This window comes from Anaerococcus sp. AGMB09787 (assembly GCF_022808955.1).
Classification (GTDB): Bacteria; Bacillota; Clostridia; order Tissierellales; family Peptoniphilaceae; genus Anaerococcus.
The window spans coordinates 1-115,343 of sequence record NZ_JAKZEY010000001.1 but is presented as its reverse complement, the minus strand read 5'-3'; the positions used below and the strand labels follow the sequence as shown (position 1 = coordinate 115,343).

Here is a 115,343-nt window from a genome sequence, read left to right as displayed (position 1 = left end):
CTAGTTAACCTACCGGGGCTAGCTGACCTTCGAAATAAAATCATAGAGGAGAAGGTCTACACCCCTTATGACTTTGAGAAGAAATTCTCTGCCTATAGGGGAGCGACCTTTGGCCTCCAACCAACCCTCAGACAAAGTAACCACTGGCGACCTCAAAGTAAGTCCCTTGCTTGCGAGGGCCTCTACTTTACTGGATCATCTACCCATCCTGGGGCAGGAGTTCCTATAGCCCTAGAGGGTGGTAGGATTTGTGCCAAGGAAGTCATAAAGGATTACTACTGATGACAAATAATTTAGATAAATCATTCAAAATATCAGTCGATATCCTAAGGGAAAATTCAAAAAGTTTCTACAAGGCCTTCAAGATGCTAGATGAAGAGAAGTTCCTGGCTGTGGCAGCCTTGTATGGATTTTTTAGGACCATAGACGATATAACAGATGAAAGCACAGAGCTCAATAGGGAAGACTCCCTAAAGAAAATCAACCTCCTAAGAGATGACCTCTTGAAAATCTCAGAGGGAAAAGATCCAAGAAATACCTATCCTTGGTGGGATGCCTACGAGGCTACTATAAAGGCCTACCAAATTGATAGCCAGGCCTTTTTGATGCAGATAGAGGGTCAAAAGATGGACCTTGATTTTAGGGAGCCAGAAAGTATAGATGACCTCATAACCTACTCTTCCCTGGTAGCAGGCTCTGTTGGAAGGGCCATGCTCCCTATAATTATAAAAAACAAAGAAGACTTAGGGAGACCTGACCTCCTCACTGCCTGTGAAAACCTCGGTATCGCCATGCAAATCACCAATATCTTAAGAGATGTGGGCGAAGACCTAAGAGAGAGGGATAGGGTATACCTCCCCAAAAACCTTCTAGCAAAATATGGCCTAGATAAGGAAAATTTAATAGCCTTTAATGAGGGCAAGAGAGATGGAGAAGACTATAAGGCCTTTATTAATTTTTGGGAAGACCTTGCTAGGCTAAGTGAGTCCTACTACGATAGTTTCAATGACTACCTCAAGTATATAGATGAGGACTCAAGACTTCCAGTCTATACGGCATCTCTTATATATAGGGCCATAATGGATGAGATTAGACAAGCCTCCTACGACTGCTTTTCTAAGAGGCAATTTGTATCAAATACCAAGAAAGTCCTCCTAATCAAAAAGGCCAAGGCCTATGTAAAAAATTTATAAGAAATTTATTAAACCGGTAGCTCCAAGGAAAATTTCTCCTGGCTACCGGTTATATTTTTGCCTAGAATTTCATTAGGTCATTAAAAGATTCTATCATTGTTGGGTGGGTAAAGATAGCATTTTCTATATAGGTATAAGGTATATCATTATCCATGGCCATCTTGATATAGTTAATTAGCTCCTCTGCATTTTCTCCATAGAGGCTGGCCCCGAGGATTAATTTGCTTTCCTTGTCGACTACCACTTTAAACAAGCCCCTAGGATCATTATTTATCTTGTGGCGAGGGATTTGATTTACTGGGACCTTATTTTCTACTGGGTCGTAGCCCTTATCCTTGGCCTCCTCGTAAGTAAGGCCTAGCCTTGCCAAGACTGGACTTATATATACGGCATAAGGGATGGCTCCCCTTTTTTCTTCATTGTAAGACTTATCCCCATAAACTTGACTCTTTATAATCCTAAAGTCATCTAGGGACTTGTAGGTAAATTGTAGGCCTCCTATTACATCTCCTGCCGCATAGATATTTTCTACACTAGTCTCTAGGTTCTTATCTACTAGGATTTCCCCATGAGAGCCGACTTCTATGTCAGTATTTTCTAGGCCCAGGCCCTCGGTATTAGGGTGTCTGCCCACAGCGACTAAGACTGCCTCTGCCTCATAGTCCCCCTTGTTTGTTCTTACTATGGCAGACTTATCTTGGTCAACTATCTCTTGAGTTTCTGCTCCTGTTATGATTTCTATACCCTTAGCTTCCATATCCTTTATTATTTCCTTGGCTATCTCTTCATCTTCCTTATCCAAAATCTCTGATCTTGCAAGTAGGGTAACCTTTGAGCCAAAGCCTGCCATAAGTGAAGCAAATTCTAGAGATATATAACCCCCACCTATTATAACTAGGGAGCCAGGTCTTTCTCTAAGTTCCATAAAGGAAGCTGAGTCATAGACCCTAGGGCTAGCTATGCCAGCAATGTTAGGTCTATTAGGAGAAGAGCCTGTATTTATGAGGATGATATCTCCCCCTATTATCTGGCTTTGACCCTCATCATTAGTTACTTCTATTTCCTTATTAGAAATAAACTTGGCGCTTCCATCTATGACATCAATATTTTCTTCATCTGCTAAGTTGTGGTAATTTTTATTGTTAAGGGCCTTGACTACTTCAAATTTTCTAGCAAGGGCCTCCTCATAGCTAAGGCCTTCCCTCTCAGCCTTAACCAAGACCTTGGTAGGTATGCAGGCTAGGTTGATGCAAGTTCCCCCATACATCTTTTTGGATTTTTCTACCAAGGCTACTTTTTTACCAAGACCTGCCGAAAACTTGGCAAAAGTCTTGCCTGCCTTTCCAAAACCGATAACTACAATATCATATTTTTTCATTTTTACCTCCTTAAGTTTTCCTAGGCTTATCTTGATCTGATATAAGGCTAAACCCTAGTAACTTATTAGCTCTAAATTAAAGATTATATTTCCTTCATACCCATTATCTAGAAAATAATATTATTCCGCATAAATTTCCCACTTAAAAAAGAACGAGGATTCCTCCCCGTCCCTTACTTTTATTTATATAAACCAAGTTCTTCAACTAATTCGTCTATTTGATCTATGATTGAGCCTATAAAGCCTATAGCTTCTTCTAGAGCCTTGGTATTGGTCATATCAACTCCACTAGCCTTGGCAAGGTCAATTGGTCCCATAGATCCACCTAGTTTTAGGACATCAAGCCATCTCTTCCTGTCTTCATCATTACCATTTACTATCCTATCTGATATAACAGTTCCTATAGTAAGGCCTGCTGAATAGGTGTATGGGTAAAGACCCATATAGTAGTGAGGTTGTCTCATCCAGGTTAGCTCTGCCCCATCAACAAGTTTTACAGAATCTCCCCAGAATTTCTCAAGATTATCCATAAACATCTTGTTTAGGTCATAGGCAGATAGGCTCTCACCCCTCTCGATTGCCCTATAAACATCTCTTTGGAAGACAGCTTCCATAAAGTGGGTTACGAAGTTGTGGTAGTAGGTCTTGCTTATCATAGTTGATAGGACCCATAATTTTTCCTTCTTATCACTAGCCTTATTTAAGAGGTACCTTTCCATGGTAATCTCATTAGCAGTTGAGGGGGACTCTACAAAGTACATAGACATATCTGCTAGCAAGGACTTTTGGTTGGCATTTGAATAGATACCTTGGAGGGCATGACCTAGTTCGTGGGATAGGGTCATAACTTGGCTCATCTTATTGTTGTAGGTGGTCATTATATATGGGTGAGAATTATATGGGGATGCACAAAAGGCACCTGTTCTCTTACCAATATTTTGTGAATAGTCTATCCACCTATCTTTAAATGCCTTATCCAAGTAACTTGTATATTCTTCTCCCAATGGTGATAGGCCATCTAGGATGTATTCACGAGCCTTATCAATGCTTAGGTCTTTCTCATCGTCTGTTCCTATACCAAGCTTTAGGTCAGCATAGGTCATCTCATCAAGGCCATAGTATTTTTTGATAATGCCAGCATACTTTCTCATGTGAGGAGCTAGCTTTTCCATTATAGTATCTAGTTGCTTTTCATAAACATCAAAGTCCACGTCTTGCTTAGCTAGAAGGTAGTGGAAGACTGATTCATAGCCCCTAATATCTGCTAACTTCTTCTCATTTGTAACTTGGGTGTTATAAATTGAAGCGTTAGCATTTTGATACTTCCTCAAGACATCATGGTATCTCTTGAAGGCTTCCCTTCTAAGATCTGTCCTAGGATCTGCTTCCAAAAACTCCTCAAAGGTATTGTGGTTTAGCACTACATCTTCTCCCTCATAGGTGAAATTTTCAAATTCCATATCGCCATAACGCATATCGTTATAGTTTTTGTATGGGGCATCGAAGGTCGGTGCAAGGGAAGCTAGGGCACTTTCAGTTTCATCTGCAAGAATATGCTCTTTTTTCTTTAGAATTCTTTCGATATAGTAGGCATATTCCTTATGCTTATCTGCTACCTTTTCCAAGATTTCTTGGTCTAGCTTAGCCAAGGCTCCATCATAAAATGAAAGTCCAGCAAAAATACTCGCTAGCCTATCAGAAATAGCAGCATCCCTCTTGATAAGGTCTTGGTCAGTATTATCTACTTCCATAGAAATACCTGCAAAGGTAGATAGGGTAGATGCTATGGCAGCTATATCTGAATACTCTTCCAATGAGTCAAAAACATCATCTTCACTCTTTAATTCTTTATATTTCTCAGCAAAGGCCTTGGCTTTTTCAGCTAAATCATCAGCTTCTTTGTAGCAAGCCTCATCATTTTCATACATATCTTCTATTTTCCATGTCTCTTTGACATCAACTTCACTTCTCTTTTTCAAATGATCCTCCTTTAAATAATTATTTAAATATTAGTATTATTTTACTCCTATAATTATTATATCCTACTTAAACGTGTTTTTTTACCCAAAAAGCAAGTATAATACCATAACAAGGAGGAAAAAATGGATAAAAGAATAGAAAACTTTGCTAAACTCGCAGTAGAGTTTGGCGTTAATGTACAAAAAGACGAAGACGTCTTAATATCAACTCCAGTAGAAAACCCTGAACTTGCAAGACTTATAGCAGAAGAATCCTATAAGAAAGAAGCTCGTAAAGTAGCTATCGACTGGAAAGATGACAGGATAACAAGACTTAACTATGAGTACCAAGCTGGTGAAACCCTAAATGAAGTTCCTGACTGGCAAGTAGAAAAATCTAGATACCAAATAGCAGAAAAAAAATCAAACAGGATCTCCATAGTATCAGAAGACCCTGACCTACTAAAGGGCCTTGACCAAGTAAAAATCGCAGAATCCATCAAAGCAAGGAGCGAAAAAACCAAGGAATTTGTCAAATACACCATGAATGACATAGTATCTTGGCTAGTAATATCAGTACCAAACAAAAAATGGGCAAAAAAAGTCTTCCCTGACCTAGGAGAAGAAGAAGCCTACAATAAACTATGGGAAGTAATCCTAGATGTATCTAGGGTAAGCGAATCATGGGAAGAAACCAAAGCAAATTGGCAAAACCATATCGATACCCTTGATGAAAAAGCATCCTTCCTAAACTCCCACCAATTTGACAAAGTCCACTACAAGTCATCCAACGGAACTGACCTTGAAGTAGGCCTACCTAAAAACCATATCTGGATGTCTGCAGGATCTAGTAATGCAAAGGGAGATAGGTTCATACCAAATATGCCAACAGAAGAAGTCTTCACCTCTCCCCAATACGATGATGTAAATGGTAAACTTGTAGCAAGCAAACCCCTTGTCTACAACGGAGTAGTAATCGATGACTTTTACTTTATCTTCGAAAATGGTAAGGTCGTAGACTTTGATGCCTTGGTTGGTAAGGAAACACTCGCCAAAATGCTAGAAAGTGATGATGGATCAAAAAACTTGGGAGAAATCGCCCTAGTGCCATATGACTCCCCTATATCAAACTCCAACATCCTCTTCTACAACACACTCTTTGACGAAAACGCCTCCTGCCACTTTGCCCTAGGTAAGGCCTACCCTACAACCATAAAGGATGGGGCAAGCGTAGAGGATGATAAAGTAAGAGAAGAACTAGGCATAAACGACTCCCTAATCCACGAAGACTTCATGGTCGGAACAAGCGACCTAGAAATAATCGGCTACAAGGGAGATGAAGAATTCAAAATCTTCGAAAATGGAAATTGGGCCTTCTAACACAACCCTACCGGCTTCGGCCGGTTTTTTTATATCCGACATATTTTAATTAATGCAGAAAATGTGAATATATGCACATATATGGTATAATAAAAACGTTGTTATATACATAATAGCAATAATATAATTATAGGAAAGGAATTTATATGTCGAAAGTAAAAAATTCACCAAAAGAAAAATCATCTGGAATTTTATCTAAGATAGAGAGAGTAGGCAACGCCCTCCCACATCCAGCTATAATTTTTTTAATAATGATAGCTATTTTAGCTATCATTGCCCATATTTCTGCATCAGCAGGCCTATCAGTAGAATATTATGATGCCAAGGCTGAACAAGAAACACAAATCGCAGCAGTTTCTCTCTTAAATGCAGAAGGTATCCGTCACATTTTCACATCAGTGGTAGGAAACTTTACCTCCTTTGCCCCACTTGGAGTAGTCCTCGTGGCCATGCTCGGAGTAGGTGTTTCTGAATATTCTGGATTTTTTGATGCAGGTCTAAAGAAGCTCCTATCAAACGTACCATCTGTAATCCTTACAGCAGCAGTAGTTTTTGCAGGTATTGTATCAAATATAGCATCTGATGCTGGTTATGTAGTGGTAATTCCCCTAGGGGCCTTAATCTTTGCATCAGCAGGCAAGCACCCTATAGCAGGTCTTGCAGCAGCCTTTGCCGGAGTATCTGGAGGATTTTCTGCCAACCTCATATTTGGACCAACAGATGCCTTGCTATCTGGTATAACCAACGAGGCCCTCAGAGCTTCCAATATCAATTACTCAGTAGATGTAACAGGTAACTGGTACTTCCTAGTAGTATCTACCTTCCTTCTAACCCTAGTAGGAACTGTGGTTACAGAAAAGGTCGTAATACCTAACCTAGGAGAATACAAGGGATCTTATGTCGGAGAAGATAAACCACTTACTGACCTTGAGAAAAAGGGACTTAGAAACGCCCTTATTAGTATAGGAATTTACCTAGTATTTTTAGGATTCTTAACCATCCCACAAAATGCTATCCTTAGAGAGGCCAACGCCAATGGAGAGATGACCCTCGAGAACTTCCTAGCCCATGGACTAATCTTTGCCATCTTTCTATTGTTTATAATACCAGGTTTTGTTTTTGGTAAAACTGTAGGGAAGATTAATAATTCCAAAGACCTAGTAGAAGCTATGACCCACTCCATGTCATCAATGGCAGGTTTTCTAGTCCTATCCTTCTTTGCAGCTCAATTTGTATCCCTCTTTGCCTATACCAACCTGGGTACAATCCTATCCGTAAAGGGAGCAGAATTCCTAGAATCAATAGGACTTTCAGGTATACCTCTAATAGTTCTATTTATCCTAATATCTGCCTTTATCAACCTCTTCATAGGATCAGCCTCAGCAAAATGGGCTATCATGGCTCCTATCTTTGTGCCTATGTTCTTTGAACTTGGTCTATCACCAGAGCTAACCCAAGTTGCCTACAGGATAGCTGACTCATCAACCAACATCATAAGTCCACTTATGAACTACTTTGCAATGATTGTTATCTTCATGCAAAGATACGATAAAGAAAAAGGCCTTGGTACCCTTATCTCAACCATGCTACCTTACTCCCTATCCTTCCTAGGAATCTGGACCTTGATGCTAATAGGTTGGATGCTAATAGGCCTTCCAGTAGGACCAGGCGCCCTACTTGCTGTATAGAGTAAAACCTCGGTTCATGCCGAGGTAATTTTTTACCAAAAAACCGGAGCAGCTGCTCCGGCCAAATTATCCCCTATAAGCGTCCTCATCAACAAATACATAGGCATTTGGGTGGAGGGTTAAGAAGCTTGCAGGAAGTCCTGGATAGATTGTATCTTCTTCTATAAGTCTCTTTACTGCTTCGTGCTTATTCTTGCCACTGGCCAGTAATATCAAGGTCTTTGCATTGAAGACATCTGCCATTCCCATAGAGATAGCATACTTTGGAACATCTTCCCTACTTTCAAAAAACCTTGAATTAGCTTCGATAGTTTCTTCACTAAGCTTAACTATAGAAGTTCTCCTATTTAGCTTATCACTTGGCTCATTGAAGGCTAGGTGACCATTTGGTCCTATACCAAGGATTTGGATATCCCTTTGACCAAACTCATCAAGGTAGGCATCATATTCCTTACAATACTTCTCATCAGCTTCTGGAGCATGAGGAAGCTTGGTAGCTCCTTCATCAAACTTAACATGATTAAAGAGATTTTCATTCATAAAATATTGGTAAGATTGGTCATTAGTAGGATCAATGCCAACATACTCATCTAGGTTTACGCTCCTAGCATACCTAAAAGAAATCTCTCCCTCATCGCTAGCCTTGATAAGGTTTTGATAAAGGCCTATTGGAGTAGACCCAGTAGCTAGACCAAGCTTTATTTGAGGCTTCTCTACCATATTGCTGATAACAAGATCAGCAGCCTTCTTGCTCATATCATCATAATCTTTACATACTATAATATTCATAATATCTCCTTTAATTCTTCTACTAAAATTATACAGGTTAATACTCCAAAGACAAAAAAATCCCCAGGGATAGTCCCCAGGGATCTTGGCTATATCTCTCTTCTCTTTCTAGTTAGTAGAAAGAGTGCTAGTATTGAAGCTAACAAAATAACTATTGAAAGACCTACACTCTCTACACCCATCTTAGGATTGCTATTATTGGTCTTTTTGTTTACTTCTTTGTTTTTAGGTTGATCCGGAATTGGTTCTTCTGGATCCGGCTTGTCCGGTTTGTCTGGGACTACTGGATTTGGTGACCATTTCCTCTTGTTCACAAACTTTATCTTTGGAACCTTCTCCCCATTTTCACCATATATAACCATACTTATAGATTTATTTCCATTTTCCAGATATTGAAGGTAGATATCCAGATGATACACTCTTTCATCATAGGTAATAATTGGCTTATCAGTTGGTACTTGCTTTATAAGATATTGGTATTTGCCTGGTATATCAAAATCTATAGGACCAAATGAACCCTTATCTTCAATACTTATACTTGTATTCTCAGGCATATAACTTGTTGAGCCATCTAATTTTTCTATAACGAATTCAAATTCCTCTTTATCATATCCATCATATTCTACTTCGACAGGTATATTAGCTTCTATAGCTTTATCATCAGCCAAGGCCGAACCAGGTATAATAAATCCTATCAAGAAGAATACAATAAATAAAATTCTCCTACTTGCCTTCACTTACTCCCTCCTCTCTAATTACTCCATAGAGGATAGTGCGACCATTAGTATTGGTTGTCTTGCAAGTCGATAATCCTATGATCTTATCATTTTCTCCAAAGTCTATATCTCTCGAATTTATACTTTCTTCTCTAAGATAAGCCACGAAATCATCCCTTGCCATATCAGTAGAAGTTGTGTCAGGATTGAAGATAATATCGTCGTAGGCATCAGCCTCCACTAACAAAAATAAGTCAATCTTGTACTCTCCCTTATCTGTAATAAGGCTTGCTGTCTTGTGACTATCAAAAAATCCCTTGTCATAAAACTTCTTTAGATCTCCAAACATAGCTCCCTTGTCCATATGATGACCATACAATAGAGAATACTCATCCGTAAAATCATTTGAGTTCCTATAATCCATAAATATGGCTCCTGAAAAGGCAAAATCTCCATATACATCCTTATTGACATACTCCATATTATCCTCCCCTTGGAGGACTGGATAATCGATATTTGTACCATCTACGCTAATCCAAGCAATCACATCTTCATTAATAGCTTTAAGCTCAGCAAAGCCAAGCTCAGGCTTGATTGGATCAGGCTTCATAGCTAGTAGCTTCTCTGATACAAAGGCTCCTTTGTAGAGCTTGTAGGTACTAAATAAGGAATAAACAGAGAAGGCCATTATCAGAACTAAGGCCAGGGCAACTACCATATCAACTAATCTCTGACAATACTTAGAAAACTTTCCAAGTGCTCCCATCTATCTTATGCTTCTTGTCTATTTCTCTTGAAGTAAATAACTGCGAAGGCACCTGCTACTACTATAACTAGGGCAAATGGAGCTATATTATCATAAAGACCTGTTGGTACTGTTTGAGTTTTGGTATTTGTTACTATTATATTCTTTTCAGTATCTCCAATAGCAGTAGGATCTTCTACCTCACCTTCTGATGTATAGTCTTTTTCATCTTCTGTTACAGTATAGGTATCTGCTGGTGATAGACCATATACATCAACTGAGTCTTCATGACCAAGATCAAAGTTAACTGCTTGACCTGATGTTATTGTTTCATTCCCAGGTATATTAGTTTTGTAAGTTTCTCCTTCAGCACCGTTTATAGTTATAGTAAAGGTAAATTTATCATTAAGATTTCTAGCATTACCTGCTAATTTTTTAGTTACTTTTAATGGATTTGTAGTGTAAGTGTTTGTAAAATCAAGGTTTGTCTTAGTATCATCTTCGCCAACTTGATTACCTTCACCATTTACTTCTACTGCTATAACTGATTTCACTCCGTTCTCATCAATAGATACAGTTACTTCAAAGATCTTTTCGCTCTTATCATAGCTTATTCCGTCAATATTTCCCTCAGTTTCTTTGATTGTATATTTATACTTTCCAGGTACAACATCATCTAGGTCTCCAAATTCAAGTTCAAGAGTTTTAGTTCCTTGTGTATCTTCATTATTAAATGCAATTTTGCCTTTTGTCTATTTAATATATGTTCTCTTTCTATTTGAGCTACATAAGATAATATTTGTAAGACAGTATCTGCCAGGAATTTTCCTGTTAGGTTGGTCTCATTTGTTCTAGTATCTAATAAAGGCAAGTCTAAAACCACTATGTCTATCTCTTTGATTTTCGTTAAATAATTCCACTGTTTTAAAATTTCGTCGTAATTTCTTCCTAATCTGTCGATTGATTTTATATAGATAATATCTCCAGGTTTAATTATTTCCAATAATTTCTTATATGATCGTCTATCAAAATTTTTTCCTGAGGACTTATCTATATAAATATTTTCTTCATTTATATTTTCTTTCCTTATAGCTGTTAATTGTCTATCTATATTTTGCTCTTTACTTGACACTCTAATATATCCGTATTCCATAAAAAACCTCCATTCACATATAATAATTATTTAAATATACATTCCACGCAAAATAAAACCCATATTGAGTCTGAAAACACGTCGATATCAATATGAGTTATAGATTTATTATATTTATAATGTTTAAAAGGGCATTCAAATAATAATTTATACTGTGTAAATATTATTTATATATTATCAAGAAAAGAGAAGAAAGAAATCATATTTATCTAGAATTAATAGCTAACTTTGAGTTAAGTTTTATAAATGAGGGCTTCAATTTAGGGACAAAAAAATCCCCAGGATTAGTCCCCAGGGATCTTGGCTCTTTAGTTTATTGATTAATAATTGAAGCTTGCGATTTCGAAGTATTCTTGACCATGTTTACAAGCTGGACAAAGTTTTGGTGCTGTTTTTCCTTCGTATAGGAATCCACAGTTTCCGCATTTCCAGATTACAGCTTCTTCTTTTTCAAATACTGTTCCGTTTTCTACGTTATCGTGTAGTTTTTGGTATCTATCTCTATGAGCTGCTTCTACTTTAGCGATGTTTGTGAATACTCTAGCTACTTCATCAAATCCTTCTTCTTTTGCTGTTTCAGCAAATGATGGGTACATTGATTCAGCTTCTTCGTTTTCGCCTTCGATAGCTCCTTCTAGGTTTGTTAGTGTATCATGGTATACAACTGGGAATGCTGTATATTCTGGGTTTAGTTCGATTGCTTCAAGTTTGAATTCTTCTTTTAAGAATTTGTAGAATCTTGCAGCGTGTTCTACTTCGTTTGCAGCTGTTTCTTCGAAGATGTTAGAAATTTGTTTGTATCCTTCTTTTGAAGCAACTTTTGCTGCATATCTATATCTCATTGTTGCTTGGCTTTCACCAGCGAATGATGTTATAAGGTTTTGTGCTGTTTTTGTTCCTTTTAGTGATGTCATATGTATTATCTCCTTTTCTATTTTCGATATGTGTTGTTATTTCTTACCATCTGTCTATATTATAATACGACTTTTTTGTTTTGTCAAGAATGATTCTAATATTTTTATCATTCTAATTTTGATATATATAATCATTATCATTTGTGATTTTTAAGCCTAGCTTTTGCCCTTATTGGGTATAATATAAATAGATTACATAGGAGGTAGTTATGAATATTGATTTTACTAATGTAGATTTGAGTGGCCTTAAAGATTATGAGGCTAAGGCCTTGGAGGCTTTTGATACTCTTATTGCTAAGAGTGGAGAGGGCAATGATTTTTTGGGTTGGATTGAGAGACCAACAGACTATGACAAGGAAGAGTTTGATAGGATCAAGAAGGCAGCAGAGAGGATTAGGACAAATTCTGATGTCCTTGTTTCTATTGGTATAGGTGGATCATATCTTGGAATCAAGGCAGTAGATGTTGCTCTTGATAAGTATTTTTCTTCTGATAGGAAGGTTAAGTTAATCTATGCCGGCAATCAATTGTCAGGTGAATATTTGGTTGAGTTATTGGATTATTTGAAGGATGTAGATTATAGTTTGAATGTTATTTCTAAGTCCGGTACTACAACCGAGCCTGCCATAGCCTTTAGGTTCTTAAAGGAAGCTATCGAAGAAAAGTATGGCAAGGAAGAAGCTAAAGCAAGAATCTTTGCTACTACTGATAGTAAGAAGGGCGCATTGAAGGAACTCGCTGATGCTGAAGGCTATGAGACCTTTGTTGTACCAGATGATATAGGGGGAAGGTTCTCGGTAATATCAGCAGTAGGACTCTTGCCACTAGCAGCAGCAGGAGTTGACATCGATGCCTTTATGAAAGGCTTTAAGAAGGGTCAAGACCTCTATACAGAGAAGTCTTTTGATAATCCTGCTATCAAGTATGCAGCTGTTAGAAATATGCTAAATAATAATGGTAAGGATATAGAAGTCTTGGTAAATTATGAACCAAAACTCCAATATGTAGCTGAATGGTGGAAGCAACTCTATGGAGAGTCAGAAGGAAAAGATGGCAAGGGCATCTTCCCTGTATCAGTCAACAATACAACTGACCTCCACTCCCTAGGTCAAATGATTCAAGAGGGCAAGAGAAACTTATTTGAAACAGTAATCGAAGTTAAGGATAATGAAATCGACCTAAGTATAAAGGCAGATGCTGACAACTTAGATGGTCTCAATTATTTAGAAGATAAGAGCTTAAGCTTTGTCAACAAGCAAGCCATGGAAGGCACAACCATAGCCCATGTCAAGGGTGGCGTGCCAAATATTAGAATCGAACTTGATAAGATCACAGCAGAGAGCCTGGGCGAGATCTTTTACTTCTTTGAAATAGCTGTAGGAGTGTCAGGCTATATGCTAGGGGTAAATCCATTTAACCAACCAGGAGTTGAGGAGTACAAGAAGCAAATGTTTAAGCTTTTAGGCAAGCCAGGTTATTAAAATTAAATAAGTAAGTAGGCAGGGAGCTGATGTCCTTCAATAAGAGGTCTAGGCCCTGCCTTTTTTATCTATAATATTATAAATCACATCTTGATGTATTGGTATTTATTGACTTGTATAGGAAAGAAAAACTAAGGTATAATAAGACTTATTAACAATAAAGGAGATAAATTATGGATGATGGAGCCTTACGGCCGAAACTTATTTTAATTGTAGTACTAACAGGCATAAATGCCTTTTTTGCATCTGCTGAAATGGCCATGGTATCGGTAAACACTGCCAAGATCAAGGAGCTTTCTGATAATGGAGATATAAGAGCCAAAAACCTCTTGTATGTTACTCAGGATCAAAATAGATTTTTATCTACTATCCAAGTCGCTATTACCCTAGCAGGATTTTTCTCTTCAGGATCGGCAGCAACAAGCCTTTCCAAGGTCTTTGGAGAATTTTTACAAAATATGGGCATTCCCTATGGGCAAAGCCTCGCCTTTGTAATAATAACCCTGGTTCTTTCTTACTTTACCCTTGTATTTGGAGAATTAGTTCCTAAGAGGATTGCCCTCCAGGACTCAGAAAAAGTTGCCCTAAGGTCAAGTAAGATAGTTGCAGTAGCATCAAAGATTTTCTATCCTTTCGTTAGGTTTTTGTCCTTCTCTACAGCAATAGTTCTCAAATTATTGGGTAAATACTCAGAGGATGTTGAAGATAGGATAAGCGAGGAAGAGTTAAAGAGGTATGTCAAGCTATCTAGCCAACAAGGGGTAATAAACTCAGCTGGCGAAGAGATGATTGTCAATATCATGGACTTTGACGATACAGTAGCCAACCAAATAATGACCCCACGAACCTCTATCTATATGCTAGACTATGATGAATTTAATAAGGATAGGGTCGACGAAATCCTAAAAGAAGGCTATTCAAGAATTCCTATCTACAAGGATACTACAGATAATATTGTGGGAACTGTCTATATAAAGGACCTCTTTGTAGAATATGCCAAGAATAATTATCAAAGTATAGATATCGACAAGTGCATCAAAGAACCTTATTATGTGCCAGAAACTAAAAAAATTGATATGCTCTTAAAGGAATTACAAAGAAGCAAGAACCACCTAGCCTTATTGATAGATGAATATGGAGGATTTTCTGGACTAGTTACTATAGAGGATATAATTGAGGAGATTGTAGGGGAAATTGATGACGAATACGATAGAAGTATTCCTAAGATTAAAAAAATAAAGGATAATGAATTCGTGCTTGATGGGGACCTTGATATAGACTATGTGAATGAACACCTAGGTACCTTCCTATATTCAGATAAGCACGAAACCATCTCAGGCCTTATCATAGAAAAATTAGACTTTATACCTTCAGATAAGCTAGAAGAAGATATAAGCATAGAAGTCGCCGGCTGCAAACTTACAATCCTAAGCATATCAGATAAAAAGATTGTAAAGGCCAAAATCGAGATAGATAAAAATAAACAAGACGAAGCCAAGAGGGCCTACAAGGCAAGATAATGAAAAATAGCTCATGATATCTGTAGAGTATCGAGCTATTAAAAAGGACCAGCTAAGCTGACCCTAAAGTTCACCAGAGTTAGATACTAGCTCTGGTTTTTTATGCTAATTTTTTGAGTTTTTTAATTTTTTGTAGAGGACTACTATAGCTATAATTTCCAATATAGTAACTATTATTGATCCTTCTATACCAAAGCCTCCACCACTAATTAGCTTATTTCCCACAGGCTCTGACATAAAGATAGTGTTCAGATTTTTTTCGTTACCTGATACTGCTATACCAAATATATTGGCTTGGAACATATTCCAAAAGCTATGAGCCGCTCCTGGCACTAGAATGGAATCACTTACTAGGACTAAGAGGGAGAAGACCACCCCTATAAGGAAAATATTTATAAGAGGGATGATGCCAAAGCTAGTATTTCCTAGGTGAAGGAGGGAGAAGATTATGGAATTTATCAAAATCGCCTTCCTCACATCATATTTTTCCCTAAAATAAGTCATTAGGATAGACCTGGTTAGGAACTCCTCTTGGAAGCCCTGTAAGAGCCAACCTCCTATAAATAAGATAAAAATCCCCAGACTAATATTCGAAATATTGACCCATATCTTAAGGCCACCCAAGACAAAGACTAGGATAACGGCAATACTTAACATACCCCCGCCAATAATTGCTCCCTTGAGATAGAGGATCTTGTCTCCTTTAAGACCTAGTTCTTTTTTGCTAAAGCCTTTTTTCTTGGCAAAGATATACATAAAGAGAATGGATACCCCTGTCATATAGAGGCTAATAATCATTGCCGGAGTTCCATAGAGGAAGAAATTTTGAACCTTGGTGCTTGGTATAATGCCCAAGATAAAGCCCAGTATAAGTTGTGGAAAAAAGGCAATGGCTATAGTCTGGATAATAAACATAAAGGGATTCATATCCACAAACCCCTTCTTATTTTCTTGTTTTTTATCTATCATAGCCCCTCCTTCCTATCTGTATAGTCCAGGGCCTTACCTAGAATAGCATTTACAAAAGGCCTTGACTCATAAATTTGATTTCTAAATAATGATTTTTTGATTAAAATCTTTACACTTGTTTTGTTCTTTGGACTATTTTCATTTGCAAGCTTATCCATATAGACCTTATGGCTTGGATTAGCTCCCAGGCTATCGTAGATATCTATATAATTTACATTGCTAATATCTAGACTTACTTCCTTGCCCCCATCAGTTTTTTCTTCACCTACATATTCTATGGTCAAGTTTTTGAAATTACTTGCCAAAAATTCTTTGACTTCCTTCTCATCTTCCGAATAAGACTCTCCGAGAGCTTTTATGATTTCATCCATCTTGTCCATTTTCTTTTCTAGGTAGGCTGTATCATTAGTCTTGATGGCAGCAGTCATCTTTGATATTTGTCTTTTAGTTGAGTTTTTGAAGAAGGTAAAGGCAAGGACTATCAGAAGTAATATTATTATTCCTAGAGCCAGGAATTTTCTTCTTCTCTCCCTCCTTCTCCTTTCAGCTCGCCTTGCGGCACGAGCCTTCGCTCTTTGTTCAAAGCTTTGATCAAAATTTTCTTGTGTCGATCTTTTTCTAGCCATTATGTCCCTCGGTCCTTAGATTTTTTAAATATTTGTGCTATGATAATTGTATGAAGAAATTAAATGTAAATTGGGCAAGTCTGTGTAGCCTTATACTTTTACTTATAAGTTTACTTACCCCACTTTGGCCCCCTCTAATAAAAGTTAATAACGATTTTGTTTTTAGGCTAATAAATTCCTTTTTGATAGCCTTTATTTCCTACCATTTGTCCTTTATGGAGACTAAGAAAGTGGGCATCTTCTTTTTGCCCCTCATCTTTCATAGTCTTATCATAGTTTTTACTATATCTTATGGGCAAGTAGGTTTTAATAAAAATTTATTAGCTAATATATCCTTAGTTATAGGTCAACTCTATGACCTTATTAGTTTTATAGGAATATTCTTCCTAGTAGAGTTTGTCTTAACGAGAATTTTCGGCTCAAAGCTTACTAATATTTTTGCTTTTTTGTCTATACTTATCTTCTTTTTATTTGATTATATCAGTTTTATAAAAAGCTTTTCAAGTTATAGAGATATTTTCTTATATTTTGGAGTATTTGTAATGGCAGCAAGGATTGCGAGGGGAGTCAGTATCAAGCCCTACCTATATGTCCTAGCAATAATTCTCCTCGTGGCAGAGCTTTGTTTGACCTATTACTTTAGGATATCCTATGGATTTTTGTTAGCCTTTTTCCCTTTGACCTATCTTTTGATAAAGTCCATCGACCTAAGGAAGTTTTACTCCTTAACCAACGTCCTCATAGCTAGTTTTATCTATCTTTTCCCAAGTCTGCTTATTATTACTAAGGCCCTTATTGTGGGAAATGAAATCCCCATTCTAATTATAGCCCTCCTCCTGACCTATATCCTAGGTCAAGAGCTATATAGGTTAAGGTCCAAGTACTTAAATTATTTATTAATCGGCTTTAACTAAAAAAAGGGGACCTGAGTTAAGAAAGATTTTGAAGAGGAAAGACTAAAAGTATTAAATGATTATAAAAAAGTGAACTACCCTTTGTATATAAATCCAAGGAGTATTTTACTTTTAAATCATAATGGACATTGCATTAATTAATAATTAATAGTAATATGCAAGTAATTAACACGCTGCGTTAATCAACATGAAAACAAGAAGAATTGATGAAGATTATTGGGAAACAACCAAAAAAGCATATCTTGCTTGGGTGAAGCTGAATGATGCTCTTAATAAGATTAAGTCTAGGAAAGCAAACTTTCCTAGTGGAATATCTGAAGCAGTTGTAGGGTATGTATATGATTACGAAATAATTGAAAAAGGAGCAGGGGACTTATATGATCCTACTAACGATCGTATAATAGAAGTTAAAGCTAGCGCAAATTACAATAGGGATTTAACTAGTTTTAGTCCCTCTGAATTTTATGATGATTTGATTTTTGTAAGGTATAATCAAGATAATATGACATTTGATATTTACGATTTAAAACGTAGTAGAGATGCAATAGATGATATACCTGTAAGCACAACAGAAACCTACAAAGATCATAGAAGTCAAGGTAGAAGACCTCGTTTTTCAATAATAGATCAGATTATTGAAAAAGAAAACTTAAAGCCAGACAAGATATTTTCTATAGATACAGGATCTATAGATCTATAAAACACTATAGGAGGTGTATGTGGCGTGTTAATAATGCACCTCCTATATTTGCGGCGTGTTGCAAAAAGGAGATAAAACATGAATAACAAGGCAATAAGCTTGTTTGCTGGAGTTGGTGGAATTGATTTAGCTTTTGAAAAAGCTGGATTTGAAACAATATATGCAAATGAATTTGATAAAAACGCTAGAGAAACATATAAATTAAATTTTCCAAAGGTAAATATCGACGGCAGGGATATAAGAGAAGTAAATAAAGATGAATTACCAAAAGAAGCAAGCATTGTATTAAGTGGATTTCCTTGTCAATCATTCAGTATTGCTGGATATAGAAAAGGTCTCGAAGATGAAACAAACGGAGATCTATTCTTTGAAACTCTTAGAATAGCAAAAGCTATAAATGCTGATATAATTTTTTTAGAAAATGTTAAAAATTTAGTCAGTCATGATAAAGGTAAGACTTTTAGGATAATATTAGATGCACTTGAAAATAATGGATATTATGTCGATTATAAAGTTTTAAACGCCAAGGAATTTGGTAATGTGGCTCAAAATAGAGAAAGGATATATGTTGTAGCTTTTAAAAATAAAGAACATTTAAATAATTTTGAATTTCCAAAGCCTATTGCCTTAACGAAAAATATAAGAGATTTTATAGATTTTAGTAAAAAGCAAGATGAGAAATATTATTATACAAAAGAATCTTTTAAGCAATATGATATTTTAAAAGAAGAAATGACAGATTCTGAAGCCATATATCAGTGGCGTAGGAAATATGTTAGAAAAAACCAAAGTGGAGTTTGCCCTACACTGACGGCTAATATGGGGACAGGTGGGCATAATGTGCCATTAATTGTTGATGATAGTAAAAAAATCAGAAAACTTACTCCTCGTGAAACATTCAACCTACAAGGATTCCCTAGAAGTTATAAATTGCCAGAAATATCGAACGGACATTTATATAAACAAGCAGGTAATTCAGTAGTTGTTGATGTGGTTTATAGAATAGCTAAAAATATTATGAATAGCATTAAAGAGAATTTAGAAGTCGAAGAAAAAGAAGAATTAGGTCAATTAACATTTATATAATAATAGTAGTAATAAAAGCTAGTGAATTTAAAGGGTAATTAATTTACTAGCTTAATAATTATATGCCTAAGAATTTAAAATCGCTTATAAGCCAAAATATGAGCTTATAATACATAGAAAACCCTTATATATTAGGTCATACTGTAGACAAAGTAGATGAGAAGCACAAATTCATCTACTTTTTCTATGCGATAAACATTTAAACCAAGCTATCTATGCGTGTAAATATACTAAAGATGGAGGAAGTTATGATACATAAAAACAAAAAGAATAATACTGAACAAGTTCAAATGGTATCGGTAGAACAACTATTCCCAAAAGATTACATATTAAGAAAAATAGACTTTAACTTCATATACGACCTAGTAGAAGATTAATATTCACAAACAACAGGTAGACCTAGTATTGACCCGGTAGTCCTAATAAAGCTTGTAATCCTACAATACTTCTTCAACATAAACAGCATAAGACAAACAATAAGAGAAGCAGAAGTAAACATAGCCTATCGTTGGTTCTTAGGAGTTGACTTCTATGATAAAATCCCACGCCAACAGATATAAAAACCAAAAAGTAAAAGCAAGGTAAAGGTAATAATTAGACATATCTGGCAAGAATACATAGACCATTGTGTATGGTACAGACTGAGCTAAAACAGGAAAATCTGAATACAAGCAAAAATTAGTATGAAACTAGCACTGACTTTAGCATGTCTAAATATGAAACAACTAGCAAAATTATTAGATAAATTAGACGTAGATGGGGATGATTTTCCTACATTTACTAAATATTTACTATATTATTTGAAAAATCAATATATTTTAGAATAAAGATAGAAAAAGCGACGACAGTCCCAATTTATTAGTGGGTTTGTCGACGCTCTGGGGAGTCTGCCCCCCCCCCCTTCTTATAGGGTATCTACTTTTTTTCTAATATCTCTCTTCAAAATATATATACAATATATGGCATCCAAGCCCTCAGCTATCAAGAATGACCACCATACTATATCCAAGTTTCCTGTTAGAGATAGGAGGTAGAAGATAGGCACTAGGATTAGTAGTTGTCTTAGGACAGATTGCAAGATTGCACTTTGCCAATTGCCTAGGGACTGCAGGACACCTACTGCAACTATAGAAACAGAGGCTACTAGATAGGATAGGGATACTATCCTTATCATAGGCACTCCAATCCTCCTCATAGCATCTGTTGCATGGAAGAGGTCTAGTAATTGGTTTGGGAAGAGCCAGAGGATTATTACCACGATTAAAACTATGATAAATCCTGCCCCTATGGCCTTTTTTATTCCATCCTTGATCCTCTCCTTAAGCCTTGCCCCATAATTGTAAGAAACTATGGAAACTAGGCCGTTTGAAAGGCCTTGGACAGGCAAGAAAGCAAAGGTCTGGAGTTTAAACATTACCCCGTAAGCTGCTATGGCTGATTGGCCGAAGCTTTGGAGGATGGTATTTAGTGCAAATACTACAACCGATGATATCGAGGTCATAACAATGGAAGGAAGTCCTATCCAGAAAATTTGCCTTAGGATATCAGCATGGAACTTAAACTTATGAAACCTTATTTGAATTTCCTTATTCTTTACCTTATTTATAATAATACCTATGGTTGCACCAGATATTTGACCTATGACAGTCGCTATGGCTGCTCCTTTTACCTCAAGTCTTGGAAAGCCAAAAAGACCGAAGATTAAGATAGGGTCCAAGACCATATTAACCAAGGCCCCCACAGATTGTACTATCATAGTGTAGTAGGTGAGAGAAGTCGCTTGGAGGAGCTTCTCTGCTAACAATTGTAAAAACATCCCTACAGAAAAGACTGTTACTATAGATAGGTAGTCCCTGGTGTATTCATAGATTATTTGACTTTGGGATTGATTTCTTGCAAAGGCATCTGAAAATAATATTCCTAGGATAGCAAATATAACATAAATAATACCTGCCAATGCATAACCATGCATAGCAACAGAACCTACCCTCCTACTATCTCCCATCCCCAGGAACCTTCCCAAAAGTGCTCCTGCTCCAACTCCTATACCAATAGCAAAGGCGAGCATTACATTTTGGACTGGAAAGGCAAGGGATACAGCTGTCAAGGCCTCTTCAGAAACCCTTGATACAAACATTGAATCTACAATATTATAAATTGATTGAACAAGCATGGAGATTCCAATCGGAAAACTCATTTGGAATAAGAGCTTACCAACTGGCATAGTCCCCATCTTTTGCGATTTATTTTCTTCCATTAAAGCTCCTTTATTACACAGAAAAATAACGGCATCCGCCGCTATTTTTGATCTCAAATTATATACAGAACTATTATACTATTATTTATTTAAATGCCAGCTTATTTTTCGCATTTTTTAAAAATTGTAGCCTCTTTACCTTCCTTTCATCTGGATAATAAATGAAGGCCCCGGTTTTTCTTACAATATAGCCATTGAAGTTTTGCTTAAATCTCAAAACCCCATCGCTACCATCATAGACCCCATCTATGCCAAAGAAATTGTAGGTCGCAAATCCCCTCTCCATAATTCGCTTCATAGCTTCATATTGGAGGATGAAGGGACCAGGAAGTTTTTGGTACTTGGTCAAAGAACCTCCCAAGAAATACACAGCTTGGTTTTTCTCATAGACAAGAATCATATTGGCAAGGGGAATAATATTCCTATCAGATGTCTCCTTGAAGTCTTCAAGCATGACTATATCCTTCTTAAGGGAGGCTATCCTTTGCTTATTCTTGGCATTATCCTTCATAGGCACTAGGATTTCTTTAATCTTTCCTATAGAATTATCTAGGTCGATCTCAGCTTGCAAAAACTCAGTAGCTGAGCCAAATTCCTTATAGAAAGTCCTATAATAATTAAGGGACTTATCCCCAAAGCCTTGCCTCTTGGCTGTTTCTAGGGTCAAGGCCTTAAAGTCTTCCATCTCATCTATAGCTATAGGGCGGACCTTGATATCAAGCTCGATGCCCTTTTTTATTTGCCTTTGGGCATTTTTGTTAAAGGACTTAAGGAGCTTATCATAGTCATCTGGCATAAAGTCAGACAAGTCCTTTACAAATTGGAAGTCCGGAGACCCATCATATTCTGGGACAGACCCGTCATTTTCTATATAGCCAACTTCCTTCATTTTTTCAAAAAATGACCTGTCCTTATCTGAAAGCTCTCCCCCATTTTGGTCATAGGTCGCATAGTCTTCATCTAGTTTTATGACAAGTTTGAGGAAGTCATTCTCCTTGGCGTAGTCCTTCATCTTGTCATAGAAGAGGTATTCGTAGTCCTTATCAGTAGAGCTTGCCCCTACCATGAAGTCAATCCTCTTTCCTGTCAAGAATTTCCTTATAAAGCCAAGACCGACAGCCCTAATCTCCCCCTTATCCTTGAGGGCTAGGAGCCTAGTCTCACGATTATTACTCTCAAGGGCCATCTTCATATCACTTGTTTGTAAAAAGGAATAATCATCTAAGTCTTTTAAATAATTGTCATATTCATTTCTTGAAATTTCTTCAATAATCATAGCTGCCTTTCTTATTTTTGCCTAGTAAATTCTTTTATCAAGAAAAATCGCAATGACCTAATTGGCAAAAATTTCTTTCTCTTCCTTTTTTATATATCTATTTATTACTATATCTCTTTCAAGGGACTTATCATATTTCATAATATTTGGATTAGCTGAATTTGCCACTCTTTTGGGGTCCCTATACTCATCTAAGAGGTCCTTGTCCATATGCTTTTCTATGACCTTATCAGATAGCTTGAGGAGTCTAAATTTCTTGCTAGGTTTAATAATCCTGCTTTCCCCATAGCCCTTATCTCTTATGGCAAGCTCTATAAGGTTAACTCCAGCGAGGGTTGAGTAGTAGAAAGTTCTGCCTTGCCTTTGGTTCATTTCCAAAACAAAAATCTCCCCACTTTGGCTATCAACCTTAAAGTCAAAATTAAATAGTCCCACATAGCCTAGGCTATCTACTATATACTTGGCTATTTCATACATTTTTTCATTGGATTCATCCACTTGAACTATATGGTTACCTACTGTAAGAACCCTGTGATCGCTCATAAGGTTACGGGCAAGAACCATAGAAGTATCTCTCTTGCTTGACCTATATCCATTTAGGGAATATTCACTGCCATCTTTACCATGGACAAATTCTTGGACTATCATTTCTCCAGTGTAGCCTGCTTCATAGATCTTGTTAAGAACTTCGATTGCCTCAGCTCTTGATGATAGGGTATAGCCCTTTTGCTTTAGGTCAAATTCTAGACTATAAAGTAAGGGAAAGTCATCAGGTTTCATAAAGATATCCCCATCTAGTCTTAGGGAATCAATATTGGTCCTATCGATTATCTGAGTCCTTGGATACCTTACGCCAATTTCTTCTAGGTAGTCATAAAATTTTGACTTGTAAAATAAGTTTTTGTAAATCTCACCAAAATTGTAGGCTGGTTCAAAGTCAAAATCTAGCTTATCTAGGTTATCCCTTAGAATATTTAAGTAAATCTCATTTGGAGCAAAGATTACGAACTTTGTGTCAGGGTACTTGGTTGCTTCTTCATTTAGCATTTGAACAAAAAGGTCGTCATGACTTGAGAAGCCCTTCTTGTAGGTAAGGGTTGATATTTTTGTATTCCTATAAGGAGCAAGGATGCCAGCTCCTACTGTTATAGCCTTTTCGCCAAAAGCTTCAAAGTAGCTCCTAGCTACTGAGTAGGAGTTGTCATCTGTTCCTAGGATTAAAGCTTTAACTTCTTTCATCCTTCTACCTAAAATGTTGACTCTTTGTCCATATTATCTCTCTCGTCAGATATTCTTTGAATGAATTCATCTATAGCAATATCCTTAGTTTCTTCTCCGTCCCTATTTCTTATGGTTAGCTTGCCAGATTCTTCTTCTCTTTCTCCGACTACTAGCATGTAGTTGGTCCTCATCATTTGAGCAGACCTTATCTTGTAGCCTACTCCTTCATTACGGCTATCAACCTCTACCCTAAAGCCTGCTTCCTTGATTTTTGCTTGTAGGTCGTAGGCAAAGTCTAAGAACTTATCTGATACAGGGATTATCTCTACTTGTTTTGGATTTAACCATAGTGGGAATCTTCCTGCGAAGTGTTCAGTCAATACTCCTATAAATCTCTCAATTGATCCAAGGAGGGCCCTGTGGAGCATAACTGGACGTTTCTTATCTCCATTTTCATCTACATAAGTTAAGTCAAAGTTTTGTGGAAGCTGGAAGTCTAATTGGATTGTTCCACATTGCCAAGTTCTTTTGGCAGCATCTTCTAGGTGGAAGTCTATCTTTGGACCATAGAAGGCTCCATCACCAGGGTTTAGCTCATATTCTATGCCACGCTCTTCTAGGGCAGCCTTTAGTTGCTCTTCTGCAAAGTCCCAGTCTTCTATCTCTCCCATAAAGTCATCAGGTCTTGTAGATAGCTCTATACTATATTTGAAGCCAAAGGTTGAGTAAAGAAGATCGGCTAGGTCTATAATCTTATAAACTTCGTCCTTGATTTGGCTTGGCAGGCAATAAACATGGGCATCATCTTGAGTGAAAGTCCTTACTCTAAATAATCCATGTAAAGTACCTGATAGTTCGTGCCTGTGAACTTGACCAAACTCTGCTAGTCTAATAGGGAGGTCCCTATAAGAGTGTTGGTTGGATGCAAAAGTTAGGACAGATCCTGGGCAGTTCATTGGTTTTATTGCGTAGTCATCTTCATCTATCTTAGTGAAGTACATATTTTCCTTGTAGTGATCCCAGTGGCCTGACCTATGCCATAGGTCTTCATTTAGGATAAGTGGAGTCTTGATTTCTCCATAGCCATTTTCTTCTAGGACACCCCTCCACCAAGCAAGAAGCTCGTTCATCAAAATCATTCCATTTGGATGGAAGAATGGGAAGCCTGGTCCTTCTTCATGGAAGGTAAAGAGGTCCATTTCCTTACCGATCTTTCTATGGTCTCTCTTCTCAATTTCCTTTTGGAGCTCTTCATATTCTTCTAATTGCTTAGCCTTTTCAAAGGAAATTCCATAAATTCTTTGGAGCATTTGTCTATCAGAATCTCCCCTCCAATAAGCACCGGCAATTGATTTTAACTTAACAGCCTTAATTAGCTTAGTTGATGTAAGGTGAGGTCCCCTACAAAGATCTGTAAAGACATCCCCCATCTTATATAGGGTAATAGTGCTATCTTCTGGAAGGTCATTTATAAGCTCAACCTTGTAATCTTGACCATCATTATTAAATAAATCTAATGCCTCAGCTCTAGAGACTTCGACTCTTTCCATAGGAAGGTCTTTTTTTGCAATCTCAATCATCTTTTTTTCGATCTTTTCCAAATCTTCAGGAACAAATCTATGTTCTAAGTCCATATCATAGTAAAATCCATCTGCTATGGCAGGGCCTATGGCAAATTTTACATCTGGAAATAGATCTTTAATAGCTGCTGCCATTAGGTGGGATGTTGTATGCCAGAAAATCTCTTTTCCTTCTTTATCTTCAAATTTTACAACTCTAAAATCACTATCTTCTGTGATCTTTTCTTGATAGCCCATAACCTTGCCATTTACTACAGCCCCTAGGGCAGACCTATAGAGTCCCATAGATATATCCTTAGTAACATCTCCTACTAAAACACCTTGTTCATATTCTTTTACTGACTCATCTGGTAGTGTAATTTTTATCATATCTTCTCCTTTTAATAAAATAAAAAAGATGTATGCCAAAGCTCTTAGCTTTAGGACGATACATCTTAAGTTCGTGGTTCCACCTAATTTTTTACTCATTAGTAGGCTTATCGCGCCTTGACGTTTCACATTATATGAAAAACTCTGGGGTGGTAGGTCTAATTCTCCTATCGAAACTTCTCAGCTTCCGTTTCTCTCTGTAAGATATTTAAAATCATCCGTCCCCATCTTAGTTGATCTATTGATTTATATAAATACATTACCCCAAAATCCCCATATAGCAAATAATTAGTGATATGATTAGTTGCAATTGACTTAAAATCTATAAATTTCTTAATCTTTTAAGATCAATTTATGTTAGTATAGATTTTCATAATTTATAGTGCTTCTTCAAAAAGCAACCATATTAATTAATTATTCTTTTAATTAAATACCGCATTATTTATTTTGCTAAGTATAATAATATAATAAGAATAAGAGGTATATTATGAAGCTAATGAAAGTAAGAAATTCTATATCTATATTCTTTCTTTCCCTCGCTATGGTTATAGTGTCAATCCTGGGCTTTAATTACTTATATGTCTTTATGTTAAATAATGTAGAGACTCCTTTTGGCCTATCTTTTAACTATAGATTTTATCAAAGAGATGATGCTAGTGAACTTAGCCCACTGGATTTAATAGATCCGACTTGGAAAGATATAAGAGTTTTAGGTCTTGATGATGGTAGAAAAACTGTATTTGTTTTTGATCCTCAAAACTACTGCCTACCATCCTTAGAAAATACCAATGTATCAGGTAGATATTTCACTCAAAATGATTATATCGAAGAAAACGATATTACATTGACATCAAGAAGAAGTAATCTAGTAGACCTAGATAAGGACAATGAATTCTATGAGGTCGATCCCCAATCCAAGCTCTATATAGAAGGAGTTGATCAATACAAAAACTTTATGGTTCAAGACAAGTTAGTTAGCAAAATTTATGTCGATGGAGCTAATAAAGACATCCAGGAAAAAATAGGAGAGAAATTAAAGAGTTCTGGATATAGGGAGGATACTTTAAATGTTAATCCAATAGCTCTTATTATAAAGAATCCTGATATTATAAAATCCAAATACTTTTTTATAGGTCTATTAGCTCTATCATCTTACTTGATGGTTATTATGTCTATCTACTATTATGTAAATGACAGGGTAGGATTTATAAGTCTTAGCCAATCCCTTGGAGCAAGTAAGATGGATATCCACAAGAAGATCTTAGTTCCTTTCATGGGAGCAAGCCTAATAGGCGGTCTGTGTGGACTTATACTATCAAGCTTTATCATTAAAGGGCAAGATAATATTATTGACTTTACCTACCTCTATAAGCTAATTATATTTTTGTTTATCTTCCATATAGGATTATTTTTCTTAGCTGAGATTATTAGTTTTAATCATTCCTACAAGAAGACTGATGAAGAAGGAGGAATAGTGGCATGACCAAGGTGAGTTTTATAGATTTCTTGAAGAAAAACATATGGTTTTTCCTTGTATCCCTTGTAATTATAATCCCCCTATCCTTTATATTTGAACGTTCTACATCTGCTATGTATGAGCTATCAAGGACTAAAGGATTCTTAGCTAGTGATAATTTTATCCTAACCTACCTATATCCACTATTTATTTCAATCTTGGTGGTTTTTGGGATATCTTATAATTATGCTATAAAAAATCAGTTAGCCTATATGGGCAAGTACCTAAAACTAATTGAGTATAATGGCAAAGAAAGTAAGGCCATCAGCAAAGTCCTTATCGGATTTTATGGATTAATCTTTCTAATTACCATAATATTTGGATTTTTACTAGGAGCTTTGGATATATTTTATATCATTATTCCTAGCCTGCTCTTACTAATTTCTTTTATATCTATGCTTAGGTCTCTAAAAAATATTAGATAGAGAGATAAATATGATTTTAAAATGCGAAAATATCTCCAAGCATTATGGACTATTTAAAAAGCCTGTCTTAGCAAATATTAACCTTTCTCTAGATGAGGGTAAGAAAATGATCCTTACAGGGACATCTGGCTCAGGCAAAAACACTCTCCTCAAAATACTCGCCCTTATAGACCTATCCTTCAAGGGAAAATATTATATTGATGACAAGAATGTAAACAAAATAGACCCTTCACCTTTAAGAAAAAAGATATCCTATGTCTATCAAGAATATGGACTTTTGGAAAATGAAAGTGTCTATGAAAATATCAAACTAGGTATCTTATACGATAATCTTAGCAAAGCTGAAATTAATTCTCGCTGCGAGAAGATCCTTAAACTCCTCGAACTTGACGGTTTCCATAAAAGAAGAGTCAATCTTTTGTCAGGAGGTCAAAGGCAAAGAGTAGCCCTTGCCCGTGCCATAATAAGAGATAGCGAATCCTAATAGCTGATGACCCCTTTTCATCCCTAGATGATAAACTAATAGAGAAAATCCTTGAATATATTACAAATAAATTTAATGAAAAAAATATAATAATGTCTTTCCATCAAATCCCGACTTCAATAACTTTTCCTTATGATAAGTATGAACTAAGCGATGGAACTTTGAGAAAAACTAATTGTTGATAATTTTGTAAAAACCGAAAACACCTTAATCTTAACTAAGTAAAAAGCTATATCCATTAAACTTTATATAGGTAGGTTAGATTAAGGTGTATTTTTATTTCGAACCTTTATCTTGATTTTTAAGAAGTTTTCTATACTCTTCTTCCAATCTTTCTCTTTCTTCTCTGGATATGTCCACTGCCAACCTTGAGTTTTGCTCTATTATAAAATTTCAATAGACTTTCTAAACTCTCAATAGATCTTATCCTAACAACTAACTAAACTTTAGAATCATAGAATTAAATAGTCAATTTTTATTAAATGATTCCAATTATACCATAAAGGATAGTTGCTACTATTGTCATTGTTAATCCAACTAGAGATTCAAATCCTATTAATTTTATCCTTTCCTTAAAGGCCATCTTTACACTTCCACCTGTTGCGTGGAAAAATGAACCATGTGGTAAGTGATCCAGTACAGTAGCTCCAGAATGAAGCATAGATGCTGATGCAAGAGCTGATACGTCTGATTTTAATAAACTTGGACCAAATACTTCGGATGCAACTGTTGCTCCAGAAGTAGTAGATGCTGTTGCTGCACTCATTAGTATTCCTGAAACAGGAGCTAGTATAAATAATGGAAGACCTAGTTTCTCTATAAGTCCTATAATATCATTTCCTAGACTTGAATTTTGTATTATTCCTGCAATTGTTCCAGTTCCTATAAGAATTATAGCCACATTGACCATGGAGCTTAATCCATAGTTAGAATAGTCCAAAAGATTTTTCACTTTTCCCATAGCAATTGCTCCAAACAATCCTCCCAAAGGTAAAGCAATCATAGGATCTATATTTATATTAAATAACGGTCTTAAAGCCAATAATAGTATAGCTACTAAAGGACCTACTATAGATTTTGAAAATGAAGGTAATTCATCTTTATCATTTGAAATTTCCAACTCTTCTTCGTTTACCATACTTCCTTTATCGTGCAAATAACTAGCTAACAAAAATGTCATTATAATTCCAAATATGGCAGGTATTATTCCTGATGCCATTACAGATGTAAGAGGCGTTTTAAAAGCTGATGAGACTGCTATTGCATTTGGATTCGGACTCATTATATTTCCAGCTTTTCCTCCTCCTATCATAGCCAGTAAAATAGCAGCTTTTGATATATTTAATCTATTTGCTATGGCTAGTGCTATAGGTGCAACAGTAATTACAGATATATCTATAAACACCCCCACAGTTGTAAGAATCATTGTAGCTATTGATAATGACAAAAGAGCTTTTTTCTCACCTAATAGGTCTATGATTTTTTGAGCTATCGAATCTGCTGCTTTTGACTTTATCAAAACTCCAGCCAAAACTCCTGCAGCTAGTATCCTTAGAACTGTGGTCATCATTGAACCTGCTCCAGCTGTCATAAGACTTATTGTATCTGAAAGACTAGCACCTCCAATAAGCCCTCCTAATAGTGCTCCGATCATTAAAGAATATACTGCTGGTATTTTTAAAAATATCAAAATTATAGTAAGCACGAGACCTAAAATTGCACCTAAACTTGTTACCGTAATCTCCATTACATCCTCCTAATTTATTAGTATTATAGAAACATCATTTACATTGGTTCCGGTAGGACCGGTTTTTATTAGCTGATCAATTTTTAAAAGACCATTGTAGCTATCATTATTTTCTAATATTTTGTCGTAATCAACTTGTTTTTTTCTTAATTTTTCCATAGTATTACCATCTACAAAGCCTCCGGCAGCATCGGTAGGTCCATCGGTTCCATCTGATGAATATGATAATATAGTAATATTATCCAAACCTTCAATTTCTCGAGCTGAAGCAAAAGCTAATTCTTGGTTTCTACCTCCTTTGCCCGAGCCTTTTATGTGAACTATGGTTTCGCCACCGAATATATAGGCCTGTTTGCTCTTTTCTTTGCTTTTGAATCTGCCAATGGATCCTAATAAAAATCCTATTTCTCTTGCTTCATTAGCCATAGATGTCGTCATTATCTCAGCTTTGTAACCTTCATTTTCAAGTATATCTTTAGCCTTAAAACACAGATCATCTACAGAACCGGATATTTTAGTTATAACATTGTCAAGTTCTTTTTCAGTTTCACTTTCCAAACATTTGTAAGCCTTATCAGATAATTTCAGATTGTATTTTTCTACCAAGGCAATAGCTTCTTTTGATGTCGAATAATCTACATATGTCGGCCCTGATGCAATCATATCGCCTCTATTGCCTACTACATCTGATAAAATAATATTGTATACTTCGGCAGGCTCACATAGTTTAGCAAACTTTCCACCCTTGATTTTTGACAATCGTTTTCTGATAGTGTTGATCTCTACTATATTTGCTCCCTTTTCTAACAATTGACTATTGATATCTTGAATTTCTTCAAAATCAACTAAGGGTATTTCAAATAAAGCTGATCCACCACCAGAAATTAACATGACTACCAGGTCATCCTTAGATAAGTCCTTTACCAAATCATAAGCATATTGACTAGCCCTTATAGTATTCTCATCGGAAATAGGGTGACCTGCTTCAAAAGATTTAATTCCCTTTATTTCACCTCCCAAATGTCCATATTTTGTGATAATAAGACCATCATCAAACTTTACATCTGAATCTAATGCAGTTTTAGCCATTTGATAAGCCGCTTTACCTACCGAAATAAGAATTTTTTTACCTTTGTTTTGTGGAATATTCTTAATTTCTTTTTTTACAGCTTCATCCGGTAAACAAAATCTTATGGACTCGGTAACTAAATTTCTAATAAATTCTTTCATATATCCTCCTTTCTCCATAATAATATCATCTTGCATAACAAGATATAATATTATAGATTATGAAAAATACCGAATATATTGAAAATTTTCTTGTTATGTGTAACAATTAAGAGGGGATTATATGAAAATATCAAAAAATTTAGCCCAAGAGATAGTCTATAATCTAAAGGGCGTTATAAATCAAAATATAAATCTGATGAATAATAAAGGATACATAATAGCATCAACAGATCCTGACAGGATAAACACTTATCATGAGGCAAGCAAAAAATGTGTAGCGGAAAATAGGACAATTTATATAGAAAATAGATATCAATATAAGGGATCAAGACCCGGAATTAATCTACCTATAGAATTCGATAATGAAGTTATTGGAGTCATAGGCATCTCAGGCGGAAAGGAAGTAGAAAAATATGGAACTATAATTAAAAAGATGACCGAAATACTTTTAAAAGAAGAACGGATCAAAGAAAATCAAAGTTTCGAAAAGGAAAATACCAGAAATTTTATAGAGGCTTTGATCCATAATAAAAGTGAAAATTTAAATTATAAACCTGATAAATTTGATGAGTCAACTAAAACTCTAGCTTTTAGTAAATTCCCATATAATTATAAATTTGAGAAAAGGGAAAAATTAATAAAATATATACAAATAAATATGAAGTTTCTAGGAATCTACGCTAGTTTAATCCAGGATGAATTAATTATACTTCTTATCGGTCACGATAAGGATTCAAGCAAAGTAATGTTAAGTGACATTGAAAAATTAATCAAAGAAAAAGTAGGATTTAAAATTCACATAGGAGTAAGCAAAAGTTTTTATTATTGTAAGCATGCGAACAATTTTTATGAGGAAGCAAAAAAGGCCTATATGTGGGGAATTTATACAGATAAGGATTTAACTTTCTATGAAGACCTTGATATAGGTAGATTAATTACTTCCATAGATTCTAAAGATTTATATGAATTTTCATATAGAATTTTAAAAAATATTCCTGATAAGGACTTGGAATTTTACAAAAAACTAATAAAATTATACGGTTTTCATAATGGCTCGATAACAAAAATAGCTGATAGTTTGTATATGCACAAAAATTCAATCCAATATAGACTTCATAAAATAAAAGATTATACCGGTTATGATCCACGAAAAATAAATGATTATATGGTTCTATACTTTGCCTTTATAAGTATAAGCTAAATTCACCTTATATGATGAATCAGCCTATTTTATTATAAAGTTCACCTATATTTTCTATTTCCATTTGGATTTCATCACCTTTAGATAGATATCCAAAAGAATCTGATGACATAGCAACACCAGCCGGTGTTCCTGTGGCTATTATTGTGCCTTTTTTGAGGGTCATTGCCTTTGATAAATCTTCTATGATGCCCTCGACTGACAAGATCATATTTTTTGTAGTGTTTTTTTGCCTTAATTCACCATTTATTCTGGTAGTCAATTCGAGATTATTATAATTAAATGATCCGTCATTTATAAGTATAGCAGGACCCATTACGGAAGAATAATCAAAACTTTTTCCATAGTACCGTTGCTTGTATTTTCTTTGTAAATCTCTGGCTGATAGGTCATTGAATATGGAAAACCCGAATATATAAGAGGATGCCTCTTTCTTACTTACATTTTTGGCATCTTTTCCAATTATTAGGCAAAGCTCAACCTCATAGTCAAATTGATTTGTTATATTTTCATTCAAAGGAATTGTGTCCCCAAATCCCAAAATTCTATTTGCTCTTTTGGAAAAATATATGGTATCTACATCTTTAGAAAAATCTTCTTTTGATACTTTCTCAACTTCATCTTTGTGATCCAAGTAGTTCATGCCCAAACAAATTATATCTTGCTTGGGAAAAACTATAGGGCTTTGGATTTTATAAGTTTTGTCTAAAGCCTTAGACTTTGAAAAATCAATATTTGATAGGTCGATCTCCCTATCTATAAGCTCATTCATATCCTTAAGTCTGTATCCCAAGTCTTCAAGTAAATATAGCTTGTCATTTTTTTCTATTGCAAGTTTCTCTCCGGAGTCAACCTTTAAATTGAATATCCTCATTGCTTTCTCCTATCTACAAAATCCAATTTTAAATTTTGTATTTTTATTATATCTTCTATTATTTCTTTTTGTTCTAGCAAAACTTTCGCAATTTCTTTTTCTTTATTTGCAGTTTTTCTAAATACAGGATAGGTTGCAGACATTGCTCCCTTTATAACACCATTTTCTCTAATAGGAACTGCAATACAAGATGTATTTGTAGTAAATTCTTGATTTTCTGTAGCAAAACCAAGTTGTCTAACCCTATAAATATGCTCAAGAAGTTGATCGACATTTTTTATTGATTTTTCTGTGTAGCTGACAAATTCATAATTTTTATATTGTTCTCTTATCTCATCGTCATTATATTCTGATAACAAAGCCTTACCTAATGCGGTATTTATTGCCGGTAACTTTTTGCCAACGGAGCTTACTATTTCGATGTTATCATGGGCATTTACCTTCTCCAAATATAAGACCATATCATCTACCAAAATACCGAATTGAACAATTTCTCCAATTTCTTTAACTACCACTTCCATCTGTTTTCTTATCATAGATAAAATATCAAGACGTCCGGAATAGGATAAACCTAATTGAAAAAGTTTAAAGGATGCTATATAGCATCCTTTGTCTGTTTTTTCGAGAAAGTTTGTTTTTTCTAAAGTTTTTAGGATTGGACTAAGTGTGCTTTTGGGAATAGAGAGTTTCTTAGATATATTTGCAAAGGAAATCCCATCTTCATAGTTATTAACGAGTTCAAGAATTTTAACTACCCTTAGTGTGGGGTTGTGCAATTTTTCTTCCATGATTCCTCCTGTCTCATGGTATATTATATCACACTACTTTAATTCTTGGTATTCTTCAATTACTTTCTCCAATAATTTTTTACCTTTTTCAAATACTTTTTCATCCAATTGGTCATAAGGGAATGTTGACTTGGAAGAAATATCAACGCCTCTGACAGCCATAAGTCTTTTAAATAGATGAGCAAAGTTACTATCCAAGTCATATAGAGGCATTAGTTTATGGATTAATCCTGATAGTTTGAACATTCTATCGAAGTCCTTTTCTCTGGTTGATTTTACCAAATCGGACCAAATATCAGGAACTAAGTTTGATAAGGCTCCTATACAACCTGATCCACCTGTAGATAAATTATACAAAAATTGGTCATCGTAACCTGAATAAATTTTAGTTCCTAAATTTTCAGTAGCCCTGCAAAGTCTATTAGTATGGAGGGGTTCCATAACGGAATCTTTTAGACCAACTATATTTTTGTTGTCTAACACTAATTTTCTATAAGCCTCAGGTGATATAGAATAACCGCTCCTATCAGGGAAGTTATATATATAAATATTACCATCAACATTTTTGGCCAATTTATCATAGTAGATTGTCATTTTTTCATCATCCGTTCCATAATAATATGGACCTACTACCATAACTCCCTTGTAGCCTATTTTAATAGCTTCATTACTTAAATTCAAAGTATCTTCAAATGATGGACAATTACTGCCAAAGTAAAGATCTACTCTACCATTTGTATAGTCATAATAGTCTTTTGCAAATTGTAATTTGTCTTCATAATCCAAGACCGTAAATTCTCCAGTAGAACCGAGAACAAGAATTCCATCAACTCCGCCTTCTACCAGAAAATCTATAACTTTTTTATTTTGTTCAAAATCAGGCTTTTCATTTTCATCAAATACCGTAACAACCGGTACTATTATTTCACACATATTTCCTCCTAAATTCTTTATTTTATACGAAATTCGCTCCCCTTTGTATAGCAAGCTCAGTATATCCCAATGCTTCAGCTTTTGTTAATTTTCCATTACAAAATTCAATTAATTCGTCAAAATATTGGTCTGCCAATTCATCCATAGATTTTTCTCCGTATATAGTTGGAGATGCATCCCGGTCCAAGTTATCAGCCATATTTTTTGCTGTTTCTCTATTGCCTGTAATTTTTATAACAGGTGCTATAGGATTACCTGTCGGTGTTCCTCTTCCCGTTGAGAATACTACTATTTGGCATCCTCCTGCAATCATACCCGCAACTGATGAAGGGTCATTGCCGGGTGTATCCATTATTACTAAGCCTTCTTTTGTCTTTAAATCTTTTGCATAATCATAAACTTGATTTACGCTTGTCGTTCCACCCTTGTGTATACAACCAAGGGATTTCTCTTCAAGAGTTGTAAGACCGCCTTCTTTATTTCCCGGTGACGGATTTCCTTCTCTTACTTCCTCACCAGTATTGATTCTTATATGATCCTCATATCTATGAACTATATCATAAATTCTTTTTTTAACTTCGTCATTTTTAGCTCGTCTTGCCAGTATATGTTCAGCCCCTATGAATTCGGTAGTTTCACTTAATACTGTAGTACCACCATTTTCAACCATTTTATCTGACAAATTACCGATTAGTACATTGGATGCTAGTCCACTTGTAGGATCTGAACCCCCACATTCTGTTCCCATGATTAACTCTGATATCGGAAATTCTTCTCTTTCCAATTTATCCGCTTCTTCCAGGAACTCTTCAACATATGAACTTGCTTTTTCAATAGCCTTTATAGTTCCGCCTTCTTCTTGTATAACGACAGATTTTAAAGGCTTATTAGTTCTCTCTTCTATTCTTTCTTTTACCAGTTTAATTTGTGCTGTTTCGCATCCTAGAGATACCAAAACTGTAGCATATATGTTAGGATTTGCTGCGAAACCTGATATTGTATCTACCGTGTATTCGAAATCTTTACCAATTTGAGAACATCCTAGTTGCATATTAAATGTAACTGCGTTTTCATATTTTCCGGCTATTATCCTGGTTGTGTCTGAAGCACAAACAGAGCATGGTAATACAAGCACATGATTTCTTATTCCGACTTTTCCATCACTTCTTTTATATCCTAAAAAAGTTTTAGTCATAAACTAAGTCTCCTTTCTTATTCAATAGCTTCCAGATCTTCACGACGACCTTCAGTATTATGGTCGTGGACATGTTCTCCAATTTTTATATCTCTTAGAGCAAATCCTATATGTTCACCGTATTTTATAACGGTACTATCCTTTGCTATATCACGAATAGCAATTTTATGGTATATCTTAATATTATCCAGAGCTTTAACTTTTTTAATTTGTCCATCTAGATCTTTATACTCTACCTCATCCCCTTTTTCTATAGGTTCGATTGCTACTATTACATTATCTTTTTCATTTATAATTAAAGCATTTATCATAAATCCTCCCCTATTGTTTCTTCCAATCTTTTTTACTAAAATCTTGACCCGGTAAAGGATATTTTGGAGAGCCAAATTTCTTAGCCCGCCAAGCTGTTATTATAGGAATAAATATAGCAGTCATAACTGTAGATGCTGCTACTTGAGTAGTTGCAGCTGCTACGTAAGGTGCCCGGGTAGGATCAATTGATGCAACAACTGCAGGTACTGCAATTGCGTTTCCGGCTGTTGATGAAACTGCCCATCCGGCATATCCAGGCCTTTTATTAAATATCCTATCACACAAAACTACAAAAGGTCCACTTACACAAATTGTAATTATTCCTAAAAGTATACCGGGAGCTCCACCGGAAACTATTCCTTTAACATCGATACCAGCTCCCAGAGTTATTCCTACAAAAGGTAGAAGTAATCCAATGCCCGGTTCCAAAAATTCACTCATTTTTTTATCTATATTACCTATCACCATACCAAAGACTATAGGAACAATAACAGCTATTAATGATTGTATAGGTATTTGTGCCAAACCACTAGCTCCTAAAGTAATCAATGTTAGAAACGGTCCATCGTTAATTGACAAAAGACTCATCGCTGTCTGATCAACTTCATCACCATATTCAACATTCAATGCCAAATACATGGATCCGTTGGAATTGGTAATAGCACTTATTATAGCCAAGGTTGTAAGACCAAATACACCTTCTTTTCCAAAAAATTTACCTATTAAAATTCCAATTATCGCTCCTATTATATATTTTGATAGAAGGAGAACCCCGCCTCTTTTAACAACTTCTGCTAATTCCTTTACTCTTAACTGAGCCCCCATACAAACTAGTTGCACACCAAGAATAGCAGAAGTTCCAGCGCTTGTAAAAACAGCGGTTGTAAATGAACCTATCTGTAATAGATCGGGAAAAAACGAGTTTATAAGTGATGAAATGAACATTGGAACAATCATCATTCCGGCAGGAATTTTTTTCAAAAATTTTAAAATCATAAATTCTCCTATCTTATTATATTTTTATTGTAAATAAGATTTTCTCACTATAACCCGTAGCATCTTTTAGCATTATTATAGAAGAAATCTTCATTATCGTAAAACTCTTCTCTCAATATACTCAAGTGCTCTTTTAAATTTGAATAAGTCTTTATTACAGGCCAATTTGAAGCATACATCAATTTATCGGCTGAGAAAGTCTCCTTTATAAATTGTAATAGTTCTTTTACAAATTTCTTATCTCCTGTTGGATAACCTGAAACTTTCAAATACAGATTCGGAAATTTTGCTAATGCTTTCATATTATCCTTATAATCACTGCTTAGACTTTCTACATTTCCCAGGTGATTCAAGACAACCTTAGCATCAGGAACTTTTTCCATTAATTTAACTAAATCTCCCAATTCATCTACCCTGTTGCATGAATCGAAAGTAAATTTATTGGCACTTAATTCTTTTATTCCCTCAATAAAGCTATCTTCCAAGCATCTTCCTCTTTTTGAACTATCTACGTGTAGGGGTTCTCTTACTCCAATAGAAAATATAGGAAGTCTCATTGAAGGCGAAACTTCAGATCTGGCTACAACTCCTAATAATTTATCATTATTTTTCTTTATATCATAGATTATTTCATCTTCTAGGTAAGGATTATCTGAATCAACTTCAACATAAACTCCTCCCTTAAAATCTATATCATCTATGTCTTCATAAGCTTTTAAATAATCGTCAATAGAAAAGCTAGCTTGCAATTCTTTAACGTCATCCAACCAAGGTAAATTTTGCCTATTTAAATCCCATATATGAAAATGGGTATCTATCATTTTCAATTTTTCTGCCATATTATCTCCTTTTAGATCCAACAAAACCATACCAAGCACAATATATAAATCCTACGGCGGTAATTGCCATTGCAACTTGTAAACTTAATTTATCTCCGATTGCTGATATCAATACTGGTATTAAAGCTGCTCCAACTATACTCATTGTAAGAAGTGATGCTCCTGTTTTCGCATCATTACCCTTTATTCCAACCAAGGATAGAGAATAGATTGTTGGGAAACCTATTGATATAAATAGATATGCAACCATGAATGCTATTACTGAAAATTTGCCGAATCCTAGACTTACGACTCCCATTAAGATGGCACTTATTGTCATATATATTCCCAATATCTTATTAGGTGAGACCTTGTTCATAAGAGGGGTTGTTATAAATCTTCCTACTGTAAATAGTAAAGATACTATTGATAGATATTTAGTAGCCGTTCCTGCACTCATTCCTTTCCAAAATTCCATCGCATATGATGAAAATAAGCTCATTCCTACGACTTGAAGTCCTATGAATATAAAAGCTGCAATAACACCTAATCTAAAGTGCTTAACATTGAACAATCTTTTTAAAACTACAGGTGTTGATTCGTTAGATACTTGTTCATCATCATTATCAGGGCTTGGTAATTTTATAAAGAAGAAGAACAAAAATACTATTGCTATAGCTATTGCTATGCCGATGTATATAGTTCTGGTTCCGGTTAAAAATTCACTTTTTGCCACTTCAAATCCACTTTGTCCGGGAGCTATTGTTTCTCCTATTAAAGATCCCAGTATAAATGGTCCGACTATATTTCCTACTCCGTTAAAAGATTGAGCAAGATTTAGTCTAAATGATTCTTTTTTAGGATCTCCTAGTTTTGTTATATACGGATTACAATTTGTTTCCAATGTAGCAGCTCCTGATGCCGTTACAAACATAGCAAACAAGAATAAACCATAAGACATTGTGTATGTGGCGGGCATTGTTAATACAGCACCTATTATAAACAGCAAAAGACCCATCATCATACCAACTTTATAGCCAAATTTTCTAGCAACTATTGATGCCGGTATAGCTAGAAAGAAGTAAGCTCCATAGTAGGCTAATTGTAACAAACTCGCTTTAGTTTGAGATATTTCCATATAATTTGCCATAGGAGTATTCAATGCATTTACCAGATTCATTGTTAACCCCCAAGCAAAGAATAAGAAGGTTACTAAATATATAGCTATTTTAGCTTTTTTATCATATTTTGTATTAGTCATTATATTCGATCCGCTCCATTAATTTAGTGCTCTATCTAAGTGTACATATCCTCCGTCAACAAATACCCATTGGCCTGTTGTATGTGATGCCCTATCAGAAAGTAAGAATGCCGCGGTATTCGCAATCTCTTTAGGATCCGTCATTCTTTTTCCTAGAGGAATTTTATCTGTTATTACTTTTAATCTGGCTTCTTGTTCTTCTTTATCACCAAATGTCTTTATCCAATCTTGATAAAGTGGAGTCCATGATTCAGAAACAACTATAGCATTTACTCTTACATCATCTTTTGCTAGTGCAGCTGCCCATTCTCTTGTAAGTCCTAATATAGCACCCTTAGCTGCTGCATAAGCTGATGTTTTGCCTTGTCCGGTAAGAGCGGTTTTAGAAGAAATATTAACTACCGCACCCTTACTCTCTTTTAAATACTTAACTGATTGATGGACTAATTCATAATAATGGGTTAAGTTTGAATGAATTGATTTTTCAAAATCTTCCCAACTTGTTTCTTCCAAACTTAGATTATCATTCCTTCCCGCATTATTAACAATACCATTGATTTTACCATATTTATCTACTACCTCTTGTACAATAGGAGCGATTTGTGCTGTATTATTTAAATCTATATAATATATTGAATAATTATCAGTTATTTCTTTTAAAGTATTCTCATATTCTTCAGCTACATCATTTTTCCTATTTAACACGACTGGTATTGCACCTTCTTTTGCAAGTTGTAAAGAAATAGCTCTACCTATGCCTTTGAAACCACCAGTTATAATAAATACCTTATCCTTTAAATTTAAATCCATAATTTCCTCCCTAATTTATACTTATACTAAATTAATTTCTATAAAGTTCTTTGATTGCATCAATTATCGATTCCCTTGACTGTACCGGTTTACATCCATAAGAGATTTTCCCAGAAAATTTATAGTCGACTATTTATCTATCTCCTTCAAATCTAGAGGTATTCAACTTCTTCAGCTGTTCCGGCAGTTGTAGAAATAGCGATTATCGAAATACCATAATTTTTCTTATCACTTCTCCAACAAATACCTCAACATTTTTCATACTCGTTGTTCCCATTGATTATAGAAATAGTTTGGCAGTATCTATAATTGGTCCACCAGCTCTAGCCATAATTCCATCAGCATCAAAATCCCTTATAGCTTTTAAACCGTCCACAATATTTTTACTTTACGTATTTACTTTGCTAGCTGTAAAATACCCGCAGCCAACGTTTTCCAAATTGTACAAATTACCAGTTACTTTATCAGATATATTGTAATATTTCAAAAGCTTGGCTAAAAGAAAATCGGTCCTTTTAAAATTTCTATATCTCAGCACTTCTCAATTTATCTAATGCACCATATCAATATAAACTTGCCATATTCAAAATAAATCTACCTTACATTTAACCTCCCTAATTAGTTCGTATTTACGAATATATCTTTATATCCGTCTTCATTTACAGTATATCTTAGGTGAATACGTTTGTCAAATATTTTTATTTAAATATTGGCTGAAATAGCAAATAACATTTTAAATAAGCTACCTGTATTATGTTTTTCTATTTTACACAAAATATTTTATACTATGGAGGATACACAAATAATAAGATAACTTTTTATGAAGATCTAGATATTGGCAAAATAATAACCTCAATAGAGTCAAAAGAAATATATGTATACTCATTTATGATATTAAAGAATATACCAAATAAAGATTTAAGATTTTATAAAAGCTTAATAAATTTATATGGTAAATACAATGGATCAATAAATAAAATATCAGAAAATTTATATATGCATAAGAATACCATACAATATAGGCTAAATAAAATAAAAGAATTTACTGGTTATGATCCTAGAAACATTAAAGATTATATGGTATTATGGTTTGCTTTTATAAGTATAGACTAAAATATTATAATTTAAACTTGTGTAAAATTAAAACAAGCTCATTCCTATAGAAAAGGATAAGAATTGATACATAAAAAATACATAACCCTTACCCTAATATCAGGATTTAGCTTTATACACAAAATTATTTACAGACCGAGGTTAATGCTAACTCTGGTATTAGGTCTAACTTTATGGGGTTAACTTACTCTTAATCATTTTCTTCTTCAAATGTAATTAAAATAATCATAATTCCAAGTCTGCTTTTACTAATCTCTTTAATAGCTATGCTTAGGTCTCTAATAATATAAGATAGGGAGGTCAATATGAAATTAAAATGCGAAAATATCTCCAAGCATTATGGACTTTCGGAAAATGAAAGTTCATATGATTTAGCATGTAGTCCAATTAATTTATTATATTTATTTGTTTTTTTTTAATTTATAGTATAGTTTAGATAAAAAGAAGGTAAGGATGATATGCTAGGCATTTGTGCAAATTAATTAGCTTACGTTACACTATCTGATGTGAATTTATTTGTTGTTTCATCAAGGATAAACAATAAAAGCTTTTGCATCAGCTCTATTTTAAAGTAATATTTATTATATATAACTTATCTCCATTAGCATATATTAAAAAAGGCAGGTGTGAAATTTGTGATGGATAAAGCTTCTCAAAATTCTATTAACATAATAAATAAAAATATAAAAGTTTACTACATCATTCAGATTTTAATGGTTATAGCTATAACTTTTCCCCATGCCATCCTCACTATTATTTTGTTAAATAAGGGTATCTTAATTAATCAAATTGCTATTATTCAATTTTTTTATAATTTAGCTATGCTTATTTTTGAACTTCCTAGTGGTGTGATTTCTGATAAGGTATCACGAAAGAGAACTTTTATGATTTCAACAGTCTTTTTGTTTATGGGATTTTTCCTTATATTGAAGTTTGATTCTTTTTATATTTTGTGTATAGGCTGGTTCTCTTATGGGCTTTCACAGGCTTTGAGTACAGGAACCTTAGATAGCGATATTATAAATAATATTAAAGAATATAAAAAGGATTATTACAAGACTTTCTTTAGGAGAAGTAATTATATAGGACTTATAGGATCCATATTAGGTAGCGGAATAGGATTTTTCTTGTATAGGATGATAGATATAAACATTTATATTATTTCTTTAATTCTTATATGCTTTGCCTTTATAATAGCTTCATTATTTTATAAGAGTCTTGATAATGAGAAAATAAAGGTATCAAGAGTGTCAGATTTTAAAGAGCACTTATTTTCTTCCTTGAAAGAGGTTCGAACCAATAGAATTACTAAATATGCTATACTTTCTTTAATAATTTTACAGGTATATTTACAATTTCATTTCCATTACTGGCAGGCTATTTTTTTGGATATAGGAATTAAAGAAGATTACTTTTATCTTTCCTATCTTATATTTCAGTTAGTAAATATTTTTGTATATAGGATTGATCTGGAAGATTTTCAAAAGAGTAAGTTATATATAGTATTTTTTATATCCCTATTATCTATAGCCCTACAACTAATAAGTTATAATAATTTATTGTATATAATTTTTTACTTAGTTGTCTTATTCTTTTTTATGCTCATTTCATACTTATCTAACTATTTATTAAATAAGTATGTTTCTAAAGAAAGGATAAGCTCCATTGTTTCATTTAATTCAACTCTTCAAAGACTAGTCGCTTCTATGAGTTTGTTGATCTTCTCTTTTATTTTAAAGTTTTTATCTTTGAGGATGACCTTGATTGTTATAAGTCTTATAGTAATTATTGCAGAATTATTTTTGACCTCAAGACTTGTATCTTTACGAAAAAAAGCAGCCTAGTCCACTGCTTTTTCTTGATTTTCTTCGCTATTTATTTTTTCTCTTTTGTTTTTTATTTTTCTAATCCTAACGGCTTTTATTCTTTTGTCTTCTATATAGAGGATTTTTATTTCAAATCCCTTATGCTCAAAGCTGACATTGGATCCTTCTTCTGGTACATAGCCTAGTTTGTCTATGATAAAGCCTCCTAGGGAGTCGAAGTTTTCGTTGTCTTCGTCTATATCTATGTTTATTTTTTCGTTTAGGTCTTTTATTGCGACAGAGCCCTTGACTACAAATACGTCTTTATCATTTTCTTTGATTTCAGGTGTATCATTGTCATAGGAATCGTCTATGTCCCCTACGATTTCTTCGATTAGGTCTTCTACTGTTACTACTCCAGAGAATCCTCCATATTCGTCTATCAGAACTGCCATGTGGATGTGGTTTTTTTGAAGATCAGAAAAGAGTTTGTCTGCTTCGATCTTGTCAGGAGCAAAGTAGGCAGGTCTTAGAATTTTGTTGATGTCTACGTTTCTTATTCCGACTTTTGTAGCTTCTAGTAGGTAGTCTTTGGTGTAGACTATACCCAAGATGTTGTCTACTTCGTCTTGGTAAACTGGTATTCTTGCGTGTTTAATTTTCATAAACTCATCTAGGTATTCCCTATCCCTATCGTTTATGTCGATCATAAAGACATCTGTTCTAGCAGTCATTATTTCTTCAGCAAGTAGGTCATCAAAGCCCATTATGGAGTAGATCATCTTTGATTCCATTTCTCTAAGGATTCCTTGGTCTTCTCCTATTTGGATTATGGATCTGATTTGCTCTCCTGTTACTGCCCTCTGGATTTTCTTGGCTTCTATGCCAAAAGCCTTCATAAAAAGGTTGGTAACAAAGGTAGAAAATACTACTATGGGTTTGGTTATAACCAAGATAAATCTAGTGAGACCCAGGGTCAAATTAGTTATTTCCATAGGAAACCTTACTCCAATTCTTTGAGGGATCTTATCTACAAAGATTACCTTGAGTATAGCATATAGGATTATCCCTATAAAAGTTATGGTCTTTATTGAAAAGGGGTCTATAAAGTCTACTTCTCTGATTCTCTTAGCAAAATAGGCTATTGTAAACAAGGATAAGACTATATTTACTATGTCAAAGGACTGGTTTAGCCTATCTTGATCTGATAGGATTTTTAGTATCGAATCGACATTGCTATTGGGGTTATTTTCTTCTTTTAATTTTGATGTGTTTATGGTTATTAGACTAGTGTGGATTGCTGTAAATATTCCATTTAGGACAAGCAATCCTATTATCAAAAGGCCAGTTATTAAACTATGATAGGGCCAGTGGTCCATTTATACTCCTTCTTTTATGACTTATTAGGCTATTATATCTTTTACCTTCATAAGTCTTGATATTGTTGCTCTTTCATCTTCTTCTAGTTTGCTTCTAATATATTTTATCGTCTCTTCAAGGTCTGGAATTGTCCTATACTCCAAGGCATTTACCCTACGTCTGGTTGATTCGATTTCGTCAGCCATAAGTTGGGTGGTCTTTTCGATTTCAGCAAGCTCTAGGAGTTTATCCATTACATGGTTTAGTCCCTTGATCGCCTTATCAAGTCCTGCCGATGTTTGTGCATATCCATAAGGAAACATACTCGCATTTTTATTTTCTTCAACCTTAAATTCCATTTTAGGGATTCTAACGCTCATGACGTTTTTGATACTTATATCAACGCCTACCTTTTGGGTTGGAAAACTTACTGCCTCTTCCATAAATTCTGGACTCATAAAGGCACTTGCTAGGAGAAAGTCTTTGAAGGATGCTGATAGCTCTTCTTCAACTTCCTGCCTTAGTTCCTTGTTCTTTCTAATCAATTCCAAAAATTGTCTCATAAGCTCATCTTGCTTATCTTTTAGGAGCTTATAGCCACGCTTGCTTGTGGCAAGTCTTTCCTTAAGATTATTTAGATTCATCCTTGTTGGCGTTACTTTTAATCTTGCCATAAGTTACTCCTAATCTAAATATTTTTCTATTAGCTTATCGTCAATTCTCTTAAGCTCGTTTTTAGGTAGGATCTTTAGGAGGTCCCATCCCAAATCTAAGGTTTCTTCAATAGACCTATTTGTATAGTAGCCTTGATTGATATATCTTTCCTCAAATTCTTTTGCAAATTCTGCAAAGGCTAGGTCGGCATCTGATAGTGCACTATCTCCTAGGATCTTTTGAAGCTCTCTTGCATCTACACCTGATGCATAAGCTGCATATATTTGGTTCATGGTGTCTGCATGATCTTCTCTAGTCTTACCCTTTCCTGTACCCTTATCTTTAAGTCTTGATAAGGATGGTAGGATTGATACTGGAGGTTCTATACCTTGGTTATATAGTGACCTATCGAGGATGATTTGTCCCTCTGTAATGTAGCCTGTAAGATCAGGTATTGGGTGGGTGATATCATCTTCTGGCATAGACAATATAGGAATTTGAGTGATAGTTCCTGGTTTTCCTCTGAGCTTTCCTGCTCTTTCATATATAGTTGAAAGGTCTGTATATAGGTATCCTGGGTAACCACGTCTACCAGGTACTTCCTTACGGGCAGCTGATACTTCACGCAAGGCCTCGGCATAGTTGGTCATATCTGTCATTATTACAAGTACTTGCATATCCTTTTCAAAGGCCAAGTATTCTGCAGCTGTAAGGGCCATCTTTGGTGTAGATAGACGCTCTATGGCTGGGTCATCTGCTAGGTTTATAAATAATACTGAACGGTCTAGGGCTCCTGTTTTTTGGAAGTCTTTCATGAAGAATTGAGCTTCTTCGAAGGTTATTCCTATAGCTGCAAATACTACTGCGAAGCCCTCATCATCTGATAATACCTTAGCTTGTCTAGCTATTTGGGCTGCTAGTTGGTTGTGAGGAAGTCCGTTTCCAGAAAATATAGGAAGTTTTTGTCCACGTACTAGGGTGTTTAGTCCATCTATTGTTGATATTCCTGTTTGGATAAATTCTGAAGGGTAGTCCCTTGATACAGGATTTATAGGAACACCATTAACATCCCTTTTTTCTTCAGGGATGATGCTTGGGCCATCATCTATTGGCTCACCAAGTCCATTAAAGGCCCTACCTATCATATCTTCAGATACTCCAAGTTCGAGTGGCCTTCCCAAAAATCTTACTGAGGTTGACTCAAGGTTAATACCTGTAGATCCTTCGAAAAGTTGTACCATGGCACGGTTCTTATCGATTTCTATAACACGACCACGACGCCTTTCTCCTGTTTGCATCTTGATATCTACAAGCTCATCAAAGCTTACTCCCTCGACTCCTTCTACGAGCATAAGGGGTCCGACTACTTCAGAAACTGTTTTATATTCTTTTAACATTATGCCTCCCTTATTAGCTCTTCAATTTGCTTATCTATTTCTTCTTTGACTTGGTCAATCCTTTCTAGCTCATCTTCACTAGTTAGTTTTAACCTAGTAATCTTATCTATAACTGGAAGTTTCTCGATCTTGTCAAGTTCTACCCCATTTTGTAGGGCTTCTAGGGACTTATCATAGTTGTATAGGATAATCGCTAGCATTTTTTCTTGCTTGGTCAAAGAACAGTATGAGTCAACATCGTGGAAGGCGTTTTGTTGGAGGAAGTCCTCTCTTAATGACCTTGTTACATCAAGTTTTAACTTGTCATCATCTGATAGGGCATCACGTCCTACAAGTCTAACTACTTCTTGTAAGCCTTGTTCTTGTTGGAGTAGGCTCATAGATCTCTTCCTATTCTTGGAGAAGTCTTCATTAACTTCCTTGTCTATATATTCATCCATCTTATCTTGGTAGAGGGAATAAGATGTTAACCAGTTTATAGCTGGGAAGTGTCTTTGGTAGGATAAGTCATAGTCTAGTCCCCAGAATACCTTTACTATACGCAAGGTAGCTTGGGTAACTGGCTCTGATAAGTCTCCACCTGGAGGAGATACTGCTCCGATTAGGGAAAGGGATCCTATCTCTGACTTACTTCCTAGAACCTCAACTATACCTGCTCTTTCATAGAAGTCTGCTACCCTACTTGCAAGGTAGGCTGGATATCCTTCATCACCAGGCATCTCTTCCAAACGTCCACTCATCTCACGAAGGGCCTCTGCCCACCTAGATGTTGAATCTGCCATCATAGCTACGTTGTAACCCATATCCCTAAAGTACTCAGCAAGGGTTACTCCTGTATAGATACTAGCCTCTCTGGCTGCTACTGGCATATTGGAGGTGTTTGCTATAAGGACAGTCCTCTTCATTATGGATTCGCCTGTCTTAGGGTCAACTAGCTCAGGGAATTCATTAAGTACGTCTGTCATCTCATTACCACGCTCACCACATCCTACATAGATAACTATGTCAGCATCGGCAAATTTTGCTATTTGGTGTTGGATAACTGTCTTTCCTGAACCAAATGGTCCTGGTATAGCTGCTGTTCCCCCCTTGGCTACTGGGAAGAAGGTATCGATAACCCTTTGACCTGTAACAAGCATCTCTACTGGGTCAATCTTCTTTTTTACTGGACGGGCTTGTCTAACTGGCCATTTTTGTAGCATGGAGACTTCCTTATTCCCATCCTTGGTTTCTATAATTGCAATGGTATCTTCGATTTTAAATTCACCGGACTTTATTTCTTTGACCCTGCCCTCGATACCATAGGGAAGCATTATTCTATGGGTTATAATGCTAGTTTCTTCAACTTCTCCTAGGATATCTCCTGCTAGAAGCTCATCACCGACCTTGGCAAGGGCCTTAAATTCCCAAACCTTCTCCCTATCTAGGGCTGGTGAGGTTACCCCCCTCTTTAGGAATTCTCCTGCCAAGTCTTCTAGTCTTTCTAGAGGTCTTTGGATGCCGTCATACATCCTCTCAAGCATACCAGGTCCTAGTTCAACTGATAGGGGATGGCCTGTTGATACTACCTCATCTCCAGGGCCAATGCCTGTTGTATCCTCATAGACTTGGATACTTGCGACATCGCCTCTCATCTCAATTATTTCGCCGATGAGCTTATCTTTTGATACCTCGACCACATCATAGATATTAGCATCACTTAGTCCGCTAGCCTCTATCAAGGGTCCTGATACTTTTGTAATTTTACCTTTATTCAAATTAAGCTCCTTAATCTAAAATATTTGCTCCGACAGCCTTTTCAACTGACTTGGTTATATCTTTTAGACCAAGACCCATTGATCCCTTGTTTGATGGAATCAAGATGATTGCCGGAACCATTTCTTCTCTATATTTATCAATGGTAGATGGAATATCTTTGGCAAATTCTTCAGTAATAAAGATAACTCCAGTCTTTTCTTTAGCCAAGTCCTCTATTATATTTTTTGCATCATTTCCATCTATTGCTGTATAAACTTTAACTCCAAGTGCCTTAAAAGCAAGTACTGAGTCCTTATCTCCTATTACTGCTACATCATACATATGACTTCCTTAGCCTTTCTAAAGTAAGATCCTTGTCAAGATTATTTTGCTTAGCTACTAGGAGGATCCTGAGGTTTTTGATTTCAATTTCCTTTGATATCAAGAAGTTCATCAAGACTTCTGGTCCAAAGGTAACCATCTTGCTATCAATAGTAAAATCAGTCAAATGATCATCAATTACTTTTTCTAGAGCCATAATCATCTCATCTATGTTTCTATCATCCTTAAGGATGTCCTTGACATATTTTCCAATATTAGTATTGGTCATGGCTTCCCTTATCCTATTTATATCATAAGAAAAATAATCTATAAACTTATCCCTACTGATAAATCCCCCATCTATAAGACTTTCCTTTAGGAGATCTAGTGATTCATCCTGACTCTTTACCCTAAGTAGGCTAACAAGGTTAGTAAGATCTACCTCTTCCCTGGTGAAGTCTATTAGTTTCTCTGAGTCCATTTCCTTGGCATCTTTTAATTTCATTTGGTAAAAGTCCTTATCAAGACTCAAGTCTATATCTTGGGGATTATTACTTTCTTCAAACTTCTCTAAAGCCACCTTTGCAAAGGATAAATACTTTTCTTCCCTTGGTAGGTCTTCTTCTTTCTTATCTCCTAGAACAAAATCAAAGCTATCTTTCTTTTCTTCCTTGATCAAGTTCTTTTTGATAAAGGCTAGGTCTAGACCACCTAGGTCCATATAAAGATTTTTGTAGTCCTTACCTTGGATAATTTCCTTTACCATGACCTTTAGATTGTGGAAGTGGTATTTTTCCTTCATGTAATTTAGGATTTTGTTATCAGGTGCTAGCTCTTCTAGCAAAGCATAGGATCTTTTTAGTTCTTTCTTTAGGATTTCTTCATATTCTTGGGCATTTGAAAGCTCATCTATGGAATCCCTATATATTGTATCTGATAGGTTGTTCAAAACCTCATCTATAGTATCCAGATCATTTAGCCTTTCAAAGTCAGACCTGGTTAGAAGGTTTTTCTCATTAATACGAGTCGATATAGATGCGCCTATATAGTCATCTTGCTTCATCTAATCACCTCACTTAAATAACTTATCTGATATTGTCTTCTTAATATCGTCTATATTATATTTTATAAGAGATGTGTAGGTGTTATTGTATTCAACGTCCTTATCCCTTATAATAAAACCTTCGTCTACACTACCCTCATCTATCTTAATTCCTTTAGGTAGGTCCTTTTCATCAAGGGCATCTTTCTTGTCATATTGGAGGATCAAGACTCCACTTATACCGTCATAGGCCTTTAGAGAATTTAGGACGAATTTCTTGTAGGATTCATCATCCATATTTTTAAGCTCTTCTATAAGTTTCTCTATGACTTGATCTATAACTTGGTTCTTAGCTCCTATTCCTATATCCCTTGCTATCCTCTTTGAGGATACCTTCTCGTTTGCAAGGATTGATTTTTTTCTTTCATTTGCCTTGGTAAGGATTTGGTCGGCTTCTTTTTTGGCTTGACTTGTTTTTTCGCTTATTATTTTTTCTGCCTTGTTATGTGCAGTATCTAAGATTTCTTTTTCTTCAGCTTTTCCCTTTTCAATAATGCTTTCTAAGATTAAATCAAGATTACCCATAATCTTTTCCTTACATTATTGAATGTTTAGTACAAGTAGAAGGGAAATAACGAATCCAAGAATTGCATACAACTCAACCATTACTGAATAAATAACGCCCTTGATAAATTCACCTTCGTTTTTAGCAAGGATATTGATACCTGCAACTGCTACTCTTGCTTGTCTTATTGCTGAAAAGTATCCAACTATTGCAACTGGTAGGGCTGCCATTAGTAAGTAAAGTCCTGTAGCAAAATCAACATTTCCACTCTTTACGATGTTTAGCATAAAGAAACCAATTACGAATCCATATAGACCTTGGGTACCTGGAAGAAGTTGTAAGATCAAAGCTTTACCAAACTTTTCAGGTTCTTCAACTGTAAGAGCTGCTGCAGCCTCACCTGTCATACCTGTTCCCTTTGCACTTCCCATACCTGCTACTAGTGTAGCTATAGCTATTGCTAGTACTGCAAAAACTATACCACCATTTTCAACAAAAAATTCACTCATTGTCTCCTCCTCTTATTATTTTGACAAATTTAGTATCTTCTACCATCTCGCGGAACTTAACTCCGCCACCTTCATAAAATTTATTGAACATCTCAACATATATAAGTCTAAGCCCATGAACATAAGCTGATAGGTAAGATAGGAACATATTAAATAGTTGGAATACTACAAAGATTAAAACTCCTCCTATTATACCACCTATGCCTGCTCCAGCTAGCATCTGTACTATTATATTTACTGAATAAGCCACAAAGCCTCCAGATAAAACTAGGGCCATAAGTCTTAGGAAGGATACGAAGTCACCTATCCAAGATGTAAGTCCATAGACTTCGTAGGCACCTGATCCAAGCCTTGCTCCTATACCCTTGGCAGCTCTACCTGCAAATAAGAATATACCGACTATTCCTATAACCATTATCCACTTAGCTATATTTGATCCCTTCAAGAAAAACACTATAGCTCCACCAACAGTCATATATATAAAGCCTACATCATAGAAAGCATCTAGAGGCTTTCCATCACGAAAGTGCATATATCCCTTGACTCCTAGAGCAGCAAAAAGTGCTATACCTCCTATTACCAAGGATAGGGTTATAAGAGTACCTATATCACTTTGGGTATCGATCCAACCAAATGGTACATCGACTATTCCTCCAAAAACTGATCCGAATATAAAGCCAAATACACAGGCTGATACAGAAATCCTCAAAAATAGCCTTAGCATCTTCTCAGTTTCCTTAGGGAATTTCTTTAACTTAAATAGGGCTAATATTCCTATTACTGCAAGCAGACCATAACCCAAGTCCCCGATCATAAAACCTGTAAATATAGTATAGAATACTGCAACCACAGATGATGGATCTAGTTCATTATACTTAGGTAGAGAATAAGTTTTGACAACTTCTTCATAAGGATCAACCAACTTATTATTCTTGAGGATAATTGGAACATCACTATCGTCCTTATCAGCCTCATTAATATCAACAATATAGCTTTCCCCCAAAGCTTCATCAAGGTCGGCTACAAATTGATCATTATAATCGCTTGGTATATAACCTTCTATGAGATTCATTTGATCTGTAGCTAAGAAAAATTCATTTGATTCTTCTTTTTTTCTCATATTTAGTAGGTAGGCCTGGTAGATATTAAAATCCTTTAGGTATCTTCCAAAATCTAAAATCTTTTTCTCAACATTTCCGAGATCTTTTTCCTTAAGCTTATAAGCCTCACTTAGATCAAGTATCTGATCTTTAATAAAACCCTTTGAATTAACTCTAACCCTGCTATAACCATATTCTCTTAGAAGTTCGACAAAGTCATTTTCTTCTTCCTTGGTGGATAGACAAATCAAATAGGCTGTTTTATCTTCCTCATAGACCTTCATTACAAGGGACTCATCCAAAGACTTTTGGACCATCGTCTTTCTAAGATCCTCATAGAATTGACTTGCTATAGTCCCAGTTTCTACAAAAACCCTCTCAGACTCATATAGGTCATTTAGGTTGACCCCTATATCTTGCCAAGGCCTTAGAGTCTTGATCTTGTTAGCTAGGTCGTTTTTTTCTCCATTTAGCTCTTCCTTCTCATAAGCAAGTTTCCTTAACTTATCATAAATAAGATCAAAGTCAAAGTTCTCTCCCTGTTTGATAACATCTTCTAGGGAGTATTCAGCAAAATCATCGTCAATATCGACATCTGCCTTACTCATTGCCCTTCTTACAAGATCAGTAGCATAATTGACCCTGTCTATCTTGCTATCTATATCAGAAAGTGCTTTAGAATTTGAAACCTCATCTATGCTTTCGTCATCGCTTTTAAGGTCATTAAAGTGTACATAGTTAAATCCTTGGAGAATATCAAGAAGATCCGAAATATCTGATTTAAAGGCTAACAGGTTAAACTTATTCATTTTAACTATTGCCATTTTCTACAATCTCCTCCTTAAGGGATTTTACAATCTCTTTGATACGACTTGGGTCGATTTCTTTGATTTGTTTAGCATAAGCCTCTGCCTCATCTATAATTGGCTGTTTTTCTTGCTTAGCAAGGTCATAGGCTTCATCCAAAATCTTTTGAGATTTTTCTTTTGCATCCCTAACAATATTTTTGTACTCGGATTCGCTGTCAGTTCTTGACTTATCAACGATTTCACGAGCCTTTATTTTTGCCTTTTCAACAGTCTCTTTAGCCTCTCGTTCGGCTTCTTGGACTTTCTCAAGCATATCTTGCGCCATCTTTCACCCCCTATTGCCATATATTAAATTATATCATAAAATATGAATATATAGTAGTATACTACAATTAAAAAAAGGGAAAGTTATGATTAAAAATTTATTACTAGCGGCTATCCTTATTCTCCTATCATCTTGTGGAATAAATATGGGCCAAGAAGCAAATACACATCCAAATACAAATCTCGCCTATCCTTTGGAAAAACTAGGTCTATCAGTGGATACTTCCCTAAATAGGTCTTCCCAGGGTCTAGACTTTCCTACAGAAATCAAGAGTAAAAACGACGAAGCCTATAGGGAAAGTGAGCTAGCAAATCTTGACTACGGAAGGCTAATCGAGCTAAGTGGACTAAATATAAGAATTCCTAGCCGCTGCCAGGTTTTTTCAGATGGGGATACCTACTACATAGACTTTCCCTACAGTGACTCATATAGCATCTATATCTCCCTTAAGGAAGTTAAGGATATGGAAATCCTCCAAGAAAGCGACATATATGATGCGACCAAGATACTCCTTAACAAGAGAAATCCAGATGAAAAACTCCTAAGTGAGGTGGTTAATAACAAATTATCCAATGTTGAAAGTGCCTATTTTGTAAGCCAAGGGGATAAGTACCAAATGACACATTTTCTGATAGGTACTCCTGGGTCTATGATCCACTTTACAATCTATGAGGACCCCTCCCTCTCCCAAGCCTCACCTTACTTGATGGAAGATATCTTGACGGGAGCCTTTAGAATAGATGATGACCCTATAGACATCCAAAAGTCCTTTAGAACTTATGATTCCTATATGGATATCTTTGCAACAAAGTCTATCAAGCTGGGTAAGATAAGTAGCAAGATCCCAGAAAACTTCCTACTTGACCATAGTAAGGAAAACTTAAACAGTTTCTCTGTCAAAAAGGAAGGGGATATGGTATCAAAAATAATCACTATAGCATTTGACAAGGAAGATAGGGATATCATGGATGTCTTTAACCTAGACTACCGTGGCCTTGTCTACTCTGAAAATATTGTAACAGGATCTAAGTTAGAATTTGGCGAGAAAAACGGGCTTTCTTATGTAAGAAGCAAGGCTAGGATGTATATGCCTAATTTTACATTGGATGGAGATAAATTTGTAGTAGAAAGCAAGGATTATTTTATTACTTTTTTTGTCCTAGGCCCTATGGCAGAATCTAATAAAACAAATCTGATGAGCAATTCAATAATACAAAGTATAGAACAAAATTAGGAGATATTTATATGACAATTAGAATACTACACGTTTTTGGAACCCTAAATAGGGGTGGGGCAGAGACCCTAGTTATGAATATTTATAGGAAGATAGATAGGGAGAAAATCCAGTTTGACTTCCTAGTCCACCACGAAGAAGAGGGTGCTTACGAAAAAGAAATAAGGTCCATGGGTGGCAAAATCTATAGGCTAGCTCCCTATCGACTCATAAATCATGTCAGCTACAAAAGTTCTTGGAATAAGTTATTGAAGGATCACCCTGAATACAAGATAGTCCACTGTCACAAGGAATCTATCATGTCTATCATAATGAGCACTGTTAGAGCTAATGGTAGGATTGCCATAGCCCATAGCCACAACACCCGCCACATAAAGGGTTATAAGGGTCAAATAATGGGACTATTAAATAACAATATCTATGAAAAAAGCGACTACCACTTTGCCTGTTCCAATGATGCAGGTAAGTGGATGTTCGGTGATGAAAAAAATGATGGCGAAGAATTTATAGTTATAAAAAATGGTATAGATATAGAAAAATACACTCATAATCCAAGAATTAGGGCAAAATTTAGAAAAGACCTAGACTTAGAAGGTAAAAAAGTAATCGGCCACGTTGCAAGATTTAACAAGGTCAAAAACCACACTTTTCTTATAGATATCTTCAAAAACTTAGTAGAAGAAGACCCTTCATACAGGCTAGTCTTGCTAGGAGAAGGAGAACTAAGGAAGGATATAGAAAATAAAGTAAGTAGCTACGGACTAAACGACAAAGTAAACTTTATGGGCTCAGTCGGAAATGTTAACGAAATTCTCCAAGCAGTGGATATCTTTGTCCTCCCATCACTCTATGAGGGCATGGCCATATCCTCCATAGAGGCCCAGACAGCTGGACTAAAGACCCTCTTAGCTGATACTATTGATAGGAGGTCAAAACTAACTAACCTTGTAGAATTTATCCCTATAGATAAGGGGGTAGACCCATGGGTTAAGGCCATCGATGCCGCCCTCCCTTACGAAAGATCTGATATGTCCCAAGTGATAAAGAACGCTGGCTTTGATATAAAAGAAACCACCAAGTACCTAAGTGATTTTTATCTAAAGTTAATGAATTAAGAGAGATTCTGATCCTAGTAGTTCACTCAGACTTGTAGTATTTATCAATTATTTAAGATCATAGTCAATTTAGTGAGGTTATGGTCTATTTTTTATTGTCTTGTCAGATGTAATATTTTGTGTTATCATTTTTACTAAGTAAAAAGGGGGACATAATGAATTTTACTGATAAATTAAATGCTTTAAAGAAAGAAAAAGATGTGGCAATCCTTGCACATTATTATGTAGATGAAGAAATCCAAGCTCTAGCAGACTATGTTGGTGATTCCTTTTATCTAGCCCAAAAGGGCAGGGAGCTAACTAACAAGAGAATTATCATGGCTGGTGTTTACTTTATGGGAGAAACTATAAAAACATTAAATCCAGATAAGAAGGTCTACAACCTAAATTGGCTAGCTGATTGTCCTATGGCCCATATGGCCAATGAAAAAGATATTGTAGATATGAGAAATAAGTATGATGACCTGGCTGTAGTAACCTATGTCAATTCTACAATCGAAACCAAGGCCCTATCAGATGTTTGTGTAACTTCTTCTAACGCCGCTAAAATATGTAAGAAACTAAAGGAAAAGAATATTTTCTTTATACCTGATAAGAACCTAGGAGCTTATGTTAGCGAGGAGCTTCCAGATAAGAACTTTATTTTTAATAAAGGAGCTTGTCCTAGGCACAATCAAATAAGTAAGGAAGATCTCCTAGCCCTAAAGGACCTCCATCCTAGGGCAAAAGTCTTGGCACATCCAGAATGCAAAAGAGAGGTCTTAGACCTAAGCGACTATATAGGTTCAACCAAGGGGATCATAAACGAAGCTTCCAAGTCTAGCGCAGATGAATTTATTGTAGTAACTGTCAAGGCTATTAGGTATGAGTTAGAGAGGCTAAATCCAGATAAGACCTTCTATTTCCTAGACAAGCTAACTTGCCTTAATATGAATATGCACAAGAAGGAAGACCTCCTAACTTGTATGGATGATCCCTTCAACGAAGTAAAAATAGATGAGGACTTGAGGCAAAAGGCCTTAAAGCCCTTAGAAAGGATGCTTGAGTTAGGTAAATGATGGAAAGTGATGTAATAATTATAGGCAGTGGTGTCGCTGGTCTAATAAGTGCCTTAGAAATAGATCAAAGTAAAAAAATTATTTTGCTAACAAAAAAACGCCTAGAAGATTCTAACTCCTACCTGGCCCAAGGAGGAATATCTGCCCTCCTCGATGAGACTGATAGAGAAAGATATATAGAAGATACCTTAAGGGCTGGTCACTACAAGAATACTAGGTCTGCTGTCGATACCCTGGTAGACGAATCAAGAGCTGCCATAGCCAGCTTAGAAAAATATGGGGTTCCTTTCTCAAGAGACGCCCAAGGAAATCTCCTTTTAACAAGGGAGGGAGCCCATTCAGTAAATAGAATAAGGTATTGCGAAGACCAAACGGGTAAGTTTATAATGGATGCCTTGATTGCTGAAGCAAAAATCCGTCCAAATATAAAAATTTTAGAAGATACCAGGTGTAATGACCTCTTGATTAGAGATGGAAAGATATACGGGGTTAGTGCAAGTAACAAGACAAATTTTAATATCTATGCCAACTTCACCATCCTTGCTTGTGGTGGCTTGGGAGGACTATTTGAAAATACAACAAACTTTAGACATATATGTGGAGATGGGGTGGGCCTTGCCATAGACAAAGGTATCGACCTAAAAGATATCTCCTATATTCAAATCCACCCAACCGCCCTCTACGAAGATAATTCCGATAGGAGGTTTTTGATATCAGAATCAGTCAGGGGAGAAGGTGCTGTCTTACTTAATCACAAGAAAGAAAGATTCACTGATGAGCTTAGGCCAAGAGATGTGGTAAGCAGTGCTATCCTTGAGGAGATGAAAAGGGAAAAGGTCAAATATGAATTTATAGACTTTTCTACTATTAAACTAGATATAGATGAGAGATTTCCAAATATTACCAACCATCTAAGGGAGCTTGGATATGATCCAAGAAGAGATCTAGTTCCAATAGTTCCTGCCTTCCACTATACCATGGGTGGTATAAGGGTTGACCTAGATGCAAGAACCAATATAGAAAACCTCTATGCAGTAGGTGAAGTAGCCTGTACAGGAGTCCACGGACAAAATAGGCTAGCTAGTAATTCCTTGTTAGAGTCTGTAGTCTTTGGCAAGAGATGTGCTAAGGCAATAAATATAAGCAAGATAGATTTCCCTAGGATCTATGATCTAGCCTGGTCTAGTATTGACTTTGATAAGGTTAAGAAAAATATAGAAGAGAGGATTAGAGAAGATGAGAAAAGCAAAACTTCACAAGTATGAAGTCAACCAATATTTGATTAGTGCCTTAAAAGAAGATATTCCAGTAGAAGATATCTCCACCAAGGCCATCTATAGGGAAGATAGGGATGCAGCAGTATCAGTTATTATGAAAGAAGACGGTATCCTCTGTGGGATAGATATCTTCCACTATTGTTTTGAATTATTGGATGAAAATATTAGAATAGACAAAAAATACGAAGATGGTGATTTTGTAAAAAAAGGCAGCGAAGTTGCTATAGTCTACGGGAATATATCTACCCTATTATCAGGTGAAAGAGTTGCCCTAAACTACCTCCAAAGGATGTCAGGGATTGCAACCTACACTCACCAAACCATAGCAAAGCTAAATGATCCAAATATAAAAGTCTTGGACACTAGAAAGACAACACCCAATATGAGGATCTTCGAAAAATATGCAGTCAAAATCGGAGGCGGAGAGAACCATAGGTTTAATCTCTCAGACCTAATTATGCTAAAGGATAACCATATAGCTGCAAGTGGTGGCATAAAAAATGCTATCCACTACGCAAGAGACTACAAACCCTTCGTCAAAAAAATCGAAATTGAAGTCGAAAGCCTTGACCAAGTCAAAGAAGCTATTGATGAGGGGGCCGATATAATAATGCTTGATAATATGGATATAGACACTATAAAAAAAGCCTGCCAAATTATAGGCAATAAAGCCATAATCGAAATATCTGGCAATATTACTAAGGAAAATATAGACAGGTACAGGGGACTTGATGTAGATTTCCTATCAAGTGGTGCCATAACTTATATGGCAAATCCCTTGGATATATCAATGAAGAATTTAAGGTATGTGTAAGTATGAGCAAGGTAAAGAAAAGGCAGGCTGAAATCCTCAAAATCCTAGAAGAGTCCGACAAGCCTGTAAGTGGATCTGACCTTGCAAAACATTTTTCCCTATCAAGACAGGTTATAGTCCAAGACATAGCAGTCCTCAAGGCAGAAGAGAATAATATAATATCTACCAACAGGGGCTATAAGCTTATAAAAGATGACCTTCCCAATAAGGTTATCCAGGTCTACCATTCAGATAAGGAAATAGAAGAAGAACTTCAAACTATTGTAGACCTGGGTGCAGAGGTAGTCGATGTCTTTGTCTACCACAATATCTACGGGAAGATAAGGGCTGATTTGAAGATAAAATCTAGGAGGGATATCAAGAAATTTTTGCAAAGACTAGAAAGTGGAGAAAGCTCCCCACTCAAAAAACTAACCTCAGACTACCACTTCCATACCCTAAAGGCTCAAAACGAAGAGATCTTAAAGGAAGTAATAGAGGAATTGACCCAAAAAAATTATCTAATCAAAGAAATTTCTTAAAAAGAAAGCTCTATGTCCAAGGGAATCTCCCCGACACAGAGCTTTTATTTATTTGGAAGCTTGATCAAAGTATTTTGATGCCATATCTCCCTGTTTTATTTCATAATAGATTAGTGAGTTTAGCTTCTTATTTCTCTCCATAAATTCACTATCTTCACTCACTTCCCTACCCTTTTTGTCATAGATTTGCTTAGTTGTAAGGATTGGGTAGTCCTCCTTCATCTCTAGGGCATATTTGTGGTAGGCTGAAAGTTTTACCCCTCCTGCCTTCTCAAGGAGGTAAGGAGCTAGGTAGTTTAGGGATATATTTACATCCCTTTCTTCTTCTATATCATAGTTGGCCCAGATAGTTAGTGGGGTATAGAAGATATCTGAATTATCATAATCTCCACCAGACTTTATGAGGTCCATAAAGCCTGCATAGTTTTGAGGTTGGTGGTCTCCAAATATGCATATTATGGTTGGCTCATCATAGTTTTCAAAGAAAGTTACCAAGTCCCTAAAGGCATCATCAGATGATTTGACTAAGTTTATATAGTCATTTGCCCCCTTGTCATCTCCCTTGGTATCATTCTCGATTTTTAAGGCTCCCTTGGCATTAGTAAAGTAGCCTCCATGGTTTTGCATGGTTACTATATAGGAAAATAGAGGTCTATCGCCCTTGTTTTGATATTTTTCCTTAATGAAGTCATATACCACAGAGTCCTTCAAATAGTCATGGCCTGTAAAGTTCTTCCTAGTTTGGTCATAGTCTGGCATAAAGGCCAAGTTATTGAAACCTAGGTTAGGCCAAGCCTCTTGCCTTGAGTAGTTGGTAGGCTTGTTAGGGTGGGTTATAAAGGTTTCATAGCCCTGATCTTGCAAAACCCTACCTATAGATGTGTGGCCTTCCTTGACATATTGTTGGAAAGGATAGGCTCCTAGTGGGAAGAAGGTTAGAGGTATAGAGGTTAGTGCCTCATATTCTGAGTTTACTGTTCCTCCACCTAAGACTGACACATAGGTATTACCTTGAATGGTATTTTCGCTAAGGGACCTTTGGAATTCTATGGGGTCTCTGTTCATTTTTATATTGCCCTTGCCATAGTAATCTGCCAAGGCTTCTGATTGGATCATAATTATATTTGGTTTTGGTCCTTCTTTGGTCGCTACTTCCTTGTTGTAGTAGGCTTCGAGGGTTTCTTCTACTTCGTCCTTGTCGTAGCCGTCTGGAGCAGTTAAGATTTGCTTGGCCAATATCCTATAAAAGCTATATACTGCCCCCTCAACATAGTAAGTCCTTGATGGTCTCCATAAGCTAACTCCAACATCACTTTGTTTTATAAAGTAACTAACACTTAAGACAAAGATAAGGGTAAAGGCCACTAGGGATCCTCCTACTTGCTTGGCATAGGTCTTTAGCTTAAGATTTACCTTATCTTCCTTGACTGATAGGATTACCAAGATCCATATAATAGCATAGGCAAAGGCCTCAATGGAGCTTGGGTTTACATTCAAGACCGTTCCCTTTGCCACATCTGCCGCAACCCCTAGTGAACCTAGGAAGGCTGGGATAAGTGGCGAATCCCTCAATATATATAGGAAGTCATTGGCTATACCAAAGGATATGGATAGGAGGAGGATGATAAACATAACTATCCTCTTCTTTCTTACTATCACATACAAAAATACCTGGATCAACAATAGGATTAGGGTATTAATTAGGACAAATCCCCATTCTATTTCTTGAAAATTAGGATTGTAGGCTGCTTCTAGGATATAGAAACTTACTAGGGGATTTATTATAAATAAAAACCAGTTTACAAGGGATAAAGTTCTCGCTTTTCTTTTATTCTTATAGATATTCTTAAGGCCTAGGGATGCCAAAAATACCATGCCTAGGAGGGCTATAATGTCATTGAAGGTGTAGGGAGTATCAAAAATAGTAAACCATCCATCCTTCAAGAGCATTTTCTTGATTATAAACATAACAAAAAGCCCCACCCCTAGGATTATAAAATTAAGGCTATAATCCTTGACTAGGCCAAAAATCATCTCCTTGTCAAAGCCTTGGTTTATAAACTTATCGATAACCCTATATAGAAACTCTCCAAAAAATATCACAGCAAGGATAGCCAAAAGAACTTGGATGCCAACAGATAAATATCCTGGATAATATATATCAACATAGGACTCCTTATCTATATCATTGGCATACATGGTAGTTACATGGTTATCTAGGTACCTGATAGTCCCCTCTGAATACTTGGGACCTGTTTCAAAATCAAGAGTCATTTTTTGGAATAAGAGCTTAAAAGGAGGCTTAAATTTTATATAATTCTCCTCACTACCATCAAGTGTTTCGATAGGGTAGCCACTATCATTATCTGCCATCTCCCATCCCTTGATGTCTGCCTCATCTAATTTAACGAGTTCATTACCAATCTTTATCGAATTAATCTTAAATTTATCTGAATTAACACTATTCAATGAATTTTCTTCAATAGTAATCTCACCATTTGTAATAACCTTAAAGGAAAAATTCTTTATGAAGGCTTGTAAAAAAAGTACAACCACCAAAGATATTACAAGTGAAAAGATTCTAATATTTCTTTTACTTTTAACTTTAGACACCTCCTAACTATGTTAAATTATTAAATAGACCATGTAAAATCTATGTAAAATTCACATAAGAATTATACATTATTAGCTAAAAATGTAAATGGAGTTTTTATATTTTAAATCATTTTTAATTATTTTTCCAAAGAAAAACCGTGAGCCGACATATGAGTAGGTCACGGATAATTCGATATTCTAATTAAATTTTTACTATCTTATCCTATAGATATTTAAAAAGTCGTTTAATATGGCAAAGCCTGTTTCCCTCTTGCCTGCTCCAGGACCTATAAAGGTTAGGATCTTGGCATTGGAAGTTTCTATTTGGAAGATATTTTCGTTATCTTTTATCTTGCCAAAATTTGAGTCTATATCGACAAGTTCTGGTCTTACCCTATAGGTTCCCTCATCATCTCCATAGGCTATTAATTTGTATCTTTGCTTATTAGCCTTGGCTTCTTCTATGTCCTCGTTAGTAATCTTTCTTATTCCTTCCAGGTCTATATTTTCTTCTTTTATAGGTTTATTAAAAAGGATGCTCGCAGCAAGTCTAAGCTTTCTCATTGAATCGAGTCCATCTATATCATTTGATGGATCAAGTTCTGCAAAGCCAAGTTTTTGAGCTTCTTTGACTGCCGTATCAAAATCTATCCCTTCTTCCATCTTGGATAGGACAAAGTTACAGGACCCATTAAAAATCCCACTTACTCTCTTTACATCATTGAGGGTTCTTATAGTGTAGAGGTTTTCTATAGTAGGGACAGCTCCCCCTACTGCTGCATCGAACCTAAACTTCCTCTTGTATTTTTTGGCTATGGCTTCAAATTCTTCAAAATTTTTAGATACCAGGGCCTTATTTGATGTTATGAGATTCTTTTTCTCCAATAATTTCTTTATATCTTCTTCTATAGGCCCTACTTCACCTGTAGCCTCTATGACCAGGTCGATTTCCTCATCATCTATGATATCCTCTATCCTATCTACCAGTAGGTTTTTAATATCCTCATGTTTTTCTGGGTGCTTGACTACAATCTTCTTAATCTTTATCTGATCATCTACAGCTTCTTCTATTTCGGCTCTCTTCTCTTCAAATATCTCTCTAAAGCCTGAGTTAACAGTACCATATCCTATCAAAGCAACATTTATCATTTGTTCCTCCTCTTTCTATCTTTTAATCTCAAAATAAAAAGAGCCCCCGCCATAAGGACGAAGACTCGTGTTACCACCTTAATTTTCTACTAGCTCACACTAATAGACTCACTAGCTATCTACCAATAGCTTCTGCTATAAGGGGCATACCCCTGGTTACTTAATTATTCGGCAACCAACAATCAAAAGGCCATCTTCATTTATAAAATCTCTACTTATCTCACCACAACTAAGCTCTCTTTAATCGATTCGATAAACTACTCTTCTTTTTGCATTTAATATCTCTAATATCTTATTCTATGCTTCAAATAAAGTCAAGACTTGTAAGAAAATTATCAGCTCTTCCTTTATCCACAAGCTATAATTTATAAAATCACCTAATAATTATTCCCCTAATCCAAAATTATTACACTAGCTCCAATTGACCTAGGTCCAGCGTGGACTCCAAGAACTGGGGTTAGTTCTGTTTCTATATAAAACTCGGCATTTTGAATTTTTTCCTTAAGCATCTTCTTTAAAAGCTTAAGCTCCTTGTCATTATTACCGGAAAAAATTGACATCCTATACCTCTTTGCTGTCCCTATTTTTTCTACAACGGCATCTACTAGGGCTTGGAGGCTCTTCTTATCCCCTCTAGTCTTCTCCATTACAGTAACTTCGCCATTTTGGAGGGCTAGGAGGGGTTTTATACCAAGGAGCATGCCAAACATACCGGCATACTTATTAAACCTTCCTCCCTTGATAACATATTTTAGGGTTCTAAAGAGGGCAAAGACACTTATTTGAGGCAAGACCCTCTTAATCTCCTTTACTATCTCATAGGCACTCATACCCTTATCCCTAAGCTCACTTGCGTATATATCGAGGATGGCAAGAGGTGATGCTATTTGGTCAGTATTTATAACATGGACTCTCATCTTGTCATAATCCTTCCCTAGCATGGAAGACATATTATACATGCCAGTTACCTTATCTGATGCAGTTAATATAATAGCATCTGTGTATCCCTCTTCTTCTAGCCTATCTAAGACTTCCTTGAGGTCATTTACAGATGGGATTGATGTTTTTAGAAAGTCCTCTTCCTCCATCCTCTTATAAAAGTCCCTAGAAGATATATCAACTTGGTCCTTGTATTCCTTATCCCCCATATGAAGCTTGTAGGGGATTAGCTCTATATTATATTTCTCTGCCATCTCAAAAGTCATATCATGGCTAGTATCAGCGACTATTGCTACCTTATTCATCTTGATCTTCCTCCTTTAGGGTCAGGTATCCTCCGTATTTTAATATAAGCTTGGCCATTAGTTTAAAGGCAAAGGCGTGAGCAACTAGGTCTACCCCAGTTTCATAATTTTCCATAGTGATTTGCCTTAAAGTAAACTTCTCCTCGAGGCTGCCCTCAAAGGTTCTCTCGATGGCCTTGTTTAGGGACTCTGCAAAGATGTTATAGGACTTATCAATACTCATTATCTTTAATTGAAGATTAATCCCTGCCTTTACCCCGTTTATATCTAGGATATTCTTGTAGACACTTATCACTATGAGCATGGCTATACGGACCCTGTCGTACTTCCTTCCCTTAATCTCAGGAAGAAGCTTCCACTTAGAATAATTTTGAATCATGGTAGGTGTTATGACCCCGCTGTCCAAAAAAATTGGCTCCAGAGTATCGTTTATATATTCCACAACCTCCCTACTCATAAGGCCCTCATCAGGCAAGTCCTCCCAATAAGGGCATTTAAATTCTAAAATTTCACTTAATTCCTTCATAAAATCTCCTATATAGTTATTATAACTATATAATAAAATTATGGATAAATTATGTAATTCTTTAATCTAATACCCTCCATCAAGGATATTTATCTAATTACTTGATTATATATATATTAGAGTCTAAAGATAAAAAGGAGGCAACCATGAAAAAATACTCTATCCTTTATTTGTACTTAATCGATATCTTGATTGGTTTATTTGCTATTGGTTCTCAAGTCCTGATTAAGGGCCCAATCAAAATATCTTTCATTATCCTTGTAATGACTGGGCTTGCCCTATACGAAAGCCTGGTTTACTATTTATTAAATGGCAAGTCCTTTGCTAGGGTAGATGGTAGCAAGATGGCTGAAATCTCCTTTGCATCAACAGGCCTCTTCTTTACCCTAGCCTTTGCTCTCTTGCTTGTAGCTATGATTTTTAGCTAATAAAAAAACATGAACTAGGTCAATTACTAAACCCTGTTCATGTTTTATCTTTTATTATTTTATAGGTCATCTTCTATAATAGATGATTTAGAATAAGCTGTTACCTTAGCCTCGAAGAAGTCTGTCTTTACTTGGTTAGGGTCTGAATACTCATCTACCCACTTCATAGACTCTGGTATCTCCTTATAGCCATCATAGAGTGGCCTTAGTCCAAGTCCTGTCGCCCTAAGGTTACCTAGGTATTTGATATAATCCTCAATCATTTTTTCATTGAGTCCTGAAATATTATTGCCAATAGCATACTTGCCCCAGGCTATCTCTTGCTCAACTCCCTCCTTTAGCATATCCCTATAATATTCCATAAGGTCATCTGTAAAGAGGTCTTCCCTTTCATTCTTGAGGTCATTTATTAGGGACCTAAAGAGCCAGAGGTGGGTGTTCTCATCCCTATTTATATAGCGAATTTCTTGGACAGTACCAGGCATCTTGCCATTTCTTCCTAGGTTGTAGAAGAAGGAAAATCCTGAATAGAAGTAGATACCTTCTAGGATATAATTAGCTATTAGGACCTTCATAAAGTTAAATTCGTCATTTTTTTCTAGGAAATCATTGTATATCTCTCCTATAAACTTATTTCTCTTTAGGAGGTGGTCATCTTCCTTCCAAAGGTACAAGATCCTAGTCCTTTCCTCAGGGGAACAAATTGTATCTAAGATATAAGAATATGATTGGGAATGGATTGATTCTTGGTAGGTTTGGATTGATAAGCAAAGGTTGATTTCATTTGCTGTAATATAGGATTGTAGGTTAGGTAGATTGGCTGTCTGGATACTATCTAGGTAGGTTAGGAAAGATAATATCCTATCATAGGCATCTTTTTCATATTGGTCCAATTTCCTATAATCTTTGATGTCTTGATTCAAATTAATCTCTTCAGGTATCCAAAAATTATTCATCGCCTGCCTATACCAGTCTGATGTCCATGTATATTTTATATTATTAAAGTCGTTGAGGTTGGTAGTATTACCTTGGATAATTTTTCTATCAGCGAGATTGATATCTCCATTTTCATTGAAAATTCCACGTTTCTTAACTCTTGTCTTTTTACTATTTTCCATAAGCCCTCCTTGTGTTATATATTTCTATTATATCACAATAAAAAATATCATCTAGGAGTGTAGCATTTCTTTATACGAATTTACTTATCCTTACATAATAAAAAATCATCAATACCAAGCAAACTTGACTATTACTTGCACTTGATGACTTGGTCTTCTTATTAATTTTTATCAGCCTAGAAAAATTACAAATCCAAGTATTAGATACTAAAGTTTCTTACTTGGTTATTATTAAATTAGCTCTTTTCCTAGTAAAGTAATTTTCTGTTATGCCAACCATTAGTATTAGGATAAGAGAATACTTAGACCCAATAAAGGCAATAGCATACATCAATATAAATATAATAATTGACTGGTAAAGCCTCATTTTAGGAAAATTTGATTTCTTATCCCAAGAAGATAAAGCATATAGGAGCGCTCCAATAAAAATTATAGGAAATACTATCTGTCCTATCCAAAATACATAAGGGTTTGTAATATTGAATTTTTCATTTATCTGAATACCTGCTACAAGCGAAATTACACTTGCAAGAATCCCCATTAACCCAGTTGAATATAACTTCATTATGACCTCCTTAACCTATCCTGTGCGAGAAGTTTCATATACTAATACATAAATTATCTATTAACTCACCATATATAAGAACGATTTCTTTGTACCTTCACTTTATCATTCCTCGAAAAAAAGTCAATAATTTATTAACTTAGTTATTCATTTTCCTATTGAGATAATAATTTCTATTTAGATGATTTATATCTTATATTATGAAACTAGAGAAGTTATCCTAAAATTTATTAAAGAAAAAACCGACCACTCTCGTGATCAGCCTCTCTTTTAGCTTGCGCAGGAGTCGCATTCTTTGACTTCTAGTGATTTTCCTCTTACATAGTAGATGGATTTAACTCCTGATTCCCAAGCTGTTATATAGATGTTTAGTAGTTGTCTCATGGTGAAGTTGGTTGTTATATAGATATTGACGCTTTGGGCTTGGTCTATGTGCCTTTGCCTTACTCCTGCCATTCTCATTGAGATGTTTTGGTCAATGTCGTGGGCATTTTCGTAGAGCCAGAAGGTCTTGGTTGTAAGGCCTGGTGCAACTCTTGGTACTATGGCGCCCTTCTTTTCTTCTATGAAGTACCTATTCATGATAGGGTCTACTCCAGCACTGGTGCCTGATATGATTGATGTGGATCCGGTTGGGGCTATGGCCATTAGGTAGCCATTTCTTAGGCCAGCTTCTTTGATCTCTTCTCTTAGTTTATTCCACCTCTCTGACTTGTAGTCCCTTAGGTCGAAGTAGGCTCCGCTTTGCCAATCAGATCCTTCAAAGTAGTCGTAGGATCCTTTTTCCTTGGCGATTTGTACAGATTCTTTGATGGCGTAGTAGTTTATGTCCTCATAGACCCTGTCTACAAATTTGCTATGGGCTTCTTCGTCTTGCCATCTGATGTCATTTTGTACTAGCATGTGGTGGTAGCCACTAGTACCAAGGCCAATTGCCCTGTATTTTTTGTTGGTTACTTGTGCATAAGGGGTTGGGTAGTAGTTGAGGTCAATTACGTTGTCTAGGGCCCTTACTATGGTTCTGACTGTTTCTTCAAGCTCTGCCTCATTGTTTACATCGACCTTTCCTAGGGTTATACTTGCTAAGTTACACTCAACGAAGTCCCCAGGCTTGGTTTTATTTACTATTACCTTATCCCCATTTTCATCTACTATCTCTGTAGAGATGGTTTCAGAAGGACTCATGTTTTGGGCAATTTCTGTGCAGAGGTTTGATGAATAGATGATTCCCTTGTGCTTGTTAGGGTTCATCCTATTTACTATATCTCTATTGAAGACAAAAGGTGTTCCCGTTTCTGTTAGGGACTTTATAATAAGTCTTACTAGATCCTTTACCTTCATCACCCTTCTTGAGATTTCCCTATCTTCTACTAGCTTCTTGTAGAAGTCTTCGAATTCTTCTCCATAGGTATCTTCTAGGGCTCTTCCATATTTTTTGACAACTTCATGGGGATCAAACATATGCCAATCAGCATTTATATCATCTCTACATAGTTTCCAAAAGAGGTCTGGTACGCATATCGCTGGAAATACATCGTGGGCCTTCATCCTATCATCACCGTTATTGGTTCTTAATGTCAAGAACTCTGGTATATCCTTATGCCATATATCAAGGTAGACTGCCACTGCCCCTTGTCTAACTCCAAGTTGATCTACTGCTACTGCTGTGTCGTTAGCAAGTCTTATCCAACGGATAACTCCACCTGCCACTCCTTCAAAGCCCCTTATATCTGATCCATTGGCTCTGACCTTACCAAAGTATAGGCCCATGCCTCCACCATGCTTGGATACTTCTGCGAAGTTAGTTATGGACCTGTAAATTCCCTTGAGGGTGTCTGGAACTGTGTCCACAAAGCAAGAAGATAGTTGGTTGTAAGGCTTTCTGGCATTGGTCATGGTTGGGGTTGCCATGGTTGCCCTAAGGGTTGATAGGATGTCGTAGACTCTCTTGGCAAAGGCCACCCTGTCCTTTTCTGGTATGGCTAGGTGCATGGCTATGCCCATAAACATCTCTTGGACTCTCTCCAATATATCTCCCCTATGGTTTTTGATAAGGTATCTCTTCCTAACTAAATCTAAGCCTGAGTAGGTAAAGATATCATCCCTAGTAAAGTCCATATATTTTTCAAGCTCATCTATATCTTCGCTTGAATAATTGTCTAGGATATAAGGACCGTAGAGGTTTTTTTCTGTCAAGAACTTAATCTTTGACTTAAAATCTACCAGGTCATACCTTTGCTCATTGGCCTCGATTTCCCTATTAATCTCATACATCATAAACCTAGCTGCAATTATCTCCCAATCAGGAGCTTCCTTGCTAGTTAGCTCGCTTGCTGCCCTAACTAGAGCCTCTAGGGTGTCTTCCTCATTCATATTTTGCTTTAGAAAGGACTCAAATTTAAAGAAGAGAGATTCTATTGGGTATCTTTGGTTGTCAAATTCGTCTTGGATCTTGGATATAAGATCAATAATTTTTTTGTCGGTAATGTATTCAGCAAAGTCCCCTATGACCTTCCTATCCATATTGTGCTTGGCTCGATAGAGGATATAGGATTTGACTTCCCTATAGTATTTCTCATCAATGAGGGTCAGCTCGACTAGGTCTTGGACTTCTTCTACTGTAACCACGTGTTCTGCTGGATACTTATTCTTGATAGTCTCTACTATCTTAGCTGATATTTCTTCTAGGTCTTCTTTACTAATCATGGATCCAACTGAGTTGAAGGCCTTTGCTATGGCTACTTCAATCTTGGACCTTTCAAATTCTACTTTCTTCCCATCTCTCTTAATAATTTCCATAAGGCCTCCCTTGATAATTTATAAATCTATCTTAATAATCTTCACTATTAATAATCTTTGATAATACAATATATAGTATTTTTTTAATTGCTACGCTTATTATCATACCATATATTGTGGTTTTTAAAAGAAAAAGAAAAACCACCCTAAAGAGCTTATTTTAGCAAATCAGGGCGATTTTTAGAAATATTTTTTGATTTTATTTTTCATACAAGGCCTTAAAAATATTTTCTTTGACCACTGTCGTATCTAGGAGCATATCAAAGACGCTTTGCTTCTTGGGAGAAATTCCTACAAAGAGGTAGAGGATTTTGATCTTGTCTTGGACAAACCTCCCACAGACTTCCCTTAGGAAAATTTGAGATAGGCTTAGCCTATCAGATGTAAGAGATATTACTCTAAGACCCAGGATAAATTTTCCTAGAGTCCTCCCTTTGGTGATATAGGTCATTAGAAAGAAGTAAAGCAAAGTTATACCAAGCTTCACCAAGGCCCTTATAGGAATGCCAAAAAAGTTTAGGTCTGGATCGATATAGACCATAGCACTTACTATTTGGAAAATAGAAGCTATTACCAAGATATCTATCAAATAGGCTATGAGCCTAAGGAAAAATCCTCCATAAGCAAATTTGTAGTCCCTTTCCTTAACTTTATTCTCATAGGTATTAAGCTCACTCATGGTAGCCTCCCATTAGATACATTGGCCTAGGCTCATTGTCCTTGACCATCTCATTTAAGATCTGAAGATCTGACTTGGAAGAGTTTTTCAAATCGGATATTTTAGAAAAGATAGAGCCAAAGAGTCCAGCGCTACCTTGGTTTTTGATAACTAGGGGATCTTCTAATTTTAAGTCGCTTGTCATAGCTCCTATGGCCTTATCCAAATCTCCTATCTCATCTATTAGACCGTTTTTTAAGGCTTGGGCCCCATCATAGACCCTACCATCGGCAAGTTTCCTGATATCTCTCTTGCTCATCTTCCTTCCATCTGCTACTAGGTCTACAAATCTTTCGTAAGCACTATCAACTAGGCCTTGGTAGTATTTTTTCTCATCTTCCCTCATATCATGGCCTGAGCTTCCGGCATCCTTTAGGGATCCTGAGGTTATATTTTGCTCCTTGATGCCATATTTTTCAAAAAGTCCACCAAATGAATAGGTAGATATTATTACACCGATTGATCCAGTCCAGGTTTCATTTGATGCATAGATTTTATCTGTTGGAGCTGATATGTAGTAGCCCCCACTAGCTGCAAACTCTTCCATAACTGTATAGATTGGCTTGCCAGCATTTTTTAGCTTTTTTACTTGATTTGCTATTTTCTCTGATGCGTAGACAGAGCCACCTGGTGAATTTACCTTGAGGATAACCCCTTTTACACTCTCATCTTCTTTTGCATCCTTTAGGTCTTTGACTATCAAGTCATTAGTATAGCCTGATTGGATTAGGCCATTTACTTCTACGATTTGTATCTTTTGATTTTGGTTAGATCCTTGGAGAACTTCTTGCCTCATAAGGGACATATCCATCATTTGATCTAGGTATTTGTTTTCTTTTATTTCTTCTTTCGCTACTATATCCTTGCTAAAGGCCGCCACCATTACTACAAGGACAGTAATGGCTAAAGCTATCAATTTTTTTCCTTTGTTTTCCATAAGTCCTACTTTCTTCTAAATTGAAATTTTCTGATATTTAAGTACAATAATTATGCATTACAAGTATCGTTAACACTGAGATACATTGTTTATGTATAGCTCCTTTTGGGGGCTATTTACATAGGGCCTTATTATAAGGCTTTTTTATTTGCCATTTGTTCAAAGAGTTTATCCACAGCCCTGTCTATGTTTTCTTCTAGGCTCTTATCCGAGCTTCCTATGATGATTGTGTTGGAACAATCAAAGGGAATCAAAATTTTTGTGGCATCTGACTTGGCTAAGGCCTTGGCAATCTTTGGGCTAATCTCCCCTTGGAGAGAATTTGCTATCATTATTCCTGTGGTCCCTAGGATAAAGTCACAGTCTTTGGCATTGACCTTTATGGCATTTTCCCCTGTGGCTGTTATATCTGCCCCAGATCTTTTCATGGCCTTGCTGGCAAAGTAATTAACACCCAAGCCACAGACCTTAACACTCTTATTTCTATTTTTAATTTTTTCTACCAAAGAGGCACCGATTGATCCCCCTTGGCCATCTACAACTACTATATTCATATCCATCTCCTTAGTTACTATTCTAACACATAATTTTATTGACCATAAATTTTTTTTGTGCTATTATAAAATAAGCATGAAGCTGTAAAATTTAGTAAAAAATCATGAAGGTTTGTTAAAGTAAATCATTAGATCTATGTAATGGAGCTAATGGATTTTAGCAAGCCCTTTTATTTTGTTTATATTAGAAAGGGTAAATATGGAAGATTACGAAAGTAAGAAAGAAAAATTAAACCAGCTTGTAAGAGATCACCTGGAGGGGGGAGCTGTCCTTGCCTTCTCTGGTGGAGTCGACTCATCTCTAATTCTAAAACTTGCAAGCTTGTATAGGAAAGACGAAAACGATATTGTCGCTATAATCTATAAGACAGAGACAAGTCCAAATGGGGACCTAGAAAATGCCCAAAACCTCGCTAGGGAAATGAAGGTTAAACTCTATGAGGCAGATATATCTGTCTTTGATAATGAGGCTATCCTCAATAATCCCATAGACAGGTGCTACCATTGTAAGAGCTTCCTCTTTGAAGAGGCCTTCAAGCTAAAGGATAAGCTAGGCTATAGGTATGTCCTTGATGGGTCAAACCTAGATGACTACAAGGTCTTTAGACCAGGACTCAAGGCCCTCCACGACAAGGGCGTAGTTTCCCTCTTGAAGGAAGCGGGCTTTAGTAAAGAAATGGTAAGGGACTATGCCAAAGAACTAGGCATATCAGTCTACAAGAGACCATCATCTCCCTGCCTTGCAACAAGATTTCCCTACAATAGTAGAATCAACACCCAGATGCTCGATGCTATAGATAAGGGGGAGGCCCTTATTAAGGATCTAGGCATCAAGAACGTAAGGATTAGGCTATATGGAGATAATACAAGGATCGAAGTCGAAAGGAAGGACTTCCCTATAGTTATGGAAAATCTCGACACCATCACTAGGGGGCTAAAAGACCTTGGCTTTACCTATATAAACCTTGACCTAGAAGGCTACAGGTCAGGGTCAATGGATGAAGTCCTAGAAGATAAGGATAAGGTTGAACTTAACCCATGGTTGGCCCAATGAAAGATAGAGAATTTTTAGAAAAAATAAAGGCCGGAATCATGTCCATAGATGAGGGATTAGCCTACCTCAAGGACTTTAACTTTAAGGATATTGATATAGCCAAGCTTGACTTCCAAAGGAAGGATAGGAGGGGATTTCCTGAGACCATCTTCTGCCAGGGAAAGGAAGACTTTGCTCTAATTGAAATCTTTAAAGCCTTCTACGAGAGAAGGCAAAGCGTAATAGGAACCAGGTGCAGCGAAGAGCAATATAAGCTAGTAAAAAAAGAGATTGACCAGGTTACCTACAACAAGGTCGCAAGGATTATCTCCCTAGACTTTGAAGAAAGGGAGCAAATAGGAAGGATTGCCATCTGCACAGGGGGGACTGCAGACCTCTTTGTAGCAGAAGAAGCTGCCATAACAGCAGAATTTTTTGGAGCAAGGGTCGATAGGCACTATGATGTTGGTGTCTCTGGCCTCCATAGGCTCATTAACAAAATCGATGAAATAAGAAAGGCCAATGTCATAATAGCCATAGCCGGCATGGAGGGCGCCCTAGGTACTGTCATAGCAGGACTTGTCAATAAGCCAATCATAGCCGTTCCAACTTCCGTTGGCTATGGGGCATCCTTTAAGGGGGTAAGCGCCCTTTTGACCATGCTTTCAACTTGTGCCGAAGGAATATCAGTTGTAAATATCGACAATGGCTACGGAGCAGCCTATGCTGCCTGCCAAATAAATAAACTTATAGAGGAGAAATAATGGACTTATATTTTGAAATGTATTCAGGAATTGCAGGAGATATGACTATAGGAGCCTTACTTGACCTAGGAGCATCTAAGGAAGTCTTAGAAGAAGCCATAGGGGCCTTGGGGATAGACGGCTACAGGCTAGTCTTTGATAGGGTCAAGAAAAATGGCATCGATGCCTATAACTTTGATGTTATCCTAGAGGGAGAAGACCATGAGCATTCTCATCAACACCATCACCACCATGACCATGAACATAGTCATGAAGACCACCATGACCACGAACACATCCATGACCATCATCACGACCACCACCATAACCATGTCCACAGGAATATCAAGGACATAGAAAATATCATCAATTCTGCCTCCCTATCAGATAGGGTCAAGACCGATGCCTTGGGAATCTTTGATATCATAGCCGAAGCCGAATCCAAGGCCCATGGTATAGCTAAGGACGAAGTCCATTTCCACGAGATAGGGGCAGTCGACTCCATAATCGATATAGTGGGTACCTGTGTCCTCCTAGAAGACCTAGGCGTTGAGAATATTTATTTCTCCAAGCTCTATGAGGGCGTAGGCCTCCAAAAATGTGCCCATGGCTATATGCCTGTCCCTGTACCAGCAGTTGCCAATATCCTTAGAGATAGCGACCTTAGCCTATCCATCATAGACGAATATGGTGAACACATTACACCAACAGGCATGGCCCTTGTTAAGTACTTCAATAAGGGAGATACCCTAGGAGAATTTTCTATAGGTAGGATAGGACTTGGAGCAGGTAACAAGGACTTTGAAAAGTCTACCAATATCTTGAGAGTTATGGAAGTTAAGGGTAAAAAAAAAGCCTAATCTTGGCTGAAACAAATATAGATGATAGTAGTGGAGAGCTCCTAGGCTATCTTATGGATAAGCTTATGGACTATGCTAGGGATGTTTACTATACCCCTATCTATATGAAGAAAAACCGCCCTGCCTACAAGCTTTCTGTCCTATGCGATAGAGAAAATCTCGAAACTATTGAAGATATAATCTTCGAAAACTCTACAAGCATAGGGATTAGAAAGTTTGAAGTGTCTAGGGATATCCTAGAGAGAGACTTTGTAAATATTGACTACAAGGATATAAGCTTAACCTACAAGATGGTCTTCCACAAGGATAAAACCTACGTCTACCCAGAATACCAATCAGCCCTAGACCTCGCCAAAACTGACAATATTTCAATAAAAGAAGCCTTCAAAAAATTAGATAAAATATATGGAGAAGAGTATGAAAAAAAATCTGAATAAATTATTTTTACTGCTAGCTGTTGTCTTTATAATAACATCTTGCTCATCTACTACCAACAAAGAAAGTGAAGATGCCCAAGGCTCAATCGAAATCGAAGATATCCTCGGCCGCAAGATTAGCCTAGATAAGCCCCTAGAAAATATCATAGTCCAAGGGTCAGGCTCAGGTGGTCCCCTTATGACCATGCTTTACCTAGACAAGGATAACTTCCATACCAAGCTTGCTGCTATGGATGATGGACTTAAGATTAATAGGAACGATTTATATACCAGGCTAGTAGAGAAAATCCCAGAACTTGAAAAGATAAAAAGAGTAGCAGACTTTGCTGATAATGACTTCTCAGTTGAAGACATCTTATCCATAGGAGCTGATGGCATCATAGCCCCTGTATCCTATAAGGCTCAGCTTGATTCCATAGAAGATAAGATCGATATACCAATAATTTATATCAACTATCATAACCAAGACTTTGATGATCACATAAAGTCAACAGAAATCATAGCCAAGGCAACAGGTCTTGATAAAAACCTAGAAAAGTTAATTTCTTTCTACAAGGAAAAGACAGACCTAGTAAGAAATACTATAAAAGATAAGGAAGATAAGCCTTCTGTCTACATAGAACTTGGTTATAGTGGTGAGCTTGCCTATGACAATTCCTACGGCAATGAAAAAATGTGGGGTAAGATGGTTAACGATGCAGGAGGCTACAATATAGCAGGTGATGTTCTTGGAGATGAAGAGGCAAGCCCTGTAGCTGAGGAATTTGTCCTAAGCAAGGACCCTGATATCATAGTTATAACTGGATCATCCTGGCTAGATAGGGAAGATAGCCTCCATATGGGCTTTGATGTAAGCGATAATGAAATTAGGGATAAACTCTCAAAATACATGACTAGGACTGGCTGGGATAAGCTATCTGCTATCCAAAACAAAAAAATCTATGCCCTATGTCATAATATGGCAAGGGATATGAGCGACTTCTATTCCTACGAGAGACTTGCCAAGATCTTTGACCCAGAAGCCTTCAAGGACCTAGACCCTGAGGCTGACCTCAAAGAATTCTATGACCTCTTTATGCCAATAGAGCTTGAGGGAACATGGTTTGCATCCTATGAGTAAGAATAAAAAGATCTTAAGCCTAGTTATTATAACTATCCTTATAGGGTTTTGGGACCTCTTTGTGGGGGCAAGTGATCTTAGGATATCTGATATCCTAGCCCTTAGCGACCTCCAAAGGACCATCCTCTTTAATATAAGACTACCAGAAATGGCTACAAGCCTTATCGTGGGGATGATCTTGGGCCTTAGTGGGGCTATCATGCAGACTATATTAGATAACCCCCTAGCTAGTCCCTTTACCCTGGGGGTAAGCTCTGCTGCAGGCTTTGGGGCAGCCCTATTTTTGCTATTGGGATTTTCCCTTACCATTATCCCCTTCGCAGCCCTAAGCTTTGCCCTAATCGCCATAGCCTTTGTATACTTTTTCTCAAAAAAGAGCTTTGCCCAAACTTCTTCCATGATCCTTGCTGGTATTGCGGTCAAATTTTTCTTTGATTCCCTAACTAGCCTTAGCCAATACCTATCCACAGATGAAACCTTATCTTCTATAGTATTTTGGCTCTTTGGATCAGTATCTAACACCAAGTGGGAGCAAATTATCCTCCTAGGACTTGTTCTAATACTCGCCTTTATCCTAGTCTTTAAGGATAGCCATAGGCTAACAGCCCTTAGGTTTGGTGAAGAGAGGGCCAAGGCCTTAGGAGTTGACGTAAAGACCCTCAAGATTAAATCCTTCATAATAGTCTCAGTCCTTAGTGCCCTTTCCGTATCCTTTGCAGGGGTCATCGGCTTTATAGGAATTATTGCTCCCCACCTAGCAAGAAAGACCTTTGGAGAAGATCAGAGGTACTATCTAGGAGGAGCAGCTATCCTTGGTGGGATACTTCTTACAATATCCTCCCTTCTATCAAAGGCCCTAAGACCAGGATCCATCTTACCTATAGGAATCATCTCATCCCTTTTAGGCCTTCCTTTGATATTTATCTTTTTACTAAGGAGGAAATATGATTAAGGCAGAGCATTTAACCATATCCTATGAAGATAAAAATGTAATAGATGATATATCCTTTGACCTAGAAGCATCCAAGATAAATGTCCTTATGGGAAGAAATGGCTCTGGCAAGTCCACCATCCTAAATGCCCTAGCAGGCCTTAAGTCCTATGATGGGAAAATCACCTCTTCCCCAAGGATCTCCTACCTAAACCAAAATATAAAGACCAAGATAAGATTTTCTGTCTATGAAACTATCTTGCTTGGCAAGGTAGAGGACCTGTCATTGAGAATTAGCAAGGAAGACAAAGAAGATGTCGAGAAAATCCTAGACCTCTTAGACCTACATGCTTTTAGAGATAAGTCCATAGATAAACTAAGCGGTGGCGAGGTCCAAAAGGTCTTTATAGGTCAGGCCCTCATCAAAAACCCTGAGGTCCTCCTCCTAGATGAGCCAGTATCAGCCCTAGACCTCAAAAACCAATACGATATTATGAAAATAATAAGAGACCTCTCCAAGGACCTAAGGCTTACAACCCTCATAAGCCTCCACCAAATCGGCCTCATAGAACACTTCGCCGACCATATCCTTTTAATAAATGACAAAAAAATATACAAGGAAGGTTGCTCCAAGGAAGTCCTCACCCAAAAAACCTTCAAAGAAGTCTTCGAAATGGACACGACTATCAAGGACGTCGATGAAATGCGTATGATCTACTTCAAATAAGGATATCAAGACTTATAAATTGAAAATTTCTTAATAAACCCATAGAAAAACCCAAGCCTTTATCTAGCTTGGGTCTTACTTATATTTTCTCCCAGATCAGTTGGACTATCGTCTACTGGTGGGATATCTCTTTTGTTTACTATTTCATCTTCGCCTATTGGCTTTATTTCTTCGTCGTTGTCGTTATCATCTATGATTGGATCTTCTTTTCCCCTGTTTAGGATCTCCATAAATTCTTCACCTGTTATTGTTTCTTCTTTTAGTAAGAAGTCTGATATTTCGTGAAGTTTGTCTATGTTTTCCTTGAGGATCTCGATTGCTCTCATGTGGGCCTTAGATATGATTTGGGCAACTTTTTGGTCAACCTTGTTGCCTGTTCCATCGCTTACTATGCTTCTTCTTTGGCCACCTAGGTATCTTCCTTCGATTTGTTCTAGTTGCATGAAGTCGAAGTCTTCATCCATACCATAGATTGTTACCATGTTACGAGCAAGGGCTGTAGCTCTTTCTATATCGTTTGAAGCTCCAGTTGTCTTGGTATTGAAGATTAGCTCTTCTGCTGACCTACCACCTGTAAATGTTACTATTTCATCAAATAGTTCTTGCTTGGTCATTATATATTTTTCGTCCTTGTCTACTGTCATTGTGTAACCAAGGGCGCCACCAGTTCTTGGTACTATGGTGATTTTTGTTACAGGGGTTTTTTGGGTTTGAATTGCTGCTACTAGGGCGTGGCCTACTTCGTGGTAGGCTATGATTCTCTTTTGATCATCGCTTATTACAGCATTTTTCTTTTGTTGACCTGCAATTACTGTTTCGATTGATTCTTCTAGGTCTGCTTGGGTTAGCTTATTACGATTTTCTCTTACAGCTCTCAAGGCACCTTCGTTTACTATGTTTGCAAGGTCGGCACCTGATGTTCCTGCTGTTCTCTTGGCTATTTCGTTGTAGTCAATGTCCTCTTCACGTTTTATGTTTTTGGCGTGAACTTTTAGGATGTCTTCACGACCTTTTAGGTCAGGTAGTTCAACTTCTACTCTCCTATCGAAACGCCCTGGCCTTGTTAGTGCTGGGTCTAGGATTTCTGGTCTGTTGGTTGCTGCTAATAGGACTACTCCTTCTGTCGCATCAAATCCGTCCATTTCGTTTAGGAGTTGGTTTAGGGTTTGTTCCCTCTCATCATTTCCTGAATATCCTGAGACGTCACGTTTTTTACCTATAGCATCAATTTCGTCAATGAATACTATACATGGGGCTTTTTCTTTGGCTTGTTTGAATAGGTCACGAACCTTGCTTGCTCCCATACCTACGAACATCTCAACAAATTCTGAACCTGATATTGAGAAGAATGGAACTTTGGCTTCTCCTGCTACTGCCTTGGCTAGTAGGGTCTTACCAGTTCCTGGAGGTCCAATTAGGAGGATTCCCTTCGGTACCTTAGCTCCTATTTCTTTATACTTGCCTGGGCTATGGAGGAAGTCTACTACTTCGTTTAAGCTATCCTTGGCTTCCTCTTGACCGGCTACATCCTTAAAGGTCTTGCCTGTTTTGTTTTCTACATAGACTTTTGCATTGGATTTTCCGAAGTTCATGAAGTCGGCTCCACCTCTGCCACCCATGGTCTTTGTGAGCGACCTTGATGCGAAGTAGAAGATTACCCAAATCAAAAGTAAAGGCAAGATAGATGAGATAAAGAGTGATAGGTAAGGGTTCATCCTTGTTTTTATCTCTTGGCTAAATATTAATTTGTCGTTTCTTTGCTTTGCCTCAAGAAGTCTATCTGTGATGTCACTATCAAACCACAAGCCTGTTGTAAATACTTTCTCTTCATTATCTACCTTGGCTTTGAAGGTATATTGCTGTTCATCTCTTGATACTTCAGTTACTTGGTCATTTTCTATCATATCAACAAATTGACTGTAACTTACTTCCTTAGAGACTTCTCCTCCTGCTATAGGACTTAGAGCAAAGTGTATTACTATAAATATAATAATGGCAATCAACCAGTAATATAATAGGGGTTTCTTGCCTTGATTTCCTTTGTTCATCTATAAACCACTCCTAGAAATATACTTGTCAAGTAGTATGTCTAGCGCTCCTAGTTCTTTTACAATTGTCTTTAGATTTACATTTACATCTTTATCAGGGAGTTCCTTGCCTAGTCTAGTAAAGTAATCATTGACCATCTTGGCAGCCCTATCTCCCTCTTCAGTTAAAACAACGTTTACTACTCTCTCGTCTTCTTCACTTCTTTTTCTTTTTACAAATCCTTGCTTCTCAAGTCTCTTACATATATTAGATATGTTGCCTCCAGTAATGCCTATAGCCTTACCTAGGTTACCTATGGAAACTTCCTTGTTCTTGTTGGCATAGAGAATTATAATCATCTTTAGTTGTAAAGGTGTTAGTTTTAATTCATTTGCCGTATCTTGAAGTAACAAGTCAATTTTATGGGAAATTTCTCTAATCATTGAGAAGATAGAATTGTTATATTCAAAAAATTCGTTATTGTTCTCTTTCATACTTCCTCCTAGAAATATTGGTGTCTAATATTATTTTACAAATAAGTAGATTTTTTTCAATATAAACAATTTATATTTTAACTTTAATTTTCATCCTTGTTTATCTTATTGATTTATATATTTTACTATATTTTTTTAAAAAATCACAATATTTATAAATATTTCTCTAGAAAGTTCTATTTATTTTTTAAGCTTGTTATATATTTGCTCGCTTCGAGGCCTGCCACCTGACCTTGACCTACTGCCTTCATTATTTGATAAGGCTTACCTACTATATCTCCACAGGCAAAGAGACCCTTTATATTGGTTTGCATCAAATCATCTATAGCTATATGCTCATCTTTTAGCTTGACTGATGGCAAGAGTCTTTGAGGTTTGGATGAATCTCTTATTATAAAGAATCCTTCGGCCTTGATTTGTTTTCCTGACTTAAAGGTTAGGGTATTAGCCTTGTCATCTCCCTCAAAGCCAATTGGTTTTTCACCCTCGATTACTTTTATTTTTTCATTGAGGCTTATGCCTTCCTTGTACATATTAACATATGTTAAGCTTCCTACTATCTCTGCTGTGAAGTTGGCTTCTTCGACACTTTCTTCGTTATAGCCTATAACTACTACATCCTTTCCCCTATATAAGGCTGCATCACAGGTTGCGCAGTAGTTAACTCCCTTGGCAAAGAATTTTTCTTCATTTTCTAGGTCCTTACCAAGATCTATCCCAGATGCTACTACCACTGCAGAGCTTTCTATCATTTCTCCATCTTTCATCTCTAGAGCAAAGTAGGATCCCATGGCATAGACTGTTTGGACCCTTTCTTCGATATATTCGATTTCATATGGTTCTAGGGTCTTTTTAAAGCTATTGTATAGGTCTAAGCCCTTTACATCAGGAAAGCCTAGGTAGTTTTTAATTGAGTTAGACTTAACTAGGGAGTCTGGAGCCTTGCCAAAGACTATTACTGATTTATTTCTAATGCTTGCATTTAAAGCGGCGCTAAGCCCTGCAGGACCTGCGCCGATTACTGCTAAATCATATCTCATTTATACTTTTCCATCGCTTCAATTAAAGCTTCTTTTGAATGGAAACCTACTAGGGTATCCTTTAGTCTACCATTTTCAAAGATCATTAATGAAGGAACTGCATTTACATTGTATTGACCGGCTATATCATTTGATTCGTCAACATCTACTGAGTAGATTGTGTATCCTTTTTCTGCTTCAAGCTCTTCAAGTACTGGAGCTTGCATCTTACATGGACCACACCAAGTAGCTGAAAAATCTACCAAGCATAGGCCTTCTCCACTTTCAACGTTTTTTCTAAAGTCATTTGAATTTAATTTTTCCATTATATCTCCTCATTTCTTAAGTCTATTATATATATACCCATTTATATATACTTTTCCAAAGTGGTTTTACTTAATAAAAAAGCGGGTCCGAAGATCCGCCTTGTAATTTAATTTTATAATGCTTGAGATGCTGTAATCATACAAATGTCATAAACATCTTGGGCACTACATCCTCTAGATAGGTCATTAACAGGTGCGTTTAGTCCTTGTAGTATTGGGCCTAGAGCCTTATAACCACCAAGTCTTTGAGCTATCTTGTAGCCAATGTTACCTGCTTGTAGGTCAGGGAAAATAAAGACATTTGCCTTACCTGCTACTTCTGAATCAGGAGCTTTTTGCTTAGCTGTTTCAGGATCTATAGCAGCATCGAATTGGATTTCTCCATCAACTCTTAGGTCAGGTGCAAGTTGTTTTGCAACTTCCTTAGCCTTAGCTACCTTTGTAGCTAAGTCGTGGTGGGCTGATCCATGAGTTGAGAATGATAGTAGGGCAACGTATGGGTCTATACCAAAGGTCTCTGCGCTCTTAGCTGTCTCTATTGCAACTTCTGCCAATTCGTCAGATTCTAGGGTTATATTTACAGCAGTATCTGCAAAGATTAGTTGCTTACCTTCAGGGCTTACCATTACCATGATACCTGATACTCTCTTTACACCAGGTTTGGTTCTAATGATTTGTAGGGCAGGTCTTATAGTATCTCCAGTTGTATGACGAGCACCTGATACCATTCCATCTACTAGTCCTGTCTTAACTAAAAGTACTCCGAAGTAGTTAGGGTTGGTTCTTAGTAGGAATTCTGCTTCTTCTCTAGTAGTTTTGCCCTTTCTTGCTTCTACGAAGGCATCTACAAGTTCTTCAAATCCTTCATAGTATTTAGGGTTAATGATCTTTAGGTCTCCAAGTTTTAATCCAGCTTGGTCTGCTGTTTTTTGGATTTCTCCTTGATCACCTAGGACTATAGGAGTCAATATTCCGTCTTCCTTATGTCTTAAAGCAGCTTCCAATACTCTTGGGTCATTACCTTCTGGTAAAACAATTTTTAGATTCTTGCCTGTGATTGATTCTCTCGCATTTTCGATTATACCTTGAGCCATTTAATCCTCCTTATGGATATCGATTCTTATTTTCTTATTTATAGTATACCCTAATAAAGAAAAAGATTAACTATTGTTAAAATATTAACCCTTGGCCTTTTCTATAGCTTTTTTTTCGCTATCTGAAAGCTCTTTCTCAGCGGACCCATTTATTATCTCCTTGACATAGACATTGGACCCATCATTTGAGTAAAGGGAGGTAAGGACAATCCCATTGTGGAAGTTATCAAGAAGACATAGGGAGAAGGAAAGTCCCCCACTTTGGCCCTCAAAGGCATCAAAATGAACTATAGCCATATGGCTTACTGCCCCCATGGTTGTATCCTTGGCATCTAGGGACCTTTGGTCTATGGTTCTCATATCCTTGTTGGATTGTTCTATTTGCTTATTTAACTCTACTAATAGCTCCTCCAAGTTAAGGTCTGGATTGTTGCCCCTAAGCAAGTGGTCATACCTTTGTTTTTGCCTTCTTATCTTATCATTCATTGACTTTATTAAGCCAAGTTCTGCTATTATAAAGATAGCCATTATAGCCATTATCACATATACGACTGTCATTTTAACCTTCCTTCTATAATTTTCTTATCTGCTTCATAAAGCCTGCTTGCCTCTCCTAGCTTTCCCTCATAATCATAGGTATAGGATGTATTGTCTAGGTTGATCTTGATTGTAGGTAGGGCAGAATTAATACTATCCCTCATTATATTTAGGGCAATTTCTCCATCTGATAGGGTGGATTCCTTGCCATTTTTTAGGATAAAGCTTGACTCTTCCATAGCCTCCAAGATAGTATCAACAAAGTCCATTTGGACCCTAGCTGCTTCTATAAACAAGTCTTCGTTTGTAGTATTGTTCTTAAAAGATTCTATAAGGTCTTTTGTCTTTCTAATATCTTCTTCTACCAAAAACCTTAGTTTTTCTTCAATTCTATTAAATGTTTCACGTGAAACACTACCAGCATCTTCAAGGTCCTTGTAGTCCTTCTTATCCATCATCCTTAGTAGATTGACTCCCATAAGACCAATTAGAATTACTACTGACCCACCACCTGGGTTGGCTGTGGGTTTCTTTACTTCTTTTAAGAAGTCATCCACTCTCATATCAAGAATCCCCATGGCCTAGCCTCCAATAAATATTTTCTATATCCTCTACTGTGAAACAATCAATAATTAGCTTGTAGGTATTACCATCCTTGTCAATCTTGACCCTTGAGCCTACCCTCTCCATGAATTTCTCCTCATAGTCTTCAAGCAGGATCTTGTCTATATCAGATAGGCCAGATTTGGATTGTTTCTTGTTTTTTTTTCTCTTGGTCTTATTTAGTTTTTCTACATCCCTAATGTTAATCTTCTTTCCTATAAAGCCTTCCAAGGCCTCATCCCTTTTTTTATCATCCTTTATAGAAAGGAGGGTTCTCGCTTGGGATGAAGAAATCTTCTTATCCTCTAGGGCCTCTATCTCTTTTTTTCTTAAGCTTAAAAGCCTTAGAGTGTTGGCTATATAGGACCTAGATTTACCCATGGTCTTGGCTATTTCATCTTGGGTCATAGCAAAGTCATCGACCAATTTTTTGTAGGCTAGGGCTTCTTCATAGGCTGATAGGTCTTCCCTTTGGATATTTTCTATCAAGGATAGGATATCAACATCCTTCTTGTTATATACTCTAACAATTGCATCAATTTTATCTAGACCTAATTTCTTGGAAGCCCTATACCTTCTCTCCCCGGCAAGGATTTGATACTTATCTGAGCCATTAGCTTTGGTAAGAACAATAGGATTTAGAAGGCCATATTCCTTGATAGATTGGGCTAGACTATCTATTGCTTCCTCATCAAAGTTTTGCCTGGGTTGGTCATCCCTTGGGTCGATTTGATTTATTGGTATACTTTGTATAGTTTCTTTGTTTGATGGATTATTTTCACTTTCTCTTGTTTCTGGTATGAGGGCTTGGAGGCCCCTACCCAGAGTCTTCCTACTAGTCAAGAATATCCTCCTTTTCTATTAGCTCTTTTGCTAAGAGGTTATAGGTTAAAGCCCCCTTGGCCTCCTTGTCATATTCAATAATTGACTTCCCATAAGATGGGGCTTCGGCAAGCTTTACATCCCTTGGTATCATTATTTTAAAGACCTTTCTTTTAAAATAGGACTTAACCTCCTCTAGGACTTCATAAGATAGGTCGTTATTCTTATCAAACATAGTAAGTAATACTCCCTCTATATTTAGCTTGTTATTTAAGGATTCCTTTACTAGCCTATAGGTATTCATTAGCTCACTAACCCCTTCTAGGGCATAGTATTCTGCCTGGATAGGAATAATTATAGAATCAGATGCCACCAGGGAATTAATTGAAAGGAGTCCTAGGGAAGGTGGACAATCTATCAAAATATAATCATAGTCCCTATTTTCTTTAAGATCATTTATTAAATCTTTCAAAATATTAAGCCTTGATAGCTCATCAAGCATAACTAGCTCTACCTCAAGTCCTGATAAGTTGGCTTCAGAAACTATAACATCTACTCCCGATGCGCTCTTTTTTATATAGGGATTAAAGTCAATTTTTGCCTCTGTTTTTGTAATCTCTTCATCAGGCTCTTCTTTTTCTTTACCTTCCTCATTTGAATTTTCTATAAGAGGATCTTGGTCCTCCCCTGTATTTTCGCCTTGAGTTTGGTCTTTAATTTTTTCTTCCTTAAATAACCTATGCTCATAGAAGAGGTCGTAGGAAGTGTTTTCTATCTCTCCCTTGTCAAAGCCTAGACCTGTACTTGTATTGGCTTGGGGGTCCATATCTATTACTAGGATATTTTTCCCTAGATCTTTCAGGGCAACAGAAAGGTTAACTACACTAGTAGTCTTGCCTACTCCTCCCTTTTGATTAAATATCGAAATTACCTTCATAGTCTCCCCTCATAATTACTACAGCTAGGTCAAGGATTCGATTTTTGATAAACCTCCTGACCTTGTTCCTATCTCCCTTAGCTTTAAACTTCTTTACTAAAATTTTATCCTTATACATAATGCCTAGGTAGGCTATGCCTAAATGAGCATAGCCGGTGGTGGCTAGGCAGAGGTCTGCCTCTGTAATATTTCTTAATCCTTGGACCATCTCTCTGGCCACTTCCTCACTTACTACATCATACTTTTCTATTGTTTCATGTGAAACATCGAGGATGTTTTCCTTGGCCTCATTGGAATAAGTGATGTAGGATTCTTTTAAGACTTCACTTGCCCCTTCTATATCGACAATAGATGAAGCTATAAGTCCCCCGCTTATTGATTCAGCCGTCGCTACCCTTTCCTTTTTCTCCTTGAGTATGTCTACCAAGACCTTGGCTGATGTAGATCCATCTATTGATATTATATGCTTATCAAGGTCTTTTTTAACAAGATCTAGGCCTTTTTCAAGGAGCCTGTCGACTTCTTTTTCATCAGCGCCCTTAGCAGATATTCTAAGGATTGGCCCATCATCTGTTACATAAGGACTTATTGTAGGATTAGTCCCAGATAGGTCGACTCTAGTCGCTAGGTCCCATTCGCCCCAAATATCTGTCCTTACTACTAGGTTTTTGATAAGGCTTTGCTTTTCTATATACTTACTCGCTTCATCATTAAACATAGGTTTCATCTCACGAGGAGGACCAGGTAGGATAAAGAAAGATGTTCCCTTATCGGACTTCACTATAGCTCCTGGGGCAGTGCCAAAATTATTTTCTAATACTATAGCTCCCCTAGGAAAGACTGCCTGCTTTTTATTAATCTCAACAGCCTTGGCATTTCCATCAAAATACTCGACTAATTTTTGATAAGACCTTTCATCTACAAAGGTGTCATTGGTCTTACCCACAACTTCTGTTACCACTTCCTTGGTTATATCATCAGCAGTTGGTCCTAGGCCTCCTGTCAAAAATACATAGTCATAAGTACCGTCAGCTTCCTTAAGAACCTTGTATAACCTATCATGATTGTCTCCGACTGTTACCATCTTATATAGGTTAATCCCATAATTAGTTAAAGCTTGAGCTATATATTGTGAATTTGTATCAACTATATTTCCTAACAAAATTTCTGTACCTACTGTACATATTAAAGCTTCCATATATTCCTCCTGTTTCACGTGAAACATTACTCTCTATAAATATACTAGATTTAAAAAAAGATGTAAGGTTTAGCTTACACTTTTATAGGACCTTTCTATATCCCTTATGATTTTGATTGTAAAGAATAAGCCTATTAACCCTCCTATTATAGTAATGTTATTTACTAAATCACTTATTTCTGACAGAGAGGCCAAGAGGTTGTTGGTTGCATGGATTATAATGGCCTCATAAATATTTCCCCTACGGAAGTAGAAATAGGTAATTAGTCCACCTAAGAAGAAGGCATTGATGCCTTGTAAGATATTCATGTGAAATATTCCAAAGGCTAGGGCTGTCATAAAGATTGTCCCATTGATTGATAGGTACTTCCTTACTTCTCCAGCATAGATCCCCCTAAAGATAAATTCTTCTACTATAGGAGCCAAAATAATAATATCTATGTATAATACAATATTTTCTAATAAACTACTGGCAGCAAAGGCCTCATTTAAAAACTCCATGTTTTCTATAATTAGTGGAGTATTACCAAATAGAGCTAATATAGTAGACATGATTATATTAGCAAGTCCATAGGCTCCAAGCCCTATAAGAAAAGCCTTGGGCCTGATAGTAGGCTTAGTTTTAATATATGCCATCTGATATTTTTTCTCATAGCCCTTACTTTTTTTTTTGATAAAGAAGTATAGTATAAAAATTTTTATGATTTGGACTAGGGCCATAAGGTAAACTACAGATAGGCTATAGCCATTCCTAGCAAATCCCACTAGGCCAAAAACTGCCAAGCCTATCTCTAGGATATAAAATCCTAAGATAAATAATACGCTAAATACAATTAACTTTAATTTTCTTACTAAGCCTTCCATTTAGAACTCCTCTTTTCTTATAGGGGGTTTTTCTTTGGTAGGTTCTTTCCCCTTGGATACATTTTCTTGGTCTTTTTAACTTTTTTTACTATTATATTAAACCTCTTATTACCGTCTAGGTCGATCTTATCTATGTGGTCTACCTCTCCCCCTAGGATCTTTATGGCATTTTTAGCTTCTTCTAGCTCTTCATAGGCCTTGGGTCCTTTGAGGGCAATGAAGGTTCCTCCAAGTTTTAGAAAGGGAAGTGCATATTCTGCTAGGGTTGCCATATTGGCTACAGCCCTTGATACAACCACATCAAAGCCTTCACGCTTGTCCTTGGCATAGTCTTCTGCCCTCACGTGGATGGCTCTAGCCTTATCGAGGTCCAGTTTTTCTATTACTTCATTCATAAACTTTACTTTTTTGTTGACTGAGTCAATCAGGGTTAGGTCGAAGTCTTTTTCTATCCTTAGGGGGATACCTGGAAAGCCAGGCCCTGCTCCTATATCAAGGACCCTCTCCCCTTCATTTATATAGTCTATTACAGTAAGAGAGTCCTTGAAGTGCTTTAGCTTAATTTCCTCTATATCGGTAATGGCTGTAAGGTTGGTATGGGCATTTACCTCAAGGAGGTAGTCTATATAGGTTTGGTAGGCTCTTTGCTTATCCATCTAATTCTCCAGTCTTTAGTCTAATCATCAAAACATTGATATCAGCAGGGGAAACTCCAGATATCCTTGAAGCTTGGCCAATTGATTCTGGTTTGATGTCGTTTAATTTCTCAGCTGATTCCTTCTTTAGGCCCTTTACCTTGTAGTAGTCGAAATCCTTAGGCAATTTTTGTTTTTCTAGTTTCTTAAACTTATCGATATCTGCCATTTGCTTTCTAATATAGCCCTCGTATTTGATCTCGCTTTGGACTTCTATTTGTTGGAACTTTGGAAGGCTTGGCCTTTCTTTATCAAAGACTCCTAAGGCCTCATAGGTTAGCTCTGGCCTTTTTATAAGGTCATATAAGCTCATTGCGTTTTTGAGTGGGGTTGAGCCAAGGTCGATGAGTTTGGCGTTTATGTCTTCTTTGGGTGTTAGGACGACTGATTTTAGCCTCTCGATTTCTCCATCAATGTTAGCTCTTTTGGCTAACATTTTTTGGTATCTTTCTTCACTTACAAGTCCTATCTTGTAGGCCCTTTCCGTGAGCCTTTGGTCCGCATTATCTTGGCGCATGGTTAGCCTGTACTCACACCTTGATGTCATCATCCTATAAGGCTCTTCGGTTCCCTTGGTAACTAGGTCATCTATTAGGACCCCTATATAGGCATCTGACCTATCAAGTATAAGTGGGTCTTCTCCCTTAATCTTTAGGGCTGCGTTTATTCCTGCTATAAGGCCTTGTCCACCGGCTTCTTCATAGCCTGATGATCCGTTGATTTGACCAGCAAAGTAAAGTCCCTCATAGTCCCTAGATTCTAGGGTCCTATAGAGCCTTCTTGTATCGATCATATCGTATTCTATAGCATAGGCTGGTCTCATGATTTTGACATCTTCTAGGCCTATAATTGTCTTGTAGAAGTCCATTTGAACATCTTGGGGTAGGGATGAAGAGACCCCTTGGATATACATCTCATCTGTAGATAGGGATTCTGGTTCTATAAAGACCTGGTGGATATCCCTATCTGGAAATCTTACCATCTTATCTTCTATAGAAGGGCAATACCTAGGTCCTACCCCCTTGATGTGGCCCCCATAAATCGGTGACCTATCGAGGTTATCCATGATAATGTCCTTGGTTTCCTTGGTGGTATAGGTTAGGTAGCAATTTTCTTGCTTACGGTCAGAGAAATCTTCGCCTTCATTTAGGAAGGAAAATGGAATTACTTCCTCATCTCCCCTTTGGACTTCGGTCTTCTCGTAGTTGATTGACTTCCTATCAACCCTGGCAGGAGTTCCAGTCTTAAAGCGTCTTAGCTTAAAGCCCATTTCCTCAAGGCAAGCTGACAAATAGGTTGCAGCTTGGAGGCCGTGAGGACCAGAAGTCTTCTCATATTCTCCTATAAGGATCTTTCCATTTAGGTAGGTACCAGTAGCTATTATAATAGCCTTTGTTTCATAGATAGCACCTTGGACTGTTTCACATGAAACAATCTTCCCGTCCTCGTAGTTTATCTTGTCAACTTCTTGCTCAAAGAGGTCAAGATTTTCTTGGTTTTCTAGGGTCTTTTTCATCTCCTCGTGGTACTTTCTTTTGTCAGCTTGGACCCTAAGGGAATGTACGGCTGGCCCCTTGGATGTGTTTAGCATCCTAGATTGTATAAAGGTCTTATCTATATTAAGAGCCATTTGTCCACCTAGGGCATCTATCTCCCTAACTATATGTCCCTTGCCTGTTCCTCCGATATTCGGATTACATGGCATATCTGCAACAGCTTCCATGGATGTGGTAAGGACTAGTGTCTTTAGACCAAGTCTCGCTGTAGCAAGACCTGCCTCACATCCCGCATGGCCTGCTCCTACAACTACTACATCATAGGACCCAGCCTTATATTTATAATTATTTTCCAACACAAAACTCCTTGAATACTTTATCCATTATCTCATCAGAAACACTCTCTCCAATAATTAGGCCTAGCTTTTCGTAGGCCCTCCTTAGGTCAACTTCACAGGCATCTAGGGGAATTCCAATCTTGATATCATTTATGGATTGGTTAAGGTCCTCATAGGCTTCATCTAGGAGCCTCTCATGACGGGTATTGGTTATAATAACTGACTCCCTATTAATCTCCTTGGTATCAAACATAGTTGTTATCTCTTTTTCAAGGTCGTCTAATCCTTCTTCCTTGATCATAGAAGTCCTTATGACTGGGAATTTATCTTCAAATATATCTAGGTCAAATTGAGCATCTAGATCACTCTTATTTACTATTACTATGGCATTTTTACCTTGGATAAGGTCTAATATCTTCTCATCTTCCCTATCAAAGGTCCTAGATGAATCAAAGATGGCTATGACTAGGTCAGAATTTTCTATAAGCTCGATTGACTTATCTACCCCGATCTTTTCGACTAGGTCATCTGTATCACGAATGCCTGCAGTATCATTTATCTTTAGGGTAAAGTCGCCCAGGTTTATATACTCTGTTATAAGGTCACGGGTTGTCCCTGGTATGTCTGTAACTATGGCACGATTTTCATCGAGTAGGGCATTTAGGAGGGAAGACTTACCTACATTAGGCTTACCTACAATAGATGTATTGATCCCATCCTTTACTATCTTTCCCTTATTTGATGTCCTAAGTAGCCTATCTATTTGGTCCTTGGCCCTTTCCATAAAGGAAATTATTTCATCAGGGGCTAGGTCTTCCCCATCTTCTGTAAAATTTATAGAATACTCTACCCTTGATAAGGCTTCTAGGAGCTCCTTTCTGATTGAGTCGATTTTTCTTCGTAAGGACCCCTTTAATTGGTTAATCCCTTCCTTTTGGCTTAGTTCATTACTAGCGTTAATAATATCTAAGACCGCCTCTGCTTGGGATAGGTCAATCCTACCATTAAGGAAGGCCCTCTTGGTAAATTCTCCCCTCTCGGCTAGGTCACAACCTAGGTCTAATAATAAATTTAGAATTTTCTTGACTGATACAAAGGATCCGTGGCAATTTATCTCACACACATCTTCCCTGGTGTAGGTGTAGGGACCCTTCATGAAGTTAACCATCACTTCATCAACTACTTGTCCATTGAGCTCTACTATGTTGCCATAGACCATCCTTCTATTGTCCTTGTCCTTATCGATAGATTTTCCCTTGATTGACTTAAAAATTTTATTAATAATCTCAATGGATCTTGGTCCACTCATCCTAACAATGGATATCCCACCAGTCCCGGATGGAGTAGAGATTGCTGCAATTGTCCTAGTTTCCATATATACTCCTTAGTATGATAAAAAATATCCACTACTTTGACTAGTGGTCTGTAACATAAAAATTATAATAGAAAATCCTTATTTGTCAACATTTATCATATCTTAAAAAGATTATATAGTTAAAATATGATTTTTCTATTCCTTATATATTTATGATACAAACCTCTAAGTAGGATAATATATCCTTAAACAAAAATCTAAAATTAATCTAAAGCTACCTTATTATAGGTTTTAACTAGACTTTACTTATCTAATTCTTATATTTGTTAAGGAAATTTTATAATTTCCAACTTTATATACAGTAATTTTTATGATATATTAGTAGAAGAACTATAATTAGGAGGAAATATGCAGTTAGAATCGTTAGGTTCTTTACAATGGAACTACATAGTAGGAGGTCTTGCAATCTTCTTATATGGTATATCCTTGATGGGAAATGCCCTAACAAATTTTGCAGGACCAAAACTTAGAAAGTATGTTGAAAAATATACGTCCAATCCCCTTATGGGAGTCTTGGTCGGAGTAATTATTACCGGTCTTATTCAATCATCATCTGCTACAACAGTTATTACCATAAGCTTTATTAGGGCAGGTGTTATGAGTCTAGAGCAAGCCATCGGAGTTATCCTCGGTGCAAATATAGGTACCACAGTAACTTCTATTTTGATAGGCTTTAACTTAGAATATCTTTCTTATTTTATTATTTTCATAGGTGTTATATTATTTACCTTCTCATCTAAGAGAAAAAGTAAGTCCTTCGGTGAAATCCTAATAGGTTTCGGTCTATTATTTATCGGACTAGAAATGATGGGAACAAGCCTAGCAGAACTTAAAAATATTGAAAGCTTTGATAAATTTGTTGCCAGCATGGCCAAAAATCCAATATTTGCAGTACTAACTGGTGCCTTACTCACAGCCCTTATCCAATCATCATCTGCCTTTATAGGTATTACCCAATCCCTATATGCTTCAGGTGCTATTGACATAAATGTTGCCCTAGGACTAATGTTTGGTGCTAATATCGGTACATGTATCACTGCTGTATTGGCATCAGTTGGAGGATCCCTATCAGCAAAGAGAGCTTCCGTCTTCCATATCTTATTTAACGTATCAGTTTCAGTAGTATTCTTGATATTCCTAGAGCCATACAAGAATATAATCCTTGCTCTAGCAGATGCAATAGGTGCTAACAAGCTCATGATTATAGCAATGGGCCACTTCATTTATAACTTCGTCGGAGTATTAATCTTTACCCCACTTAATAAGATAATAGCAAGACTCCTTAGAAAGATCATTCCAGGAAAGGATAGCTTATTTGCAGACTTACCTGACGTAGAACTTGATGAAGACCTAATAACCAAGTTCCCATCAGGTGCCATTGATCAAGTAAAGGAAGCCATCTTAAAAGAAGCTAATATAGCCCTTGAGACAGTAAAACAAGGTAAAAAATTCCTAGTAGAAAAGGATAAGAATGCCCTAGCCAACCTTAACCAAGCAGAAGAGATAGTAAATGATCTAGATACCAAGATTCAATCATACCTACTAAAACTTGGAAAAAATACACCTTATACTGAAATAGAGGGAGAGGTACAAAACCTTCTACAAATCCAAATAAATGTAGAAAGAATATCAGACTTGGGTCAAAACCTAGGTGAATACTTTGAAGAAGTTAACGAATCAGAAAGTCCTTATCATGGTGAAGCACTATCAGATCTTGAAGCCATGTATGATATGGTAATAAATAACTTTATAAGGAGTATTGAAGTCTTCAAAAATCAAGATCAAAGTGAATTTAGAAAGTTAATTGAAGATGAAGGTGCTCTTGATCTAATGGAAACAAGTCTAAGAAAATCTCACTACAAGAGACTTCAAAACAGTAAAAATATAAGAAATATGGCTACCTATGTCTTCAATGATATAATCTCAACCATGGAAAGGATGGGAGACCATGCCTACAATATAGGCCGAATTACATCTAACCCAATCAAAATCCACACAGAGCCACATGGCAAATTTACCGACTAAAATTTGGTATTTTAAAAGCTTGGAATAAAATCCAAGCTTCTTTTTTTATATTTTATCTTATTCTACATAATCAACTACAACGTATCTCTTAGGTTCGCTACCCTCTGAGTGGCTAGTTACGTTCTTATGCTTAGATACTTCCTCATGGGCAAGTCTTCTTTCATAAGAATTCATATACCTTAGATTCCATGGTTTCTTGCTTCTTTGAACCTTAATTGCAGTATCTCTTGCAAGCTCTACAATTTTTTCATCCCTACGTCTCTTGTAATTATTGATATCTATATTTACTCTCAAATTATGTCTTCTTGAATCAATAGCCTTTACTACAAGTAGTTCAATAGCTTCTAGAGTTGATCCTCCCTTACCTATTGCTATACCTGTATCATTTTCGTCTATCTTTGCTTCAAGCTTAATAATATTATCTTCAAGGTTTCCTATAACTGAAACATCTTCAAAGTGCATGGCCTTTAATATGGCTTCCAAGAAGTCCTTGGCCTCATAGTACTTGTCTATATTGGACCTTTGCCTATCAAAGCCTTCTGATTTTTCCTTTCTAACAGGAGCCTCATCACTAGAAAGATCTTCTTCTATTATAGTTTCTTCTTTATCTTCTTCTATATCTTCTACTTCTATAGGATCTTCTACCCTTACTTCTTGCTTGTCTTCGTCTACATAGAACTGAGTGTTCTCTATTTCCTTACCAAGGTTTTCTAGGGCATCCTTGATATCTTCTTGGTAGCTTACCCTTACAACTGCGTCTCTGCTACCTATAAAACCCAAAAATCCTGAAGATTCTTCTTCCAAAACTTCAACTTCTACTTCATCTTCTCTCTTACCTATCTCTTCAAGGGCTAGTCTAATTGCTTCTTTTGTTGTTTTTGCTGTTTTTACTATTGACTTTTTCATCTTTTGACTCCGATCTCTTGATTTTTCCAAACATGTGCATAGCTACCATAATTATAAGTCTAAATACTGATGACAATGTGTAGTACAATGGTAGACCTGCTGGAAGGGACCTAAATAAGAAGAAATAAAGTAGTGGCATCATAAGGAACATTGTATTCATACTTCCCATAGCACCAGCACTTTGTTGCATTTGTGGGTTGGTCTTCATTGAAAAAAGTTGAACTGCAAATTGAGACAAACTTGTTAAAAGTGGAAGCCCGTACCATAAGGGATCTCTTTCAATTAAGTTAGGTACCCAGAAAAATTTGGTATTTAAATGACTTAAACCCTCAGGAAAAACGTACTTGGTAGTATCGCTCATCATCCTAAAAAGTCCTAGCATAATAAGAAGCTGAACTATCATGACAAGGCAGCCACTCATTCCTGGAGTTACTCCCTCTTCTTTATATAGCTCTTGCATCTTTTGTTGCATGATTTGTTGATCATAGCCATACTTTCTCTTGACTTCTTCCATCTTTGGCTTAAAAGTTTCAGCCATCTCTGCTTGTTTTTGTTGACTAATAGTCATTGGTATTATCAAAAGACTTACAAGCAAGGTCATAATGATAATAGATATTGCATAAAAACTAATGCTTGCTGGCTCTGTAAAATTCGCACTCAAAAAATCATATATGAGCCTCATCAGCTTTCCTAAAATACCTGCTAAAAAATTTAACATACTAACTCCGTAAACTAATACTCACTAAATAAGTGGGTCATACCCACCTTTAGAAAATGGATTACATCTTAAAATTCTCCACGTTGACAAAAACAAAGCCTTGAAAAATCCATACTTGTTAAAAGCTTCTAAGGCATATTGGGAACAAGTCGGATAAAACTTGCATTTTGATTGTCCTAACTGTGGAGAAATAAATAACTGATAAAATCTGATTAACTTTATGAAAATCTTATTTAACATAAAAAATCATCTTCTTTTTGAAAGCCTTACTCAAAACATGACCCAAAGAACTCTTTAACTTATCATAAGTAAAATCTGCTGTATGTTTCTTGGGAATAATTATGATATCTACACTATTGATATTAGAATAATTAATCCTAACAATTTCCCTTAGCCTTCTTTTGAGGTAATTTCTAATATGGGCCTTGCCCACCTTCTTTGATATGGAAAATCCAAACCTGGGGTGATCAAGGTCATTTTTCCTAATAAGTACAGTAAAGTCCCTATTATAGAAGGCCTTATTGTTTTTGTAGACCCTTTGGAAGTCTGTCTGCTTTCTTAAACTAATTCTCTTTTCCATTTAAAACTTCTTCTTGCTTAGCCCATATCTAAAAGAGCCTTATAAAAAGGCCCTAAGCTATTAATATAGATTACTAAGCAGATAATCTTTTTCTATTTTTCTTTCTTCTAGCTTTTAGTACTCTTCTACCACCCGGAGTTGACATTCTCTTTCTAAAGCCATGATCTTTAGATCTTTTTCTTCTGTTTGGTTGATAAGTTCTCTTCATGCTTACACCTCCTAATCTTTTATGACTTTTTATATTATATTGAAATTGAGCTAATATGTCAAGATATATAAGCCTTTAAAAGTCGGGAAAAAGACCTAAACAAGGGGAAATTTTTAAAATGAATAAAATAATTGTATATATTCTTAGAAATATCCATTAAAATAAGGGTGATATAAATAATAATACAATCTGGATATCTTTGTGCATTAAAAACTTACCCACAAGTTATTAACATTAATTTCTCTGCATAAACTTTTACTTGGAGTCGATATTTTTATAAAAATTTCAAGAAAAATCCAACTTTTTCAAAAATATATGAGGGAAATTAAATAAATACACATACTTATCCACATATCCACCCAGGATTTTTCTAAGGACTTTTAACTTTCATCTTTTTCTGTAAGTTTTTGTGGATAAGTTGCCCAAATCGCTTATTTATAGTATAATTGACAGTGTATTAGTATATGGATAAGTTCATTATGACAGGATTTTTTTACGAGTCTTGTGTATAAAATTATTTTTTTTAGAAAATTTTAAAAATTTGCCGTTAAAAATCTTTAATTTTAAACAATGAACTTATCAACAAAGAAGTTATCCACAAGTTATCCTATTTTTGGGGATAAGTTCCTTTTTGGTCCAATAATTTTAATATTTTGGTCTTTAAGTAATGTGCATAACTTTTAAAGGAAGGTTAAGTGATGACGAATTTAGAATACATTACTAGTGAATTAAAAAATGAAATGAAAATGTATGTAAGTGAGCCTAACCAGTTCGATACATGGATAAATATTTTGAAGCCTCTAAATCTCTACAATGACACCCTTTATCTTGAAATTCCAAAGAAGGACACCTATTTCATCTTTGAAAAAATATGGATCCCCCTCCTCCAAAAGGCCATGGATGATATAGCTAATAAGGTAGGTCAAAAGCTTGAGGTTAAGATTATTCCTAGGGATGCAGATAATTATAACGAAGTCCTATCCCTAGGAAAAAATTATGATTCTAACGGGCAAATGAGGATGAGCCAGGTTAAACCCTATCCAAAACCCCTCCTAGAAGATCAAAATATTTTTGAAAATTTTGTAAAGGGTAAGTCCAACCAATATGCCTTAGGGGTTAGTATGGCTGTAGCTGAAAATATATCCACACATAACCAGTCAAGACTCTACAATCCCCTCTTTATCTATGGGGAAAGTGGACTTGGTAAGACCCACCTCATGCAGGCCATCGCCCATGAAATTTTAAAAAACAGGGATGATGTCTATGTTATGTACCTATCTAGTGAGAAGTTTACCAATGAGATGATTTCATCAATCGGTAGGTCTAATAACGCCAAATTTAGGGAAAAATACAGGTCTGTAGATATCCTCCTTATAGATGATATCCAATTTATAGCAGGCAAGGAGGGTACTCAGGAGGAATTTTTCAACACCTTCAACGAACTTTACAACAAGGGTAAGCAAATAGTAATTTCTTCAGATAGGCCACCAAAGGAAATCAAGGAACTCGAAGATAGGCTAGTATCAAGATTCTCCTGGGGAATTATAGCTGATATAGGTAAGCCTGACTTTGAGACAAGGGTTGCCATCCTCCAAAAGAAGCTCGACCAATTAGGTGCCTACATAGATAATGAAATCTTATTTTATATAGCAGAAAATATCGACACTAACATAAGGGACCTAGAGGGAGCCTTATCCACAGCCATAGCTTATGCTAGAAGTGATAATAGAGAGATTGTTACTATAGATGATGCTATAAAGGGAGTTGGAACTAGAGCCAAGGATAATAGAAAGAGGATCTCAGTTGAAGATATTCAAAAGTTTGTGGCTAACAAGTACAATATCAAGCTTTCAGAACTTAAGGGCAAGAGCCGCAAGAAGGAAATTGTAAATCCTAGGCAAATAGCGATGTTTTTGGCAAGGGACCTTTTGGATGATTCCCTGGTTACAATATCTAATGCCTTTGACAGGGACCATACAACAATTATGCATGGTATAGAAAAAATCTCCAAGCAAATCGAAGAAGATCCGGATTTTAAGGAAGAAATTGATAGTATTATTAAGGAAATCAAAGAGTAATATTGTTTAAAAGTCTGTGGATAAGTATGTTAATAAGTTAAAATTTGGGATTTTAAGAAAAGTATCTGTGGATAATGTGGAAAAGATGCCATTTTATCCTTGAAATACTCACAAGTAATCCCGAGGGATTTTTGACTTATTTAAAAGATCTCTTGGACTTATCCACATATATACTCCCCCTACTACTATTACTACTAAGTATATATAAAAGTTTAGGGGAGAGCCACACTTCCTAAGAATCAAAAATATTTAATTAGATAGAATCTTTAAGGAGTAAATATGAAATTTAAAATAAACCAACAAGAATTAATAGATGTCATCAATATAGCTAGCAAGGCTGTCTCAAAGAGTACCAATATTCAGACCCATGAATTAATATACTTTGAAGCCCATGACAACACCTTGACCTTGAAGGCCTTCGATGGTGAGATTTATATCAAAACTTCTACAGAGGCCATAGTTGATGAAGAAGGGGATATGGTAGTCAAGGCTTCCCTAATATCCAATATAGTAAGAAAGCTTCCAAATTCCCTTGTAATAATAGAAAATACCAATGGCAAGATCAATATCTCCTGCAAGGCTTCAAACTTCAACCTAATAGCCTTCGACTACTATGAGAATAACGATCTTACCATTCCAGAAACAGAGCCAATAAGTATAGCCAATGACATCCTAAAGAGGTCTATTAGCCAAACAGAATTTGCAACAAGCCTAGATGAAACCAAGCTTGCCTTGACAGGAATACTCTTTGAACTAAAGGGCTCCTTCCTCAATATGGTAGCCCTAGATGGCTACAGGGTAGCCCTAAAGAAGGTAAGGCTCGACTATCCAACAGACTATGAGGGCAGGGAATATATAATCCCTAAGAGGTCCCTACTAGAGTGGTCGAGGATAGTAGGAGATGATAGGACAACAGACCTATATAGGAAGGATAATGACCTAATCTTTGTATCAGGATCTACTACAATGCAATGCAAGGTAATTGATAAAAACTTTATTGACTACAGGAATATTATAAATGATATATCAGAAACAAGTGTTATCCTAGATAAAAGAGAGCTAATAAACTCCCTAGACCGTGCCCAAGTCTTGACAGATTCAGCTAGGGCCAACCTCATAAAGATCGATGTTGAAGATGGTCATTTGATTATATCTTCTAACTCAGAAATAGGAGATGTAAGGGAAGTTATAGATACTGACCAAAAGGGAGAAGACCTAAAGATTGCCTTCAATGCAAGGTATATGGAAGAGGGGGTCAAGGCTTGCGATAGTGAAAAGATTAAGCTAAACTTCAAATCTTCCCTAAGTCCCTGCCTAATTTATCCTGAGGATTCTACCTATGAGGATGAAGATTTTACCTACCTGGTATTGCCAGTTAGACTAGCGAATTGAGGGAAAGAATGGAAAAATTAGAATTTGAAAGTGATATGATAAGACTAAAGGACCTCCTTAAGGCTACAAATATTCTCCCATCGGGAGGCCTTGCCAAAAATATTATAAAGGATGAAGGAGTAATCCTAAATGGACAGCCTTGCTTTGTTCCAGGCAAGAAGCTCTACAAGGGAGATGTCCTCGTCTTTGATGATATTGAAATTACAATAGTATAATGTGGATTAAAGATTTAAACTTAGTTAACTTTAGAAATTATTTTTACCAAAGTGTAGAATTTAATGAGGACATAAATATTTTTATAGGAGATAACGCCCAGGGTAAGACCAACCTCTTAGAAAGTGTCTACTACCTAGCCAATGCCACATCCTTTAAGAAGATTAGGGATAGGGATATCATTAGGTTTAAGCAAAGCACTATGAGTCTTGAAGGCACCATAAGAAAGGGGAGGTCCTTTAAGGAAGTTAAGATAGAAGTATCAGATAAGGATAAGAGTATTTCTGTAAATGGAGTAAAGTATGATAGGAACAAAGATCTTAGAGCGCTTTTTAAATTAGTCCTCTTTACTCCAGAAGACCTCTTGATTATAAAGGAAGGACCAAGTCTAAGGCGAGAGTTAATCGATAAGATAATCGAGGGGGTTGACCCATCCTATAAGAAGAACAAGCGAGACTATGATAGACTCCTTTACCAGCGTAATAAGCTCCTTAAGTATCAAAATTCTTCTTATTTTAATGAAGAGCTTGAGGCCTTTGATAAGACCCTCACTAGGCTTGGATATAGGATTTATAAGGCAAGGAATAAGTTTGTTGGCCTTATAGATGGTTTTGCTAGGGACTTTCACCTAGCCCTAAGCTCTGGTAAGGAAGTCCTTGCCCTCACCTACAAGGCTGATATAGAAGCGACTAGCCTAGGAGAATACGAGGAGATTTTTAAAAAGTCTAGGTCAGACGACTTAAAGATCAAGTCAACCCAAAGGGGCATCCAAAAGGATGATATAGAAATTACTATAAATGATAGGCTAGCCAAGAGCTTTGCCTCTCAGGGTCAGCAAAGGAGCGCTATTTTAAATATAAGACTCGCTGAAGTAAAACTAATCAAGGAAGCCACATCGGATGAAGCAGTAATCTTGTTTGATGATGTATTTTCTGAACTTGATGAAAAGAGATCTACATTTTTGCTAGATAACCTAAGGGGCTATCAGACAATAATTACAGCAACCAATACAAAGAGCTTGGAAGATGTAGATAAGTCCAAAATTTCTTATATCAAAAATGGAAGTATCAGAAAGGAATAATATGGAAGATAGAAATTATGATGCCGGAAATATCAAGGTATTGGAGGGCTTGGAGCCTGTTAGACTAAGACCTGGTATGTACATAGGCTCAACCAGTGAAAGAGGTCTCCACCACCTAGTTTACGAGGTGGTAGATAACTCTGTAGATGAGGCCCTAGCCGGTAGATGTGATTATATAAAAGTTACTATATCAGAAGATAATATTGTAACAGTAGAAGATGATGGATCAGGTATTCCTGTCAAAGAACATCCTACAACCCACAAGTCAACCCTAGAAACAGTACTTACAGTCCTCCACGCTGGAGGTAAGTTTGATGATTCAGCCTACCAATATTCTGGAGGCCTCCATGGGGTAGGTGTCAGCGTTGTAAATGCCTTGAGTGAATACCTAGAAGCCATAGTAAAAAGAGATGGCCATATCTATAGGATGACCTTCTCTAGGGGAGAGGTTACTTCAGAGCTTGAAGTCCTAGGAGAAAGTAATGAAACAGGTACAACTATAACCTTTAAGCCAGATGGAGAAATTTTCGATACGACAGTTTTTGATAGGAAGACCTTAGAAAATAGGTTTAGGGAAATGGCCTTCCTCAATAAGGGTGTCGAAATAATCCTCGAAGATAAGAGGGAAGACTTCTTTGAATCCTTCAAGTATGAGGGAGGGGTAAGGGAATTTGTAGAATATTTAAACAGAAACAAGACTCCCCTAACAGAAGATATAGCCCACTTTGAAGGTATGCAAGAAGACATAGATGTAGAAATAAGCTTCCAATATACAGACGGCTATAGTGAAAACATCCTAACCTATGCCAACAATATAAGGACTCCTGAGGGAGGTACCCACCTTTCCGGCTTTAGGTCATCCCTAACAAGGTCTGTAAATGACTATGCTAGAAAGTTTAACCTCCTTAAGGATAACGAAGATAACCTCCAAGGAGAAGACATAAGAGAAGGAATTACAGCTATAATCTCTGTAAAAATCTCTGAACCCCAATTTGAGGGCCAAACCAAGGCCAAACTTGGAAACTCAGAAGTAAGGGGAGCAGTTGATGCCTTCTTTTCCCAAAAAATGTCAGCCTTCCTAGAAGAAAATCCTAAGCCTGCCAAGGCCATAGTAGAAAAGGCTACAGCATCAAGAAGGGCAAGAGAGGCTGCTAGAAAGGCAAGGGACCTTACTAGAAAAAGATCTATCCTAGATTCAACCACCCTACCAGGTAAGCTCGCCGACTGCCAATCAACCGACATAAGTGAAAATGAAATCTTTATAGTCGAAGGTAATTCAGCTGGTGGTAGTGCTAAGGGAGGTAGGGACAATAGGATCCAAGCCATCCTACCTCTTAGAGGAAAGATAATGAATGTAGAAAAGGCCCACCTTGATAGGATTTTAAACTCTGAAGAGATCAAGGCTATGATAACAGCCTTTGGTACAGGAATAGGTAAGGAATTTGACATATCCAAGCTCCGTTATGGCAAGATCATCATCATGACCGATGCCGATGTCGACGGGGCCCATATCAGGACCCTCCTTCTAACCTTCTTCTATAGATATATGAAAGAGCTAATTGATGAGGGTCATGTCTATGTAGCTCAACCACCTCTATATAAGATATCCTATGGCAAACACCAAAGGTATGCTTATAGCGATGAAGAAAGAGATAGGATCATAAAAGACCTCAAAGATGTAAAATACAAGATTAACAGGTATAAGGGTCTTGGTGAGATGAATGCAGACCAACTTTGGGAAACAACCATGGATCCAGATAATAGAGTCTTACTAAGGGTTGTAGAAGATAATGAATCAACCAGCACAGACGATACCTTTGCCCTACTTATGGGTGAGAAGGTCGAACCAAGACGTAACTTTATCCAAGAAAACGCCAAGTACGTATCAAACATTGACGTATAGGAGGCAAAATGACAGAATACAATAATATTATTAATGTAGACCTTGAACAAAAAATGAAGGACTCCTACCTAGAGTATTCTATGAGTGTTATAGTATCAAGGGCCCTACCCGATGTAAGGGATGGGCTAAAACCTGTTCATAGAAGAATCCTCTACGGAATGGAAGGACTGGGTCTTGATCCAGATAAGCCAACTAGAAAGTCAGCCAGGGTAGTAGGTGATGTAATGGGTAAGTACCACCCTCATGGTGACTCTGCTATATACGATGCCCTAGTAAGGCTCGCCCAAGACTTCTCAACCAGGTATCCTTTGGCTACAGGTCAAGGTAACTTCGGTTCAATAGATGGTGACGATCCTGCTGCCATGCGTTATACAGAAGTAAAGATGAGCAAGATCGCCAAGGAGATGCTAAGGGATATTGGAAAAGACACAGTAGACTTTATGCCCAACTTCGATGAAGAGGAAGAAGAACCGGTAGTCCTTCCTTCAAGATTTCCAAACCTCTTGGTAAATGGATCTAACGGTATAGCTGTAGGTATGGCTACTAATATGGCTCCTCATAACCTAGTCGAAGCCATAGATGGCTGTGTAGCCTATATGAAAAATCCTGACATCAGCATTGATGAACTAAACCAAATTATCCCAGGCCCAGACTTTCCAACAGGAGCAAATATTCTAGGTAAGTCAGGCATCAGGGAAGCCTACAGAACTGGCCGTGGCAAGGTTAAAATTCGTGCTGTGGCACAGATTGAACAATACAAGAAAAATAGACAAAGGATAGTAGTCTCAGAGATTCCTTACCAAGTAAATAAGTCAAGACTTATCGAAAAAATTGCCAACCTAGTAAAGGAAAAGAGGATTGAGGGCATATCTGATATTAGAGATGAATCTGATAGGAAGGGCATGAGGATAGTAATTGAAGTCAAGAGAGATTCCAATGCCAATATCCTCCTCAACAACCTCTACAAGTACACCCAACTTGAGACAACCTTTGGTATCATAAACCTAGCCCTAGTAGATGGAGTTCCAAGGGTTCTAAACCTAAAAGAGCTTATAGAATACTATATAGACTTCCAAAAAGAAGTAGTAACCAGAAGGACCAACTTCGACCTATCCAAGGCCCGTGCTAGAAAACACATAGTTGAAGGACTCATAATTGCCATAGATAACATAGATGAAATCATCAAAATTATTAGATCTTCATACGACAATGACGAAATCAAGAAGATCTTCTATGATAGGTTTGACCTAACTGACAAGCAGTCCCAAGCCATCTTAGACATGCAATTAAAGAGGCTATCAGGATTAGAAATCGATAAGCTAAATGCAGAAAATGCTGACCTTGAAGAAAAAATTAGGGGTCTGTTGCAAATCCTTAATTCAGAAGAAACCTTAATCAACCTAATCATAGAGGAGATGGAAGAGATTAAGGAAAAATATGGGGATGACAGACGCACTAAGATTATCCCTGATGAGGGAGAATTCGAAATAGAAGAGCTAATAGAAAAGGAAGATGTCCTCCTAAGCCTAACCAATGATGGCTATATCAAGAGACTTCCTATAGATACCTACAAGGTACAAAATAGGGGAGGCAAGGGTATAGCAGCAGGAAATACCAAGGAAGGCGACTTTATCAAGAAGATCCAAACCACCAACACCCATGAAGACCTCCTCTTCTTTACATCCCTAGGTAAGGTCTACTCCCTAAAGGCCTACGAAATTCCAGAAGGATCTCGTACATCCAGAGGGGTAGCTATAATAAATATCCTTAACCTTGACCAAGGAGAGAGGATTGCGGAGATGATGACCCTATCTGAACTCAAAAAAGATAGTCAAATAGTCCTTGCAACCAAGAATGGTCTTATCAAGAAAACAGACGCCCAAAACTTTACCAACATTAGGAAAAATGGCATCATAGCTATTTCCCTAAATGATAAAGACAGGCTAATATCAGTAAGGCAAATCGACAAGGAAGAAGACCTTATAATATCAACCAAGTGTGGTATGAGCATCCAATTTAGTACCTCTGACATAAGGTCCATGGGAAGGATAGCCCAAGGGGTTAAGTCAATCAACCTCAATGAAGGAGACGAGGTTACCTCAATGAACATCAGGGCAGATGAAACCTACCTCTTAGTAGTTACTGAAAACGGCTTCGGCAAAAAAACTTCCTTGAACAACTTCAAGAGCCAAAACAGGGGTGGTAAGGGAGTCAAATGCCACAAGGTTACAGAAAAAACAGGAAAATTAGTCGATACTTTACCGGTAGACTTAGAAAATGATATAATGATGGTATCATTATCAGGCGATATGATTAGACTTAGCGCCCGTGATATTTCAACAACAGGCAGAAATACCATAGGGGTCAAGCTAAAGAATTTATCATCTGATAAGGATAGGATAATAGCTGTTACCAAGTACACAAACATGGAAGAAGAGGAATGATATGTTTGAAGCAAATCTAGAAAACAACCAAGAACAAATCCTAATAAGACTCAAGGGGGACCTTGATGTCTACTCAGAGGAAGACTTCAGAGACTTTATAGAAAATAACATAAGTCCAGAAAATAAAGACATAGTTATCGATATAGAAGACCTAGACTACCTAGATTCAACAGGCCTGGGTATGTTTATGAAAATCTATAATGACAACAAGGAAAAGGGCAAAAAAGTTAAGATAATAAATCCAAAGGATAATATCAAGAAACTTTTTGAAATAACAGACCTAACAGAAATATTTGAGATGGTGTAAGATGGATAAGATTAGCATACAAGTACCAGCAAATAGCATCTACATCAAATCAATAAGGCTCTTCACATCCTCCCTAGCATCAGATATGGACTTTGATATAGAAAAAATCGAAGACATAAGGGTGGTAATTTCTGAAGCCCTAAACTACAAGCTCAACCAAGAAGACATAAGGATTGACTACTTCCTAGGAGAAGATGAACTAAAAATCGATGTCTATGGTAGGGATAGAGACCTTGATGAGAAGGCCTATGCCATGAGAGATCTAATCCTAAAAGAACTAGCAGATGAATGTATAATATCTGAAGAAAAGATAAGCATAATACTAAGGACTAAGTGATGGCCAAGTCAAAAAAACAAGGCAAGAAGGACTCCGACAATGACAAATTCATGGAGTACTACAAGACCCGTGACAAAAAACTAAGAGATAAGCTCATAGAAGAAAATATGTATATAGTAGATATCCTATCCAATAAGTACCTGGGTAAGGGTATAGAAAAGGATGACCTCTATCAAGTAGCAAGCCTTGGCCTAATCTATGCAGTAGAAAGGTTTGATCCTACCAAGGGCTTTGCCTTCTCATCCTTTGCAACCCCTACTATTATGGGCGAGATCAAAAGATACTTTAGAGACAAGGGCTGGGTTATAAAGGTCCCAAGAAGGGTCCAAAACCTCTACAAAAAAATAAATAATGCAAAGAAAGTCCTTCCCCAAGAACTCCAAAGGACTCCAACCGTAAGGGACATAGCAGACTATTTGGGAGAAGATGAGGAAGACATCCTTGAAGCCATGGAAGCTAGCAAGGTCTACTCACCTCAATCCCTTGATATGAAATACCAGGTTCAAAAGGGAGAAAACTCCGTTGACCTATCCGATATGGTAGGAGAAGAAGACAAGAACTTCGATTCGGTAGAACTCCAAGATATAATCGAAAAATCAAAGGAAAGACTAAATGACCTAGAAAAAGAGATCCTCCAACTACGTTACTATGAGGGCAGAACCCAGGTCGATATAGCAAATACCCTATCTATTAGCCAAATGACAGTATCAAGGATTGAAAAAAAGATCATCCAAAAATTTTCCATAGAGATAGAAAAAATGAAAGAAGATCATCAATAAGGTATGGTAAAACAAAGGAGATTATATGAAAATTAAAAGTACAATCACAGCTCTAGCACTAGCATTAACCCTTAGTGGATGCGCCAACCAAGTAGGAGAAGGGCAAAATATATCTGACCAAACCATAGAAAAAGCTTTGGAATCTAGCGAAATCCTAGAAGTTTCTAAGCAAGAAGCTAAAGAAGATCAAGAAAGTACAGAAACTAAGGAAAATACAGACACTGAAGAAAATAAAGAAGAAAAAGAAATCAAGGAAGAAAATGAAGAAAAGGCAACAGACCTTGACCATGCCAAACTAAGAGATGCCATAGTAGAAATTGGACAATTCGATGAAGCTATCCTAGATAAGCTAAGTGATGAAGACCTAGAAAAATACTATGCAGATGCCAAAAAGGCCAGTGAAGAAACAGGCTATTGGGATATAAAGGACTTTATCTTCCAAGAATTAGCTAAGGACTACAAGGACCTATCCAAGAAATTCCCTCTAGATAGCGTTGAGGTAAAATACTCCTGGCCAAAGAGCGAGGATAAGGTTACAGATAAATTCATAAATGAAAGAAATTACCTAATTAGCCTAGGCTATAACCAAGAAAAGGTAAACGAAATTACTGATAAAAGCTTAGAAGAAGCTTTCAAAAAAGCCTATCAAGAAAAGAAGGATGGCTACTACACTGACTATGCCAATATGGTAGGAAAAGACCTCCTTGGAGAGATTCCTCAAGTAGAAGAAGCAAGTCAAGAAACCCTAACCTTTGGTCAATCCGACAAGGACTACGAAGACTTCAAACAAATGCTAGTAGACCTATACGAATTTGATCCAGACGTAGTAAGCCAAATTCCTAATTCTGACATAGATCTAGCCTACACTAGGGCCCAAAAGAAACTAGAAGAAACAGGCTTTGGTGACATAGGTCTTATAATAAACGAAATTGGAATAATGTATCCAGGATCATCAACCATGTATCCAGGAAACTAATTAAGAAGAGAGCTAAGCCTCTCTTTTTTTGTAAAAACTTGTAGCTGATATTTTATAACAAAGAAAGGAAGAAGCTATGAAAAATAAGTCCATGTCCTTTGGTTGGTATGCCTTGTATGTATCCACACCAACCCTTATATTTTTAATCTCAAGAATATTTATGAAAGGCTTTGACACAGTCTTTACATTCTTGTTTGCTGCTGTAGTTACCCTTAGTTCTGTATCAGCCTACTACCTTACCAACAAGAGCTTTAATAAAATTAGATCTGATAGGATGATAGGAATAACCATCCCCCTAGCTTTTGTCCTTATGGTAGTCCTTGCCATCCTTATAAATATTCTTATCTAAGAAACTTATATCAACTACTATCTAGCTCCAGACTAATCTGGGGCTTTTTGATTGCGAAGATTTCCCTCTCCCACCTTTATAAATCTTTCATTGGTCAAATTTTTAATCCCAATCCTTTTACTTGCTAGCTCCAAGCAAACCCTATGTTTATAATCGTTAATAAAATTTTTTTAAAAATTTCAAAAAAGACTTGCAAAAATAAAAATAGGGATATATAATATCATTGTACTAAGAGATTAATACAAAGATACAAAAAAATACAAATGAAAGGAGTTCCTATGGAATTTGATAATGATAGGCCCATATATCTTCAAATATTGGAAGATTTTAAGTCTAAGATATCAAGTGGCGTATGGGCTCCTGGAGAAAGACTCGATTCTGTTAGACAACTTGCCAAAGACTATGGAGTAAATCCTAATACAGTCCAGAGAGCCCTCCAGGAGCTAGAAAGAGAGGAGCTTGCCAGAAGCAAAAGGACTTCGGGTAGGTTTGTTACAGAAGATGAGGAGCTAATAAGGTCTCTGTCAAATGATTCCTTTGAAATAATATGTAGGGATTTTATAAAAAGTGCCAAAGACCTTAAAATATCAAAAGAGAGGGCCTTGAAAGGAATTGATAATTTATGGAAAGAATGTTAGAGATTAATAATTTAAAAATGACCTACAAGAGAAAACCGGTTCTAGATGGATTAAATCTATCTCTAAAGAAGGGAGAGATAGTAGGACTCTTGGGACCAAATGGTTCGGGCAAGACCACCCTCCTTAGAATACTGGCAGGTCTTGAGAAAAACTATAAGGGAGAGGTAAGGATAGGAGGAGATGAGCCAAATTATATAACCAAGAATAAGGTGTCCTACCAACCTGACCACTTGCCTTCGGATGATTCCTACAATTTAAAGCAAGTAGCTAAGCTATATAGAGAATTTTTTGAAGATTTCTCTAGGGAAAAGTTTGAGAAAATAATAAACGACTTCAAGCTTGATATGGATATGAAACTAAAGAATATGTCCAAGGGCATGAAGGATAAGGTACAAATTGCCCTATCTTTATCTAGGAAGTCTGACCTCTACCTCTTAGATGAGCCTATGAGTGGAATCGACCCTGCAGCTAGAAAAAAGATTATAGATGTTATCATTGATAATTTTGACCATGATGGCCTAATGATAATATCAACCCACCTTATTAGCCAAATCGAAAGGCTCTTAGACAAGGTAGTTTTCCTATCAGATGGAAAAATAATCCTAGAAGAGTCTATAGACGATCTAAGAGAAATCCACAAGATGGGAGTAGAAGAATATTTTGAGGAGGTATTTCAATGATTAAGCTATTAAAACACCAATTAAAGGAAAACTTGAGGGATGCCCTTCCTTGGGTAATCCTATCCTTTCTAGCGACAATTATCTTGAACTTTTTAAATAAGAGTTTTGACTCAAGCTTTTTGCAAATAATCCTAGCCTTTGCTATCTTGGCAATGTTTTTATCCTTTGCCTTATCTATGGTTATGGTCATAATCAATGATTATAAGAGCTTTTATGGACAAAATGCAGCCTTTTATGATGTACTACCTATAAAGTCATCAGGGGTAACTTCATCAAGGATTATAAATATGATGGTAATGAGTCTAATACTAGCAATCTTATTTGTAGTTGAATTCTTTATCTTTATGAGTCTATCATCAGGAGAAGGACCTATAGAAGGACTTAGGAGCTTATTTGCCATCATAAGGGATGGACTTTATGAGCTTAGAATAATGGATATAGGATTGATGGTCTTGATCGTTTTATCATCCTTATTTTCAGGAATAAGTAGAATAACAGCATCTATAACTATAGGAAGTGATAGGACCTTCAAGGACCTTGGTAAATTTGGACCTATCCTAGTCTATATCCTTATTAGCATAGTTCTCTTTATAATCTTTTCCTTCTTTGGTTACAAGGCAATAGAGCTAGGATTTTCTGCCTCAATTACAAGTTCTGAAAGTGCTAATGGCCTTACTGTAGAGATGGCTCAAATGACTGATAATTTTAGGAAGATTATGATTATGGGATCTATCGCAAATATCTTGATTGGATCTATACAAACATTCTTTACCAATTACTTCCATAAGAATAGGTTGAGTGTTCTTTGATAGGAAGACTTATGAGCTTAGTCCTGAAATCAAGAATTGTAATTGAAGATTTTTGATGAGCTAAAACATACGAGAATTAAAAAATACTAGTTGGATAAATATCTGTAAAGTCTTGGTAGGGTGAAATTATTACAAAAAAACAAAAATATGTAACTTTTTTGTTGCAATTTTGCTGAAATTGGTCTATAATAATTTTGAAATGAAAAAAATTCAGATAATAGACTTATAGATTGTAAACATATTGTAATAATAGAGGGGACTAATGAGAAAACTAAACAAGACTATACTACTTGCATCAACTCTCTTCTTATCATCAACTTTAGCACCTATTGAAAAAGTATTTGCTGAAGAAGAAATTAGCAAGAACGAAGAGAATGCCAAGGATTATCTAGAAAATTCAAGCGATGACACTAAGGTTAATGATATAGTAGGTTATTCAACCTATTCCCTAGATGATGAAGTATTTAACCTACAAAATATAGATGAAGAAGATCTAACAGAAAAAGTAAGCGAAGAGGCAGAAGAAAATGAAGAAGAAACTCCTGCCGAGACATTAGAAGCTTCTGAAAAAGAAGATACTCTTACTATCGCAACCTATTCCCTAGAAGATTTTGCTGAGGTAAATTCAGAAGAAAAGATAGATTCAGCATCAGAAGGAGAGCTAGAATCTAGAGAAGCCACTGAAGAAAAATCGATCACAACTTATAGTATGGGTGAAGAAGAATCTTCAGATGTCATCAAATATGCTGATTTTGACTTAGATGCTTATGTAAAAGCCAAAGTCAATAATTATTCTGGATCATATCAAGAAAATGACAAAGAAAATAAAAATAACTTTGAAGAAGAAGTCTATACAAAAGGTATAAATGAAGTAGATGGCAAAAAGTATTACTACGATAGTCAAGGTCAAGTAAAAACAAATATAAAACTAATCAATGAAGATACCTACTATGAGGCAGGAGAAGATGGAGAACTTCAAGTCAAGACAGATAGCTGGGTAAGCTTTAATGGCAAAATTTATAGGACAGATGAGAGCGGAAAAGTCTTAAAGGGCATAAGTAAGGTAGGAGATGACTACTATAACTTTGATAAGGATGGGGCTATTGATACAAGTCTAAAAACTATCAATGACGATCAATTATTTATGACTGATAAGACAGGAAAGATTATAAATCCTAAAAACTACTGGTTTGCCATAGATGGTAAAACCTATAGGACAGGATCTGATGGCAAGATCCTTAAAGGCCTACAAAATGTAAACAACAATAACTATATCTTTGAAAAAGATGGCATAATGCTTCAAAATAGGGAAGTAATGCTAAATGGCAAATATTACAAGGTTAACCAAAAGGGTCTAGCTATAAACCCTAAGAATGCTTGGATAAACTATAAGGGTAACAAATACCACACCAATGAAAATGGCTATATCCAAGAAGGAATTTGGAATATAGACGGTACTCTCTATTACTTTAGTGAAAATGGACTAACAGGAAACAAACAAATAACCCAAAAGGGCATAACCTATAAGGTAGACAAAAATGGAATAGCAAAGCCTGTTGAAAACTCTACAAAGAGCGTTGATAAGGCTATAGAATGGATGTTTACAGCAAGAAATGCAGGTCTAACCTATGATATGAGCTGGCAAGGAAGAACATCAGACTACTCTGCTGATTGCTCTTCTGCTGTTTATAGGTCATTAATCTACGGTGGATTCTTGGAAAAAGGAGCTGCAATAGGAAATACTGAAACCCTATTTAAACTGGGAGCAGAGGGTAAGGTAATGTATCAAATAGACGAATCAGATATAAGATATGGAGATATATTCGTGGCAGGTTACCCTGGAGCATCAGCAGGAGCTGACGGTCACACAGGCTTTATTCTAAATGAACAAGATGATACAATAATCCACATGTCTTATTCACCAAATAGTGTAAGCATAACCCCTAGAAAGGGCTATATGGGAGATGGACGTGGACTACCTGTAAGATACTATAGACTTGTAGGAGGAACTAATAACGAAACTTACAAGTATAAAAAATAAAATTGCTATAGTAAAAAATAATTAACAAAGTTAATTAATCAGAGGTTAGAAATTTCTAGCCTCTGATTAATTTTTAAAATATTTAAATAATCAATTAAGGAAAGTTCGATAAGAAAAATTCTTATTTTGGTATCAACCCTTACTCCTGCATCAGGATTTAGGTTAATACACACAATAATTACAGATCCTTATTAATAATTTCTACTTTATTAGTAGTCAGATCTTTATGTGATCAGCTTATTAATATAGACTTTTTTAATTTGTTCTGTTTGCAGTTGCTACAAGGTCTATTCCTGTTGATGCAATATCTCTTTTTACTATATCTCCTACATTTACAGGTGCCTTTATTTCTACCTCATTTATTTCTTTCATGCATGCAAAAATTTTATCTTTAGGAATTGCTTCTTTGGTTTTCACAGGAACTGAATAATATTTTGAACCTAGAAGTTTTACTGTTGAAGTTAGCATTCTTCTTGGATTTTTAATTTCATTTCTTACATATTTTTCACCCAATTTACAAGAATTTCCACTGATATCTAAAATTTCTCTATTTTCGTCTAAAGTTACTTCTACTTGGCAGCCTAAGGGGCAATTTATGCATGTAAAATTCTTTTTCATATTTCCTCCAATTTAATCTCGATTTCTGAAATTTCAGGATTTAAATCCTCTTTATTTAAATCAATTTTTTCCATTTCGCCTGGAGCTAGGATTTTTTTCTTTCTTTTCTTTATCTCTCTTCCATCAACATAAAGAGCAATTGTCTTTTTTTCATAGACTCCATTTACTCTAAATCTTATAGTTAAATTTTCAGGCATTGTATCATAGTGAAGGTATTGAGGTATAGTATAGGATATTCCTGTACCAGCCTTTACTTCTACCTTTTGACTTTTAGCTTCTTTTAATTGTCCGTTTATATAAGCTGCCGCATTCGTTGCAGCAATTTCAGATTCTTCAGAAACATAGTCGACAAGATCGTGAACATGAAGAACATTACCACAAGCAAATATTCCATCTACTGATGTCATAAGTCTATCAGATACTACAGATCCTTTAGTTTTTCTATCAAGTTTTACTCCAGCAGATTTTGAAAGTTCATTTTCAGGAATCAAGCCTACTGAAAGAAGTAAGGTATCACATTCAAAATATTTTTCACTGCCAGGTATTACTTTCATATTATCGTCTACTTTAGATAAATAAACTCCCTCTAGCCTATCTTTTCCAACTATTTCCGAAACTGTTGTTGAAAAATACAAAGGAATATCATAGTCATTTAGACATTGAACTATATTTCTTTTTAATCCTCCAGAATATGGCATTATTTCTGCCACACATTGAACTTTTGCTCCCTCTAAGGTCATTCTTCTAGCCATTATAAGACCTATATCTCCGGATCCTAAAATTACTACTTTTTTACCTGGCATATAGCCTTCAATATTTACCATTCTTTGAGCAGTTCCTGCACTAAATACTCCTGCAGGACGAGATCCTGGAATATTTAAGGCTCCCCTAGGTCTTTCTCTGCAACCCATAGCGAGTATTATTGCCTTTGGTACTATAGTAAACATACCATTTATTTGATTCATTAGAGTTAATTCTTTATCAGGACTTATGTCTAAGACAATTGTATCCAATAATACATCTATATCTCTTTGTTTTACTTGATCTATAAATCTTTGAGCATACTCAGGTCCTGTCAATTCTTCACCAAATCGATGTAGACCAAATCCGTTATGAATACATTGATTTAATATACCGCCCAAAACCAAATCTCTTTCAACTATTAATATATTTTTTATACCTTCATCATAAGCTTTTACGGCTGCTCCAAGTCCTGCAGGTCCGCCACCTACTATTACTAAGTCATAATTTTTCATACTAAGCTCCTATTTCACCCTTTGTTGCAAATATCTTGATTTTTTGGATCCTTTTGTAACTTCTTCAAAGTCAATACCAAGTTCTCTAGAAAGAATTTCCATTACTCTAGGAAGACAAAATCCCCCTTGACATCTTCCAGCTGTAGCCCTAACTCTTCTTTTAATTCCATCTACACTCCTTGCTCCGAGAGGTCTATTTATAGCATCTATGATTTCACCTTCAGTTACATTTTCACACCTGCAAATTATTCTTCCATACTTAGGATTCTCTTTTATCAAATTTTCATGTTCCTCAAGACTCATTTCTGAAGTTTTAGGTAGCGCTTTTCTATTGGTATCAAAGTTTTCTTTTGATAGTAAGCTTATTTTTTCCTTTACAAGTCCTGCCATGTACTCTCCTATAGCAGGTGCGGAGGTGAGTCCAGGTGATTCTATACCTACACAATCAAAAAATCCCTCTACTGATTCCTGTAAGATAAAATCTCCTCCAACTTCATGAGCTCTATTTCCTGAAAAAGATGTAATTACCATATTAACAGGGACATTTTTTACTGTATCATTTGATTTTTCTATAACTTCTTCCAAGTGCTCTCTAGTAGATTTAGTGTCAGACTTATCATCGATATAATCTGATGTAGGTCCTACAAGTGTATTATCATCTATTGTCGGTGTGATCAAAATTCCCTTGCCTTTATTTGTAGGTAGATTAAACACTACATGATTAACAAATCCTTTTGTTTCTTTATCTAAAAGTAGATATTCTCCTCTTCTAGCTTTTATTGTAAATTTATCGTCAGAAACCATATTATGTAATTGATCAGAATACAAACCTGCACAATTAATTACGGTTTTACTTTGATAAATTTCACCATCTTCAGTTTCTACTAACCAACGATTGTCTTCTTTGCTTATATTAATAACTTTTTTGTTAAATTCAAATTCTACTCCATTCATATTGGCTACTTCTGCAAAAGATATATTCATCAAAAATGGATCTACAATTCCAGCTTCCGCACAATACAAGGCTGCATATACATCCTCTTCTACATTTGGTTCCATAGCAAGTATTTCGTCTTTGTAGATAATTTTCATTCCTTTAACGCCATTTGCTATACCAAAATTGTAAAGCTCCTTTAAACCACCAAAATTTTCTTTATTGTGGCAAAGCACCAATGTTCCTATTTTTTTATAAGGAAAAGATAAAGTTTTGGAAAGTTCTTCCATCATCTGATTTCCCTTTACATTCATTTTTGCTTTCATTGTTCCAGGCTGAGCATCATATCCACCATGACAAATTCCAGAATTTGCCTTACTTGTTTCACAACAAACATCTTCATGTTTTTCTAATAAAAGAAACTTTCCCTCATTTTTTGATAGATAAAAAGCTACTGATGAGCCAGTAACTCCTCCACCAATAATTATAGCGTCGTACATATA

General features: G+C 36.4%; 111 protein-coding genes, 2 pseudogenes and 1 other annotated feature (1 of these 114 running past the window's edge). Of the genes and pseudogenes, 46 read left to right on the top strand and 67 right to left on the bottom strand.

The genetic code is table 11. From position 1 onward, the window contains the following. On the top strand, nt 1–282 hold the 3' portion of the coding sequence (gene crtI, locus MUN42_RS00560) for a phytoene desaturase family protein (protein WP_243342324.1). It extends 1,215 nt beyond the left edge of the window; only the last 282 of its 1,497 coding nucleotides appear in the window; the start codon falls outside the window, past its left edge; it ends in the stop codon at nt 280–282. After that, the gene (locus MUN42_RS00555) at nt 282–1,193 is read left to right on the top strand and encodes a phytoene/squalene synthase family protein (RefSeq protein WP_243342323.1); all 912 of its coding nucleotides are present in this window, start codon (nt 282–284) and stop codon (nt 1,191–1,193) included. Before crtI ends, MUN42_RS00555 begins: the two co-directional genes overlap by 1 nt. Nucleotides 1,194–1,254: 61 nt before the next feature. Here the strand turns inward: MUN42_RS00555 and merA are convergent, their stop codons facing one another. Then, nucleotides 1,255–2,571, bottom strand: coding sequence for a hypothiocyanous acid reductase MerA (gene merA, locus MUN42_RS00550; protein WP_243342322.1), 1,317 nt, complete (start codon nt 2,569–2,571; stop codon nt 1,255–1,257). 179 nt (nt 2,572–2,750) lie between these two features. After that, nucleotides 2,751–4,550 (bottom strand): oligoendopeptidase F, encoded by a 1,800-nt coding sequence (gene pepF / locus MUN42_RS00545; protein WP_243342321.1) that lies wholly within the window; start codon nt 4,548–4,550, stop codon nt 2,751–2,753. A 123-nt stretch (nt 4,551–4,673) separates the two neighbouring features. On the opposite strand from pepF, the gene MUN42_RS00540 reads away from it, so the two are divergent. Together MUN42_RS00540 and MUN42_RS00535 are read left to right on the top strand one after the other, a co-directional pair. Then, on the top strand, nt 4,674–5,909 hold the full coding sequence (locus tag MUN42_RS00540; protein WP_243342320.1) for an aminopeptidase: 1,236 nt from the start codon (nt 4,674–4,676) through the stop codon (nt 5,907–5,909). A gap of 146 nt (nt 5,910–6,055) precedes the next feature. Next, nucleotides 6,056–7,597, top strand: coding sequence for an AbgT family transporter (locus tag MUN42_RS00535; RefSeq protein WP_243342319.1), 1,542 nt, complete (start codon nt 6,056–6,058; stop codon nt 7,595–7,597). 66 nt (nt 7,598–7,663) lie between these two features. Here MUN42_RS00535 and nagB read toward each other — a convergent pair whose 3' ends face one another. From nagB to rbr, 6 genes and pseudogenes are all read right to left on the bottom strand, one after another. After that, a complete protein-coding gene (gene nagB, locus MUN42_RS00530; RefSeq protein WP_243342318.1) occupies nt 7,664–8,386 on the bottom strand; it encodes a glucosamine-6-phosphate deaminase in 723 nt (240 codons plus the stop codon). An 89-nt stretch (nt 8,387–8,475) separates the two neighbouring features. After that, nucleotides 8,476–9,123 carry an FctA domain-containing protein gene (locus MUN42_RS00525; protein ID WP_243342317.1) on the bottom strand — a complete coding sequence of 216 codons (648 nt, stop codon included), beginning with the start codon at nt 9,121–9,123 and terminating at the stop codon, nt 8,476–8,478. After that, nucleotides 9,110–9,868 carry a class B sortase gene (gene srtB, locus MUN42_RS00520; RefSeq protein ID WP_243342316.1) on the bottom strand — a complete coding sequence of 253 codons (759 nt, stop codon included), beginning with the start codon at nt 9,866–9,868 and terminating at the stop codon, nt 9,110–9,112. Before srtB ends, MUN42_RS00525 begins: the two co-directional genes overlap by 14 nt. Nucleotides 9,869–9,873: 5 nt before the next feature. Beyond that, nucleotides 9,874–10,587, bottom strand: a complete 714-nt coding sequence (locus MUN42_RS00515) for an FctA domain-containing protein (protein ID WP_243342454.1) — start codon at nt 10,585–10,587, stop codon at nt 9,874–9,876. Nucleotides 10,588–10,595: 8 nt separating this feature from the next. After that, nucleotides 10,596–11,000, bottom strand: a pseudogene (locus MUN42_RS00510) (recombinase family protein); the annotation flags it as partial. A 320-nt stretch (nt 11,001–11,320) separates the two neighbouring features. After that, nucleotides 11,321–11,914: a rubrerythrin gene (rbr, locus tag MUN42_RS00505; protein ID WP_243342314.1), complete on the bottom strand. Its 594-nt coding sequence runs from the start codon at nt 11,912–11,914 to the stop codon at nt 11,321–11,323. A 209-nt stretch (nt 11,915–12,123) separates the two neighbouring features. On the opposite strand from rbr, the gene MUN42_RS00500 reads away from it, so the two are divergent. Next, nucleotides 12,124–13,395 carry a glucose-6-phosphate isomerase gene (locus tag MUN42_RS00500; protein ID WP_243342313.1) on the top strand — a complete coding sequence of 424 codons (1,272 nt, stop codon included), beginning with the start codon at nt 12,124–12,126 and terminating at the stop codon, nt 13,393–13,395. Between the two features lie 173 nt (nt 13,396–13,568). Beyond that, nucleotides 13,569–14,915, top strand: a complete 1,347-nt coding sequence (locus MUN42_RS00495; RefSeq protein WP_243342312.1) for a hemolysin family protein — start codon at nt 13,569–13,571, stop codon at nt 14,913–14,915. 105 nt (nt 14,916–15,020) lie between these two features. Here the strand turns inward: MUN42_RS00495 and MUN42_RS00490 are convergent, their stop codons facing one another. Together MUN42_RS00490 and MUN42_RS00485 are read right to left on the bottom strand one after the other, a co-directional pair. Next, nucleotides 15,021–15,884, bottom strand: a complete 864-nt coding sequence (locus MUN42_RS00490; protein ID WP_243342311.1) for a type II CAAX endopeptidase family protein — start codon at nt 15,882–15,884, stop codon at nt 15,021–15,023. Continuing rightward, nucleotides 15,881–16,510 carry a hypothetical protein gene (locus MUN42_RS00485; protein ID WP_243342310.1) on the bottom strand — a complete coding sequence of 210 codons (630 nt, stop codon included), beginning with the start codon at nt 16,508–16,510 and terminating at the stop codon, nt 15,881–15,883. The genes MUN42_RS00490 and MUN42_RS00485 overlap by 4 nt, the downstream gene beginning before the upstream one ends. Before the next feature lie 215 nt (nt 16,511–16,725). On the opposite strand from MUN42_RS00485, the gene MUN42_RS00480 reads away from it, so the two are divergent. From MUN42_RS00480 to MUN42_RS00465, 4 genes and pseudogenes are all read left to right on the top strand, one after another. Continuing rightward, on the top strand, nt 16,726–17,424 hold the full coding sequence (locus MUN42_RS00480; protein WP_243342309.1) for a hypothetical protein: 699 nt from the start codon (nt 16,726–16,728) through the stop codon (nt 17,422–17,424). A gap of 187 nt (nt 17,425–17,611) precedes the next feature. Then, nucleotides 17,612–18,124, top strand: coding sequence for a Bsp6I family type II restriction endonuclease (locus MUN42_RS00475; protein ID WP_243342308.1), 513 nt, complete (start codon nt 17,612–17,614; stop codon nt 18,122–18,124). Between the two features lie 78 nt (nt 18,125–18,202). Beyond that, on the top strand, nt 18,203–19,210 hold the full coding sequence (locus MUN42_RS00470; protein WP_243342307.1) for a DNA cytosine methyltransferase: 1,008 nt from the start codon (nt 18,203–18,205) through the stop codon (nt 19,208–19,210). Between the two features lie 248 nt (nt 19,211–19,458). Next, a pseudogene (locus MUN42_RS00465) lies at nt 19,459–19,755 on the top strand (transposase); the annotation flags it as partial. A gap of 359 nt (nt 19,756–20,114) precedes the next feature. Here the strand turns inward: MUN42_RS00465 and MUN42_RS00460 are convergent. The 4 genes from MUN42_RS00460 to thrS all read right to left on the bottom strand — a co-directional run bounded on the left by MUN42_RS00460 (nt 20,115) and on the right by thrS (nt 25,913). Beyond that, nucleotides 20,115–21,467, bottom strand: coding sequence for an MATE family efflux transporter (locus MUN42_RS00460; RefSeq protein ID WP_243342306.1), 1,353 nt, complete (start codon nt 21,465–21,467; stop codon nt 20,115–20,117). An 85-nt stretch (nt 21,468–21,552) separates the two neighbouring features. Then, nucleotides 21,553–22,743, bottom strand: coding sequence for a peptidoglycan bridge formation glycyltransferase FemA/FemB family protein (locus MUN42_RS00455; protein ID WP_243342305.1), 1,191 nt, complete (start codon nt 22,741–22,743; stop codon nt 21,553–21,555). 57 nt (nt 22,744–22,800) lie between these two features. Continuing rightward, complete coding sequence (locus tag MUN42_RS00450; protein WP_243342304.1) at nt 22,801–23,982, bottom strand: ATP-grasp domain-containing protein; 1,182 nt, start codon at nt 23,980–23,982, stop codon at nt 22,801–22,803. 8 nt (nt 23,983–23,990) lie between these two features. Then, on the bottom strand, nt 23,991–25,913 hold the full coding sequence (gene thrS / locus MUN42_RS00445) for a threonine--tRNA ligase (protein ID WP_243342303.1): 1,923 nt from the start codon (nt 25,911–25,913) through the stop codon (nt 23,991–23,993). 487 nt (nt 25,914–26,400) lie between these two features. On the opposite strand from thrS, the gene MUN42_RS00440 reads away from it, so the two are divergent. The 3 genes from MUN42_RS00440 to MUN42_RS00430 are packed head-to-tail and all read left to right on the top strand — an operon-like array spanning nt 26,401 to nt 28,338. Next, complete coding sequence (locus MUN42_RS00440) at nt 26,401–27,396, top strand: FtsX-like permease family protein (protein WP_243342302.1); 996 nt, start codon at nt 26,401–26,403, stop codon at nt 27,394–27,396. Beyond that, entirely contained in the window at nt 27,393–27,854 is a 462-nt protein-coding gene (locus MUN42_RS00435; protein ID WP_243342301.1) for a hypothetical protein, read from the top strand. Before MUN42_RS00440 ends, MUN42_RS00435 begins: the two co-directional genes overlap by 4 nt. 10 nt (nt 27,855–27,864) lie before the next feature. Beyond that, nucleotides 27,865–28,338, top strand: coding sequence for an ATP-binding cassette domain-containing protein (locus tag MUN42_RS00430; protein ID WP_243342300.1), 474 nt, complete (start codon nt 27,865–27,867; stop codon nt 28,336–28,338). Between the two features lie 478 nt (nt 28,339–28,816). Here MUN42_RS00430 and MUN42_RS00425 read toward each other — a convergent pair whose 3' ends face one another. Both MUN42_RS00425 and MUN42_RS00420 read right to left on the bottom strand, forming a co-directional pair. Then, nucleotides 28,817–30,085, bottom strand: coding sequence for an SLC13 family permease (locus MUN42_RS00425; RefSeq protein WP_243342299.1), 1,269 nt, complete (start codon nt 30,083–30,085; stop codon nt 28,817–28,819). A gap of 9 nt (nt 30,086–30,094) precedes the next feature. Then, nucleotides 30,095–31,315 (bottom strand): glycerate kinase, encoded by a 1,221-nt coding sequence (locus MUN42_RS00420; protein ID WP_243342298.1) that lies wholly within the window; start codon nt 31,313–31,315, stop codon nt 30,095–30,097. A 121-nt stretch (nt 31,316–31,436) separates the two neighbouring features. On the opposite strand from MUN42_RS00420, the gene MUN42_RS00415 reads away from it, so the two are divergent. Further along, nucleotides 31,437–32,516: a sugar diacid recognition domain-containing protein gene (locus tag MUN42_RS00415; protein WP_243342297.1), complete on the top strand. Its 1,080-nt coding sequence runs from the start codon at nt 31,437–31,439 to the stop codon at nt 32,514–32,516. A gap of 19 nt (nt 32,517–32,535) precedes the next feature. Here the strand turns inward: MUN42_RS00415 and MUN42_RS00410 are convergent, their stop codons facing one another. From MUN42_RS00410 to MUN42_RS00370, 9 genes are read right to left on the bottom strand one after another with little or no spacing between them, the layout of a single operon-like run. Then, on the bottom strand, nt 32,536–33,390 hold the full coding sequence (locus MUN42_RS00410; RefSeq protein ID WP_243342296.1) for a fumarylacetoacetate hydrolase family protein: 855 nt from the start codon (nt 33,388–33,390) through the stop codon (nt 32,536–32,538). After that, nucleotides 33,387–34,178, bottom strand: coding sequence for an IclR family transcriptional regulator (locus MUN42_RS00405; RefSeq protein WP_243342295.1), 792 nt, complete (start codon nt 34,176–34,178; stop codon nt 33,387–33,389). Before MUN42_RS00405 ends, MUN42_RS00410 begins: the two co-directional genes overlap by 4 nt. Before the next feature lie 33 nt (nt 34,179–34,211). Beyond that, the gene (locus MUN42_RS00400) at nt 34,212–35,111 is read right to left on the bottom strand and encodes a dihydrodipicolinate synthase family protein (protein ID WP_243342294.1); all 900 of its coding nucleotides are present in this window, start codon (nt 35,109–35,111) and stop codon (nt 34,212–34,214) included. 22 nt (nt 35,112–35,133) lie between these two features. Next, nucleotides 35,134–36,306, bottom strand: a complete 1,173-nt coding sequence (locus tag MUN42_RS00395) for a UxaA family hydrolase (protein ID WP_243342293.1) — start codon at nt 36,304–36,306, stop codon at nt 35,134–35,136. A gap of 17 nt (nt 36,307–36,323) precedes the next feature. After that, nucleotides 36,324–36,617, bottom strand: a complete 294-nt coding sequence (locus MUN42_RS00390) for a UxaA family hydrolase (RefSeq protein ID WP_243342292.1) — start codon at nt 36,615–36,617, stop codon at nt 36,324–36,326. Nucleotides 36,618–36,627: 10 nt separating this feature from the next. Further along, on the bottom strand, nt 36,628–37,614 hold the full coding sequence (locus MUN42_RS00385; RefSeq protein ID WP_243342291.1) for a 2-keto-3-deoxygluconate permease: 987 nt from the start codon (nt 37,612–37,614) through the stop codon (nt 36,628–36,630). Between the two features lie 47 nt (nt 37,615–37,661). Beyond that, complete coding sequence (locus MUN42_RS00380) at nt 37,662–38,453, bottom strand: amidohydrolase family protein (RefSeq protein WP_243342290.1); 792 nt, start codon at nt 38,451–38,453, stop codon at nt 37,662–37,664. A 1-nt stretch (nt 38,454) separates the two neighbouring features. Continuing rightward, complete coding sequence (locus tag MUN42_RS00375) at nt 38,455–39,693, bottom strand: MFS transporter (protein WP_243342289.1); 1,239 nt, start codon at nt 39,691–39,693, stop codon at nt 38,455–38,457. An 18-nt stretch (nt 39,694–39,711) separates the two neighbouring features. Then, on the bottom strand, nt 39,712–40,503 hold the full coding sequence (locus MUN42_RS00370) for an SDR family oxidoreductase (RefSeq protein ID WP_243342288.1): 792 nt from the start codon (nt 40,501–40,503) through the stop codon (nt 39,712–39,714). A gap of 753 nt (nt 40,504–41,256) precedes the next feature. Here MUN42_RS00370 and MUN42_RS00365 point away from each other — a divergent pair. Continuing rightward, the gene (locus MUN42_RS00365; RefSeq protein WP_243342287.1) at nt 41,257–41,616 is read left to right on the top strand and encodes a helix-turn-helix domain-containing protein; all 360 of its coding nucleotides are present in this window, start codon (nt 41,257–41,259) and stop codon (nt 41,614–41,616) included. A gap of 638 nt (nt 41,617–42,254) precedes the next feature. Then, nucleotides 42,255–43,460, top strand: coding sequence for an MFS transporter (locus tag MUN42_RS00360; protein WP_243342286.1), 1,206 nt, complete (start codon nt 42,255–42,257; stop codon nt 43,458–43,460). Here MUN42_RS00360 and MUN42_RS00355 read toward each other — a convergent pair. From MUN42_RS00355 to MUN42_RS00310, 10 genes are read right to left on the bottom strand one after another with little or no spacing between them, the layout of a single operon-like run. Then, nucleotides 43,457–44,800 (bottom strand): hemolysin family protein, encoded by a 1,344-nt coding sequence (locus MUN42_RS00355; protein ID WP_243342285.1) that lies wholly within the window; start codon nt 44,798–44,800, stop codon nt 43,457–43,459. The two genes, MUN42_RS00360 and MUN42_RS00355, sit on opposite strands and share 4 nt — an antisense overlap. 24 nt (nt 44,801–44,824) lie before the next feature. Continuing rightward, entirely contained in the window at nt 44,825–45,454 is a 630-nt protein-coding gene (locus MUN42_RS00350; RefSeq protein ID WP_243342284.1) for a V-type ATP synthase subunit D, read from the bottom strand. A 9-nt stretch (nt 45,455–45,463) separates the two neighbouring features. Continuing rightward, nucleotides 45,464–46,831, bottom strand: a complete 1,368-nt coding sequence (locus tag MUN42_RS00345) for a V-type ATP synthase subunit B (protein WP_243342283.1) — start codon at nt 46,829–46,831, stop codon at nt 45,464–45,466. Then, the gene (locus MUN42_RS00340; protein ID WP_243342282.1) at nt 46,831–48,588 is read right to left on the bottom strand and encodes a V-type ATP synthase subunit A; all 1,758 of its coding nucleotides are present in this window, start codon (nt 48,586–48,588) and stop codon (nt 46,831–46,833) included. The genes MUN42_RS00345 and MUN42_RS00340 overlap by 1 nt, the downstream gene beginning before the upstream one ends. Nucleotides 48,589–48,598: 10 nt before the next feature. Then, complete coding sequence (locus tag MUN42_RS00335; RefSeq protein ID WP_243342281.1) at nt 48,599–48,910, bottom strand: V-type ATP synthase subunit F; 312 nt, start codon at nt 48,908–48,910, stop codon at nt 48,599–48,601. Continuing rightward, a complete protein-coding gene (locus MUN42_RS00330) occupies nt 48,903–49,952 on the bottom strand; it encodes a V-type ATPase subunit (RefSeq protein ID WP_243342280.1) in 1,050 nt (349 codons plus the stop codon). The genes MUN42_RS00335 and MUN42_RS00330 overlap by 8 nt, the downstream gene beginning before the upstream one ends. Nucleotides 49,953–49,961: 9 nt before the next feature. Further along, entirely contained in the window at nt 49,962–50,516 is a 555-nt protein-coding gene (locus MUN42_RS00325; protein WP_243342279.1) for a V-type ATP synthase subunit E, read from the bottom strand. Nucleotides 50,517–50,531: 15 nt separating this feature from the next. Next, entirely contained in the window at nt 50,532–51,005 is a 474-nt protein-coding gene (locus MUN42_RS00320; RefSeq protein ID WP_243342278.1) for a V-type ATP synthase subunit K, read from the bottom strand. Next, a complete protein-coding gene (locus MUN42_RS00315; protein ID WP_243342277.1) occupies nt 50,998–52,929 on the bottom strand; it encodes a V-type ATP synthase subunit I in 1,932 nt (643 codons plus the stop codon). The genes MUN42_RS00320 and MUN42_RS00315 overlap by 8 nt, the downstream gene beginning before the upstream one ends. Beyond that, nucleotides 52,916–53,239 carry an ATPase V gene (locus MUN42_RS00310; protein WP_243342276.1) on the bottom strand — a complete coding sequence of 108 codons (324 nt, stop codon included), beginning with the start codon at nt 53,237–53,239 and terminating at the stop codon, nt 52,916–52,918. The genes MUN42_RS00315 and MUN42_RS00310 overlap by 14 nt, the downstream gene beginning before the upstream one ends. Before the next feature lie 85 nt (nt 53,240–53,324). On the opposite strand from MUN42_RS00310, the gene MUN42_RS00305 reads away from it, so the two are divergent. The 6 genes from MUN42_RS00305 to MUN42_RS00280 all read left to right on the top strand — a co-directional run bounded on the left by MUN42_RS00305 (nt 53,325) and on the right by MUN42_RS00280 (nt 59,258). After that, nucleotides 53,325–54,473: a hypothetical protein gene (locus MUN42_RS00305; protein ID WP_243342275.1), complete on the top strand. Its 1,149-nt coding sequence runs from the start codon at nt 53,325–53,327 to the stop codon at nt 54,471–54,473. 11 nt (nt 54,474–54,484) lie between these two features. Continuing rightward, nucleotides 54,485–55,588, top strand: coding sequence for a glycosyltransferase family 1 protein (locus tag MUN42_RS00300; RefSeq protein ID WP_243342274.1), 1,104 nt, complete (start codon nt 54,485–54,487; stop codon nt 55,586–55,588). A gap of 155 nt (nt 55,589–55,743) precedes the next feature. Continuing rightward, the gene (nadA, locus tag MUN42_RS00295) at nt 55,744–56,646 is read left to right on the top strand and encodes a quinolinate synthase NadA (RefSeq protein ID WP_243342273.1); all 903 of its coding nucleotides are present in this window, start codon (nt 55,744–55,746) and stop codon (nt 56,644–56,646) included. After that, nucleotides 56,643–57,911 (top strand): L-aspartate oxidase, encoded by a 1,269-nt coding sequence (locus MUN42_RS00290; RefSeq protein ID WP_243342272.1) that lies wholly within the window; start codon nt 56,643–56,645, stop codon nt 57,909–57,911. The genes nadA and MUN42_RS00290 overlap by 4 nt, the downstream gene beginning before the upstream one ends. Beyond that, the gene (gene nadC, locus MUN42_RS00285; RefSeq protein WP_243342271.1) at nt 57,883–58,737 is read left to right on the top strand and encodes a carboxylating nicotinate-nucleotide diphosphorylase; all 855 of its coding nucleotides are present in this window, start codon (nt 57,883–57,885) and stop codon (nt 58,735–58,737) included. Before MUN42_RS00290 ends, nadC begins: the two co-directional genes overlap by 29 nt. A gap of 2 nt (nt 58,738–58,739) precedes the next feature. Further along, nucleotides 58,740–59,258 carry a transcription repressor NadR gene (locus tag MUN42_RS00280; protein ID WP_243342270.1) on the top strand — a complete coding sequence of 173 codons (519 nt, stop codon included), beginning with the start codon at nt 58,740–58,742 and terminating at the stop codon, nt 59,256–59,258. A gap of 48 nt (nt 59,259–59,306) precedes the next feature. Here MUN42_RS00280 and MUN42_RS00275 read toward each other — a convergent pair whose 3' ends face one another. From MUN42_RS00275 to MUN42_RS00260, 4 genes are all read right to left on the bottom strand, one after another. Beyond that, complete coding sequence (locus tag MUN42_RS00275; RefSeq protein WP_243342453.1) at nt 59,307–61,814, bottom strand: alkaline phosphatase family protein; 2,508 nt, start codon at nt 61,812–61,814, stop codon at nt 59,307–59,309. Between the two features lie 252 nt (nt 61,815–62,066). Continuing rightward, nucleotides 62,067–63,002 (bottom strand): homoserine dehydrogenase, encoded by a 936-nt coding sequence (locus MUN42_RS00270; RefSeq protein WP_243342269.1) that lies wholly within the window; start codon nt 63,000–63,002, stop codon nt 62,067–62,069. Between the two features lie 50 nt (nt 63,003–63,052). Then, nucleotides 63,053–63,285, bottom strand: a binding site (T-box leader). 109 nt (nt 63,286–63,394) lie between these two features. Continuing rightward, the gene (locus MUN42_RS00265) at nt 63,395–64,246 is read right to left on the bottom strand and encodes a DegV family protein (protein WP_243342268.1); all 852 of its coding nucleotides are present in this window, start codon (nt 64,244–64,246) and stop codon (nt 63,395–63,397) included. Next, the gene (locus MUN42_RS00260) at nt 64,239–64,772 is read right to left on the bottom strand and encodes a DUF1836 domain-containing protein (RefSeq protein ID WP_243342267.1); all 534 of its coding nucleotides are present in this window, start codon (nt 64,770–64,772) and stop codon (nt 64,239–64,241) included. The genes MUN42_RS00265 and MUN42_RS00260 overlap by 8 nt, the downstream gene beginning before the upstream one ends. 146 nt (nt 64,773–64,918) lie before the next feature. Here MUN42_RS00260 and MUN42_RS00255 point away from each other — a divergent pair, with 146 nt between their 5' ends. Then, nucleotides 64,919–65,200 carry a hypothetical protein gene (locus MUN42_RS00255; RefSeq protein ID WP_243342266.1) on the top strand — a complete coding sequence of 94 codons (282 nt, stop codon included), beginning with the start codon at nt 64,919–64,921 and terminating at the stop codon, nt 65,198–65,200. Nucleotides 65,201–65,259: 59 nt separating this feature from the next. Here MUN42_RS00255 and MUN42_RS00250 read toward each other — a convergent pair whose 3' ends face one another. From MUN42_RS00250 to MUN42_RS00225, 6 genes are all read right to left on the bottom strand, one after another. Continuing rightward, the gene (locus MUN42_RS00250; RefSeq protein WP_243342265.1) at nt 65,260–66,318 is read right to left on the bottom strand and encodes a ribonucleotide-diphosphate reductase subunit beta; all 1,059 of its coding nucleotides are present in this window, start codon (nt 66,316–66,318) and stop codon (nt 65,260–65,262) included. Nucleotides 66,319–66,535: 217 nt separating this feature from the next. Continuing rightward, on the bottom strand, nt 66,536–66,883 hold the full coding sequence (locus MUN42_RS00245; RefSeq protein ID WP_243342264.1) for a hypothetical protein: 348 nt from the start codon (nt 66,881–66,883) through the stop codon (nt 66,536–66,538). Nucleotides 66,884–67,153: 270 nt separating this feature from the next. Beyond that, complete coding sequence (locus MUN42_RS00240) at nt 67,154–69,682, bottom strand: ribonucleoside-diphosphate reductase subunit alpha (protein ID WP_243342263.1); 2,529 nt, start codon at nt 69,680–69,682, stop codon at nt 67,154–67,156. A gap of 199 nt (nt 69,683–69,881) precedes the next feature. Continuing rightward, nucleotides 69,882–70,361, bottom strand: coding sequence for an RDD family protein (locus MUN42_RS00235; protein WP_243342262.1), 480 nt, complete (start codon nt 70,359–70,361; stop codon nt 69,882–69,884). Continuing rightward, nucleotides 70,354–71,337, bottom strand: a complete 984-nt coding sequence (sppA, locus tag MUN42_RS00230) for a signal peptide peptidase SppA (RefSeq protein WP_243342261.1) — start codon at nt 71,335–71,337, stop codon at nt 70,354–70,356. Before sppA ends, MUN42_RS00235 begins: the two co-directional genes overlap by 8 nt. Nucleotides 71,338–71,468: 131 nt before the next feature. Continuing rightward, complete coding sequence (locus tag MUN42_RS00225) at nt 71,469–71,891, bottom strand: DUF3842 family protein (protein ID WP_243342260.1); 423 nt, start codon at nt 71,889–71,891, stop codon at nt 71,469–71,471. 199 nt (nt 71,892–72,090) lie between these two features. Between MUN42_RS00225 and larE the strand changes: the two genes are divergently transcribed. From larE to MUN42_RS00195, 7 genes are read left to right on the top strand one after another with little or no spacing between them, the layout of a single operon-like run. After that, nucleotides 72,091–72,945, top strand: coding sequence for an ATP-dependent sacrificial sulfur transferase LarE (larE, locus tag MUN42_RS00220; protein WP_243342259.1), 855 nt, complete (start codon nt 72,091–72,093; stop codon nt 72,943–72,945). Further along, nucleotides 72,942–73,688, top strand: a complete 747-nt coding sequence (gene larB, locus MUN42_RS00215) for a nickel pincer cofactor biosynthesis protein LarB (protein ID WP_243342258.1) — start codon at nt 72,942–72,944, stop codon at nt 73,686–73,688. Before larE ends, larB begins: the two co-directional genes overlap by 4 nt. Continuing rightward, nucleotides 73,688–74,527, top strand: a complete 840-nt coding sequence (locus MUN42_RS09765; RefSeq protein ID WP_279323770.1) for a LarC family nickel insertion protein — start codon at nt 73,688–73,690, stop codon at nt 74,525–74,527. Before larB ends, MUN42_RS09765 begins: the two co-directional genes overlap by 1 nt. A gap of 2 nt (nt 74,528–74,529) precedes the next feature. Next, the gene (larC, locus tag MUN42_RS09760; protein WP_279323769.1) at nt 74,530–74,964 is read left to right on the top strand and encodes a nickel insertion protein; all 435 of its coding nucleotides are present in this window, start codon (nt 74,530–74,532) and stop codon (nt 74,962–74,964) included. Beyond that, the gene (locus MUN42_RS00205) at nt 74,945–76,084 is read left to right on the top strand and encodes an ABC transporter substrate-binding protein (protein ID WP_243342257.1); all 1,140 of its coding nucleotides are present in this window, start codon (nt 74,945–74,947) and stop codon (nt 76,082–76,084) included. The genes larC and MUN42_RS00205 overlap by 20 nt, the downstream gene beginning before the upstream one ends. Beyond that, on the top strand, nt 76,077–77,036 hold the full coding sequence (locus MUN42_RS00200; protein ID WP_243342256.1) for an iron ABC transporter permease: 960 nt from the start codon (nt 76,077–76,079) through the stop codon (nt 77,034–77,036). Before MUN42_RS00205 ends, MUN42_RS00200 begins: the two co-directional genes overlap by 8 nt. Continuing rightward, a complete protein-coding gene (locus tag MUN42_RS00195; RefSeq protein ID WP_243342255.1) occupies nt 77,029–77,742 on the top strand; it encodes an ABC transporter ATP-binding protein in 714 nt (237 codons plus the stop codon). The genes MUN42_RS00200 and MUN42_RS00195 overlap by 8 nt, the downstream gene beginning before the upstream one ends. 59 nt (nt 77,743–77,801) lie before the next feature. Here the strand turns inward: MUN42_RS00195 and ftsH are convergent, their stop codons facing one another. The 14 genes from ftsH to mnmE form a co-directional block, all read right to left on the bottom strand. Continuing rightward, on the bottom strand, nt 77,802–79,790 hold the full coding sequence (gene ftsH / locus MUN42_RS00190; protein ID WP_243342254.1) for an ATP-dependent zinc metalloprotease FtsH: 1,989 nt from the start codon (nt 79,788–79,790) through the stop codon (nt 77,802–77,804). After that, nucleotides 79,791–80,264, bottom strand: a complete 474-nt coding sequence (locus tag MUN42_RS00185) for a MarR family transcriptional regulator (protein ID WP_243342253.1) — start codon at nt 80,262–80,264, stop codon at nt 79,791–79,793. A gap of 176 nt (nt 80,265–80,440) precedes the next feature. Next, nucleotides 80,441–81,304 (bottom strand): NAD(P)/FAD-dependent oxidoreductase, encoded by an 864-nt coding sequence (locus MUN42_RS00180; RefSeq protein WP_243342252.1) that lies wholly within the window; start codon nt 81,302–81,304, stop codon nt 80,441–80,443. Then, nucleotides 81,301–81,609 (bottom strand): thioredoxin, encoded by a 309-nt coding sequence (gene trxA, locus MUN42_RS00175; RefSeq protein ID WP_243342251.1) that lies wholly within the window; start codon nt 81,607–81,609, stop codon nt 81,301–81,303. The genes MUN42_RS00180 and trxA overlap by 4 nt, the downstream gene beginning before the upstream one ends. 113 nt (nt 81,610–81,722) lie before the next feature. Continuing rightward, nucleotides 81,723–82,703, bottom strand: coding sequence for a phosphate acetyltransferase (gene pta, locus MUN42_RS00170; protein WP_243342250.1), 981 nt, complete (start codon nt 82,701–82,703; stop codon nt 81,723–81,725). A gap of 84 nt (nt 82,704–82,787) precedes the next feature. After that, nucleotides 82,788–83,261: a DUF4446 family protein gene (locus MUN42_RS00165; protein ID WP_243342249.1), complete on the bottom strand. Its 474-nt coding sequence runs from the start codon at nt 83,259–83,261 to the stop codon at nt 82,788–82,790. After that, on the bottom strand, nt 83,258–83,818 hold the full coding sequence (locus MUN42_RS00160) for a cyclodeaminase/cyclohydrolase family protein (protein WP_243342248.1): 561 nt from the start codon (nt 83,816–83,818) through the stop codon (nt 83,258–83,260). Before MUN42_RS00160 ends, MUN42_RS00165 begins: the two co-directional genes overlap by 4 nt. After that, the gene (locus MUN42_RS00155) at nt 83,805–84,686 is read right to left on the bottom strand and encodes a ParB/RepB/Spo0J family partition protein (RefSeq protein ID WP_243342247.1); all 882 of its coding nucleotides are present in this window, start codon (nt 84,684–84,686) and stop codon (nt 83,805–83,807) included. The genes MUN42_RS00160 and MUN42_RS00155 overlap by 14 nt, the downstream gene beginning before the upstream one ends. Next, nucleotides 84,679–85,602: a ParA family protein gene (locus MUN42_RS00150; protein WP_243342246.1), complete on the bottom strand. Its 924-nt coding sequence runs from the start codon at nt 85,600–85,602 to the stop codon at nt 84,679–84,681. The genes MUN42_RS00155 and MUN42_RS00150 overlap by 8 nt, the downstream gene beginning before the upstream one ends. After that, nucleotides 85,580–86,800 (bottom strand): CinA family nicotinamide mononucleotide deamidase-related protein, encoded by a 1,221-nt coding sequence (locus MUN42_RS00145; RefSeq protein WP_243342245.1) that lies wholly within the window; start codon nt 86,798–86,800, stop codon nt 85,580–85,582. The genes MUN42_RS00150 and MUN42_RS00145 overlap by 23 nt, the downstream gene beginning before the upstream one ends. 69 nt (nt 86,801–86,869) lie before the next feature. Further along, on the bottom strand, nt 86,870–87,664 hold the full coding sequence (locus MUN42_RS00140; RefSeq protein WP_243342244.1) for a type II CAAX endopeptidase family protein: 795 nt from the start codon (nt 87,662–87,664) through the stop codon (nt 86,870–86,872). 17 nt (nt 87,665–87,681) lie between these two features. Beyond that, nucleotides 87,682–88,320, bottom strand: a complete 639-nt coding sequence (gene rsmG, locus MUN42_RS00135) for a 16S rRNA (guanine(527)-N(7))-methyltransferase RsmG (protein WP_243342243.1) — start codon at nt 88,318–88,320, stop codon at nt 87,682–87,684. Further along, complete coding sequence (gene mnmG, locus MUN42_RS00130; protein WP_243342242.1) at nt 88,313–90,211, bottom strand: tRNA uridine-5-carboxymethylaminomethyl(34) synthesis enzyme MnmG; 1,899 nt, start codon at nt 90,209–90,211, stop codon at nt 88,313–88,315. Before mnmG ends, rsmG begins: the two co-directional genes overlap by 8 nt. Then, nucleotides 90,201–91,568 (bottom strand): tRNA uridine-5-carboxymethylaminomethyl(34) synthesis GTPase MnmE, encoded by a 1,368-nt coding sequence (gene mnmE / locus MUN42_RS00125; RefSeq protein ID WP_243342241.1) that lies wholly within the window; start codon nt 91,566–91,568, stop codon nt 90,201–90,203. The genes mnmG and mnmE overlap by 11 nt, the downstream gene beginning before the upstream one ends. 348 nt (nt 91,569–91,916) lie before the next feature. Between mnmE and MUN42_RS00120 the strand changes: the two genes are divergently transcribed. After that, on the top strand, nt 91,917–93,593 hold the full coding sequence (locus MUN42_RS00120) for a Na/Pi cotransporter family protein (RefSeq protein ID WP_243342240.1): 1,677 nt from the start codon (nt 91,917–91,919) through the stop codon (nt 93,591–93,593). A 57-nt stretch (nt 93,594–93,650) separates the two neighbouring features. Here MUN42_RS00120 and jag read toward each other — a convergent pair whose 3' ends face one another. The 5 genes from jag to rpmH all read right to left on the bottom strand — a co-directional run bounded on the left by jag (nt 93,651) and on the right by rpmH (nt 96,005). Continuing rightward, nucleotides 93,651–94,499, bottom strand: coding sequence for an RNA-binding cell elongation regulator Jag/EloR (gene jag, locus MUN42_RS00115; protein WP_243342239.1), 849 nt, complete (start codon nt 94,497–94,499; stop codon nt 93,651–93,653). Beyond that, complete coding sequence (locus MUN42_RS00110) at nt 94,450–95,217, bottom strand: YidC/Oxa1 family membrane protein insertase (protein ID WP_243342238.1); 768 nt, start codon at nt 95,215–95,217, stop codon at nt 94,450–94,452. Before MUN42_RS00110 ends, jag begins: the two co-directional genes overlap by 50 nt. Nucleotides 95,218–95,241: 24 nt before the next feature. Continuing rightward, on the bottom strand, nt 95,242–95,457 hold the full coding sequence (gene yidD / locus MUN42_RS00105; RefSeq protein ID WP_243342237.1) for a membrane protein insertion efficiency factor YidD: 216 nt from the start codon (nt 95,455–95,457) through the stop codon (nt 95,242–95,244). Beyond that, nucleotides 95,447–95,797, bottom strand: coding sequence for a ribonuclease P protein component (gene rnpA / locus MUN42_RS00100; RefSeq protein ID WP_243342236.1), 351 nt, complete (start codon nt 95,795–95,797; stop codon nt 95,447–95,449). Before rnpA ends, yidD begins: the two co-directional genes overlap by 11 nt. 73 nt (nt 95,798–95,870) lie before the next feature. Then, on the bottom strand, nt 95,871–96,005 hold the full coding sequence (rpmH, locus tag MUN42_RS00095) for a 50S ribosomal protein L34 (protein WP_243342235.1): 135 nt from the start codon (nt 96,003–96,005) through the stop codon (nt 95,871–95,873). A 698-nt stretch (nt 96,006–96,703) separates the two neighbouring features. Between rpmH and dnaA the strand changes: the two genes are divergently transcribed. From dnaA to MUN42_RS00020, 15 genes are all read left to right on the top strand, one after another. Continuing rightward, nucleotides 96,704–98,083 (top strand): chromosomal replication initiator protein DnaA, encoded by a 1,380-nt coding sequence (gene dnaA / locus MUN42_RS00090; protein WP_243342234.1) that lies wholly within the window; start codon nt 96,704–96,706, stop codon nt 98,081–98,083. A gap of 279 nt (nt 98,084–98,362) precedes the next feature. Beyond that, on the top strand, nt 98,363–99,475 hold the full coding sequence (gene dnaN / locus MUN42_RS00085; RefSeq protein ID WP_243342233.1) for a DNA polymerase III subunit beta: 1,113 nt from the start codon (nt 98,363–98,365) through the stop codon (nt 99,473–99,475). Nucleotides 99,476–99,483: 8 nt separating this feature from the next. Continuing rightward, entirely contained in the window at nt 99,484–99,690 is a 207-nt protein-coding gene (locus MUN42_RS00080; RefSeq protein WP_243342232.1) for an RNA-binding S4 domain-containing protein, read from the top strand. Then, on the top strand, nt 99,690–100,769 hold the full coding sequence (recF, locus tag MUN42_RS00075; RefSeq protein ID WP_243342231.1) for a DNA replication/repair protein RecF: 1,080 nt from the start codon (nt 99,690–99,692) through the stop codon (nt 100,767–100,769). The genes MUN42_RS00080 and recF overlap by 1 nt, the downstream gene beginning before the upstream one ends. A 1-nt stretch (nt 100,770) precedes the next feature. Continuing rightward, nucleotides 100,771–102,672, top strand: a complete 1,902-nt coding sequence (gene gyrB, locus MUN42_RS00070) for a DNA topoisomerase (ATP-hydrolyzing) subunit B (RefSeq protein ID WP_243342452.1) — start codon at nt 100,771–100,773, stop codon at nt 102,670–102,672. Nucleotides 102,673–102,680: 8 nt separating this feature from the next. Further along, entirely contained in the window at nt 102,681–105,116 is a 2,436-nt protein-coding gene (gyrA, locus tag MUN42_RS00065; protein ID WP_243342230.1) for a DNA gyrase subunit A, read from the top strand. Nucleotide 105,117: 1 nt separating this feature from the next. Continuing rightward, complete coding sequence (locus MUN42_RS00060) at nt 105,118–105,423, top strand: STAS domain-containing protein (RefSeq protein ID WP_243342229.1); 306 nt, start codon at nt 105,118–105,120, stop codon at nt 105,421–105,423. A gap of 1 nt (nt 105,424) precedes the next feature. Beyond that, nucleotides 105,425–105,760 carry an anti-sigma regulatory factor gene (locus MUN42_RS00055; protein WP_243342228.1) on the top strand — a complete coding sequence of 112 codons (336 nt, stop codon included), beginning with the start codon at nt 105,425–105,427 and terminating at the stop codon, nt 105,758–105,760. Further along, nucleotides 105,760–106,539, top strand: coding sequence for a SigB/SigF/SigG family RNA polymerase sigma factor (locus MUN42_RS00050; protein WP_243342227.1), 780 nt, complete (start codon nt 105,760–105,762; stop codon nt 106,537–106,539). The genes MUN42_RS00055 and MUN42_RS00050 overlap by 1 nt, the downstream gene beginning before the upstream one ends. Before the next feature lie 25 nt (nt 106,540–106,564). Beyond that, nucleotides 106,565–107,515 (top strand): hypothetical protein, encoded by a 951-nt coding sequence (locus MUN42_RS00045; RefSeq protein WP_243342226.1) that lies wholly within the window; start codon nt 106,565–106,567, stop codon nt 107,513–107,515. Between the two features lie 76 nt (nt 107,516–107,591). After that, complete coding sequence (locus MUN42_RS00040) at nt 107,592–107,864, top strand: hypothetical protein (protein WP_243342225.1); 273 nt, start codon at nt 107,592–107,594, stop codon at nt 107,862–107,864. A 278-nt stretch (nt 107,865–108,142) separates the two neighbouring features. Beyond that, nucleotides 108,143–108,502, top strand: a complete 360-nt coding sequence (locus MUN42_RS00035) for a GntR family transcriptional regulator (protein WP_243342224.1) — start codon at nt 108,143–108,145, stop codon at nt 108,500–108,502. Then, on the top strand, nt 108,496–109,182 hold the full coding sequence (locus MUN42_RS00030; protein ID WP_243342451.1) for an ABC transporter ATP-binding protein: 687 nt from the start codon (nt 108,496–108,498) through the stop codon (nt 109,180–109,182). Before MUN42_RS00035 ends, MUN42_RS00030 begins: the two co-directional genes overlap by 7 nt. Further along, on the top strand, nt 109,179–109,991 hold the full coding sequence (locus tag MUN42_RS00025) for a hypothetical protein (RefSeq protein WP_243342223.1): 813 nt from the start codon (nt 109,179–109,181) through the stop codon (nt 109,989–109,991). Before MUN42_RS00030 ends, MUN42_RS00025 begins: the two co-directional genes overlap by 4 nt. A 262-nt stretch (nt 109,992–110,253) precedes the next feature. After that, nucleotides 110,254–112,032 carry a peptidoglycan amidohydrolase family protein gene (locus MUN42_RS00020; RefSeq protein ID WP_243342222.1) on the top strand — a complete coding sequence of 593 codons (1,779 nt, stop codon included), beginning with the start codon at nt 110,254–110,256 and terminating at the stop codon, nt 112,030–112,032. Between the two features lie 255 nt (nt 112,033–112,287). On the opposite strand, the gene MUN42_RS00015 is transcribed toward MUN42_RS00020, so the two are convergent. From MUN42_RS00015 to MUN42_RS00005, 3 genes are read right to left on the bottom strand one after another with little or no spacing between them, the layout of a single operon-like run. After that, nucleotides 112,288–112,650 (bottom strand): DUF1667 domain-containing protein, encoded by a 363-nt coding sequence (locus MUN42_RS00015; protein ID WP_243342221.1) that lies wholly within the window; start codon nt 112,648–112,650, stop codon nt 112,288–112,290. Beyond that, on the bottom strand, nt 112,647–113,906 hold the full coding sequence (locus tag MUN42_RS00010; protein ID WP_243342220.1) for an FAD-dependent oxidoreductase: 1,260 nt from the start codon (nt 113,904–113,906) through the stop codon (nt 112,647–112,649). The genes MUN42_RS00015 and MUN42_RS00010 overlap by 4 nt, the downstream gene beginning before the upstream one ends. 9 nt (nt 113,907–113,915) lie before the next feature. Further along, nucleotides 113,916–115,340, bottom strand: a complete 1,425-nt coding sequence (locus MUN42_RS00005) for an NAD(P)/FAD-dependent oxidoreductase (protein WP_243342450.1) — start codon at nt 115,338–115,340, stop codon at nt 113,916–113,918. Between the last annotated feature and the right edge of the window lie 3 nt (nt 115,341–115,343).

Bases quoted from the DNA above. Each gene is read 5' to 3' on its own strand.
- MUN42_RS00420 (WP_243342298.1), bottom strand. From the start codon at position 31,315: ATGAAAGAATTTATTAGAAATTTAGTTACCGAGTCCATAAGATTTTGT.
- nadA (WP_243342273.1), top strand. From the start codon at position 55,744: ATGAATTTTACTGATAAATTAAATGCTTTAAAGAAAGAAAAAGATGTG.
- MUN42_RS00325 (WP_243342279.1), bottom strand. From the start codon at position 50,516: ATGGGTAATCTTGATTTAATCTTAGAAAGCATTATTGAAAAGGGAAAA.
- MUN42_RS00310 (WP_243342276.1), bottom strand. From the start codon at position 53,239: ATGGCGCAAGATATGCTTGAGAAAGTCCAAGAAGCCGAACGAGAGGCT.
- mnmE (WP_243342241.1), bottom strand. From the start codon at position 91,568: ATGGAAACTAGGACAATTGCAGCAATCTCTACTCCATCCGGGACTGGT.
- MUN42_RS00045 (WP_243342226.1), top strand. From the start codon at position 106,565: ATGAAAATTAAAAGTACAATCACAGCTCTAGCACTAGCATTAACCCTT.
- trxA (WP_243342251.1), bottom strand. From the start codon at position 81,609: ATGGAAAAATTAAATTCAAATGACTTTAGAAAAAACGTTGAAAGTGGA.
- MUN42_RS00245 (WP_243342264.1), bottom strand. From the start codon at position 66,883: ATGAAGTTATATTCAACTGGGTTAATGGGGATTCTTGCAAGTGTAATT.
- MUN42_RS00185 (WP_243342253.1), bottom strand. From the start codon at position 80,264: ATGAAAGAGAACAATAACGAATTTTTTGAATATAACAATTCTATCTTC.
- MUN42_RS00060 (WP_243342229.1), top strand. From the start codon at position 105,118: ATGTTTGAAGCAAATCTAGAAAACAACCAAGAACAAATCCTAATAAGA.
- MUN42_RS00475 (WP_243342308.1), top strand. From the start codon at position 17,612: ATGAAAACAAGAAGAATTGATGAAGATTATTGGGAAACAACCAAAAAA.
- MUN42_RS00150 (WP_243342246.1), bottom strand. From the start codon at position 85,602: ATGAAGGTAATTTCGATATTTAATCAAAAGGGAGGAGTAGGCAAGACT.
- yidD (WP_243342237.1), bottom strand. From the start codon at position 95,457: ATGTTAAATAAGATTTTCATAAAGTTAATCAGATTTTATCAGTTATTT.
- MUN42_RS00140 (WP_243342244.1), bottom strand. From the start codon at position 87,664: ATGGAAGGCTTAGTAAGAAAATTAAAGTTAATTGTATTTAGCGTATTA.
- MUN42_RS00335 (WP_243342281.1), bottom strand. From the start codon at position 48,910: ATGTATGATGTAGCAGTAATAGGAGATAAGGACTCAGTACTTGCTTTT.
- gyrA (WP_243342230.1), top strand. From the start codon at position 102,681: ATGACAGAATACAATAATATTATTAATGTAGACCTTGAACAAAAAATG.
- MUN42_RS00435 (WP_243342301.1), top strand. From the start codon at position 27,393: ATGACCAAGGTGAGTTTTATAGATTTCTTGAAGAAAAACATATGGTTT.
- ftsH (WP_243342254.1), bottom strand. From the start codon at position 79,790: ATGAACAAAGGAAATCAAGGCAAGAAACCCCTATTATATTACTGGTTG.
- MUN42_RS09765 (WP_279323770.1), top strand. From the start codon at position 73,688: ATGGACTTATATTTTGAAATGTATTCAGGAATTGCAGGAGATATGACT.
- MUN42_RS00460 (WP_243342306.1), bottom strand. From the start codon at position 21,467: ATGGAAGAAAATAAATCGCAAAAGATGGGGACTATGCCAGTTGGTAAG.
- MUN42_RS00385 (WP_243342291.1), bottom strand. From the start codon at position 37,614: ATGATTTTAAAATTTTTGAAAAAAATTCCTGCCGGAATGATGATTGTT.
- MUN42_RS00495 (WP_243342312.1), top strand. From the start codon at position 13,569: ATGGATGATGGAGCCTTACGGCCGAAACTTATTTTAATTGTAGTACTA.
- MUN42_RS00145 (WP_243342245.1), bottom strand. From the start codon at position 86,800: ATGGAAGCTTTAATATGTACAGTAGGTACAGAAATTTTGTTAGGAAAT.
- rpmH (WP_243342235.1), bottom strand. From the start codon at position 96,005: ATGAAGAGAACTTATCAACCAAACAGAAGAAAAAGATCTAAAGATCAT.
- MUN42_RS00255 (WP_243342266.1), top strand. From the start codon at position 64,919: ATGAAAAAATACTCTATCCTTTATTTGTACTTAATCGATATCTTGATT.
- MUN42_RS00395 (WP_243342293.1), bottom strand. From the start codon at position 36,306: ATGACTAAAACTTTTTTAGGATATAAAAGAAGTGATGGAAAAGTCGGA.
- MUN42_RS00055 (WP_243342228.1), top strand. From the start codon at position 105,425: ATGGATAAGATTAGCATACAAGTACCAGCAAATAGCATCTACATCAAA.
- MUN42_RS00280 (WP_243342270.1), top strand. From the start codon at position 58,740: ATGAGCAAGGTAAAGAAAAGGCAGGCTGAAATCCTCAAAATCCTAGAA.
- MUN42_RS00540 (WP_243342320.1), top strand. From the start codon at position 4,674: ATGGATAAAAGAATAGAAAACTTTGCTAAACTCGCAGTAGAGTTTGGC.
- MUN42_RS00480 (WP_243342309.1), top strand. From the start codon at position 16,726: ATGGAGACTAAGAAAGTGGGCATCTTCTTTTTGCCCCTCATCTTTCAT.
- MUN42_RS00330 (WP_243342280.1), bottom strand. From the start codon at position 49,952: ATGAAGCAAGATGACTATATAGGCGCATCTATATCGACTCGTATTAAT.
- MUN42_RS00270 (WP_243342269.1), bottom strand. From the start codon at position 63,002: ATGATAAATGTTGCTTTGATAGGATATGGTACTGTTAACTCAGGCTTT.
- nadC (WP_243342271.1), top strand. From the start codon at position 57,883: ATGAGAAAAGCAAAACTTCACAAGTATGAAGTCAACCAATATTTGATT.
- MUN42_RS00360 (WP_243342286.1), top strand. From the start codon at position 42,255: ATGGATAAAGCTTCTCAAAATTCTATTAACATAATAAATAAAAATATA.
- MUN42_RS00535 (WP_243342319.1), top strand. From the start codon at position 6,056: ATGTCGAAAGTAAAAAATTCACCAAAAGAAAAATCATCTGGAATTTTA.
- larB (WP_243342258.1), top strand. From the start codon at position 72,942: ATGAAAGATAGAGAATTTTTAGAAAAAATAAAGGCCGGAATCATGTCC.
- MUN42_RS00440 (WP_243342302.1), top strand. From the start codon at position 26,401: ATGAAGCTAATGAAAGTAAGAAATTCTATATCTATATTCTTTCTTTCC.
- MUN42_RS00200 (WP_243342256.1), top strand. From the start codon at position 76,077: ATGAGTAAGAATAAAAAGATCTTAAGCCTAGTTATTATAACTATCCTT.
- MUN42_RS00390 (WP_243342292.1), bottom strand. From the start codon at position 36,617: ATGATAAATGCTTTAATTATAAATGAAAAAGATAATGTAATAGTAGCA.
- MUN42_RS00120 (WP_243342240.1), top strand. From the start codon at position 91,917: ATGCAGTTAGAATCGTTAGGTTCTTTACAATGGAACTACATAGTAGGA.
- MUN42_RS00050 (WP_243342227.1), top strand. From the start codon at position 105,760: ATGGCCAAGTCAAAAAAACAAGGCAAGAAGGACTCCGACAATGACAAA.
- MUN42_RS00025 (WP_243342223.1), top strand. From the start codon at position 109,179: ATGATTAAGCTATTAAAACACCAATTAAAGGAAAACTTGAGGGATGCC.
- MUN42_RS00265 (WP_243342268.1), bottom strand. From the start codon at position 64,246: ATGAATAAGGTAGCAATAGTCGCTGATACTAGCCATGATATGACTTTT.
- srtB (WP_243342316.1), bottom strand. From the start codon at position 9,868: ATGGGAGCACTTGGAAAGTTTTCTAAGTATTGTCAGAGATTAGTTGAT.
- MUN42_RS00260 (WP_243342267.1), bottom strand. From the start codon at position 64,772: ATGAAGGAATTAAGTGAAATTTTAGAATTTAAATGCCCTTATTGGGAG.
- MUN42_RS00415 (WP_243342297.1), top strand. From the start codon at position 31,437: ATGAAAATATCAAAAAATTTAGCCCAAGAGATAGTCTATAATCTAAAG.
- MUN42_RS00020 (WP_243342222.1), top strand. From the start codon at position 110,254: ATGAGAAAACTAAACAAGACTATACTACTTGCATCAACTCTCTTCTTA.
- merA (WP_243342322.1), bottom strand. From the start codon at position 2,571: ATGAAAAAATATGATATTGTAGTTATCGGTTTTGGAAAGGCAGGCAAG.
- MUN42_RS00225 (WP_243342260.1), bottom strand. From the start codon at position 71,891: ATGAATATAGTAGTTGTAGATGGCCAAGGGGGATCAATCGGTGCCTCT.
- MUN42_RS00290 (WP_243342272.1), top strand. From the start codon at position 56,643: ATGATGGAAAGTGATGTAATAATTATAGGCAGTGGTGTCGCTGGTCTA.
- MUN42_RS00040 (WP_243342225.1), top strand. From the start codon at position 107,592: ATGAAAAATAAGTCCATGTCCTTTGGTTGGTATGCCTTGTATGTATCC.
- MUN42_RS00300 (WP_243342274.1), top strand. From the start codon at position 54,485: ATGACAATTAGAATACTACACGTTTTTGGAACCCTAAATAGGGGTGGG.
- pta (WP_243342250.1), bottom strand. From the start codon at position 82,703: ATGGCTCAAGGTATAATCGAAAATGCGAGAGAATCAATCACAGGCAAG.
- MUN42_RS00005 (WP_243342450.1), bottom strand. From the start codon at position 115,340: ATGTACGACGCTATAATTATTGGTGGAGGAGTTACTGGCTCATCAGTA.
- MUN42_RS00015 (WP_243342221.1), bottom strand. From the start codon at position 112,650: ATGAAAAAGAATTTTACATGCATAAATTGCCCCTTAGGCTGCCAAGTA.
- MUN42_RS00345 (WP_243342283.1), bottom strand. From the start codon at position 46,831: ATGTTAAAAGAATATAAAACAGTTTCTGAAGTAGTCGGACCCCTTATG.
- MUN42_RS00165 (WP_243342249.1), bottom strand. From the start codon at position 83,261: ATGACAGTCGTATATGTGATAATGGCTATAATGGCTATCTTTATAATA.
- dnaA (WP_243342234.1), top strand. From the start codon at position 96,704: ATGACGAATTTAGAATACATTACTAGTGAATTAAAAAATGAAATGAAA.
- gyrB (WP_243342452.1), top strand. From the start codon at position 100,771: ATGGAAGATAGAAATTATGATGCCGGAAATATCAAGGTATTGGAGGGC.
- MUN42_RS00470 (WP_243342307.1), top strand. From the start codon at position 18,203: ATGAATAACAAGGCAATAAGCTTGTTTGCTGGAGTTGGTGGAATTGAT.
- MUN42_RS00365 (WP_243342287.1), top strand. From the start codon at position 41,257: ATGTTTTTCTATTTTACACAAAATATTTTATACTATGGAGGATACACA.
- MUN42_RS00030 (WP_243342451.1), top strand. From the start codon at position 108,496: ATGTTAGAGATTAATAATTTAAAAATGACCTACAAGAGAAAACCGGTT.
- MUN42_RS00010 (WP_243342220.1), bottom strand. From the start codon at position 113,906: ATGAAAAATTATGACTTAGTAATAGTAGGTGGCGGACCTGCAGGACTT.
- MUN42_RS00375 (WP_243342289.1), bottom strand. From the start codon at position 39,693: ATGACTAATACAAAATATGATAAAAAAGCTAAAATAGCTATATATTTA.
- MUN42_RS00485 (WP_243342310.1), bottom strand. From the start codon at position 16,510: ATGGCTAGAAAAAGATCGACACAAGAAAATTTTGATCAAAGCTTTGAA.
- recF (WP_243342231.1), top strand. From the start codon at position 99,690: ATGTGGATTAAAGATTTAAACTTAGTTAACTTTAGAAATTATTTTTAC.
- MUN42_RS00455 (WP_243342305.1), bottom strand. From the start codon at position 22,743: ATGATTATTGAAGAAATTTCAAGAAATGAATATGACAATTATTTAAAA.
- MUN42_RS00425 (WP_243342299.1), bottom strand. From the start codon at position 30,085: ATGGAGATTACGGTAACAAGTTTAGGTGCAATTTTAGGTCTCGTGCTT.
- MUN42_RS00380 (WP_243342290.1), bottom strand. From the start codon at position 38,453: ATGGCAGAAAAATTGAAAATGATAGATACCCATTTTCATATATGGGAT.
- MUN42_RS00080 (WP_243342232.1), top strand. From the start codon at position 99,484: ATGGAAAAATTAGAATTTGAAAGTGATATGATAAGACTAAAGGACCTC.
- MUN42_RS00195 (WP_243342255.1), top strand. From the start codon at position 77,029: ATGATTAAGGCAGAGCATTTAACCATATCCTATGAAGATAAAAATGTA.
- MUN42_RS00320 (WP_243342278.1), bottom strand. From the start codon at position 51,005: ATGAGTGAATTTTTTGTTGAAAATGGTGGTATAGTTTTTGCAGTACTA.
- nagB (WP_243342318.1), bottom strand. From the start codon at position 8,386: ATGAATATTATAGTATGTAAAGATTATGATGATATGAGCAAGAAGGCT.
- MUN42_RS00405 (WP_243342295.1), bottom strand. From the start codon at position 34,178: ATGGAAGAAAAATTGCACAACCCCACACTAAGGGTAGTTAAAATTCTT.
- MUN42_RS00350 (WP_243342284.1), bottom strand. From the start codon at position 45,454: ATGGCAAGATTAAAAGTAACGCCAACAAGGATGAATCTAAATAATCTT.
- sppA (WP_243342261.1), bottom strand. From the start codon at position 71,337: ATGGAAAACAAAGGAAAAAAATTGATAGCTTTAGCCATTACTGTCCTT.
- MUN42_RS00240 (WP_243342263.1), bottom strand. From the start codon at position 69,682: ATGGAAATTATTAAGAGAGATGGGAAGAAAGTAGAATTTGAAAGGTCC.
- rbr (WP_243342314.1), bottom strand. From the start codon at position 11,914: ATGACATCACTAAAAGGAACAAAAACAGCACAAAACCTTATAACATCA.
- larE (WP_243342259.1), top strand. From the start codon at position 72,091: ATGGAAGATTACGAAAGTAAGAAAGAAAAATTAAACCAGCTTGTAAGA.
- rnpA (WP_243342236.1), bottom strand. From the start codon at position 95,797: ATGGAAAAGAGAATTAGTTTAAGAAAGCAGACAGACTTCCAAAGGGTC.
- MUN42_RS00110 (WP_243342238.1), bottom strand. From the start codon at position 95,217: ATGTTAAATTTTTTAGCAGGTATTTTAGGAAAGCTGATGAGGCTCATA.
- MUN42_RS00180 (WP_243342252.1), bottom strand. From the start codon at position 81,304: ATGAGATATGATTTAGCAGTAATCGGCGCAGGTCCTGCAGGGCTTAGC.
- jag (WP_243342239.1), bottom strand. From the start codon at position 94,499: ATGAAAAAGTCAATAGTAAAAACAGCAAAAACAACAAAAGAAGCAATT.
- MUN42_RS00035 (WP_243342224.1), top strand. From the start codon at position 108,143: ATGGAATTTGATAATGATAGGCCCATATATCTTCAAATATTGGAAGAT.
- MUN42_RS00235 (WP_243342262.1), bottom strand. From the start codon at position 70,361: ATGAGTGAGCTTAATACCTATGAGAATAAAGTTAAGGAAAGGGACTAC.
- dnaN (WP_243342233.1), top strand. From the start codon at position 98,363: ATGAAATTTAAAATAAACCAACAAGAATTAATAGATGTCATCAATATA.
- MUN42_RS00250 (WP_243342265.1), bottom strand. From the start codon at position 66,318: ATGGAAAATAGTAAAAAGACAAGAGTTAAGAAACGTGGAATTTTCAAT.
- MUN42_RS00205 (WP_243342257.1), top strand. From the start codon at position 74,945: ATGAAAAAAAATCTGAATAAATTATTTTTACTGCTAGCTGTTGTCTTT.
- MUN42_RS00430 (WP_243342300.1), top strand. From the start codon at position 27,865: ATGATTTTAAAATGCGAAAATATCTCCAAGCATTATGGACTATTTAAA.
- MUN42_RS00555 (WP_243342323.1), top strand. From the start codon at position 282: ATGACAAATAATTTAGATAAATCATTCAAAATATCAGTCGATATCCTA.
- MUN42_RS00370 (WP_243342288.1), bottom strand. From the start codon at position 40,503: ATGGATTTAAATTTAAAGGATAAGGTATTTATTATAACTGGTGGTTTC.
- MUN42_RS00490 (WP_243342311.1), bottom strand. From the start codon at position 15,884: ATGATAGATAAAAAACAAGAAAATAAGAAGGGGTTTGTGGATATGAAT.
- MUN42_RS00315 (WP_243342277.1), bottom strand. From the start codon at position 52,929: ATGGCAATAGTTAAAATGAATAAGTTTAACCTGTTAGCCTTTAAATCA.
- MUN42_RS00355 (WP_243342285.1), bottom strand. From the start codon at position 44,800: ATGGACCACTGGCCCTATCATAGTTTAATAACTGGCCTTTTGATAATA.
- MUN42_RS00400 (WP_243342294.1), bottom strand. From the start codon at position 35,111: ATGTGTGAAATAATAGTACCGGTTGTTACGGTATTTGATGAAAATGAA.
- MUN42_RS00305 (WP_243342275.1), top strand. From the start codon at position 53,325: ATGATTAAAAATTTATTACTAGCGGCTATCCTTATTCTCCTATCATCT.
- MUN42_RS00160 (WP_243342248.1), bottom strand. From the start codon at position 83,818: ATGGGGATTCTTGATATGAGAGTGGATGACTTCTTAAAAGAAGTAAAG.
- MUN42_RS00450 (WP_243342304.1), bottom strand. From the start codon at position 23,982: ATGAAAGAAGTTAAAGCTTTAATCCTAGGAACAGATGACAACTCCTAC.
- MUN42_RS00410 (WP_243342296.1), bottom strand. From the start codon at position 33,390: ATGAGGATATTCAATTTAAAGGTTGACTCCGGAGAGAAACTTGCAATA.
- thrS (WP_243342303.1), bottom strand. From the start codon at position 25,913: ATGATAAAAATTACACTACCAGATGAGTCAGTAAAAGAATATGAACAA.
- rsmG (WP_243342243.1), bottom strand. From the start codon at position 88,320: ATGGATAAGCAAAGAGCCTACCAAACCTATATAGACTACCTCCTTGAG.
- MUN42_RS00500 (WP_243342313.1), top strand. From the start codon at position 12,124: ATGAATATTGATTTTACTAATGTAGATTTGAGTGGCCTTAAAGATTAT.